This window comes from Methylomonas defluvii, assembly GCF_033949435.1.
GTDB lineage: Bacteria > Pseudomonadota > Gammaproteobacteria > Methylococcales > Methylomonadaceae > Methylomonas > Methylomonas defluvii.
On the sequence record NZ_JAXARY010000010.1, the window covers coordinates 56825 to 172167 of the forward strand.

The following is a 115343-nucleotide window of genomic DNA, read 5'->3' on the forward strand; positions in this document are numbered from 1 at the left end:
ATCATCAATGGCTGGATAAAACAGCCGATGCGGAGAAAGCCCTCAGGTTACTCAATGATGCTGCCTATACTGATATGACAACTACGCCAGTCAGCGACTGGGTGAATAATCCACGGCATGATGACGAACGATGTGTTCAGGTGTGCTAACTGTATTAAGTAAGCAAATTGCTACGCTCTGATTGGCGCCAATCAGGGTGATCAGCTAAAAGTCCTTGAAGGTGTAACCTGCGCATGATTTTCGAAAGAAGCACGAATCAACTGATTGATCCAAAAACGCCAGATAGTGCTGATCGGCCAACAAAGCATATTGCTTCGCTTGATTGACCAGTTTTTGGTGGTTACAGGCCAAACTCATTTTGCCGTATATCTGGAAATAACTTAGGTGAACAAACTTTTGAACGATTGCAGGTTTCTGACGGGAACACTCATTCTTGATCCGCTCTTCAGTTTCATCCAACAGCCGGTGAAACTCCTCGATAGCTTCATCAAACCGTCGCGCTTGCTGGAGAAGCATCGGTAAGCATAGCCACTGCTCCAGTGGATAATAACTGGGATGCTGTCGCATCAACTTAGCAGCCTCTTGTAAGCAGATAACGGCAGCAGGCAAATGCCTACCCCTGTGTTTGCGCGCCTCCCTTTGGAGTGCGGCAACCCTTTGATCAATCGGCCTTTCAGTGGTTTCTGCCGAACATTTTGAACCTGCTGGGCTATTGATCTTCGCCATCTCGCAACTCTTTCCCAAACACTCTGATGATTATGCCGCTGGCATCATCGGGATGAATTCAAGTGTCGCAAGCTGACAGCAATTCGCTGTCATTATTGTGCAACCCAAACATATTCCATATTGCTATGCCAAGGCAAAAATGAAACTTGATCAATTAATCTTCCTCCACGCCGGCAGACACCTAACGCCCTGCATCGTTCAAGAATAGCATGAGCCAGTCAACCGCCTCAACGACCTTGCTCGGTGGTTGTATCTCGTGACTCAGCGCTGACCAAACTTCAGTCAACTTGACCTTCCTGCTTGCCTGACGGTTACTTAGGTCGTGTTGTCACGGCTTTGTCACAGGGTTGTCCACAGGATTTGGGGATAAAACCGACTGCGGGTTTGAATTTAGTTGGCAATCACGTAAGAGCCGATAGGCAGTCACATTAAACATCGGCATCAAATGTAGCTGCCACTTTCAATCACAAGCGACAGCTGTATTCTGTATCAACCGTTAAATTTCACCCAGGAAATCCTTCTTACCAATCTCAACGCCGTTATGGCGCAAAATCGCATAGGTGGTCGTGACGTGAAAATACACATTCGGTAGCACAAAGTCCGTTAGATACGTCAGTCCTTTAAATTCCATACTTCTATCGTGTAACGGCAATAGAATCGTTTTGTCTTCGCTGCCGTTAATTTGCTCTGGTGACAACGATTGCAACAGCGCGATGGTTTTATCCAGTCGTGCTAACAACTCTGGGAATGTCGTTTCGTTGTCTTCGTATTTTGGCGGCTCTGTGCCCGCTAATCGTGAAGCAGCACCTTTAGCAACATCGGTGGCAATTTGCACTTGTCGGGATAGTGGATACATATCCGGATAAAGACGTGCAGAAACCAATACTGCAGGATCAATCTTCTTGGCTTCTGCATAGGCGATAGCCTTTTCTAAGATGGCGCGTAAATTGGTCAAGCTTTTGATCAGCGGCGGTATGGCTGCCGCATAAATTAAATTGGACATGGTCAATTCTCCTGAATCGGTATTATGTTAGAGACGGCAATGGATATGATGCCCCAAGCGAATGTTTGCAAGTCGGTGCCGCAGCAAAAAACACACGGTACGACTATGTCCACTTAAGGCGTGTGACACTATGTCGCATTCTTAATATTAGAAAAAACTGATATTGTGTTGACCATTGCAGAGATGTTCAATGCAATAACTTCCTCCCTCAAATCCAGCGACGTGCTGGATTTTTTTTGCCTGAAGGAGACTAGGCGTCTTTGATGGTTTTGTAACGTTCGCGTGATGCGTTCACCTTGTCACGCAAAAAAAGCCCAGGTTTAAAATGCAAAAAGCGTCGTCCAGGAACACTAACCATTTCACCGGTTTTCGGATTTCGGCCAATACGCGGATCGCGATGCGTCGTTGAAAAGCCGCCAAAGCCGCGAATCTCAATCCGTTCGCCATTGGCTAAGGCGGTGGTTAAGACATCCAGAATATTTTTTATCGCAAGCTCAACATCTTTGTGCGGTAGATGCGGCTGTTTATTGGCAATTGCGGCAATCAATTCAGATTTGGTCATGGTAGGTCGTTAGTGGCTAAAACAGTAACGGCATAAGTCGTTCAGTATAGGCATGGAATCAATTTAATGCTGCGTGGGCTATCGCAAAAGGCCTGGCCAATTGTTTCTATAATAGAAACAAATCATACAATATCAGCCTTATTGTTTATTCTCCGAATAGGTTTATAGTTAAACCGTACTTACAAAGCGACCAACATAGACAAAGGTGAAATAGATGAATACTCCAAAAAGCTTATACAAAGATGTCACAACCGGATTGTTTTTTGTCACCGGTGTACTGAGCTTTATGTCCGGTCAATTCATCCTCTCCACGCTGTTGTTTGGTGCCGCATCGCTAGCGAGTAACTTGAATGTGGCGGTGCCTGCTCGCATTTGATTTTTGTGTTGTAACCTCCTCGTTGTATTTCGCGGCTCCTCCTAGCCGCAACACTCAATAGCCTCTACCGTTGATGACTGTAGGGGCTTTTTTTGTGTCTGTTGCTTTCTCAGCATCAAATGAGCCATTGACGTCTAAACTAAACTTTCGAGTCCGTCGTCAGAAGAGCCTGCTAAGTTAAGGCACTGTTTAGCTGTAAATAAACTGACAGACGAATTTCGACCCTAAGCTGCGTGCGCCAGGATAAGCTGGCAAAGGATAGGAGGTGAAAGTCCTCCACGAGATAAGGTCTAGCCAACCGTCTCGGCCCCGAGTGATGCGCGGGTACTCGTGCGGGTATCCGGAAGTTCTTTGATGGCATGAACCATGACTGGCTGCTGCGATTTCTTCAACACCGAATCGGGGATAAACGTTTGCTGCGTCTCATCGCCAAATGGTTATGTGAGTAAATATGGGCTTGATGGGAATATATTATTAATAACATATAATACAAAACCCTAAAGGTGGTGTTTTCGACCGGCCACCGCCTTTGCCACCTTCACCGGCTTTTTCGCGCCGGCCGGCGAAACTGACGACATGGAAATAGTCCACACACAATCTGTCAACAACTCCCGCATAGCGCCGATTTTAAAACCGGCACCCTTGCTTGGCTCAGATCGCCCCGTTACGTACCTCAGTAAAAGGCCGCAACGCGGCTATAATGCGACTTACTTTTTCAGTTTTCTGTACTTCGCCCAGTTAGCGATACATTGGCGCTTTAGGAGAAACAATGCCAGTATTTACCACTCAGAGTGGCAAACTCAAGAAGTTGTCGTCTCAGCCCTTTAGCAAAGAGAAGGAACTACAAACTTTAGTTGAGCAGAATCTTGATGAACTACTCGGGATGCATTTTCTTGCCACTGAGTATACGACGACATTTGGTGGTCGAATTGACACACTTGCCGTCGACTACACGGGTGCTCCGGTAATAATTGAATACAAACGTAATAAAAACGATAACGTCATAAATCAAGGCCTTTCGTATCTAAGGTGGTTGCAAGCCCAAAAAGTCGAGTTTTTTGAAATGTTAGTTATCAAGAAATTGGGGGCGGAAGTAGCCCAGAAAATCGAGATTGATTGGAAAAATCCTAGAGTCGTATGTGTCGCTGAGGCGTACAGCAAATTCGATATCGACACAGTTGAAGTCATTCCAATGCGAATCGAGCTCTTCAAATACCGAAACTACGAAGGTGGCATATTCAGCCTAGAGCCACTGGGAGTAAGCGAGCAAAAGTCCAAGACGAGTTCAGACGTTCCGGTGGAAAAGACAACAATTGACACCACTATCGAAGAACTCACAAAAAAAGCTTCTCCAAGCACCAAAGAGCATTTCGAAGACCTTAGAGCAAGAATTTTCGAACTTGATGAAAATATCACGGAAAAGGCTACAACCCTATACGTCGCGTACCGCGTAACGAAGAATTTTGCGGAAATCCATATCGGAAAAAATCAATTGAAAGTTCATTTGAGACCCATTGAGTACAACGACCCAGATAGCAAAGTTGAAAAGGTTTCAGATTCTTACAACTGGACAATGGATCGCCGTATATACGTTAAGTCAGCAAATGATCTTGCATATGCTTTGAAGATCATTGAAGAGTCATACCAGGATGTGCTGTAAAAACTACCATGCATGAATTGCTGTTAGGTTGCTTTTTTAGGGGTGTGTCGGGGCTGATCCAATTTCACTGGCTTTGTTCGCGCCGACCTGCGAAACTGACGACCGCCCCGATCTTCACCTGACGCTTGCACTAGGCTGATTTTACGTTGATCGGTTCATAGCGACCCAAACCCGTCTATCGAGTTTCTCCAAAACGGTCATTCAGTGAAATACAGATTCTTCCAACTGTTGGGCTATAAAGCAGACGTTGGTGGCCTCAACCTATCGGCCATTACCTGCCTTCCGGAAAATATAAAAAATAGCGTTTTGAATGACTGCTTCAACATCATTTTCTGACATCTTTATCTTATGGTAAGAAATCAACACACAACTCGATTACGACCATTTTCCTTTGCCTGATACAGCGATTTATCGGCGCGGATAATAAAGTTTTCCACGTTCTCACCACACTGCAACCGAGCAACACCAATGGAGATGGTGACGATACCTAGCACTTCGTTGTTTGCTTTGCGCCGCAAATGACTTTTTTCCATGGCGGCTCGGATATTTTCACAAATTTCCCGTGCCTCTTCGAGCGTCGTATCCGGCATGATGATAGCCAGTTCCTCACCACCGTATCTGGCCACATGGTGGTAAGGAAAGGCAAACTGACACATTAACGAAGCGATAAACTTGATCACATTGTCAAGGATAATATGGCCGTAGCTGTCATTGATACCTTTGGATCGATCGATATCCATAAACAGGAGCTTCGCTGACTTCCTGATCCACTAAATGTTCCAATGTTTGATCGAACGCGCGCCTATTCAATAATCCGGTCAAGCCGTCGGTTTTAGCTATTCGTTGCAACTGACTCAATTCCGATCGCAACTGTTCTATCTCGTGGCCGGCTCCTAGGAGCTTGGTTTGCATAGTTTAGCTGGTGAGCGCCAAAGACTGGGTTTCCTGAATAATCTCCCGTAACAAGACTCGAATATCGACCGTTTCGGAAAGATTTTCCAGAAGGGTCGATTTTTTCTGAAAATTGTCGTTGGTTTCTTCGACCCTGTTATAAGTATCGCTAATAGCACAAGTCGCTTGGTCGATGACCTTCTGAAATTGATGATTGAGATTTTCGAACGATTCGAGCGAAGCATTACAAATATATTTGCCGTAAAACTCCAGACTAACGGCTTGAGTGAAGGGTTTGCCTTCTTGGAATAACAAGCTGAATGCTTTGGTCAACGTAGCGTTTTTGCCGGTTATGTATTCGTAACAAATGGCATAGTTAATCGGATAGGCCGCAATATTGTATTGGTTGATTAAAGGTAAAATCTGTTTCAGATACTCGGCATTCAATGGTAGTGAATAGTCATATGCGGGCAAAAAGAATGAGCCATACGCCATATTGATTTTTCCTATAAAAAATCACTGCAGCAATAAGCTCGCTAGGCAGTAACGCTTCTACCACCCTTGTTGGCTACTGCATTGATATAAATAGAGGATGTCGTGTCGCAATCACGCAGTGTAATCAATCCAGATGAAGGAACATCTATTACCTATAGGCCGGCGACATTTTACGGCGGATATAAATGCTCAAGTAAATCATCAGCAATCCGCGGAAAACTAAGTTGGTACTGAGTCCAAAAGAAAAGAACCAGCTTTCGCTCGTAGGCCATTGAAGCCAAACCATCAAACCCAAAACAAATGAAACCGCGCTGATGAACAGGTTAAAGCCTAGTTGCGAAATTTTTAATTTTATTGCGAAAACGGCCTGAAGTACGCTACGCGTTAACAAATAAAGCGCGATCATTAAACTCAACCGATCCGGTGTATCTGAAATACCAAATATTAATAACGTACCGAAGATGAGGTCCAAAGCGCCGGCATTCATACGTTGCATAAAATCGCATACTTCTAACGAAAAAACTGCGTCAATACATTCAAACGCGCCAAGTAACATAATCAATATGCCGATTACGGGTAACCAGGAAAAGTCTGCGACCGACAATATAGCAACCGTGGAATTGAATATGCTTGCCAATGAAAACACAAACCCGACGATGACGACGAAGACGCCTTGAATAAGCCACAACCACCAAGGGATGTTCAGGCGTCCGTCTTTAATGAAAAAGCTAAACAACTTCATATTTTGTAGTCATCGGTTAAAAGTTATGAGAAATCCCCAGCCAAAGGTTGTTGTTATGGAAACCAATGAACTCATTTCGCTTCTGGCGGTTACCATGTTCCAAACCAAGCGTAACCAGCGACTCCTTACTTAAGGCATAGCGCAGTTCTATGCCGCCCAAAAAGATTTCCTCTGGATTGTCAAAGTGTTCGTCCAGCCGATTCATTGTGGTGTAGCAATTTTTTTCGAAGTCGAAATCTACTGCCAATTTTATTTTCTCGCTCAACTTGGTCTCTATTTCGATCGATGCATAGTGAGTCTGATAAGAAGCGTCGTCGTTTAATGCGATTGAGCGCTGATTGCGGGCATTGCCAACTTCAAAGTGATACCCTAAAAACAGTTCGGTATCCGCCGTTAATTCGATTGCGAAATGCGCACCCAACGTCCACAAGTCGGTGCTGCGATGCTTGAATACGCCATCGTAGTCGCGCAAGCCGTAGCGACCCAACACATGCATTGCGAGCCAAGCCGTCAGTTCCTGCTCCACGTGGATTGACCAAATGTGAGAGGTCAAACTTTCGTTTCCTTCGATGGCGTCGCCGAATTCTTGTTCAACCATGTTGAAACCTAGCAAGCGATCTGGAACGAAACGATAAATCGCACTCACCGTCGTCGCCGATTCGAATTGACGACTGACGGCAGTTTGAAAATTTGCGTGGGTAAAGTCGGTGTTTTCGGCAAACACATAGCCACCCGCTTCGGCAAAAAAAGTTGTATCGCCGAAATTTTCCGGCAAATCCAGCAATACTGACGCCGTCGGTTCGTATACAAAATCCGATCGCCCCGAAGGTCTGTCCACCGCTGCCGGGGAGTCGCTATTTTTGCCGAAAGATTTTTTCGAGCTTCCCAGCAGGAAAAAATCGGCAAAAATTACGCGACCGCTTATGCCTTCGGCGCCCCGATTCGTCCGCGTCACCTCGCTCCGACCCAACAAGGGGTCGAAACTTAGGCTCTCGCATGACTTGACGCCGTGTCGCGATGCCTTGCAGGTTTTCTCCGCTTCGCTACGAAAACCCGCCCGGCGCTACGGCTATCGGGGACTAAAAATCTTCACTTCGCTGACGCTCCGTTTCCAAGATTTTCAGCGGCTGTGTGGGGTCATCAAGCAAGGAAAGTTGTCGCGTAACGGTAAAAAGTGCGACATCATCGGTATAAAACGCTCGGCTTGATAGTTCCACGTGATAATCCGCCGCCGCTTCCACGCTGTAAAGCGACAGCAAGAAACAGCCTGATAGAAAGATTTGCTTCTGTTCTTTCAGGCAAGAACCATTAATTATCGCTATATGTTTATGGTAAAGAGTCAAGATCACTTCTTAGGAAAAAGCGTTGGGTAACCTTCGACATATATCCAATCTTTATCTTTGACGGGTGTATGGCAACTGATACAGTCCTTTTTGTAATTTGCCGATACATTGATATTAGTGCCGTCATTCTTAACCAAAGCCCAGCCCCAACCGTCGCCCCAACTAGTGTTTTTAGGAAAACGCCCTTGCCTATCTTTAATCATCACAAACCACTGTTTGATGGTGTTGTTGGCATAGCTAACACCTGTACCAGTCGTGTAATTGCCTGCGGTCGATGCCCGTAACTCTTTGACAATGGCGGCACCGTCAGGAAATTTTCCGGTTTTACGGAATTCATCAACCGCTTTGCCATCGGCATAAACATCATGAAAACCGCTGGCGTCGCCTTCAGGTACATGCCACGAACCGAGGTGCACCATAGTTCTTCGAAAGTCGGTCGGTAACCTAATCCGGCCGGTCTCATCCACATAAGGGGAAAAATTCGCTGATGCGTTTGCCGTATTCCCTTCAGCGTGGGTTAACGACATGCCTATTAATGACAGCACAGCCGTTACGACCATTAAATATCGAGCTTTTATATTTCTTCGCATGGTTTTATTCCTTGGTTACCGGGTATATAGAGGGAATTGCAACGTTGTCCCGCATGAAACCATGCGGGGGCTATTCATCATCGGGTCGCAATACCAAGAGGGCGAGCCAACAGATCTCCTTTATTAGGGATGTTATAGGGTGAATATTTGTTTTCGGTAATCCTGCCTTCCGCGCCGATTTCGACGACATTCAGCGTGCCACCGTCACCGACGGGCGTTTTATCGAAAGTACGATGTTTTACCGTATAGAGGTATTTTTCGTCGGGACTGAGCGCAAGTTGGTAAGGCGCTCCATAACCCCTCAAATCCATGTGTTGAATTTCTTTTGGGTGCCTGGGATCGCTCAAATCGTAAACCGATACCGTATCCGAACCGTTGTTTGTCGTATACGCACGGGTACCAGCCTTATTGATAGCTACCCAACAAATGAGCTCACCGCTGTTAGAAGCTGAATCCACGAATTTGAGGGTACCGCTATTATCGTATTCAAAGACGCCCAGTTTTGCGCCAGTTACCATGGACACGTAAATTAAGGGTTCTTTGGGATGAGATTGCAGACCGAACATCAACGGATCCGGTTTGCCGTCTTTGTTGGTATCAAGACCGCCTTCAAAAATGCCTTTAGGGGCTTCCAACTCTTGCAGCAGCGATAATTTTCCGTCTTCGGATAGCTGTAATACACGAATCGTGGAAGGTTTTTGTTTATTCAGCAACTTACCCCACATTGCCTCGCGCGCTGGCAGGTAAAAGCTGCCGAAATCCCCGTCGTAAACAAACCGGTTGTTCACGATCAACGCTTGCGTGGGTGAACGCGATGCCGTTGCCAATTCCACTTTGCCCTCCGGAACCGGCATCAGAGCGCCATTCTCGGTAATTTTATGCACGCTATAGTTGGGTTTGCTGGCTGCCATGTCGCGACCGGGATCCTCGTTTTTGTTGACCACGACCAGGTAATCACCCGCGTAGCCAATACTGACTGGATTTTTGCCTCCCGAAGGAAACGGTGAACCCGGGACGGGTTTTAAAGATCCGTCGTCAGAAACATCGAAAACGGCAACGGTGTCCGAACCGCCATTCACCGCAAACAATCGTTTTTTATCGGGACTTAGCGTAATGGCCTGATCCAGATCGAAAGGGCCGAAATGTGGTAGCACAAACTTGGTTTTCCAGCCCATGCCACCGGTTAAAAAAGGCGAGCCCGGCAAAGGCGCCAGACTGCCATCCGCATTTTGCCGGTAGGCGGCTACTGCGTTGCCATTGACAACAGGGTCGTTGGTAAGTGTATATATCGTTGTGTTTTTTCCGGAGTTTTCATCGGCATATAAAATGGAAAATACCGATGAATAAATCAAGACCGACAATATCCATAGGTTCCTGTTAAGCAATATTTCTTTTTTCATTTTGAATTCCTGACTAAGTTATGGGTCGTTCAGAATGGTGCCAAGGACGCTATCCGACAAGGGCGCAACCAAAGTGTTGCTCGTTTGCCGAATCTACTATTGGCGTCATGTGCACAGTTAGGGCCAAATGCTCTTTGTTTACGGCAGCGTTCTGACTAGAAGGAAAAGTAGGTTGCGAAGAACATTCCGGTCATTCGAGGCAAAGCTAATAGTCTGCCGCCCCGTCAAAGCAATGTTGGCCAGCATATTCGGATCACCCTGACGCAGCCCGAGAAATGCAATTGGGTTCTCCCAATTACACTTTTCGAGTAGCGAACTTCAGTCCTGTTTTATTTGTATGGTGCTGGTTCTAATACATCCTGATAACCGCCGGTTGCGGCTTTGCCTTTACCCTTTCCAAATTTCAAAATTGGATAGTATTGAGTAAAAACGAAGTCGTCCGCTGCTGAAGCTGCGTGGCATGCATTGCACGCTGCTGTTGGCAGGGCTTCTGCCGTCTTTTTAATTGTTTTGTGATCTTCTGTGCTGAATGAAAAAAACGCCCAATTGCCCGGTTCATTCGGGAAGTATTTTTTGCTTTTTATGGTTGCCTCCAGACCGGCAAATTCGCCGCTGAAATAACCGTTGCCGCTAACGGCCGTTTTCGAACCGACTGACGTCATTTCTTTGATGGTGATAGTACCCTCGGGAAATGTTCCGGTTTTCTTGTAGTGAGCCCAACTGTCCGGGTCAACGTAGACGTGGTGAAACTCGGGAAACGTCGCTTTGCCGTTATTCATGTCATTGGGCGTCAAGGGTGTACCAACATATACCCATTCCCGGTATCCGGTCGGCCGTTCCAATTTTCCGTCCTTGATCGTGAAGTACTTTTCCGCCATGACTGGGTTCGAACCCAACGCCAAAGCGACAACACCCATAACTAAACTGCTTTTTACGAATCGGTTTTGCTGTTTCATCTTCTTTTATCCTGGTTGTGATGGTTTGAGCTGTGTCAGCCCAATTGTTTTTGCTTTTGAACACCCGAAATAAATTAATTAGTGACCGTATTGCTGTTGAAACAATGTCTCAAACTCGCCATAACCTTGCGCAGCAAGTTCCGCTCTTGGTACAAAGCGCAGGGCGGCAGAGTTGATGCAATAACGCAATCCCGTGGGCTTGGGACCATCGGAAAATACGTGGCCGAGATGAGAATTACCTTGCGCAGAACGTACTTCGACTCGGCTAACTCCAAACCAACTTCGATCCTCTTTCTGTGTGATATTTTTTGGCGCTAATGTCAGAAAAAAGCTTGGCCAACCGGTGCCCGAATCGTATTTATGTAATGAATCGAAAAGCGGCTCGCCGCTGACGATATCCACATAAATACCTTCGGCTTTGTTATCCCAAAATTCGTTTTCGAACGGTCGTTCGGTCGCTCCATATTGGGTAACCGCCCGTTGCAGTTTTGTCAGACAGTGGATTATGAATACTTGTTCGTTTGAGATATTCGCTGCCATCGCCCGCCTCCAAGGATCGCTTGCCGAAAAGGGAAAAGGTTAATTTTTCTGACTTCGGCAACACTCTAATGCGGAGAAATGGTTTTGAGAAATAGGGATTTGTTGAAGAACGATAAGCCGTGCTTATGGTTTGAAATGCGCCGAATTAAAAGCGGTTTGCGAAGGTTAAAATTTAAATGCGGATCTATGCCTTGGGCCATTGATGGCTATTAATCTCGTTCATGAAGTAGGTCAATGCCGGTTTCCGCGTTTGATCCATGGGTACGACAAACTCGACGACGCGTGTTAACTTGGGATCGGTGACCGGCTTGCAGTCCAGGCCGGGTTGTAATACCGAATAACGAGGAATCACCGCTACGCCCATGCCGATGCGAATCAGACTTTGAATCCAATCTTCGCGCTCGCACTGAAATACAACGTTGAGATTCAATCCTTGAACCGAAAACAATTCGCGAAATTCCTTACCAAATTCGCAATGTAATCGCTCGATATACCGCTCGGCCGCGATACTGCGCACGGAGACTTCGCTTTCCCGAGCAAAGGGATGGCCTTGCGGAAAGGTAATTGCCATTTCCTCGTTAAACAGCTCGACGTGCTCCAGTCTCGGATTAGCCGGTCCGTGGCGCGCGTAGAAAGCGCCGTCGATAGCGCCGCTGAGCAATAAACCCGGAATACTCTCGTGAACGACATCGTGCAGTATAAGCTTGACCCTGGGGTGATTCATCTGAAATGTACCCAATAAATCGCCGATCATGTTCGGCCCGATGGTGCACATCACGCCAATATTGAGCTCTGAGGTTTCTCCGTTGACCACTGCCTTGGCCGTCCTTCTGACCATGTGCTGAGTACGTTCGATTTGCTCGAAATAACTTCTTAAAGATTTTCCCAGTTCCGTCAGTTCGGTTTCGCGACCATTACGCGCAATCAAATCGCCGCCCAATTCTGCTTCCAAACGCTTGATCGCCTGGGTTAGCGCGGGTTGAGTGACATAGCATCGCTCCGCCGCTTTGGTAAAGTTTAAAGTGTTGGAAAGGGCCAGAAAATAACGAATTTGATTAAAGTCCATGATTCTTGAGGTTTGAAAATGAATAAACGATTTGAGACTTAGAAAGATTATCTGATTTTTGAGCCTTGTCATGAAAGAATGAGTTTTACGCCGCTAGCTGACCGAACCAATTTTTGAATGAATATTTGGTGTAAAAAATTACCTTTGTGACTGGTTATACAGCAAGAACGGTCGGATGGGTTTTTGGATGCTGAACGGCGGCAACGGGTCGTGATTCGACTGACAGCTCATCTGATTCCTTGCCGGAAAGCTGTCATTAAATTCTGATTCCCGAAAGCTGCCAGTCGCCACTGAGTGCAGCCGACCCAAACCGGCCATCGGATCTCAATAATTGACCGTCAGGTTCCCCTCGGATAGCTGCCAGTCAATTTAAGACAGCCAACTGGATCGATCTGCCGATCCATCAGCGGAAGCTGGGCCTTTCGAGTACTTCTCTAATAAGAATTCGCAGAGCCGGAAGCAGCTCAATTGTAAACCACGGATTTCTGCGTAACCACAGATTATTGCGTGGGCTGGGGTGCGGCAACGGCACTACGCCAGGCCAATGCTCGCGCCAATTTTGAACAGTTGCTGTTACTGATTTACTGGCATTCGGCAAATGATACCCTTGTGCATACTGACCAATGACCAGGGTCAGACTTAGGTTTGGCAGCAGCCCCAACAAATCCCCACGCCATTGGGTGGCGCATTCCGGTCTTGGTGGAAGATCACCCGATTTGCCCGTGCCGGGAAAGCAAAAACCCATCGGCAGAATGGCGACTTGTTGTGGGTCATAGAAAGTTTCACTGTTTAAGCCCAACCAATCCCTAAGCCGATCACCGCTGGCGTCTGAAAACGGCACTCCGGATTCATGGACTTTTCGCCCGGGTGCTTGGCCTGCCACCAAAATCTTTGCATCAGGATGCAATTGGAGGACAGGACGCGGACCTAGCGGTAAATGTTCTGAACAGAGTATGCAAGAGCGCACTTCATAAAGTAATGATTCAAACCCCGCCATAACTCGCTTCCTTAAGCAACGCAGTGACCATCCATTAGGTCATTGACCATTTGTTTTATATCAATTGGACAAGGCTTTTTCATCACTTGGGCAATTGCCCCCATGCCTTCCAGCAACACCAGCAGTTTAAAAGCCAAATCATTTGGATACATGACAGGAAGCCCCTTGGTTAACTCACGGAAAACATCCAGCTCCCACGTTTTAAATACAAGGCAGGCATTTTCTATCTTAGGATCTTTGCCGGAAAACTCGCCCATCGCATTGACCGCCAAACAACCGTGAAACTGCCTGTTCTCAAACCAGTTACCCGCATCTTCAAAAATGGCTATTATTTTTTCGCGGCTGCTTAAGTCATTTCTGGCTAACAAATCAGTTAAACCCTGATCGTAATTGGCACGGTAAAATTCCAGCACGGCGACGATCAAATCGTTTTTGGTCGGAAAATAAATGTACATCGTGCGTTTGGAGACATTAGCCTGGCGCATGATCAAATCTACGCCGGTGGCATAAAAGCCATTTTCGGTAAACAGCTTGAAGGCTGCCTGGATAATTTGTAAACGTTTAATGGATTTTTTAGGTACCGCTTCAATTTCGTTAGTCATAGTTCGCATTATTAGTGTGGGTGAACGTAGCTTAACAAATGCCCATAAAAAGTAAACAGATAAGTTTACAATTTAGTTGACAAGATAAACAGATCGGTTTACACTTTGCAGCAAGTAAACTTATCGGTTTACTTATCACGCTTAACTTTAATTAGGAATTTACCATGCAAAGAATCAAAGCAGTTACCCACGCCGAAGGCAAAGCCAAAGAATTGTTAGATGGCGTTAAAAAAGCGATGGGCTCGACGCCAAATATTTTCACCACGTTTGCCAATGCCCCGGCAGCATTGGAAGCTTATCTTAACTTCAACACCGCGTTAAGCAGCGGCGTACTGGACAAAAAACTGAGGGAACAATTGGCGGTCACCGTGGCTGGTTTTAACGGCTGTAATTATTGTGCTTCCGCCCATGTTTTCTTGGGGGGTAAAGCCGGTGTTGATAGAACCGAATTGGTTGCCAATAGCAAAGGCCATTCCAGCGATGGCAAAACCCAAGCGGCGATCAGCTTTGCCCGCGCTTTGCTGGAACAACGGGGCAAAGTCAGTGATGACGATTTAATAGCTGTCCGCGCGGAGGGCTTTACTGAGGAAGAAATTATCGAAATTCTGTCCCACGTCGCTTTGAATACGTTTACCAATTATTTCAACGAAACCGCTTTGACCGCTATCGATTTTCCTGTGGTCGATTTAAAAACCCTATAACGGAGAAGAACCCTGTTCAATGCAAAATTAGTGGCCATTATTTTTGGCTTAACGTTCGTTGTCGTCGGTTTGATGGGCTTTGTGGAAAATCCCATTGCTTCCGAATCCGGTTTTTTTCAAGCAAACTGGGCGCATAACCAAGTGCATTTAATCACCGGAGTGGTTTTTTTGTTGGGTGTCATAATTATCCAGGCCAAGAAAAACGCTTTGTGCTTTATTCAGGGTATTTTTATGGCTTGGTGGCCTTATTAGGCTTTGTTTGGCCAGGCGACATGTTGCTGGGTTTTATCCATATTAACGGGCCTGACCGCTGGCTACATTTAGGCTTGGCGATTGTCATCGTGGCGGCAGGAGTTCTTTCCACGCCTGTCCAAGCCCGGTTAAAAGCTGAATACAGCTAATTGAAAACAGGGCGATGTCTGACAAAAAATCAGATTCGCCCTTTTGCTAAACGCTTACGCCTTACTGTCAGCCGCACCCCTTTTGGCACCGCGACAACAGGGTCGAAAAAATGTTTAAAAATAGTTTAATTTCAAACTTTGAATAGACCAAAAGTGTATTTGCTCTTTGGCATCCAGATTTTTTGTAAGTCTGAAAATAGGTGCTTGGGATATTTTTTATAATCGAGGTTGCAACACATGTACTGGCTAACAAATGATTGGCAGCAATTTTTGCCCCATCCCTGGTTGGAAATCGCCTTAATAGCAGTTTCAGTGCTGTGCGGTTCACTGATCGGTACCGAACGCGAGCGTAAACTTAAACCAGCGGGACTTCGCACCATGATCTTGATTTGTCTAGGGTCTACGGTGTTCACACTGATATCGCCCGTGTTAGAAAGCAGCTCTGGTGAAAGTGGCCGTGTGGCTGCCCAAATCGTCACCGGCGTTGGCTTTTTAGGCGCAGGTGCCATCCTCCAGGGTAGCAGCGGTGTGCGTGGCTTGACATCCGCCGCCCTTATCTGGACGACTGCCGCCATCGGCATGGTTATTGGAGCCGGATTGGGTGGTGCAGGGTTAGCGTTAAGTTTGTTATTGCTTATAATTCAGACAGTCGTTACAAGAGTGGAAAGCCGTTATATTGGCCCCTGCGTTCATCGCCAAATTAAAATGATTTACGATCCTAGAGGCGGTAAAACCGCTGTCAAAATCGACCATATCCTTGATAATTATCAACTGCTCCATAGCATGGGCCAGGTCGAAACAAGTGAGGAGAAAAAAGTGAGCCTGACTTTAAGTTATTGCAACGCCCATAAGCACCATAAGGATTTTCTGGTAAAACTGGCTGAGCTGCCGGAGGTTGAGTCGATTGTTCAATTTGACTAAAAGCCTTAGGCTACAGATATATAGCGTGCAGTTATTGATTAATGGCTTTGGCTTAATGACTGCTTTCAACCGTATGCCGTCAGTTGTAAATCCGGCATCAGTGACTCCTGTTGGCCGGGTCGAGCCGACGGCGATGCAAGATTGCTCGCCAAAAAGCGGTCGTTCGCTGACGTGAGCGACGAAAAATTACGCGGACGTCGTTACCGGCCGGTAATGGCCGTTAGCCAGCATTCAACAAGACCCTAGAAGCTTTTTGCTAACCAACAAATACAGCATTCACAAGGCACTGGCTTTATGCCAGTGCCTTGTGTGCCGCTTAATAGTTCGCTTTCTCTACATGTAGTTGAAACTCGTTGTACTGGTTACCTTGCTGGCTCTTGGCTTTCCCCAGTAGCTGGATCAGTACCAAGTCGCCGGGCTGAGCGTTTTGTTGTTTCATGCCGTTCGCGATATAGGTATTCATAAACGCCGATACGACTTCGCCGTTTTCCCGTTCGACGATCACCGTTCGCTGCGGTCCAAAGCGGTCATGATGAAACTCGCTGAAGCCCAGGATGATACCAATTAGCGGGTTATTGACCTCGTGTTGCCAGGGCGTTGGTTGCTTGGTAAGCAATTCACCCGCTGCAATCGCTTTAAGATGGGCAAATTTATCTTTTTTAGGGTTGTTGTCGTTATCGAACATGGGTTGGAGCTCCAAAAAATGAATGGTGGCATCGAAATGACATCCCAGTCTCGATGCGGTTGTGGCATGTCCTCTCGCCATACTATTAGGGTTTGTTTCAAACCTTGGAAGCCCATACCTACGCAGTGGTATCTCGATTTCATACCGTGCAACGTTCTGGCTAGCGCAGTGGATGCGGACCGTTGATGATCAAAACCCGCTGGCTGACTTGCTGGCAAAAACAACAAACTAACTAAAGAAAAAAATTACCCTGTTTTGGCGCCCATCACGGGCCAAAACAGGGTGTTTTTTCAGAAAAAAGTTTTGTTTAGTTAGTTAGTTCCGAATAGCAAGGTCGCTTAGGGCCTTGGCCTAAAACAGTTTTTTTTCGACCCACGCGACAACGGCCCGTTACAACAAGCCGTGCTCGGCGAAGGAGTACACCGATTCACCGACGATGAAATGATCGAGCACCCGGATGTCGATCAAAGCCAAGGCGGCTTTCAGTTTCTCGGTAATCACTTTGTCCGCCTGGCTGGGTTCGCTGATGCCGGATGGGTGGTTGTGGGCCATGATCAGCGCCGCCGCGTTATGCAGTAGTGCCGATTTGACTACTTCGCGCGGATACACGCTGGCCCCGTCAATGGTGCCTCTGAATAATTCTTCACAGGCGATGAGTCGGTGTTGGTTGTCCAAAAACAGACACATAAACACCTCGTGTTCGAACGGCGCCAGTTTCAACTTGATACAGTCCTTGGCTTTATCCGCACTGGTCAGGGCCTCGCCTTTACTGAAGGTGCGGTTGTAAATCTGGATGGCCTCGAAGATCACATCGTCTTCATCAGCCACACGGTAACGATTATTCGTCCCTCGAAGGAATAACATGGGTTTTCTCCTGTCATCATGAAAACCGGAGACACGCCAGCCCCTGCCGGGGTGGGATTGTCCCGGCAGGGTAGTTAATCAATGGCACCCGGCATTCATGCCGGGTGCCATCAATGTGAATTGTTACTTTCTAGTGAATGGTCACGGACTATCCGCTGGCCTCATGTGGTTCAGCCTCAGCCCGCTCAAGCCCTTGGTAAATCAGCAAGCACTAAAATCCAGTATGTTAAGGGTGTTGATGACTATGGCAGGCTTGTCCGTTCATGACGCCGTTTGCCTGAATTTCCGCAACACTGACGACTTCGCCGCTATCACCCAGCGCCACTTGAAACACTCTGGAAAACAGCGCCGGACAACTGCCAAAGCTCGGCAGCAGCCGTTGCAAAGCGTCCGCCGCTTGGTCGGCCGTATTGGCGACCACGAAGTTCTGAAAATCCCATTCGTCCGCTTCCTTGGCCGCTTCCATATAGGTATCCCATTCGTCATGGTAGGACGATGCCTGACCCACCACCATTCCCGTGGCTTCCTTGCTGGGGACGATGAAGCAATTCTGGTCTTCGTCATACACTGCATCGTTATCGATGTCGACGGACTCGCCATTCATGGTTAATCGATACTGCTCGCAAAATACCGCCTGACCGCTGACCCATTGCCCTTCAAAATAGGCACTGTGCTTTTCGCCAATAGCATCCAGTGTAATAGCCGGGGTATTCAAATCGATCAAATACTGGAATAGCCAATGCCCGTGATCCAAGCCTGGACGAAACACCCAGTAATCCCTGTGCCAGGCAAACATCCAACGCAAAGCTCCAACATCCTCAAGATCATCTAGCTCGGCAATTTTGACAAGTCCGCTTTCCACATCGCTTCGACTAACCGCGTTAGCATTCATCGCCAAATTGACGTTGCAGCAGCCTTCTTTGATTGGATAATCCTGGATGGTGGCCAAGGCTTGTTTCGGCAATAGCGGCACATCATTCAGTAAATCTAGACAGTGGTAGATTTTCAGCGTGTCATAGCCTTCGACAAAGTCTTCAGCCGATAATTCGCCTTTCAGGGTTACCAGTCGATTGTGGGCTTCCTGCTGCAACACACGTTTGACCTCGGCGATCACCTGCGCTTCATCGATCAACTTGTCCCGGTCCGGCAGACGCGCCAAAAACCGGCTGGGGTCCAGGTGGATGACATGACCAAGGTCACGCTCCTGATGGCTGTGATAAACCGGCAAGCCTTGCAGATACAGATGAAAAGCGTCCGTATTCCGCAACCAGTCTCCGCCTTGAGACAAGCCATACAAGTTTAGCTTACCGAGTTCGGTCTCGATGAACGGTAATGTTGAGGAGACTGCTCGCGACCGCTCGAGGCTGACACCGTTGACGCGCACCTCGATTGGAAATCCCAACGCCAAACGACGCAGTTGGGATTCAATCCTGTCAGCTTCGGGTTTAAATTGGCTCAGTGTTAAACGGGTGATACCCTTCCAGTCAGCCGGTTCGATCACAATCGGTTGAAATGCCAATAGCTCGGCGCTATTCGCTGAAAATCGACCGCCTTTGCTGTCAACCCTGATGGTTTCGCAGGCGAACAGCGCTGACAAAAAGCCAACGCCAAACGCATGTTCACGTTCGATTAACTCGGCATCCCAACCAGACTCGGAGACGGTCAGCAGGGTGTGCAGTGAGTCAATGCCGCAGCCATCGTCACACACCGTCAGGGTTCGAGAGTCTTCGACATACTCGAAACTGACAAACGTGGCACCGGCACGCCGGGCATTTTGCATCAGCTCGCCCAATACCGTAGTGGACTGGGTAAAGCTGAAGCGCAGATTGTTGATTAGTTTTTCCGGGTTTACCGCTAATTGGGTGGTTTGCATGATGAGGTCCTCATAAATAATGAATCCCGAGGACACGAGCACAGCTTCACCCCGTCGGGGAGAAAATGGCTCATCTCCCCGAGGTGGGCAATACGGGATAGCCCGTGGTTGAATTAAAATGATTGCTTGATGGGCTGATCAATGCGTTAACGCCAAGCGCTTGGCGTCTGCCGTGTTTCCCGCGAATGGCAAGCAGTCCGTTTGATGGCCATCCAGCAAGGCATCCGGATCAATGCCGTGCTGGGCCAATACGGCATGCATCGCGCCGGTTAACAGGGTGTTCCCTTGCTCGCGTTCCGATTCACCGCCATGCTTGATCGCCCAAAACGGATTAAACCGATACTGCCGGCCATCCCGTTTACACTGCTTGTTCACTTCGGCATGAAAGGCCTTATCAAACTTTTCCGCTTGGTCGAACTGTTGCCAGAAGCCTTTACCCGCTTGCACGTCCGCCGGCGGCAACCAACGGCGTTGGCGGCCGACCAATCGGTTCATGCGGTCGATCAGGGTTTTGCTGTTCGGAAAGAAATGGATGGTGCCGATGCCGGGATAGTAGCGCACGTCAAAGTAACTGCCGCTGACCCGCTCGCCGTTGCGTAGCCGATGAAAGTGGTGATGAAACACCGCTTCCAAGCTAACTGCCGCCTCGACCTTTCCATCCAGTAACGCAAACACCTTATCGAAGTCCGCCAATAGCCGTTGCGATTCCCAGTTCAAACCATTCTGGTACGCACTTGAGCGATGACCGGGCAAAATGAAGCGGGTGGTCTTGATGCGCATCCCCAAGGTGCGGTGTTTGTCATTGCTTTTCCAGCCCATGAAGTAAACAGCATTGTCACTGTAATAGCGGGTGATGGCATCAAACACATCGCAGATCATCGCCAGTTGTATATCGCCTTGCTGATCAATGATGCCTTGCAAGAAGCCGTAGATATTCGGCACGGTAAACTCCAAAGACTTCACCGTTTCAAAATCCGCCTCCAGGCGTTTTTGCGCCGCCGACGACAAACGCGAGGTGACTTGAGTGGAGCGCAAGATACTGGACCAGGCCCGGTTCTTCAGATCGTGATAGCGTTTGAACAGTGCAAGCTTCACCGCATCTGATGAGGATTCATCGCCGCTGCCGCCATTGCTGCCTATACCACCGCCATTCAGTTCACCGAGGGTTTTACCCAGCATGGCCCGATAGCGGCAGGCACGGGCTTCGCTCACCACAGCTTGCCGCGACGCTTCCACGGCGGCATTGAACATCAGTACCGCATTGTCGATAAAGGCATTCGGCAACGCCAGTTCATGCGGCGCTTGAAAATCGCCCGCCAAATCCTCAGCACTCAAGCGATCCTGGCGCAAGTCCTCCAGAATACTGCCGAGGATGTCCTGTTCAAAGCTTGAGGTTTTCTGCAACCAGACCAGTGCCACTTCCACCGGCGTTTTGCGTTCGGCGTCTTCAGCGGTAAACATCTCGGACAAGAATTCGACTTCGCCGTGTTGTTCGATCAAGCTGACCAAGAACTGCCGTTCCTTCGAAAATGGATTTTTCAGGGTTTCCGCATTCAAAATGGCGACAATTTCCCCGTCGAACAAAATCTCCCAGGCTTTCAATACATGGTGGACACCATCGGCAAACGGTGGATTCATGATGATGTGTGAATAGACACTGCCGCTTTGAAACTGCAGAAAATCCATGCCCACTACGTTAAATCCCGCGTCTCTCAACGTACCGTGTTTGCGAATATCGATTTCAATGCAGTCTATGGCTAGCCGCTTTCCGTGCTGGCAGGGACCGGGACGAAGTAAATGCCCTTCGCCCGCTGAAGGCTCCAGTACCCGGACAAAGCGGGTGTTCTTGAACATGGCCCAGGCTTTATGGCTTAGTGCGGCTGGCGTGGGGTAATATTGATAAGGGTCTGTCATGGTATGCTCCCAAGCGTCCCAGACGACCGCTCACCCCAGACAGGCGTGAGTCAACCCGTCGGGGTAAATGAAAAAAGTGCGGCGTAACCGCGTGTTAGGGTTGGGCGCTGGCTTGAATGGACTCAGCGGTAGCCAGTTGCCGGGTTTTCGCGTCCAGTTTTGCAGTTAGTGGGGCCTGCGTGGCGTTTGGCATGGATGAGGTATCGGACGATGCCAGCGGTGTAAATGGGTTAGCGGAGGGATCAGTGGAATCGATTGGAAAAAACTCATCCACCACTGCCGAGCCGTCATCCTCATTGTCTTCAAAGGCGCCATTGGCAAAGCCCAGTCGTGCCGCTTGATCCAATGCGGTTTGATCGAAGCCAGCGGCTTGCCGTTGTTCGTCAATCCGATGGGCTTCAGCCAAGGCCTCTTCAATGCTTTGGTTATTACGCAGGGTTATATCGACATAAAAGATCGCCGAACCGTGGCTTTGCCGGGTGGATTTACCGCGCAGCTTGAGTTCCAACGGCATGCAGGACAAGCGATTGCCGGATATGGCTTTGAAGTATTGCAAACGGGCGGTTAAAGTGCGGATACTGTTAAAGCCGGTCGTGCGAAAGATAAAACTACCGAGAGGATCGTCATCGCCAATCAGTACGTTCAAACGGCCATAGGGTTTGCAAGCACCGCCTTGCGCCAGTTGGCAGCCTTCCGGAGCAGGACAAGGCACACTGGCGATCCCGTCAGGGGTGCGACGCCGACAACTTTCGCCATTCCCAACACAGACCGGTCTGCCGGTGTTTCTATCAAACAAGCTGTATTCAGCGCGAAAGTTTAAATCCGGCTCATTGAACAGCAAGCGGATCGGAATGTTGCGGATTTTGCCGGCTTGCTGCTTACGCAAGCTGTCATCCAGTGGATGCAGTATCCAGCCGTCCTTACTTTGTAACTGGCTGGTGATGGTGAATTGGTCGTCCTTTTCCGGTAAGCGTTTACCGTTCTTTTCGACGACTTTACCGATGGCAATCCGCCCGAGTACCGGCGGGGTAATGGCTAAACCTTTTAACATGGTGAACTCCTGTGGGTGAGTAGTGAGTGATTGACTCTAAAAATGCATGCAGAAAGCCTTGAGCGGGAATCCCCCGCTCAAGGCTGTTGTGGTGTGATGGTTTTGATTTTTGCTTTGTAGTAGGTTGGTTGGTTTGTGGGCTAATCCGCCGCCTGCACCAGGAAACGCCGACTGCCGGTTTTAGTGGTGGCATACTGCTGCAACAGCGTCGGTTGCTCTTTCAGCAGGCGTGGGGTATCCAGGACCGCACTGTCCCTGGCTTTCTTCCAGGTCACTGCGCCGGTTTCAAAGCGGGCTTTGCTGGCATCGCCGATGGCTTGCTGCAAGGTTTGTTTGAACAGGGCTTCCTGCTGTTCCAACTCCGCCAGGCTTTGCCGGACATTGACCAGATCGGCGAAGGTGGCTGATAGCTGTCGATCCTGACTGAAATCCAGGGTTTCGCCGCTGTCCTGCGGATACAAACAGCGCAAGGCTAAATCTGCGGATTCCGAACCGTCTGCCGGTGGCGGGGTATCGGTTTCCACGAACCGCCAAAAGCGTTGTTCCAATGGGATCAAACGCGCGATCAAGGCCTCGTCACGCTGGATGCGATGAATCTCCAGATACTGACCACCCAGCAAGACAGCAACATCCGCCGTGGTTTTACCGGTGACGGCTAATTGATGCTGTACTTGCAATTGCACATATTCCGGTACCCCGTCCCGCCAAAGCTTCGACCCGTTGATACCGGCGGTTTTGCATTCCAGAATCTGTACCTCGTCGCTACCGATGACTTCCCGGTCGATATTGGCCAGCATCCACAACAAACTGGGATGCGGATGTTGCAGTACCGCATTGATGCGTCTGACCTTATTACCGGTACGCCGCGTGTAGTGCGCGGCCACAATCGGTTCTAACAGATTTCCCCAGTAGGTGGGGCTGGTTTCATCGTGCGGATCGATCTTGGGTAGATTATCGTCACGCCCGGTTTTCTCCAGCCACAGCTCCAGCTGGGATTTGTAAGGGTTTAATCCGACGGCTGCCGCCGCATCGGAACTGCCAATGCCGCGTTTGCGCACGGCCAGCCAGTCTTCACGCGGCATATGTTTGGTTTTTACCAGACGTAAGGCGGGTTTGGCCCGCCCGGTGAGCGGGCTTTGTAAGGCGGTTTCGGTCATGTTGACCTCCTTCAATAGAATTTGATAAGTTAAAAGCCACATCGACAGCGCAATCCCCACGCCCCAAACAAAAACGCCCGGTCGGAAAACCGACCAGGCGTTTTGTAGTGTGCTGAGGTTTGAGTTTATGCCGCGAGCAACAATGCGGAATCCAATGCCCGTTGTTTGATAGCGGCTCCTTGGCCGAACCAAGCTGAATCCATCCGACTCTCGGTACTTCTAGCCCGCTTCTCATGGTCGACATACTCGGTGACGGCATTTAGCAAGCCCCAAGCCGTGCCTTTGGCGGAATCCAGTGCCGCACCGTGACCTTGACCGTCATACAGGTTCTGCACCTTTTTCAAGGCCCGCTCATTGACCAGCGTAGCGGGTTCACCGGCATTTGCCGCTGACGTATCGCACAGTACCCGCAGAAAGTAGTTCATCGCCTCATGGGATTTCACCTTGCGTTCCGATAACATGCGCATGCGGTACATGAAGGCATCCCACTGGGATACCGCCACCCCCAGTTGCTGTTTCACCGCTTGGGCATCAAACTTGGTGCTATGCGGCACCTTGATGGCTTGGGTGGCGCCGTTGACGGCAATGGTCAGCGTGTTATTGCAAACCACCCGAATCGTGGTCGGTGTCGCGGTGGTCGCTAACGTGCCGTCGCAGGAGGTCGCCAATAGCAAATAGCCTTTGACCAGATCGTTGCCCTTCAGCACCATCGATTGACCGGTTTTCGCCAAAGCCCAGAACTTCTTGCCACCTTTCAAGACACCGGCGGTTTCCAGTTCATAGCCGGCAATCTCGGTCAGATCGCGATAGAACTCCAACACCTCGCGCGGTTGTACGACTTGATAGCGTTGGGAAACCACTGACAAAGCCTGCTTGGTATCGGATCGGTACAATACCTTTTGGTCCGCAAAAGTATGGATGGTGCCCAGGTGACCGACTTGATCGGCCATGAAGCGCACTTCGGATTCTTGAATTTGCCAATCCATACCGGCTTGCTTGGCCCACACTTCAATGGGCTGTTTGGGGGCGAGTGAATTGCCCAGGCCATGCCAGGGTGTTTGGCCGACATAGGCCATTTGTTCGAGTAGATGTGCCATAAAATGACTCCTAAAGAATAGTTAAACCGGGAAACAGCCAACGAGGTTGCTGAAAGTTGATCTATTTGAATCGGTTACTGAAACGAAGCACACCGAAAAGCTAAATAGCCTGATCTCGGTTGGCATAGTGGCTAAAAGACAAGCCGCAGTCTTGGCAGACGTAGTTGTCTAAAACACGCTGATCAATGACTTCGCCCAACTTGGCGCCGGTGACGCCACCCGTCGCCGCACCGATCAGGGCACCGAAAATAGCCCCGGCAACACTGCCCAGGGTGCTAGCCACTGGCCCGGCCACCAGACCGACGGTTAAACCGACTTCCGCGCCGCTAGCGGCACCGGTCATGGCTCCCGCCACGCCGCTGGCGGCACCGCCGACCGTACCGATCACGCCACCGATTTTTTTGCCACGATCCAAGCTCACAACCTGCTGCGAACGACAAATGGGACATTGAATATTCATATGAAACGGACTCCTTGAAAAACGCGCAGCCGCCATCCTCACCGGACCGATGATCGATAGTGGCTTGGCAAAAACGAAAAACAATAGCCCTCTGATCGCCGAAACGATCAGAGGGCTGTTGGGTTTGTGGAAGTTGAGGTCTGCCGGTTAGTAGTGGGTCTCAGAGGTGATACCCGAAAGCAGTTCTCAAGGAGAATATATGTGACTGAGATTTTTTAATAACGGGAATAGTGCAAAATAGTTTTACTAAGTGCTTTGTTTTCTATTTGTCGAGCGCTTACTTTTTTTTGGAAAGTCATATGTCTCGCCATATTTAAGCCTGTTTTGTTTAAGCTTTACGACTTCATCAATAACATTTATTTTATCTAAAACAGATTTGCAACTTTCTTTAATAGTGTCAATTTCAAAGAATACTTCGTTTTTACAAATTCGATTTGCTACGACATTAGCTGCTTCCGTGATAATAAAGTCTTCTTTGTCTTTATTTTTCATTTCAGGAGGTATTTTGATATTTTTCATCTCATCAAAGCACATCAGACCTAGAATATCCCTTATTATGTAGTCATATCTATGAATTACTTTGGCATATCGGTCGGATTGCTCAAACAGTGCTATGTCAGTTGCTTGCTTGCGGGATAAAAGATCAACACCTGCAGGGGACTCGGATTTAATCTGTTCGGAACGCCAGTTCGAATTATCGAAACGAAGATACTCTTTGAAAAAATCTAATACCTCATGGATGTCTTGAATATCTTTATCAAACCGGATTCTCAACACCGTCGAATTTGATAATTCTTGGTCATCAACCTTAATCGAATGCGAATTGGTGCTATAAACGCAATATCGGTCTTCTTTTATAAAAAGCACACTTGGCGATAAAAAATTTGTCCCTGTTCTGACAATATGGGGGGGATAAGAGCCATCATCATTCTTTTTCGGCTCTTCAATCTTCATACTAATATCTGTTCGCACTTTCTTTTTTTTAACAGATTGGAAATTTATATGATTGATCCACCAATCAAATACGGCGTTTATATCATTAGGGTGGGTTAAATCGTAAAAGCGATAAGCGAGTTGCTTTTGGCTTGGTTTTACCTGTTTCTTTAATGGCAAGATCTGCGTAGATAAAAATTTTCTGACATATTCCGGGAAAAATAGCGCGCTCAAGTCTATTTTTTTAGGCAAGTCTTCAATGGTGATGGGAGGGTCTTGAAATTTATTAAGCGCCCACGAGATTAAACGATCTATGTCCAATGGAGTTGGAAGTTGATTTTGTGTATCACTAGGCAACTTAAATTCAATTCCAGATAGATTATGAGTCTTATCAAAATCAATAAATCTTTTTGTAACAACCTCGTTTAGGCTTTGAATTTCTTGTAAATCGTGACTCCGATTCATCTCTAAATATCGAATGTAGAATTCAAAAGTCAACATCCGTTCAAAGCAATCCTTAACCGCTTCTTCATTCTCCGACATTTGAGGCTGCCGTTGATTTTTTGTCATTGTCAATACCGTTTGCAAGATGGCGAATGAAATTTTCAAGCTGCTTCAAATGTGGCGGAATGGCCACTCTTTTACACAACCGTGATCCGACGATGTATGGTTTCCCTCCTCGATTTCTAAGACCTGAAGATGCCGCCTATTACTGTGGTATGGGACGAACATTGTTCGAACGGGAAATTAGACCTTCTCTTACAGAGATTTCAATGGGAAAGCAAGGCGTCGGGTTTGATTTACTTGAACTTAATCGCGTTTTGGATGAGTATATGGTCCGCAACGTGAAGGTTAAGGAGGAACCATCATGTCAAAAAACAAACTCCCAGGCTTGTACTGGGACAAAGAAACAGGGAAAGGCTCGATTGACAAGCGTATCGATGGGCTCGGAAGAGTTCGCCACCGCTTTACAGCGAGCACGTGGCAAGAAGCAGAAGTCGAATACCACCGGGCCATAGCGGTTGCAAAAACTGAAGCGGCAGCGCCAAAGTTAAGAACATTCCGCGAAGCGGCTACGAAGTATTTAAATGAAGAAACGAAGGCAAGTTTATCAAGGGATGCTGGGTGTCTTGCGAATCTTGATCCCTGGTTGGGCGGTTTACGACTGGACCAGATTCATCAAGGCAGCATACAGCCTTATATTGATCATCGCCGGGAACAGGGAGCGAAAAGTGCTACGGTCATCAGGGAGTTGTCGGTTGTACGAAGAATCCTGACACTGGCTTCACGGGTATGGCGCGATCTCGATAATCAACCTTGGTTGTCAGTTGCGCCGTTGTTGAGGATGCCGGACTGGAAGGATGCGGCCAATCCTTATCCACTCTCCATTGACGAACAAGAGCGCTTCTTTAAGGAGTTACCCGCCCACTTGGCCGAGATGGCGCTGTTTGCCGTACACACTGGAACCCGTGAACATATTGTGGCGGAATTGCGCTGGGAATGGGAGATCAAGGTGCCGGAATTGAACACTTCGATTTTTCTGGTTCCGGGTGAGTTCACCAAAAATCAGACGACATGTTTGCTGGTATTAAACAGTGTGGCAAAAAATGTGGTCGATAGTCGGCGCGGTAAATCGGATGCCCATGTGTTTGGATTCCGAGGAAAGCCGGTGAGCAGAATGCATAATACCGCCTGGAAAAAGGCTTGGAAGAGAGCTGGATTGCCAGTAGGTGATCACGTCTTATCAGGTCCGCACAATCTCAGGCATACCTTCGCAAGGCGTTTGCGTTTGGCTGGTGTACCGTTGGAGACCCGAAAGGCGCTTATGCATCATATTGACGGCGACATCACGGTGCATTATTCACCGGCGGAAGTTGGGGAGCTTCTTATTGCTGTCGAGAAGTTAACCAAAGTGGAAGGGGTAACTATGTTGCGTTTGGCATCATGATTTACCCACTGGGTAATTTGGAAGATAGCAGGCATAAAAAAACCAGCCGCCTTGGTAAGCTAACTGGTTGATTTATATATCGTTTGATGGTGGGTCGTGTGCGATTCGAACGCACGACCATCGCATTAAAAGTGCTCAATACGTACTGTAACTAATTGTTTTTATTATATAAATAAAGACGCTCGTTGCTCAGTTTTGCAGTACAAAGCAGCACTCATCATGACGGAATCACGCAAAAGTCACGCATGAACTTTTGAGCATTATTGGTGTGATTTTCCCATTATCGCTCTCCAAATCATAAGCATCCCCCAGAGGATATATTGATTTATTCGTGTTTATACTACTTATGTCGTATTATTCAGAATAAATTGATACATTCGAGATTCGCTATGGATAAAATCAAAAATCCTTTTTCACCCGGCGCAGGGTCGCCGCCACCGGAAATGGCGGGACGAGATGCCATTCTTGAAAACGCTCGAGTATTGCTGGGACGCGTGCGCGCAAAGCGCCCGGAAAAAAGCCTGTTACTGACTGGATTACGAGGGGTCGGTAAAACCGTTTTATTAAACGATATTGAGCGTATGGCTATCGACGCGGGTTATCGAACGCTATTGGTCGAAGCGCATGAAGGCAAACCGTTGGCAGTTCTACTCGCGCCGCATTTGCGCCGCCTGCTGTTCGATCTCGACAGGCTTGCAGGGGCCGGCAATAAAGCCAGACGCGGCATTGCCGTTCTAAAAAGTTTCATCGGTGCCATCAATATCAAGGTGGGCGAGTTCGATATCGGTCTGGATATTGAACCGGAATCGGGATCAGCCGACAGCGGCGACCTGGAGGTCGATCTTCCCAGTTTATTCATGGCCGTCGCCGAAGCGGCGGAAGAACGTCAGGCCGCCGTGGCGATACTCATCGATGAAATTCAATATTTCAGCACCACCGAATTGAGCGCCTTGATTATGGCGATGCATAAGATGCAACAGCGGCAACTGCCTTTGGTGTTGATTGGCGCGGGTTTACCGATTCTGCCAGGTCTGGCCGGAGAGTCCAAATCGTATGCGGAACGGCTATTCAGTTTTCCGGAGGTCGGGCCATTACCGGAGCAGGATGCCTTTACCGCCATACAGGAGCCGATTCGCGCAGCAGGCGAAGCGATCGAACAGGATGCTTTGCAGGAAATTTACCGCGTGACACAAGGTTATCCGTATTTTCTCCAGGAATGGGGCTATCAGGCCTGGAACCACGCATTAACTTCTCCAATTACTTTGCAGGATGTGAGGGAAAGCAGTGCCTTAGTTTCCAAACGTTTGGATGAAAACTTCTTTCGCGTGCGCTTTGACCGGCTAACGCCGCGCGAGAAGAATTATTTGCGCGCCATGGCAGAACTTGGTAAAGGCCCTTACCGCACTGGTGATGTGGCCGATAGGCTCAAAGTAAAGATCAACACATTGGGACCGGTTCGCGCCAGTCTGATCAAAAAAGGCATGGTGTTTAGTCCGTCTCATGGCGACATGGCCTTTACCGTGCCCTTGTTCGACGAATTCATGCGCCGCGCCATGCCCGATTTCAATGTCTGAAGCGGATGACCGCCGCCCCGCGTCGCCACCACACTGTCTACCCCTTTGATGAATCATGAAAGTCCTGATTTATAACGAGCTCGATCCCAAGGACATTCCGGGTTTTTCCAAACTGCAAGCTTATCTGGAAAACGACGATTTCAAATCGGCGGAGGTCAAAAAGCTCGGCGACAATCTCTACCGAGCTAGGCTCAACCAGCGCGACCGCTTGTTGTTTTCCATCTATCGTTATCAGGAACAACGCTATGCGCTGATTCTGGAATTCATCAAAAACCACGCTTACCAGGATTCGCGATTTCTGCGCCAGGTCAGCACCGTCGATGAAAGCAAAATTCCCGACATCCCCTTAGTATCCATCGACGAAGCCGCGCCGCTGGTTTATCTCAATCCCAGCCAGCCGCGTTTCAACCTGCTGGATAAAATCATCTCTTTCGACGATCGCCAACAGGCGATATACGACTTGCCACCGCCGCTGATCGTAATCGGTTCGGCCGGCAGCGGCAAAACCGCGCTGACGTTGGAAAAAATGAAACACGCGGTGGGCGACGTGTTGTATGTCACCCAGTCGGCTTATCTGGTCAACAACGCGCGTGACCTGTATTACGCCCACCAGTACGACAACCCCGAGCAACAGATCGATTTTCTGTCGTTTCAGGAGTTTCTGGAAAGTATCCAGGTGCCAACGGGCAATCCGGTCAACTTTGCGGCGTTTCAAAACTGGTTCAACCGGCATCGCCAAGGCCATGCACTGAAAGACGCGCACAAATTGTTCGAGGAGTTCCGCGGCGTCATTACCGGCCCCGCCACCGATAAAAGTTGGCTAAGCCGCGAGGATTATCGTGCCCTGGGCGTCAAGGAATCGATCTTCCTGGCCGAAGAACGCGACGCGGTTTACGACGTGTTCGAAAAATATCTGCAATTTCTTGCCGATAACACGCTTTACGACCCCAATATCGTCAGTCACCAGTATCTGCAATCGATTCGAGCTCGCTACGATTTTGTCGTGGTCGACGAAGTGCAGGATCTGACCAACATTCAGCTGTATCTGATTTTGAAATCGCTGCATCACAGCCGGGACTTTCTGCTATGCGGCGATTCCAATCAGATCGTCCATCCCAATTTCTTTTCCTGGGCCAAGGTCAAAAGCCTGTTTTACCGGCAGGACGATTTACAAACCGGCGATGAGCTAATCCGCATCCTCAACACCAACTACCGCAATTCGCCGCAGGTGACCGAGATCGCCAACCGGATTTTGAAGATCAAAAATTTGCGCTTCGGCTCCATCGATAAAGAAAGCCATTATCTGGTGGAAAGCAATGGCCACAATCAAGGCGAAGTGTTGTTCCTGCAAGATACCGCAGACATCCGCCGCGAATTGGACAACAAGACCAAGGCATCGACCCGCTTCGCGGTAATCGTCATGAATGCCGAACAAAAACCGGCAGCCCAGCAGTATTTCGGCACACCGTTGATCTTTACCATCCAGGAAGCCAAGGGCCTGGAGTACGAAAACATCATTCTCTACAACTTCCTCAGCCAGGAAGAGGCCCGTTATCGGGAAATCAGCAAGGGCGTTGAAGCGGCCGACTTGCACCATGACATCAAATACGCCCGCGGCAAGGACAAGACCGACAAATCGCTGGAAATCTACAAGTTTTACATCAACGCGCTGTATGTGGCGCTGACGCGGGCGATCAAGAATTTGTACTGGATCGAAAGCCAGCCCAAACAGGCATTACTAGATTTATTGGGATTGGGCGAAGCCCAGGCCAGTCTGCAACTGGCCAGCCAGAATTCCAGCCTCGATGCCTGGCGATTGGAGGCGCATAAACTGGAGTTGCAGGGCAAGCAGGAACAAGCCGAGCGTATTCGTAGCGAAATCCTCAAACAGAAAACACCAAACTGGCAGGTCATCGATACGACCACCTTGCCGGAACTCAAACAAAAAGCGCTGGTCGGCAACGACAAAAACGCCAAACTGGCGCTATTTGAATACGCGTTGGTGTATGAAGACCTCGACATCATCAACAGCCTGTTGAAAGCCGATTTCAAGGCCGCCAAACAACCCGACAAAGGCCTGCAACTGCTGCAGCAAAAACATTACAGCGCTTACAGCTTCAAAAAGCCCGATGCGGTATTAAAGCAAGTCGATCAATACGGTGCCGATTTTCGTAACCTCTTCAACCAAACGCCGTTGATGGTGGCCGCCTGGATGGGCAATGCCGAAGCTATCAAGGCCCTGGTCGAACTCGGCGCCGATACCGAAAAAGTCGATAGCAACGGCCTGACGGCCTTTCAAATCGCCCTCGCGCAAAGTGACCGAAGCGAAGCTTACGCCAAGAAGAAAGTGGCCGAATTTTATCTGCACCTCAAGCCCAACAGCATGAGTATTCAAGTGGATGGCAAACTGGTCAAGCTGGACAAACATACCATGGAGTTTTTCCTGTTGAATCTGATGATCGCCTTGTTCTACCGCGTGATGCCTTTCAAATTACATTACCGGATCGAGGGCTTCAGTACTCAGGATTTCATCGACGCAGTACAACATATTCCCACCACCATCCTGCCGGAACGCCGCAAACAACGAGCCTATCTGTCGAGCATTCTAGCCAAAAATGAAATCGACAAGGATGACAAGCACAACCGCAAACTGTTTTATCGCGTGATGCGCGGCGCTTACATTTTCAATCCCAAATTGGCGATTAGGGTGGAAGGCGAATGGGTCAACATTTACGATCTGCTCAGCATCGACAAACTGATGCCGCAGTACGAAACCAAGCAGGACTGGTGGCGGGCCGACTACAACGCTTATCGCGAGAAAAGTATGGCCGCCCAAAAACAAGCCTTGAAAGGATTGATTGCGGTAAAACTGGGCGCTAAATAATATTCAGCACTGACCGGACAACTATTCCATCGAAAAACCATGAGCTTGAAACGCATGTATCCAGCCTTAAATTACCCAAATTCCTTTAAAAATGCTTCGTAAGAACCATGCCGCCGACGCAATTAAAAACCCTAGCCCGAGCTGAAATCTGAGTTTTATCCCTCGTTTTAACCTCTCATCAATGGAGCGGGATAATGGATGGATAAACACTATACTAAACAACGATTTAACAGCGTCCCGCCTTGTGTCGTTTTGTCAGTAAACGTCAGCTCTACCCCCGTACGACACGGCTTTGTCACGTTTTGCTGAAGTCGTTAAGCTTATTTGCCCTTACCAATCAAGGTGCGATACGGATGCCCCCTCAGAACACCGACTATATGTCTATTATATTGTTCATTTTCCAACATAATGACTAGAATAATAGTCATTATGTTGCTGAGGTATTGCCATCAATGTTAATCTGTTACTTGTTGTAACATTTCCCATCCAAGTCCATGAACAGCATCAAGTCTCCCAGAGCTTATTCGCGCTATGCGCAAGAAGCCGTCATCTTGCTGAGCAAGCAGATCAAGCTAGGCCGCAAACAACGCCAGTGGAGCGAACAACATTTGGCGGAACGCGCTGGAATATCCAGAGCCACCTTACAGAAGATTGAAAAAGGCGAAATGAATTGCGCCATTGGCTTGGTATTTGAGGTTGCGGTTTTGGTGGGGGTCAATTTATTTGAACCCGGCTCAGCGGACGGACTTTCCAGAACCATTGAACATACCAATGACAAAATAGCCTTATTACCCAAACGCATCCAATCCAAACCCAAAACGATCCATGATGATTTCTAAGAAATCAACACGCGAAGCCTATGTCTGGATCTGGCTACCCGACGAGACCAAGCCCGTGGTCGGTGGACGTTTGGAAGCAGATAACGGCTATTTGCTATTTAACTATGGCAAAAGCTATCTGGAACGCATCAATGATGCCCAAGCACCGGCTATCGCAATTTATGAGCCGGAACTGCCGTTAAAATCTGGGCATTTACCACTACTGACTGGTCTGACTATGCCGGGCTGTATCCGTGACGCAGCGCCGGACGCTTGGGGGCGACGAGTCATTTTGAACAAGTTGCTTGGATTGAAAGGTATTGATACCGATCCGAACATATTAGATGAACTGGTTTATCTTTTAGCCTCCGGGTCTGATCGCATTGGTGCACTGGATTTTCAGGAGTCGGCTTCGGACTATTTTCCCAGGACATCCAACTTAATTGAAATGGATGAATTGATCGAATCGATTGAACGGGTTGAAAAAGGTATCCCGCTGACTGCCGAATTGGATATGGCACTGATGCACGGAAGCTCGATCGGCGGCGCCCGACCCAAAGCATTGATAGAAGCCGAAAACAGCAAATACGTCGCAAAATTTTCAGCAAGCACCGATCTCTACAGCATTGTCAAAGCCGAATATTTGGCCATGCGCCTGGCTGCGCTGTGTGGATTGTCGGTCGCACCAGTAAAATTACTTCAGGCCGCCAAAAAAGATGTTCTTCTCATAGAACGCTTTGATCGACTGAAAACGGATGCTGGATGGACGCGTAAAGCCATGGTTTCAGCACTCACACTTTTTCAGCTGGACGAAATGATGGCGCGTTACGCCAGTTACGAGACTTTCGCGGAAATCATTCGTCACCGATTCACTGCTCCCAAAGCTACGCTGAAGGAATTATTCTCCCGCTTGGTATTCAACATTCTCTGTGGCAACACCGATGACCATGCCCGAAATCATGCCGCTTTTTGGGACGGGCAACAGCTAAGTCTAACGCCGGCCTACGACATCTGTCCTCAGGCTCGCACGGGGCATAAAGCCTCGCAAGCCATGCTGATTTCAGGCAACAACAATCTAAGTCAAATAAAGATCTGTCTAAATGCCGCGCATCATTTTTTATTGTCCGTTGAACAAGCACGCGATATTTACGAACAACAGGTTGCGACCATCCAAGAGCATTGGCAGTCAATCTGTGAAGAGGCGGAACTCAATCCAACCGATCAACAAATGCTCAAGACCAGGCAGTTTCTCAATCCTTATGCGTTTGAAGGAATGGAATAATGGTCTCCCTATTTCGTTTATGGGCATTGGAAACCAAGACGATTCCAACTGTAGCGATGTTGGGATATAAGCCAATGACATACAGGATGGTTCGGTAAGCGTCTTAACACGCATTTTGCTCATGTATTTAAGAGCCGAGGCAACCCGCACCCACCTAATACAGTCGCTACAATAATTCCTGTATCAAATTTACTGGGCAGTCTTGTATACCAAGCATTCGGAAAAGGCCGTAAGCGCCTAGCAGACAGTTCGCGTTTAAGCCCGCAACTGCAAAGCTTGGCTTTGAGGAATACCTGGCGACTTCTTGCTAAGCGCTTATCACTCCCAGTACACTCCAGCCGGGTCTTAAGCAGATCAAACTGGCAATTGTCAACGAAATTTATATGTCAATTTGACTAAAAACGCCTCGAACGGTGGTTTTTCGGACATATAGAATTTTTGACAAAGCCTTAAACTCGCCTCAATCCAAATGTGATGAGGTGGATATGTTAATCATCCGCGCTATAAAACAAAATCAATCGACAGCTTTTTCCGGTAAACGATGCTCGTCGTGCTTGGTTGTGGCATTTCTTGGGCTAATTGGAAGCTTTGGCATGCCAAGCCCGTCACAAGCGGCGGAACATTCCGATCTCTACCCCAATTTCAAGCACTCATCTATTCCGAGCACACAGTTGAATAATACTGTTTGGTGGCAAATCGCCAGTCGACATCAGCTCGATCCTTACATTTTGTATGCGGTAGCCTTAATCGAGTCACGGAAAAACGACGAGCAACATCTGGTTACGCCTTGGCCATGGGCTATCAACAACGCGGGCAAATCGTTTATCCCGGTCAACCAAAAAGCGGCGGAAGCGCTCCTCAATAAACTGTTGGCGGAAGGCCGGCACAATGTTGACGTCGGCATGATGCAAGTCAATCTGAAATGGCATGGCCATCGTGTCGCCAAGCCAGAGCACTTGCTCAACCCCATGATCAATCTTGAAATCGGCGCAGAGTTACTGGCCAAAGCCATCCGTTCCGCCCCGGATAATATTCACTTGGGTGTTGGTCGTTATTACAGCTGGAAAGATGCAACGGCAGCGGTCGAATATGGGCAAAAAGTCGTTGCTTTAGCCGATCAAATCAGACTTTTGATTTAATGGAGGCGATTTCAATGAATGGCAACCTCTACAATCTCAATCTTGAATATTTGATTGTTGCCCAGACACTCATTCTATCCGGTAGTGAACAGAAGGCCATGTTCTGTTTGGGACTGACGCCAGAAGCAATCTCCCTGCTAAGAACCATGCCGCTGGCGCAATTAAAAACCCTGGCCCGAGCTGAATATCTGAGTTTTATCCCTCGTTTTAACCCCCACCAATGGAGCGAGTTTCTCCAGGAGAAAAAACCGCAACCCGACACAATTGACGAGCAGGCACGTGAGTTGTTGATGATCTTGTCTTGCAGAGAGGATTAATTGATGAACTCGCAATGTACTTTCGAGGCTCGTCTATATGATCAATACCGGGCATATCAGTTAATGAAACGAAAATTGCGGACCGCAATGGCAAGTAAGATCATAAAAAATTTACGCCCGACCGATCTGCGCAATATTTACCACGCGATTCACAAGAAGAGGCCGCAGTCCGGCATGATTCCTACGATTGAAGCGATTCCACAAGCACGCGAATCATTCTTGTATATGGCTTTATTTGCATCAATCTACCGAAGCGCAAGCCGAGTCAGCATAAAAAGTGCGCTAGACCTGGATGCCATCATTTTTGCATGGGATTATTTCTGTACGCTTTTTCCCAACCACATTCGAGAACGTCGACCCTTTGGCCGAATACGTCCTGCCAATTTTGACGAAGCATGGGTCATTATTCTAGCGATAAACAATGGCTTCGCAGAGATGGGTTACTGTACGACCTGCCATCGAAACTTCCTGATCATCCATGGGAGTAAATATTTGCCAGTTTGCCAAATTTGCGCAATGGATGATATTCGACGGCATGAATCGGCGCAAACAAAGACGAGGTGCTGACACCCAATGCCATTGCATTAATAACGTAGACTTTACGGCCAGATAAGGCCAGCGAATTTTGATGAGGTCTTGGTAATAGCTCATGCCATGAAAACCGGATTAGCTGACTTGCAGTACAGTTCGGGTTGTCGTAGGAATTTTTTTCATCATTTACTGCACCAATTACCCACCGATTTGCCAGATTTGTGTGATGAGAAATGCAAGCAGTAAAGGAACTTCAGCTGATTCATGAATCTGATTTGGCTACTCGCATATTTCAGTCCAGACCATCCATTCCCATTGAAAACGCCACCCGTTCCGGTTCAAACCCTGCCATAATTCTCTATGAGATTGCTCTGGAAGTGAATGCGCTTTTGGGGCGTGGCTAATTAACGCAATCGACCCATTTTGTCGGTCGCTTCTCCAAAGCGGGCCGTTCAGGAAAATCCGAATTTTGGAATCCGCGGGCCACATAGCTGCCGTTAGTGACCTCAACCAACCGGCCAAAAGCGGTCTTTCGACTTGCAAATAATCACGTTAATTAAATGACCTGTTCTAGCGAGTAAGTTGTCATTCATCAAACTGTGAACGTAGCGCAAAGACATGCGATTTAACTCCATTATTTTTCTGATAGATCTTGACGCTAATGCGTTAGTAGTTTGAGGATGCTATACAATCTACGTTAGAGTCGACAGAGGCGTTGGCTTAATTTTCATCAATATTATTTTTCCGGTACATCGACCGAAATCAGATTAGGTACAAAAATGACCAACTCCATCGTAATCGAGCTTAGATCCAGCGACCACAACAGCGACGTTCCCGTTGGAGAGCTTGTGCAGCAAGGTTGTTATGATGAATTAAAAGAAAAGATTTGTTCCGATCTAAAAAAAGTAAAGGCCATCCGTGAAAACAGTGAGTACCACTCCGATTTCTTCGACAAGTATCCTCCTGGCAGCGGACTTGTCTATTTCATTGACGGCACGCGTGGTGCAGGTAAAACCACATTCCTGCGAGCGGCTTTCAAAGGTTTGTCGGGAGTTGGCAAAGAAGGAAACAATCATGCAGTCAAAAATCTTGTTCCGCTTGCCTATATCGATCCGAGCAATTTGGAGAACAATGAAATCATCTTGCTCACGTTACTCAAGGAATTGACAAGAATCATCGAAAAACAAAAGTCCAGCTTACAAAGCGAAGAGTCTTACAAGGCTTTTCGCGAAAACTTCAAAAAGCTTGCAGGTGGCCTGAGTTTATTTGTTAAAGATCATCACCCATTGCAACATCTCGACCCAGAGTTGTTCTTGGATCATGGTTTGAATCGTGCCGGACATAGCAAGGATCTTCGCCGCCACTTGCACGAAGTGCTGGATTGCGCCTGCAAGCTCCTCGGTACGGATTCCCTATTGATTGGCTTCGACGATACCGATACCAATGCCGCTCATGCCCGCAAAGTGCTTGAATGCATTCGTAACTACCTAGATACTCCCCAGCTGGTGATTCTTGTCACTGGAGACCTGGAACTCTACTCGTTGCTAGTACGTGACCACTTCTTCGACAACCTGCGCCATAGCCAATACGACAAGGATGAGGAGCGCCATCAACAGCGCGTGCGTATGGTGGATCACCTCGAAGACCAGTACCTGCTAAAGCTTTTCCCTATTCATCGCCGATTACAATTGCGGCCGCTGGGGAGCTTACTTAAAGTTGCTTCCTGCGACTATGTCTTGGCTCACCACGACTGGTCTGACAAACGCACTCCACTTGAGGTCCTTGACGAGCTGATTCGCCGAGGACTGCGGATCAAGAACGAGGCGGATATTGCGTTGTATCGTGAATTTCTTCTACAACAACCGCTACGATCTGTGCTGCAGCTATTGTCGAGCTGCGCACGGCATTTGAGTGTAACAAACGAGGATGGCAAGGCAGCGCGGGCATGGAATAATCAACTTTCGGAAGCACTATGCGAAAGCCTGCGAGGCATGGCATTGGGGAGCCTGTACAAATTTCGAGTAAATGTCGATGCGCTCGCAGGTAAGGATTTGCCGGCGCTGATCGACGCAGTCTTCGAGCTCTCCTTGAGGGACGGGGATTCTGACACGGCGGCTTACCTGCGGCCGCAGACAAAAGAGGATGATTTAAAGAGTTGTTTCACAACGCTCGCCGCCGAAGTTGCTGGGCAATGTGTGGAAAGTCCTTCAGCAGCCATTCTCTATCTGCTTGGCGGACCAGGTAGCATTTCGCTGTTTGGCAAAGAGGTTCGCCGCAACGAAAAAAATATAGATCGCGACATTCTGTGTCAGCAATTTCGTCAGTATATGGGCGTTGGCCGCAGGGAAGACGCTCTCAATTGGGCTCGGCATGCATCCGCAGTAATAGCGGCAACACATCGGCAGGGCGGCATATTGATTGAAGTTGGGGTCATCGGCTTAAATAAGAGCAAACCAGGTAATGCAACGAAGGGAAAAAATCCTGAAATATTCGCGGGATTTGACGTATTTTCCACTCATTTTAAAAATAGAAAATTGCCTGTTTTTGCATTAAGTCTGGTTGATTTGTCTGGGTCTAGCAGTGGAACCACTTATGCTTCGATATACAATATCCTTGGCATAATCGAGCGCGTGCTTGTCGCCGACGATATCTCGCAAGTGTTGAAAAAGCCTTATCCCTCGCTCAGCGTTTCTCGCCCGGAATGGGGATCTGGCTGGAGCGGTTCAGTCGACGACGATGAAGATTATGATGCCGTGCCCAAAATAACCAGCAATGGTCGAGCCAATACCGACCAATCGGAGACGGTAAATGAGAATACAGAAACCGAAACTCCAACGTTGCCAGATGATGTGATTAGTGAAATTAGGAGCTGGAAAAACACATTCAATAAAGAGTTTGACAAATTAACACCTTCCGCTGTCATGCTCGGCAAAGTCTGGACACGCCTCTATTTTAGTTTGGAAAATGCGTCCAATAGCTTGCGACCTGTAAATACTTTTGGTGCTGCAAGCATCATGGAAATATTCGCACTTTGTGTCATTAACGCGTTTCTTATAGAAGAGGTTGAACATCACTTGGTAACTGAGTCGAGTAGCTCATTACCTCCAATCGATAGAACCAATCCGCAAACATCTGCCAAAGACTTCATAAATAAAAAAATTGCTTTTCTTGCTAAGAATAAAAACAATCTTCCATTTACTTACGCTATTGCAACATGCCCATTGATTGTTGGGTTGATTAAACCTACGAGTGTTGCAGAAAGTAGGTTTTCGGAGTTACTTGGCGATAAGAATGGCAAGGCCACGGTGGCTAGCAAAAAAAAATCCGAAAAGTTGCTTTGTTCCAGCGAAGATTGGCGCTTAATCGAAAATTCCTTTATTGCTGGCCGTTGCAAGAAGCCAAGCGGCGAAAAGTAATAGATGACAAATACCTCATCCACCCTCGCTTTACTTTGTACCTCGCTGCTCTCCAGTCATAAAGTATTTGAGCTATTACAAGCCCAGCCGTTGCATACACCGATCCGTGCCGAGGCAATGCGAGAGGCGGTGTACCACGCATATCAGCCGTGGGCAGCACGCGTGCCGGACCATGTGTTCGAACGCGCCTGGCAGAAACTGGCAACTCAGACAGCCAATCGTGATGGAACTTACTGGTCGCCTGGAGCTTTACAGGCGCTTGCGGATGAATTTCTGACCCCTCGGCATGGCCAGTTGCACGTAAAGCTGGAAAAATTCGGCGCTTGGCAGCAAAGTGTGTTGAGCCGTCTCAGTGGTGTACCGGTGCAGGCCGCAGCGCATGCTTGGCCGCAGAACTGTGTGTACTTGTCGAGACTAACGTCTCCCGACCGGCTGTGCGTATCAGATACCAACAATTGGTCTCGGCGAAATTCTCCGATTCTCTACCCGTATGACCCTCTGGTCGAAGACTATCTGGAGCGAGAGGGACTGCACGAAACCCATTTGCATCTAAACGGTAGCACACATGCCGAGCAATGCTGGTTACGAGCGCTTCATCAACCGGAACGGGAAACAACGGATTTCGCGACGAAGTGGCATGAGAACTCTCAGTCCGGCGCAAAGTTACGTGAATTGAGCAGGACCATCAACCCGGCGCTCTCGCCCGCTGAATTGCGCCGCCAGCTGTATGCAGCGCGTGCGCTACGCACATGGTTAGTAGCCGCAGCGACGAACAAGCTAGCAGACGATACCTCTTTGCCGGTCAATTTTACTGAATTGCAGGAAGCCTCCCTTGACGTTCACGATACGCTGGAACCGGATCTGTATCTGGGTGAAGCATGCTGTATAGAAGGGGAACGGCGTTGGCTTTACCAATTACTGCATCGCTTCGACTGCCAAACCAGCCTGATACTGGAGCGCATGCTGCATCTCTACCTATTGCTGCAAAATTTATACTACCGCCTGTTAGTGCAAAGTGAGGAGCAATACGGTTTAGAGCAGTTCCAGAAACTGACCTGGACCGAACTTCGCGTGCCTGTGGAGAAGGATTATCTGAATCGCTTCCGATTAATGCACGGCGAAACGTGGCGCAGTCGTACCGACTGCCTGGAAGGGCGCTTTGCACCCAAGGATTTGCCGAACAAGAACGTTACGTTGGTGCGCAGCATTCTTGGAGGATACCTGCGCTACCTCAATGAATCTGCCCATGATAAAAACTGTTCTGCACTTGAGGCCGATTCGCTGAGCGAATTATTGCAAGACCTGGATGACCAACTGCATAAAGGAACGTTAAAGAATCGTAGCCGCATGCGCTTGGCTCTGGTGGCACATTTCATTAAGCAACCAGAAAATCCAAGCGATTCACCCTATCACTTCTACACCCTACGCCAAAGCCTGGAAAGACAAGCTCACGCACTGATTGCCACACTGGAAAACTACCCCAATTTGCGGCGCTGGATACGAGGCATTGATGCGGCCGCTAATGAGCTACATGCTCCCCCTGAGGTGTTCGCCAGTTGTTATCGCTTATGTCGGAGAGCGGGGTTGACGCGACGCAGTTTTCATGCGGGAGAAGATTTTCCCCATATCTTGAGCGGAATACGCACCATGCTCGATGTGTTGGAGATATTGGAACTATGCGAGGGAGACCGCATCGGCCATGGGACAGCGATGGGTATCAATCCAGCATTGTGGATAGCTCGTATGCCGGGGGCGATAACGATGCCCAAAGGGGACTGGCTGCTAGATCTTCTTGCCACTTGGCGGCTTTTACGGAGAGCGGGAATCACGGACGATGCCTACCGTGTGGAGTGTGATCTGGCAGAGCTAGCAAGCGAACTGTTCGATCGCGACATCACCTGCACAGCACTGGAAAGGGCAATGCGTTTTCGCGGTCTGAATCTTTTTTATTTGCAACAAGCGCAATGCACGCCGAAGCAGGATTGGTTTCCTGGGATCTCACCGCTAAACGATCTACAACGTACCGAGGCGGAACAGGTAGCATGGACAATGCGCAGCCACCGGATCGACCTGGATTTACTATGGGAATGGTTGAGCGACGAAAACGTGCGAAATCGCAGCCGAGCACTCACCGACATTTCTGCCAATTACCTGACCGACCAAGCCTGCTTGCGGATACAGCAGGAACTGATGCATGAAGTGGCTAGACGTCGCGTGTTAATCGAAACTTTGCCGTCAAGCAACGTACGTATCAGCCAGTACCAAAATTTCGGCGAGCACCATTCTTTGCGTTGGATGGGCGTACCGGGTTTCAAGCAGGACGGGGATGCGGCCATCATGGTAACACTGGGTTCGGACGATCCAGGCATTTTTGCCGGTGACTTGCGTGGAGAGTTTTACCAGCTTTATGCTGTGCTTCGTGAGCATGGCTATAACGACCGGGATGCGCTTGGCTTTTTGGCTCCGCTCAACGAACGCGGTAGAGAATATAGGTTTCACGATTCATCAATCGAATGAATCAGAGTCGACATTTACCCATGTAGAGCGATTGTTGCTTAGTTGAGATCATTGGTTCTTCGCTAGAAGCGGTTTGACATGAATTAAATGAAATTGTTGATTTCAAGTAACCGATAATTGCTCTAGTAGAATGGTTAAGTTCAATTAGCAGCCACTATTCTCTGAAAATTCCAAGTATGGCTTGGCCAACCAGTTAGCGTATTCGATTGACTATTCAAAGCCAGAAAGCTGCCATCGGATTCCAATTCCCTGAAGCAGACGTTCGCCACTGAGCCAAACCGACCGTTGTGATTCACAAAGACAAGATCGATAAGATTAATCTTCTTGACACTACGTCCGCGAGAAACGGAGTATGAATAGCAAGACGAGCCTGAGGTTGAAAACACCTCTCGTATCTGAACTTGAGCGCTTCGTTTCTGACATATTCCAAATTAAGCCATTCGATTTCTGCGCTAACAGCTCAAAATAAATGAGCTACATGTCTAACTCAGACTAAGGAGAATAATCCTGAGCTTTTAAGCATAAAAAGCCAATAATTTCAATGTGATGACTTGGAAAAAGACCAATACCGGCGTACGATAATCGCATCTAGATATTTGGAAGCTACTCATGTCATCTGCTCTATCAAACCGATTTAAAGTCAGCACCACTATTCAGCAATCCGGATTCGGCCAAACAATGTTTAGCGGACATCACGCCACCGCACATTGCCATGACTGTAACCGCGCAATGGTGCCACGAGTCATCACTTATTATGGCCAGCCGCTGAAATCGATTTGCCCGTTTTGCGGCGCTACGTTCTCGAAATTCGAAAGCGGGTTTGGACGTTTATTCCGACGTTTTCAAACTCGAACGTTGTCCTTTTCGGCCTTTTACTGCCTATCCATTGCAGTTATTGGATTTGGCTTGATTGGATCATTAAGCTCGAAGAGTGTTCTTTCAAACAACTCAGGGCACATTGCCTTATACGGTACGGTCATCTTCGGATTGTTGACTTTGGCGGAAATTGCCTTTCAATGTATCGAGCAATTGGCAGCTAAACTTGACCATGAAAGCAATTATTACTGGGCCATCCTGGTAGTGTTGGCCATGATCCTGATTCATCAAATCCCTGAGTGGACTGGCTATGTAGTAATAGCGTTCGCAGTCATGCTAACCAGAGGTCTGTTATCTGGCCTATTACAACTGTTCAAAACCCGCGGTAACGGTTTCGTTAGTAATTAATCTTTCCACGGGCGCGGTTGTAATTCCCGATCTGATCAATTAGATCGTTTCTGTTCTGACCAGCCGCTTGTTTTAGCAGCTGGGCAATGTTACTGCCGTCAACTTGTCCTTCTTCATCCAGTAAGTTCTGCCTGGCGGCGCCCAAATCGCCAGCGTTCTCACCGAAAACCGCGACACCTGCAAAGGTATCAATCATCGCTACGCGATAATAGGCTTGTTGGCTTGGCGTCAGTTGGTCCGCAACAGCACCCACACGTTGGTCGGCCCAATGTGTGGTGGCTTCAGTAAATCCAGCCTGAGATTGAGATGCGCCGAACTTAATAGCTTCCCAATAGCCAGCCCCTTTTGAATACGCTTCATCGGCATGCGCAATGAATTCATTCACCGATCCCTTGGTACCCGCGCCGACGGCTTCAATATTTTTCGCTGAGTTGTAAAGACTACCCCCCAGGTAGTTGTACGACGCCTCAGCCGCCGAAGGCGTATCGTTGGCCGCAGCCGCAATGGCAGCCTTAAAATGCTCCGCTTTGATATTGGCCACTTCGGTAAACCCAGTCTTGGATGTTTGATCTAGCTCTTGAAGATTCTGATCATGATTCGCCTCTATGGCCTGTTGGCCAGAATGGATTTTGTTACCGGTACGGTCAATTTGTTGCTGCGCACGATGACCAATGCCAGTGACTTCAGTTCGCGGATCAGCTAAGTTGGCTTGCTCGACATCCGACTGAACACTTCCAATGTGAGGCGCCTGATCCCGCAACGATTCATTTCTGACCGGGCTATGGCTTTGATCTGCTTTCGGCGCATTGAAGGCATCACCCAGTAATTGGTAACCGGCCACTTCGGCTTGCCGGGATTGCTGGTTGTCGAGGGTGCGATAGCTTGGGGACGAAAACCCCGTTAACAGCGACATGCCTGCGGCGGCATAGGCTTGTTCGCTGTTACTGATCCAACCGGCAGCTTTCCATTGTGAGGCTAATCGTTGAGTGTCTCCGCGCAACCCATGCTGATCCAGGGTGTGATCAAGGCGTTCCATCAGCGTGCTGTCATTAGCGATCTTGTAACCGGTTTCCGCCGCACCAAAGCTAGCCTGGCTTCCAAATCGTTGCTGTGCCGAGGCGGTTTGCTGATAGGTTTCATTAGCGGAAACCACATCGGTTGCGCTGCGTTGCAAGGAGGAAAGTGATTGGCTTTGTAAACCCATGGAAGCCACATTACGGGTGCCGTCCTGAGCATCCATCGCCAAGTTTTTGGCCAGACCAACCTGATAACCCTGGGCATCGTTGACGGTTTGGCTAATATCGGCGGCAATGGCATCCGACTTATCCTGGCCAACCTTGAAATCGTTCTGTAAGCGTCCAGAGAGTGTGGCACTTAATTGATCGTTACCCAGTTTGGCGCCGGCATTGGCACTGCCAGCAACCAATGCAGAAAAACTGTCTGCCGAAATGCCAGTATCCGCATGTTTCTTGGCAAAGGCTTCACCAAACTGCCGGTTATAGGCGTCGGTATGACTGGAACTGCTGGCGATCTGTTGGCCCAGTGAGAGACTATCAAACGCATCATGGGTAATGCTGCTGGATTTTGAGGCAGTGGACGACACGCTGTTCATGAAACTGTTGGTCGCTTGTTCCGAGGCACTATAGGCTGAGGAAACAGCCGCACTCATATCCTTGCCGGCGGAGAATGTCGGTAACACTTTGTCACTGCCGGTTTGCGTCACCGCCGAAAGCGGACTGTATTGATGCTGCGGTTGTGCGTTCAGTATCGGTGCCGGACTAATGACATCCGGCGTGGCTATGCGTTCATTGGCATAGTCGCCGCCATCCATCCGCCCCAGAAAGTGCGTAGCGGTGACCGCACCACGGTAAATCAACATCAAGGTAATGGCCGGTGTCGATGCAGCCAACATGCCGCCAATCGACAACCATTGCTGCAACTCCATATCCAGCTGGTAAATACCCATCATCGATGGCAGATTATAATTGGCTGTGGTCAGTGCTGCCATTTTGCCGGCCGCCGACATCTGGAGAAATAAGTTGATCACCGCCAGAATCGGCATCCACAACTGGATCCACAGCAGCATCGAGAAATAGCCGATGTTCATGCGAATACCGACACTGCCAAACAGCACTACAAAGGCCATGATCGGTGCGATGGCGTAACTCAAGCCTTCGATAAACGCCATCATCGGCCGGACGATTTTCGAAAACAAGGTCTGTTCTGCTGCCCATTGGGTATTACGTTGCTGAATAGCTTGTTCGATCATTGAGGCCTTGGTCCAGTGCAGACCGTCTTCATGCCGCCCTACCACACCTTGCTCGAACATCGGCATGATCGCCGACATCAGCATGTACTGACTGGCATCCACCACACCCGGTCCCGCCAAGGCATCAAATGCTTCCTGGATTTTCGGCAGCGTATCCGCGGCAGCCGGCACACCCAAAATTTGTTGTAGCTGGCTTTCCAATGCCGTGCTAAAGGCGCCATTGGCAAGATTACCCAGATTGGTCCAGGCATCAGTACAGGTTTGCGTTTGTGGCTGACCACCGCTATAAATCTCGGTCATGTAAATGTCCGAGTCAAAGCGAATGGCATTGAGCGGATCGGCATCACGCAAAATCGCATCGACCGATTTCAGATGTAAATCCACGCCGGTCAAGGTACATTCCTTGACGTAATTGGCAAACGAGGCTTCCATATCGCTGCCAGCCACCGGCGCATTGGCTGCACCCAGATGAATCCGCGAGAGCAGGTTTTTACGCACCGCCGTCAGGGTTTGCAAGCTATCGGCAAAGCCATTGCCGGTCATGGTCGGTGTGCCAAAGGCTTGTTCGAACAACCTTGTGGTGCGATAACCCATGTTCGACATCACGCTGCCAACCACCGCCGGCCCCATCGGTACGTTATCGACCACTACCACACTGCCGGTATACGCATCTTCGATACTGACTCGCACGGACGGCGCATACAGCATCAGCCACAGCACATAAGCGATGAACAAATCCTGATAACGAATACCTCGACCATCAAATTGAATCAAGGCGCGCAGCATGACAATAATCACACCGATGATGCCACCAATAGCCGCAGCCGTGCGGTAATCGCCGGTACCGGCGATCATGGCGACTGCATTCAGTACCGCTTGTAGATAGGCTGAATCGCCCACGGAGAAAATTTCAAACATGGGCTACCTGCTTTTATCTAACTTGAAAATAAGGCACAGCGGCGTGTATCTGCATTACGGACTCGGCCATGCAGTGCCGCTGGCCGATACTTGGGTGACGCTGCCGTACTGACGCGGTTTGACGGTATTCATCAACTGTTGATAAAACGCCATCAGGGTTTGTGGATTGCCGTAACGACCGGCTATGGTGACGTATTCATCCTGAATCTGTTGCCGGGCCACGCTCAACGAGTCCATCAACAATTTAGCGTAGGCATGGTCGTTGATTTGCGCGGCGACTTGCACGGCGTTCAACACATCGTTGACGATTAATTGCGCCAGTTCCAGCGCAATCACCGGCGCTGCTTCTTCAGCCCACAGCTTGGCGATGCCCGCATCCTCGCGTGCCAGGTTATGGATCATGCCGCCAATGGCATCGGGCACGGTTTGCATAAAGGCCTGTTCAGCGGCGGTAATTTGGCCGCTGTTGGTTGCAAATTTGTAGATCAGGCCATTACCGTTATTGGCGGAACCGAGCAGCATTTCCATGACCCGCTGTTTGAGCCCGACCAGATTGACGTTACGGACGATGGGCTTCAAACATTGATCGGCACCGGTACCGTCCGAACAGACATACAAGTTGACGGTTTGATAGCTGTTACCTGCATCATTACCGTACATTAAATCCTTGATGCGTAAAATCGGTGGTGGCGCGCTGATGGCATTGTTTTCACCCTTACCGTCCGCGGCGGCTTGCGGCGCATCGACGATCACCGTCCCGGAAATACTCATCGCCGCCTGCAACAAATCATTGCCACCGAACCGAAACCAGGCACCGGCGTTTTGATTGACCAAAGCCCGCCACACCAAATTGCCCTGGATTTTCTGCGTCATATCATTGGGCGCATTTTGCTTCACCTGCTGCATCGGATCGCCTAAGGTGCTGGTATTGGTCCAACTGGAGAACACATCGCTGATACCCTGGGTAAACGAGGCATTGGAAAGGTTAACCTTGCTTTGTAAATCGAAGGCTTTGACGGTGTCGTTGACCAAGCCTTGCGATAACCGACAGGAGTTGCTGAACATCTGGTTCATTTCCTGGATCTTCTTCTGCAGGTCGGTCATCACCGAAGCGCACCAGGGACACATCGCGCCGACGGCCAGTTGGAACGCATAGCCCGCCGCATTACCGGCGACGTTACGCAACAACTGCACGAACTGATTGAAGTTGATAAAGCTGAAACTACCGCCGAACAAATCGATGCCACCGCAACCCGCGCTGAAGGACGGAGGGACGAACGACACCAGATTGGTGTTGGTAATGCCATTGCGGGCTACCAGGTTGCCGCCGGTAATCACGCCACGGCGTTGACCCAAGTGCGCAGTCGGCGCGGTCACATTAGTCATGGTGCCGAACATGCCATCCATCTCCTGCTGCAAATCGGCATAAGCCGACACACTGGTTTCGATCAGTAGCAGCAACACGACGAATCGCCGCAAGGGTAACGAAGTCATGGAGCACTCCCAAATTGCGCACCAGCTTGCAGTGCCTGTATCAGCGATAGCGGATTTTGAGTGGTTGATGGACTGATACTGCCCGCTGCCGGTAACAACATCGGCGTCGAGCGTAGGCCCTGGGTGGTTTGATACTGCGCGGATTCCAGCCATCCGGCTTCCTTGGCCGCCAACAAGATGCGGCTGGTCGCTTCTTCCAGCGACAATACGCCTTGCGACAACGGCACGATCTGTTTCGGCGGTTTCATCAAAAACAACGCTGGGGTTTGCTCAACCCCCAACAATGCGGCTTGACCCTGATCAATTTTGAACGGATTGAACAAGCCATTGGGCATCGGTAAACCATCCAGCGACACCGGATAAATTTTGAAGCCATAACTGCGTTCCAACATCGCCAATATCGGTGCCTGCACATGGCAATAGCGGCAATCGGAACGGAAGAAAAACAAAATGCCGGCTTTGGCGGCGATGGCTTTTAGGGCTTGATCAGCGGCAACACTGGCTTGGTGATTGGCTTCGTTGACCGCAAAAGTTGAAATCGGACGGCGGACGGATTCATCGAGTTGCGGATCGGACATCACCACGTAACGAGCGGCGTTAGTAAAGCGCTCGGCTTTATCCATCATCACCCGTTGCAGGTAATAAAACGCCGCCACATTTTCCTGACTGGGTTCGTCGATGGCTTTGTTGAGATATTTTTCCAAATTTTGTTTCAGCCAGGCTGACGATAGCGGCTCAGGCTGTTCAGGAGTTGTCACACCCACCGACGCCTCACTTTTGGCCGTAACCGGTTGAGGCTCCGGTTTCGGTAATTCGACTTTTGGTTCGGGCTTTGCGGGTTTAATCGGCTCCGGCAACACCTCGTACCAAAACCAGCCGCGTTGCTTGTCTTCGAAAAAAGCATCGTTGGGCCTATCGCCATCCGCGGCGACAGCAATACCTGCCTGAAGAAGCAAGACCATCAGAATAGGAGATGAGGCATAGTTTCGGTTCATAACCGTATTCTCCGCCACATCAGCCGTTATGCTGTCTGCAGTAAATCGCGAATATGCCATTAGCTACAGAATGGCAAAAATACTTTTGACGCCATGGTGACTGTCTTACAGATATTGCCGTATTCGCCATTTACTGCGATCGACGCCAACAAAATCCACCCTAGAATGCCTGCTTGGCGGGAGTGATGGACTGTGTAATCCCCTAGATAGGAAATGCCGTATCGATTGCCTATGTAATTAGGGAAGTGAGACACCACATAACGTGAAATTCGGAAGGTTTTTCCCAGATAGGGATGGCTGGTATCACCGGCCCTTAGGTATTCGCATCCCTGCTGGGAAGCTATTTCAAGTGAAACATCCCTAATGCTATAGGGATTGCTATAGCAAAAACCTATCTAGGCAAAACATTCGTCATCGCCATCCATCACCGCTTTTCCACTCCATTCCTCATTAGGGATTCACTATCAAAATCCCTACAGTTAAGTATTAGGTATCCGCATGAATGACAAAAACACCCTGAATCCATTGCCCGTGATGTCGGAAGACGACCTGGTGAGATGGATCGAAAGCCAATCCGAGCAATTGCATGCCCAAGCTAGGATGTTGGTCGACGACTATTGGCGACAACTGAAGAGCCGACACCAGAAATTCGGCACAACAGAGCCCGGTCGAATTGGCGTTCGCATCCGGCGCCGCGAAAGCAGTTTCTCGTTCAGCATCGAGTGGTACCGGATGGCAACACTTCGGCAAAATGGTCAAAATAAACCGATCGCCCAGTATCTGAAAAAAGGCCAGGGCTATCGGTATCCGTTACAACGGATACTGAAAGGCGAACCGGATTGGGAGGTCGCCTTGGTCGAAGAGCTGGAGAACGAGTTTGCCGCCATGCGGAAGCAAATCGATTGCCTGGGAAAGATTCGGGATGCTTTCGCCAATTATCGGAAAGCGAAACAATAGCCGTTCAGTTTAGTTTGGGCGTCGGGAGAGTCGAATTGGGTTTAAAAACGGGAGGTAGGTTTAGCTAACATGGCTATAATTCTTGTTTAGTATATTTATAGCTTCTGCGTAGTTTACGCCTCAATAAAATCGCCTATAGCATAATTATATTGACACAATGATTTAACAACTCTATAAATCCGCTATTGGAGATTTATATGAAACGTGTTGTTGCGACTGCTTTTCCGACCGATCCCTGCGTTAATAGCCCGACTACCCTGGGGGCAGCGATTCGCGCTGCCCGCACCCAAGCCGGTATGCGTCAGGAAGATGCTGCATTGAGTATCGGCGTGGCCTTGCAAACCCTGGTCGATATTGAAGCTGGTAAGCCAGGAGTGAGTATCGGCAAGATCCTGCAAGTGGCTCAAGGCTTGGGGGTTTCGTTGCTGGTGGTTCCCCAGTCACGACGGGATGCGGCGCGGCGGCGTTTGGCGGATTTGAGCGAGCCATCATCATGAAGCTGATTGTTAATGCCCATCAACAAACCGTGGGCCACCTCAGTCTGGATAGCGAAACCGGCTTGTTTGCTTTCGAGTATGCCACTGACTGGTTGGCGCAGGATGTGCGTTTTCCCTTGAGTCCGGCATTACCTCTGGAACGGGAGGGTATAACAGCCGAACAGCACAGTGCTGCGGTACGCCAGTTTTTCCAGAACCTGTTGCCCGAAGGTCAGGCATTGGACGATGCCGCCGCAGCCAATCGGCTGTCGAAGTCCAACCTGATGGGGTTATTGATAGCTTTGGGCCGGGAAACCGCTGGCGCGCTGGTGATCAGTTTATCTGATGCGCAGGCACAGTCACCCGCTGAGTCCAAGCAACGCCTACTCAGCCGCGAAGAGCTCTCAACCCGGATTCGCGCTCGCCCAGACGATGCCTTTAGCGTTTGGGATGGCAAAGTCAGGTTATCGATTGCCGGCCACCAGGACAAGATTGCCGTATTGGAACAAGGCAATGCCTGGTATCTGGTCGATGGCGAAGGCTTGGCATCCACCCATATCCTCAAACCGGATCCCTTACGTCGCCGTTTGCAACACATGACCAGCAACGAATTGGTCTGTATGCACTTGGCGCAGAGCGTTGGCATACCCGCGGCCGAGAGCCGTCTGACAGGAGTACCAGAACCGGTGCTACTGATTCGGCGCTTTGATCGCGTGGTGACCGATGAAGGCGTGCAGCGCCTGCATTGTATCGATGGCTGTCAAGCATTGGGCCTGGGCGTCAGTATGAAATACGAGCGCCCGTATGGAGACAACCGCGATGTCCAGCATATTCGCGATGGCGCTTCGCTGCCCAGGTTATTCGCTTTAGTCGATCGAGCCAGCGCGAAACCGGCGGCCGACCGTCTGGCGCTGCTGCGTTGGACGATCTTTCAGGTCTTGATCGGCAACACCGATGCCCACGGTAAGAATGTGTCGTTTTTCGTCGATGCCGGTGGTTTGCGTTTAACACCCGCTTACGATCTGGTGTGCTGCCTACTGTATGCCGATGCACGGATCGCCGATACCTTGGCGATGGCGATTGGTGATAATTTCGATCCTGTCGGCTTGACGGCCTACGACTGGGCCGTGATGGCCGACACATGTCGCTTGAATCCCAAGTTGGTCAGTCGGGAGCTAAAGCAACTCGCCGAGAGAATCCCCTTAGTTTGGCCAGACTTGCAGCGCCGACTGCGCGAAAACGGCGCCGATGCCGACATACTGGCCGCGATGGGCGATATTTTTTTGCATCAATGTGCACATACACTCGAGTTGGCCGCTGAAGTCCCTACGGTAGCGCGCGATTTGCTTTAAGCGCTGAGTACACACTGCCGCAGTTAGTCTTGCCAAAGTTATCCACAGACTGCCTTTCCCTATATTTTGATTAAAAAAAGATTAGAGATAGATTAGCAGCGCATTTCTGATACTCTGAAAAACCGCTACAAGCCATGCCAGGCAAGGTCTGTAGCGATTTCGAAAAATGGCCGTGCCGTCAGTCGAATGCCGTGTGTTTTGTCAGCTGAATGCCGTGCTTTTTGTTAGTCGAATGCCGTGTGCTGTCAGTCGAATGCCGTTATTCCGTCAGCTGAATGCCGTGCCATTGTCAGTCTAATGCCGTATCGCCGTCAGCCGAATGCCGTGTCGGGGTGGCATTCGCTGGGCCAAAATAGCGTCAGTCGAATGCCGTGCTTTTTTAGTTGGGTTTGCCCTCCAGATGCCGCTTCTGGCTGGGTGTAGGCTGTTTTTTGACTTTGACCGTGTCCTCCTCTATTTCGAAGCTTTCCAGTGTGCCAATGGCGACCAAGGCTTTCAGGGCTCGCCCCATCCGCAGTTTGAAATCGCGGATATTCTGCGTGCTGCTGCCGCTCAGTTTGTGCAGCGTCTGCAACTTCAAAGGGTAAGGCGCCGCATGCGATGACAGAAACCCGTGCAGCCATAAGGCTAATGGTTGTTTCCGCAGTTTTTGCCGTTGCTCGAATTCGATGTGTGTGTAACCGTCCTCGAACAAACGCAGCATGGATTCGGTCAACTCGACAACATAGCGTTGAGTCACCTCATCCCGGTAATAGCGCAGAAAACCCCTTTCGCCAAAGGTGTCACGCCCTTGGAATGTCATTTCGACAAATGCGCCACCGAGCCGAGCCATGGACTCCTTTAGCCATTCGTGTTGGCTTTTGCCGTTGCCACGACCCAAAGCCGTCAGCATGGTATAGGCGCTAAAAGTAACATTGAATCCTGGCAACTGTTGTCTGGACAGATGCACGATTTGCATCCAGACATCGAGATCGGATTGATTCAGCTGAACGCCCAGATAGCGGACTTCAATGCCCTCTACCGAAGCCAGCAAAGTACGTTTTTTATAGGCGATGCGCTCGTTACCTTGGATACCGGCAAATAAGGCACTACGCAAACAGGCATTCGGTGTACCTCGCGTCGAAGTCGGCCAACTGGGCAGGGATTTCAGCGGTTCGACGACTTTGAGCTTGGTTTTTTTGCGTTCCGCCAGGATTTGAAAGCGTTCTGTCAGGTTTCCCAGTGTGTTGTCTGATCCTGTTTTCTGCATGACAACCACCTCACTTCTTCAGGCTGACGGGAGTGCAGCCATGATTCAAAACGTTGTAGGGAATGGTCGTATGCTTGACTAGCGCCTGCTCCTCGGCGGTCATGTCGAGTTGGTGATGGCAATATTTTCGCCAGGCACGTTCGATGATCAAGGGATCGTCATCGTGGTTGTCTGATCTTGTACTCAGGCTAACGTCTCCTGTGTCAGCCAACTGAACGCTTACCGGTTGATCGATTTGTCTGACCACATGCTCGATCGATGCCGGCCGCAATACCGAGCCGCCTAAACCGCCGTTTTGTTGGGCACTATCCAATCGCCAAGGCTGCTCGGATGGAGTAGATGTCGTCATCGATTCAATCACGGCTTGACTCACTGATGTATCCAGCGTAACGAGTGAGTTGCAAGCCATGCTCGCACCGGTCAGCACAGACAATAGGCAATAATTTGGAAGGGATTTGAGTTTCATAGTAGCTCCTATGGCTTTTAGGGAGCTCGTTACACTAATCACTCTTTTTCCAGACACGCTTGCAGTAAATGGCGAATTACGCATTTACTGCAAGAAGGGGCTGAAAAGTTTCTGTCATGATGTTATGCCATGGAAAAAATCTACCCCTCCCTTATCCATCGAATCGGCAAGCGCTTGTTTGGCGATAAGCCTTCGCCGATTGGCGAGGTGTTGCCGGTGTTCAGCGAAGAAATTCCGCGCTACCCGCCATTCATGAAGGGATTGCCGACGGCATCGGTGGAACGGATTCTGGACACCCAGCTTGAATTGATCAAAGCGATCGAACAGGCTTTGGCATTACCGGATGATCTTTACCACACCATCGCAGCTCCGGTCATTGCTCGCTATGCAGCGTTCAGCCATTTGTTGCCGGCATCGGAGTCGCATCATCATCGTGGAGCCGGCGGCTTGTTCCGGCACGGATTGGAGGTGGCGCATTGGGCGACACAAGCGTCTCAAGGCTGCCTGTTCGCGACTCAGGCCTCACCCAGAGAACGAAAATCTCAAGAATTACGTTGGCGTTTAGCGGTGTGCTTTGCCGGCTTGCTGCATGATATTGGTAAACCGGTCTCCGACATGGCGGTGATCGACAGCTTGGGACAACACACCTGGAACCCTTGCGATGAGAATCTGACCGAGTGGGCCGAGCAACATCGTATCGACCGTTATTTTTTGCGTTGGCGAGACAATCGCCATAAGCGACACGAACAGTTTTCGGCGTTGGTGATAGAGCGTGTGCTGACCCGTGAATCGCGGAGCTATATCCTGGCACCCGGTCCCGACATTATGCAGGCGATGCTGGAAACCATTCACGGTTTGGATAGAGGCTCGAAATTGTACGCACTGGTGATGAGTGCCGACTGCAAAAGTGTGGAACGCGATCTGAAAGCCCATTACCACAGCATCGACTCGGCCATGGGCATGCCGGTGGAAAAATACCTGTTCGACGCCATGCGACGGTTAATCAAATCCGGGCAATGGTCGGTCAACGAAAAAGGCGCACGCATTTGGCGTTTCAAGGAAGGCTTACATATCGTCTGGCGTATCGGCGCACAGGACATCGTATCTACGCTGGCCAAAGACAAAGTGCCCGGTATTCCCCGCGACGAAGATACCTTGGCGGATATTTTGATCGAACGCGGTTTGGCCATCCCCAAATCCTTGCCCGACGGCCGACAGTACCGTTATTGGTGCATGCAGCCGGAGGGACTGGATGCGACACTGTACATGTTACGCCTGACTTCGATGGAGTCGATTTTTAGCAATGAACCGCCGGTTATAGTGTCGGGTATCGAGCTCGACGAACAGACCGAATCCAGAGTCGAAACGACTGCGAAGGCAGCGGTTAAATCACGGCAGGTATCTTTGCATGCCTCATCATCCGTGGTTAATGCCGATGCCCAGGGCGTTAAAGATCAAGCAACGGATGTGGACTCGGCTGAGCAAGCTAATGGCAAACAAAACGTCATTGGTGAAGTGTCGCCGGTTCAACCAGAGTCACCCCAAGGAATATCACAATCCGACACCAACATAGAACGGCTAAACACCAATCCGCAGCAAGGTGACAAGCCAGCATCTCCCCCATTAACGGTAAAGTCTGAAGCGAGAAAAACCAAGGATTCCAATCACTCCAGCAATCAAGTCGAATCGGACAAGCCCAAACCAACACATTCTCAACTATCGAATAGCGAAACGCCTGCAGAGTCGGCCAAGTGTTGGCTGAACAAAAATGGCTTAGCGGGTGAATGGTTGCTGCATATCATCACGGCCATCAATCAAGCCCAATGGCAATGGGGTGTGGATGTGCTGGAACTGCAAGACCAGTATCTCCTGTCTTTTCCCGGCACACCGGAAAAACTCAATGTCGAATCCAATTTGTTTATCAAGACACTGGAGGAAAAAGGCTGGCTGGTAATTGATGTGTTATCGCCGATGCGCAAAGTGCAAATATTTCATCAAGTGCGTGGGGTGCTATTGGCGGCAGAACCCAGTGCCGTTATCAGGCAGTTGCTGACAGTAGCAAGACAGGTACCAACTATCGATCAGTCCAATACTCAATCGACACCGACAACGGATAAAATCAAGGCGCCTCGCTTATCTACAGTAAACGATAACCATAATCCAAAGACTCCTAAAATACCCAAAGCAAGCAACAACCAGTCACCCCCGATTAAGACCAAGTTACCGGGAACGGTATCAAACAAGAATGCAGTTGAATATCCCGCATCGAAAAACACCGGCGAAGGTCTGCCAAACACGGCTAATCCAACTCAATCTGAAACGCGACAACGACAAGCGACTGAACAGTCCACTCCTGTAATCGTCAATAAAAAAGACATTGACGGGCCTTCGCAAAATCAAGCCATCGATATACTGATTAAACACGTCAGACATTTACGCACTGACGCCCCGGAAAAATCTGACGATAACGAATGGCACTTGGTTTCCAATGCCGAACTTGAACAGTTTCTGGAGCAAAATCCCAGTATCAAACGTACCCGGCTTATGCTCGATATTGCCAATCATCCAGATTGTCGATCAGTCGGGGTTGGCAAAGGCATTCAGGTGCGCGTTCGGCTATGAAATCCGATTACGACTATCAGTTTCCCTGGCGACCTATCTACGAAGTCACTGCCATTGCCGCTTGGACAGGAGGTGCTGGTTTGGCGTATCTGACCAGCCGCTGGTCGGGATTACCTCGCGAGCCATTCGACTGGTTGATGATTGCGTGTGGCGTCATGATTTGTTGGCGCTTACCCATCACGGTGAGCCTCTGGTATCGAAAACGAAGGCTACGCCAATTTCGTTTCCAATATCTGGATGCTGAAAAACTCAAAGCCTATGTCAAAAGCCATCCGGACGAATTATGGTTTGGTTGGGGATTTGACTGGGTGCAAAAACATGCTCAGCTAGCTTATGAAATTCTCAAGCGCGATGTCTCGACTTTGATTCCCACGGATCATCAACGCATGGGCTCGGCCTGGATCCATGGCCTGGAAATTTCGGAAAGCGCTGTTCGACAACCGATTCAACATACTGCGGGGCACACGTTACTGGTAGGCACTACGGGCGCTGGAAAAACCCGTGCCTTCGATGTCCTGGTCACACAAGCCGTATTGCGCGGCGAAGCGGTGATTATCATTGATCCCAAAGGCGATAAGGATTTGATGGTTTCTGCCAAACGTGCGTGTCAGTTAGCCGGACGGCCAGAACGCTTTGTGTATTTCCATCCGGCCTTTCCGGAAGACAGTGTGCGCTTGGATCCCTTACATAACTTCAATCGGCCTTCGGAAATTGCTAGTCGCATTACCGCTATTTCGCCCGGAGAAACGACCTCCGATCCCTTCAAGGCCTTTGGCCAAAAGTCGTTGGATAACGTGATTCAAGGGCTGATGGTGATTGAGGAACGACCCACCTTGGCAAAATTGCGTCGTTATCTGGAAGGTGGACCCTCCACGCTGGTGATTCAGGCATTGGAGCGGTATTACGATAATTGCTTGGGTAATTGGCGTCAGGAAGCGAGGCCTTATTTGAAAGCCGCCAAAGACACCGATTCCAAAGCAGCAGGTTTGGTACGCTTTTACCGGGAGTACGTGCAATACCAAGCACCTAACCTGGATTTGGAAGGCCTGTTGTCGTTGTTCGAACATGACCGCACCCACTTCAGCAAGATGGTTGCTTCATTGATACCGATCATGAATATGCTGACCTCAGGACCACTGGGGCCTTTGCTATCACCCAATCCGAATGACGCGGATGATCTGCGGCCGATTACCAATACCGGTTTGATTATCGAAAAAGCCCAGGTGGCTTATATTGGCCTGGACTCGCTATCCGACGGTCTGGTCGGTAGTGCCATCGGTTCCATTTTACTTGCCGATCTGGCCGCTGTGGCCGGTGATCGTTATAACTACGGCGTCTCGGACCGACCGGTGAATGTGTTTGTCGACGAAGCGGCCGAAGTCATCAATGATCCATTCATTCAGGTATTAAACAAAGGTCGCGGCGCAAAAATCCGCTTGTTCATTGCCACCCAGACCTTTGCCGACTTTGCGGCCCGCACCGGCTCGCAGGATAAAGCCCGTCAAGTGCTGGGCAACGTCAACAATCTGATTGCTCTGCGGATCATGGACAGCGAAACCCAGCAGTACATCACCGACAATCTACCCAAAACCCGCTTGAAATACATCATGCGCACTCAAGGCGTTGCCACCAGCGCGACTAATCCGTCCGTTTTTTCCGGCAATGTCGGTGAACGCTTGATGGAAGAAGAAGGCGATCTGTTTGCTCCGCAGTTACTCGGGCAACTGCCGGATTTGCATTTCATCGCCAAATTATCCGGCGGTCGCATCGTCAAAGGCCGATTGCCCGTGCTGCAATCAGCGCTTGATACCCAACCGACCTGATCATGCAACGCAATTTACTCTTCAGTCTGATGATCTGGTTGTTGGAAGTCATTTTAGTCGCCAGCTTTGTCTCGGATCGCTGGACAAGGGAAATCCAGGCAACTGAAGACCGGATGCTGATTGCTTATTTCGGAGAAAAAAAGGAAGCGGAGATTCGGCACACCACGCAGCACTGGTTTGACCAATTGTTTGTCCGCACCGGCATGAGGGAAAGTGTTTACCGTTACTTCATTCCGACTGAACGTGAACGACAAATGTCCAAAGGCTTTGAAGATGTAGGTCGCAATGATTTGTTTCCGTTTATCCAAAGCCGGTTGGATGTGCTGTGGGATACGGTGTATCAGATGATCAAGCGCTTCGTCATGGCTTGCGCCTGGTTACCCTTTTTGGCCGTGGCAATTCTGCCATTTGCCATTGATGGCTTAATTCGCCGCAAGGTCAGCCAGACCAATTTTGATTACCCCAGTCCGATGGCGCATCGTTACAGCATCTACATCATGTTGGGAGCACTATACCTATTGCTGATGGGGTTAACGTTGCCATTTCCTGTGCCGCCACAATCCCTGCCGATTGGCATATTTATCGTAGCCTGGGCAATGAACACCTTATTGGCCAACACTCAAAAGCGGGTTTGATCAATACAAAAGTTAGCCTGTCCGGATTCCTAACGAAAACCCGCAACGGGAAAATGGACTGAATCTATTTGCCAGTGGTATGATCAAATCTCGGCTGGATAGAAGCCTGCTGCCCACTATGGCAAACTTGGATGAGACTATCGTTATTCGATGTTAGTAGCAATCCTTTAACCAAAGGGGTGTTCACCAGTGGGCAGTGAAAATACTCCGTATTTAAAGGATTTCACTATGAGCATCACTGTCATCATCCCCTCGATCACCGTCCAAAAACTCAAACAAAGCGCCCGCAGAATCAAAAAGAAGCTGGGGCTGTCCCATCACGAGGCGCTTGATAAAGTAGCGGAAATGGCTGGGTTTAATCATTGGCACCACGTTATTCAGATGGCAGCAAAAACAGAACCGGTCGAAACAGCATTTCGGAAAGGTTTGGTTTATGGCTTTGATGCTTCCGAGGCTGACTTTGAAGCCGATTTTTTGGAAGAAATCGCCTCGCCCGTGGCTGAATATTTCGCTAAAGAGCCACTTTGGCAATTTTATAAAAACGTTGACGAGGCAGACGATCCGGAACTGGCCAATATGTCTGATGAAGAATTTAAGGAATTCCTCGAAGAGGAACTCCAAGGACTGGTATTTTTTAGGTTCACTGGCAATGAACTGCCCCAAATGGTCAATGGCGCTATGGAGTTGATCCGGGAGTTTTCATTCTGGAATCCAGCCTACGTTTGGCTAAATGGCACCTTGCACAGCACTTTTTACGCACCCATGACAGATCGGGATTGCAATGTGGCTGGAGTCAGATTTTAAGCGGTCGATTCACCGCGAATGACGTATACTCAACGGGATTAACAGCAATAGCTAGGACTCTGCTGTTGCCTCCGCAATCAGATCCCTTACTTTTTCCTTTTGCTCCAAAATAACATTTTTGCCAGCATCAATCGTTTTGGAGGCGTTGGCAATAATGGCTTTTCGGTTTTTGCACACATAGGCACCGCCAACCAAGCCTAACCCAAACACTAAAAATGGATGTTTTGCGATTCTAACCATGAGCTTTTCTCCCGATACAACCGTTAAGGTAGCAAGACTGCCAATCAGCACCTGATGACCTAACGATGACGAATGATTTGAGTTGAAATTGGCTTCTGTTTTACCTGGCATGAATTTACTTTTTTCGTTGATGGTTTTTCGTGTTGCCAAGTTGCTCTCGAACAACTAGCAAACCGGCATCGTATTGCATTTTGTAGATCGTTTTACAGCCTTCGCAACAGAATATTTTCTTTCCTTCCTGCGCATTCAGCTCAACTCTTACTACCCCGGACTTCCAGTTCACAAAGGTCGCAAACTTGCTTGTTCTGAACCATTAACAAGCATTCAGTCGCATCAGCTTAAAGGGGAGTGGGGAGTTCATGGCTGAATCCTATTAGTGAAGTTAACGCTATAGAGTTCATCGTATCAAAGCACCCGAGCTACTGCATACTGATCTGTAATACAAAAAGTGCTATCGATCGAGTCGAGAAATTCGATGACTAGTGCGACAACTTGCCTCGCGCGGCAATTAGCCACATTCTCAAGACTGAAACCAACTGATAACCTATCCTCCAGTTGCTGCTTGTATGCGTAGCACCTCTTCCTTTCTCATATCCGACCGCTGGTCGGATTTTTTTTGCCTATCGTTCAGCTTTGAAATCACAATGCAGTCATGAAGCTATACATCCTTAATGGTTTTGAGCACCGTGCGCGATGCATTGACCTTTTCTCGCAGATCCAACCCCGGCTTGAAATGCAGCATATAACGACTGGGCACCTGCACCGCATCACCCGTTTTGGGATTGCGACCGACTCTCGCCTGTCGCTGATTGACCGAGAAACCGCCGAAGCCCCTAATTTCGATTCGTTCGCCACTGGCCAGCGTACTGGTTAATAGTTCAATGACGCTGTTAACAGCGAGTTCAACATCTTTTTGGAGCAAATGAGGTTGTTTATTGGCCATCTTGGCCATAAGTTCCGATTTTGTCATTTTTATTATTCTTGCCATTTATCTTTGGCGCCTATCGTGTATAGAGAATGTGATGGCATCAAGGCTCTAAGTTTGCACGTAGATGGGCAAACACTGAATATCCGGAGTAATATTGTAACAATTGACTGCTATTTCATGCTGTTAAGGTGAGGATTAGACCTTTCGATTAGGCAGGATCTGAGGCTTGATCATCAATCATGAACACAATTGGAATTCTCACGGAACTGGCGACCGCCATATCACCCCGTTTGGCCGGATTAAAATGCCATTGTTTGACTGCCTCAACGGCTGATTCATCCAGTAAATCATAACCGCTGCTGTGTTCAATCGTCACGCCTTCACTAACACCAACTTCGTTAACCTGGACTCGTAACAGCACTTGTCCTTGCCACCCTTGTCGGAGTGCGATAGCCGGATAATTGGGTTTCTGGTTATCCGCATGATGGGTGTCAATGGTTGCCTCAGTGATCTGCTCGGCATTTTTCGTCACCGACTCGGTATTGCTGGCAATAGCCGAATCATGTACTGCTGGTGTTGCCGACACAGCTTCGAAACGCTGAGTTAACGGGGCAAATTCTGAGGGTTCCGGATCAAGCGGCGCGACGGCATTTATCTTGGCTTGACGCGGCACTTTTTGAAGTGGCTTCTTTACGGCAGATGGTGGTGGCAGTGGTGCCAAGCGAGGCTTGGTCACTGAAGCAGGAATAATCGCCGCTTCCATGATTAAGGGCTTGTCGCGTGGGATGGGTTTGGTCAGGCATTTTAGGCATAACCAGCCACAGGTATGTAACGACATCACCAAAATGCTAATCAACACCAGCACCCAGAAGGTACGTGCTTCAGCAAAAAAACGCACGAATGTCCCGAACAGACACGGTTTCGCTAACTCCACTCCCGCTATGCCTGGCGTTACCGTAATACGCCGACCTGGACCAGATTGAACATCAAAGAAATTCATTCAGGCCGAACTGGAGATATTTTTGCAGAGGGGCGACTGTAAAAACTGAAAATGCCTTTTTCATTCCATTAATCAATCCTTTGCATAATTATCCAGAACTCAATTTAAGCGCTGGTAGGCGATCTTCGACCGAGAAGATCAAACAACAACTGAGGTTGCCGAGACCAGCAACCATGAGCAGGGAGAAATTTTATCGATTACATTGAATTTGGAACATAGGACAAATTGTCGCGAGCGATTCCATCGTTCAACACAGTCTATTTCTTATCCAGTTTTTTCTTGGCGGCATCCGCTGCTGCACCGACCGCTTCAACCGATTGGCGATAGGCAGCTTGTTCGCGATTGGCGGACTCTGCGATCACATTATTGTCGGCATTGGCTTCTTTGATCAGGCATTCAAAATACACACGAGCCTGTTGCTGCCAATCGTTGATCGCAGCAACGCTTTTGTTAAAGGCATCGACATCTTGATCATCGATGGTCGGCGTTGCGGGTTTTGCCCCACATTGGCTGGGTTTCCATTCCCCGTTATTGAGGATACCTGCGTGGGTCATTCCTGCGTAGTGCAAAGCAATCAAGCCTGCCAGTAACACGATAGGTTTCATATTTCTCTCCTGATGACATTTAATAAACGTTGGCTATTTTCCAACCCTAAGCTGCCGAACTATGGCAACAGCCTTCCATATGAATCGGTACACGATCAAAACCAAACAGCATTACGGCAATGAGTAGCCGTAGCTTGCAGCTAATTGCGAATTCGAAATTTGCTGCAAGATGCTTCGCTGAATATCCCTTCACAATAATGATCACCTTTACCGGAGATCATTATGGAACCCGTTGCCATCCCCCAAGCCATCGACGATCCGATCCACATTCTGTTGTGGAGTGCCGATGAGATTGTACCGTTCATGGTCTGCATGCTGACCGGCATGTTGATTGATCACTTCATTCCTGCACTGGCCATTGGATTAATCGCGGTTAAATTCTACCGCCGTTTTCGTGACAACCGGCCCGACGGCTATACCTTGCATGCCTTGTATTGGTTAGGGTTGCTGCCCAGCCAGGCAATGACCATTCCCAATCCCTACATCCGTCGTTTTCTGCCATGAAGTTGTCGGATTTTCTACAGACCTGGGACGGCCACGAAACCGAGAACCGCTTTAGCCGCGTAATCATCATCGGCTTGCTTGTGGTGTGTGTGATTACCTCGCTAGCTGCCTGGCGCACCGAGCGCAGCATCATACTGGTGCCACCGACCTTGAACAAAGAGGTCGAAGTCACCCGCACCTCAGCCTCCAGTGAATTCAAGGAGTCCTGGGGCTTGTTCCTAGCGGAACTGTTGGGCAATACCACGCCTGCCAATGCCGATTTCCTGAAAACCGCCATCGAGCCGTTATTGGCCCCGGACATTTATCGTAGCGTCCTGGATGCGATGACCGATCAAATCAAGGCCATCAAGATGGATAGAGTGGCGATTAGCTTCACCCCACGTCATGTGGATTACGAAGCCGAGACCAACAAAGTGTTTGTGAGCGGCGAACTGAAAAGCCAAGGCCCTAGTTCCAAGCCGGACATTAAACCGCGCACTTACGAATTCATCATCGCCATCAAAAACTACCGGCCGCGTCTGGAGTTTATCGATGTCTATCCCGATGCCCCAAGAACAGTGGAACGCTTAAAAGCCCTGCCGCCCCAGCCAGGAGAACTCAAACCATGACTAAAACCTGCCACCATTGGGCATTGTTGTTGATCATCATCAGTAGCGCTGCGTCCGCTGAGGAATTACCGATCACCGTGTTACCGCCGGTAACGGCCACAATAAACTCGGTGCAGGACTCCCCTGCCCCAGTTAATGACAATGCAAACATGGGCATTGAGCTGCCACCAGTTGACGCCAGTGTCTTAAAAGCGGCCAATCAACAGGTCTCTTCGTCGGTTGCACCACAGACCGTTCAAGTCAAACCCGGCATCAACGAACTGATGCCGATTGCGGTGGGTCATCTCAATCGCTTGGTCACGCCGTTCGACAACCCGGTGGTCACCACCACCAGCCAGGCCACCACCAGCACCAAAGGCAAAATCGTTTATGTCGCCACCGCTGATGAGACGCCGGTGACCTTGTACATTACCCCAGGCGATAACCAGGACATTGCCTTGTCGCTGACGCTGATTCCCAAACGCATCCCGGCACGAGAGATTCATCTGAGCCTGGATAAAGACAGTTACAAGGTGCTGACCAAGCTTCAACTGCAATCCACCGCATCCGGTAGCAAGGCCAGCGATCAGGAACAGGCCTACATCACTCAGCTAAAAAAGTTGTTCCGCGATCTTGGATTGCAAAAGACCCCAGCGGGTTATTCCCTGCGCGACCCCAGTAAAACCGAACACATCCATTGCCTGCAAGATAAAGTGCAGATTCGGACCGGCCAAGCCCTGGAAGGTCCGGACATGCTGATTCTGGTGGGTCTGGCCCGTAATACCAGTAGCGATCCATTGGAATTCGATGAACGCGCGTGTGCGACCAGCAAAGACGACGTGTTGGCGGTCGCCGCCTGGCCCAAAGTTGTGTTGGGACAGAATGAGTCCACCGAATTGTATGTCGCGGTTAGACGGACACCTGAAAACGCCACCACGCTCAGACCCTCATTACTCACCGGAGGCCAACACTAATGGCCGGTGTCGATTCATGGTGGTCCACGTTAAGCCCCACGGCCAAACGTAATCTGGCGGTGGGTGGGATTGGCGGCGTCTTGCTGGCCAGCATCATTGGTTTGGCCACCGTCACCCCGGAAGTCACCAAACCGCTTAGTAAACAGGCCACCATTCAACACATATTGACCGACAGCGATCCGCGTTCGCTCGGTATTGATGGTATCTCGGCCCAGCTACGGGATTTACTGCAAAAAAACGAAGAGCAAAGCCGTCGGCTGGCTGCGATTGAAGAACAGCAAAAACGCGAGCAGCAATCGGGTGAGCAACGCTTCAAACAATGGACCGAAGCTGAACGGGAAGCCTATGACCAAAAGTTAAAAGCCGTGTCCGGTGAAGTCGAGTCGCTTAAAAGCAAACCGACAGCATCGACTGCTCAAATTTCAGGTGATGTCACGCCATCGCCGAATACTGCTTTGTCTTCGCCCAGTCATCCCAATGACCGCCGACTTCCCGCACGCTCGTCACTAGATAACAACGACCTGAACAGCGCCTTCGAACAAGCGGCCATACCAGTGCCTAGCCACGGCAGTGCCGGTGTCTCGGGCGGCCGACCCGCAAATGGCCAGCCAACGGCTGCATTGCAGATTCGTATCATTAAAGATGAGAAGTCACCAACTGCAAATGCTGAGGGTAAAACAACAAGTGACCAACCCGCCAAGCAAAGCGATGTCTTTATCCCAGCGGGGAGCATTTTGACGGGTGTCCTACTGAACGGCCTGGACGCACCGACCGGCAAGAAAGCCAAGAAAGAACCCATGCCGGTGCTGTTTCGCATCAAAAAGGAAGCCATCTTACCGAATCGCTTCCATGCCGATGTGCGCGAGTGCTTTCTGTTGGCCGCAGGCTTTGGCGACTTGAGTGCTGAACGGGCTTACTTTCGCGGCGAGACCTTTTCCTGTGTCCGCCAGGACGGCGGCGTGATTGAAGTGCCGATGAATGCCTATGCCACCGGCGAAGACGGCAAAAACGGTGTGCGTGGTCGCGTGGTGTCCAAACAAGGTGCGTTATTGGCGCAATCGATGATGGCGGGTTTCCTACGCGGCTTTTCCGATGCCTTTGGTCGCAATCAAATTCCGGTGTTGATGACCGGCGGTTTAGGCAGTCTAGCAGGCAGCACCCCATTCCAAAGTGCATTCTCCTCGCAGTCGATGGAAGGCGGTGCATTGAAAGGTGCCGGTTACGCCATGGAGCGGCTGTCGCATTTTTACATGGATATGGCCGAAGAGATTTACCCGGTCATCGAAGTCGATGCTACCCGCCAAGTCAATTTCATCGTGCAAAAAGGCACGGCTCTGAAACTGAAGTCACCGAGCTAATTCATTCAATCCCAACTCCAAGGTCGATATGACGCTACGCAAATTCCATTTACTGCTACTGGCACCACTGTTAGTGACTTCAGCCAGTTTTGCTGCCAATCCACAAAAGCCGGCTATTTCCGAGATTGCCGCAGGCCTTTTATCGATCAAAATCGACGGTATGCAGGATTTACCGATCTCAGGTCTGAAGATGGTCAAGACCGGCGAGCAAACCGTGTTTATTTCCAGTAACGGCCGCTTTGCCCTGACTGGCGGCAAATTAATGGATATTTGGACCCAGCAGGAAATCAAGGATCTGCAGGATATCGACAAAATCGCCAACCGCATTGATCTGTCGCGGATGAAACTCAATGTCGACGATTTAGGCCCGGTGACGATTGGTCACGGCAAAACTTCGGTGTTGGTGTTCATAGATCCGCGTTGTCCGTATTGCGGCAAGGTAATGAAAGACCTGCAAGCCTTGCAGGACCAATACACTTTCAAATTGGTGATGATTCCGATCCTCGGCCCCGAGTCGCAAAACATCGTCGTGCAACTGGCGTGTCAGTTGGGATCCAGCGATAGCAAACTCAAAGATGCCGTCCGCGACCGACTGTTGAAACAGGACTACGTCGGCTTACCGACCGAACCACCTGGCCAATGCAATAAAGAGCCGCTGCAAAAAGCCGTGGTCACCGCCAAGCTGTTTAGCTTGCAGGGCGTGCCGTTTCTGATTGCCCCGGACGGTCGTACCCACAGCGGCGCACCTGAAGTCTTGGCAGATTGGTTAGCCAATAAACCGCATGAGGTCGCCCAAACGACCGCGCCTGTCACCCCAAAACCTGAGAAAAAGCCATGAGCCGTGTTTACCGATTTACTTTGTGTAGCTTGAGCCTGATAGGGTTAGGACTATTATCCGGCTGTGCCACCACCGAATATGGCTGTAAAGGCATGCCCGACGAACCGCAATGTTTGTCAACCACACAGGCGTATCAGGAAACCAATCGCGGCTTAGCGGATGTCGCAGTTAATCCCGATCATCCTGTTGAAACAACACCTGCCAGTGATCTCAGGCCGGCAGTCCAGCAACCGGTGCCTAAAATTGACGACCCGACGCCGATTCGCACACCTTCGCAAGTGATGCGGATCTGGATTGCCCCTTGGGAAGATGCTGAAGGGGATTTGATGGTGTCGAACTACGTCTACACCGAACTGGAACCCCGGCGCTGGATGATTGGTAAGTCGGCACCGACGTTGAGTCCATCGCTGATTCCATTGCAAGTCGAGCAACGCGCGCCGGAAAAGCGCCCCTTAGCCGATGTGGATGAGGGCGAGCCGCGGACTATGCCGTCGACGCTGAACAACCCAGCCGCCAAAAACTAAACCTTACACCCTCACCGCCGGACTTTCAGGTCTGACGAGCCTTAGCGGGCGACCGCTTTATTGAGCCGGAAATTCCTTCCGAGACCAGACGGGCAACCGTCTTTACTTACACAAGAGGTCGTTTCAATGAAGTCGTCTACTCGAAGCCAGGTGTTCGTGGCCCTGGCATCGCTTTTTTTTCTATTGATGGCATCCGACGCCATGGCCGGTACCGGCGGTACCGAGTTCAACAACGTCTGGACCTTGCTGACCGGCTGGGTCGAAGGTTTGCTCGGTCGGATTATCGCCATCGTGTTCGTGATCGTCGGGCTGGTCGCCGGTGTGGTGCGTGGCAGCATCATGGGCTTTGTCCTGGGTGTGGCCAGTGGCGTGGGCTTGTTCGCAGCGCCGACCATCATCACCAATATCGTTACAGCAACCCTGTAAAGGCACTATGAGCAATTACACCGGACCCCACACCCATTCCGAGCTGGCGGCGGGTAACCGCCGTAACCCCGAACACGCGACCGATCGCACGGTTCGCGTTCAGGCCGCCGATGGCACACCACTCAATCCCTGTCATCCGGCGCGAGCGCGGGAACTGCTACGCCAAAAGCGGGCGATACGGGTCAGTCGTCATCCTTATACGATTCGCTTGTTGCAAGCGCATCAAGCTGCCGCCATGAATGTGCTGTACAGCGATGAGGTATCGAAATGAAAGTCTCCCGAACCCATACGGCGGATAGCTTGTTTTCAGCCTTAGCCTACGACAACGCACATCATTTATTTTTACTGGCCGATGCCAGTATCGGCTTTGGTTTCATCTGCCGACCACTAACTGGCGCCGATCAAAGCGTCGCGGCCCGCGTCAACGTGCTGCTGAACCAGGACTGGCCGACCGAGACCTTGCTGCAAGTGAGCTTATGGACCTCGCCAGACATCGAGGAATCGCTGGCGGTGATGCAAACTCGGCGGATTAAACAGCAAAAAAACACCTATAAAACCATGACCGGTGCCAGCATTGAGTTTTTGCGCCAAGGCACGACCAAACCGCCAGAAGCGATTTCTGGGGCGCGACTCAGACGAAGTCATGTGATCGTCACCGTAAAACTACCGATCGCCAATCCCAGACCGAACGAAACCGAAATCCGTCGGGCCACGGAATTGCAACTAGCCACCCAACAATCGTTGTCGACCATTGGTCTCTATCCATCAGTACTGGATGCCGATCAGTATGTGCGCGTGTTGAATACCCTCCTCAATTGGAAACCCGATGCCGGTTGGAAAGATCGAGTGGTACCGGAATGCGATCCAACCCAGTTGATTCGTGATCAGCTATTGGATTACGACAATGCGGTTGAGACCGATGAAAAAGGTGTCTGGCTCGGCAATAAGCGCGTGAAGACCTTATCCGCCAAACGCACACCCGATCATTTTTACTTTGGCAGTGCCAAAAGCTATCTGGGCGATATTTTGTCCGGCACGCGTGGCATTCGCCAAAATACCTTGCTCAGTCTGACCCTACATTACCCCGATGCCGAATCGACCCGCACCCGCCAGGAAGGCGTGCGGCAATTCATCACCAACCAGGTCAACACGCCGATTGCCCGCTTCTTGCCAGTATTGGTGCAGCGCAAACATAACTTTGATGTGCTGTTCGAAGCCTATGGCGACGGCGATCGGCCGATTCGTAGCTATTTTGGCGTATTGTTGTTTTGCGATGAACACGAAGAATCGGCAGCCGTCTCCAATGCGCGAGTGTATTTTCGGGAGCTGGGTTTTCAGCTGCTGGAAGATAAGTATTTTTGCCTGCCGTTTTTCCTCAACTGTTTGCCATTTGGTCCCGAGCGGTCGGCGATTGCCGATCTCAAGCGTTACCGTACCCTGGCCACTCGTCATGCCATTCCTTTGTTACCGCTATTCGGTGACTGGGCGGGCACTGGCACACCGACCTTGAACTTTATTTCGCGTAACGGCGAACACATGGCCGTATCGCTGTTTGATACCACTGGCAATTACAACCTGTGTATCGCCGCCGAATCCGGCAAAGGCAAATCCTTTCTGACCAACGAGATTATCGTGAGCTACCTGACCGAAGGCGCACAAATCTGGGCGATCGATGTCGGACGTTCCTATGAAAACCTCTGCGAGGTGCTGGAAGGCGATTTCGTGAAATTCACCCACGGCTCAGGGATTTGCATGAATCCCTTCGAGATCGTGCAGAACTTCGAGGAAGAAGCCGATATGTTAGCCGGCTTGGTCAGCCAAATGGCGGCACCGACCGAGAAACTCACCGATTTTCAAACAGCAGGTCTGAAACGGATATTGAAACAACTCTGGACTGAAAAAGCCCAGGCCATGTCTGTTGACGACATTGCCAAGCAGCTGTGCGCCGAAACCGATCAACGCTTAAAAGATGTCGGCGAGCAATTGTTTCCCTTTACTACAAGAGGCGAATACGGCCGTTACTTCAATGGGCAGAACAACGCCAAATTCGCCAGCGACTTTACCGTGCTGGAACTGGAAGAACTCAAGGGCCGTAAGCATCTGCAACAAGTGGTATTGCTGCAACTGATCTACCAAATCCAGCAGGAAATGTATCTCGGCGAACGTAACCGGCCCAAGATCGTCATCATCGACGAAGCCTGGGATCTGCTGACTGAAGGCGATGTCGCCAAGTTCATGGAACATGGCTATCGGCGGTTTCGTAAATACGGCGGTGCGGCAGTGACCATCACCCAGTCGGTCAACGACTTGTACCGCAATGCCGCCGGCCGGGCCATTGTCGAGAACTCGGCGAATATGTATCTATTAGGCCAGAAAGCCGAAGTCATCGAAGGCATGAAGCAGGATCGGCGCTTGCCACTATCGGATGGCGGCTACGAGTTGCTCAAAACCGTACATACCTTACCGGGCGCCTATTCAGAAATTTTCTTCATCACCGAGATGGGTTCCGGTATCGGCAGGCTGATCGTCGATCCCTACAAGCGCATTCTGTTTTCCACCAAACCGGAAGATGTACAGGCACTCAAGCAATTGCGCCGGCAAGGCTTGAGTCTGGGCGATGCCATTCAACAACTACTCGACAGTCGACAAACCAAACCTCGGGAGGTCAGGCATGGACGTTAAATCACAATGGCTGAGTGGGGTGTTGATCGCCGCCAGTTTAGGCACCGTGGGCGGTTGGTTTGCCGCGCATCAGCAACTGCAACAACCGATTGCTCGACTCAATCTCGTGACACCGGTGTTTATCCTAGACCGCGCCAAGCTGATTCAAGCGATACCGCCCAATGCCACGCAAGAGCAAATGGCCAAGATCGTTGACGACTGGCAAGGCCAGGCCAAAAAACTCAGCGATGCTGGCTATCTGGTGATCGATTCGACCGCCGTGGTCGCTGCGCCCAGTGATTTATACATTCAAGCGCAAGGACGGTGAGTTATGAGAGGCAATCATTCTTCATCAATCCCTACGCATTCCCAACCCACCCGATTAAGGCCTTACCAGACCAAAGCCGCTTTCGGGATGTTTTTGCTGAAGGCGCTGCCAACCCTGGTATTGATATTGGCCGTTGAACGCTACGTGGGCCAGCGATTTCTGATTGGCGGCGACGATCAAGTGGATCGATGCTTGCCGGACAAATGGATTTACCTGATCGACACCTACAACAAAGATATCTGGCGGGGCGATTTAATGGCGTTTCGCGCCGAACGCATGGCGCCGTATTTCAAGGACGGCCAGATGATTGTCAAGATTGCCGCCGGTGTCACTGGCGATCGGATTCAAGTCGACAGCCATCAAACTACGGTCAACGGTTCATTGATCATCGAAGGCTTGCCGTTAGCGGAAAAACTTAAAAAACCCGCCAGCAGTTTTAAGCGCAATGAAACGATTCCGCCGGCAGCCTACTGGATGACAGGTCAAACGCCGAAGAGTTTTGACTCGCGCTATTGGGGCTATGTCTATGACCACCAGGTGATTGGGCGGGCTTATGCGTTGTTTTGATCACCAATCCAATACGCTCTGTCTGTGGGTGCTACGACCAATGGCGTGCTTGGTAGGAACATTGTTCGCAAGCTCGGTCACGGCAGAAGAAGCCTGGCTGACACGGTCGCAGCAACTTCTCAACACGTTGCAGGGCCAAGCCAAACCCGCCTGGCTAGAAAACAATCCGCATCAACTGGAAGCCAGGCAGCAGGCACTGGAAGTGTTCAATGCTTCCAAATCTCTGACCGATTTGAAATTCGGTACGGAACAATCACCAATGGGTAAAAACGACCAACCACTCAAAGTGCTGTTTATCTCGTTTTCACTGGGTGAATCGGCACTTAAAGTCATCTTCGAAGAAGTTTCTGGGCGAGATGATGTGTTACTGGTGTTTCGCGGGCCTAAGCCTGGCCAAAAACTACCGGCGTTGATGGCTGACCTCAAGCGTCTGCTGAAAGACATTGATCCCGTCCCAAACATCGTCATTGATCCCACCCGTTTTCAACGCTGGTCGGTAACCTCAGTACCGGACATGGTCGTCGAACAAGACGGACAATCTCGTTTACATGTTCGAGGTGTCAGCAGTTTATCCTGGCTGGACCAGCAACTCAAAGCCGGCAAACAGGGTGATTTAGGCACCTTGGGCGATGTCAGCGAGATTGCTGAAATTGATTTACTGGAAGAGATCAAACGCCGGATGGCGGCCATCGACTGGAAACAAAAGCAGCAACAGACCATCGCTCGGTTCTGGGAACGGCAAAAATTTGAAGTGCTGCCAGCTGCCCATCAGGACCTCGATCGGCCTGTGGATCTGACCATCACCGCGCCGCGCGATTTGGCAGCGCCCAATGGTCAATTAATTATCCGAGCCGGACAAACCGTCAATCCGTTGGAAAAGATGCCGTTTGGCTTATGCCTGAAGGTGTTCGATGCCACGGTGCCGGCTCAAGTCGAACTGATTCGGCATCAGTCCTGCCAGGACAAAAAGGCCCACGTGATGTATTTGGCCACTTCTCTGCCGCGTCAAGATGGCTGGGAAAAGCTTAAACATTTGGAAAACACCATGCAGGCACCCGTGTATTTACTGACACCGGATGTGCGCAGCCGTTTTCAGTTACAGCATGTTCCGTCTTTCATCGAACAATCAGGCAACCATCTGATTGTTCATGAACGAAAACAGCCTGTCTCATCGGGAGAGCGGTCATGAAACGATTCGTTTTTCCTTGGGTTTTGGGAGGCTTGATAACACTGGCAACCCCGCTTTATGCCGACACCACGACCAATAGCGTCGATCCATTGTGCTCGGACGCCGAACTGTGGTCCGGCAAGCTGATCACCGATATTTGCTGGAGTTGTCTGTTTCCGATTCGGGCGGCGGGAGCTTCGCTGGGCGGTGGCAACGTACCGAGCATCGCTACAGACGAGAAGTTTTGTTTCTGTACTGATCCGATGGGTATTCCCGAGTTGGGCATGACCATGGGACTTTGGAATCCCGCACGGCTGATCGAGATCGTCCGTAATCCTTGGTGTTCGCCGGCGCTGGGAGGCCATAAGTTCAGTGCTTCAAATGTGCGATTGATCGCCACCACCGGCAAAGCCGACTTCGATGCCAGTGAGATGTCGTTTTTCAATTACCACTACTTCGCCTTTCCGCTGACCATTATGCTGGATCTGTTCTGGGATGGTCGCTGCAACAGTGACGGCTACCGGGATTTTGATCTGCTGTATGTATCCGAGCTCGATCCCACCTGGAATAGCGACTTATTGGCGTTTTTTACCAGTCCGGAGACGGCGTTGTTTGCCAATCCGGTGGCGATTTCAGCGTGTGTGGCTGATGCGGCAGCGGCAGCCACCGGCAATCCCTTGGATGCGTTGTTCTGGTGTGCCGGTGCCTGGGGGCATATGTATCCCTTATCCGGCATTTCGCCGACCAGTTACGGGACCGATCCCAGAATTACCAGTTTATTAGCCACGCGGGCGACGGCCTCGTTGCATCGGCGCGGGCTGGCCTGGAAAACCTCGGGCAACGACGCGTTATGCGGCGGCACTATCTATCCCTTCATCCCCAAATCGCAATACCGGCTATCCATGTTTTATCCGGTCGCCGAAACCGACTCCAATCACGCCATTGGTGAGACCACCTTCAAGTGGGGCGCGGGACGGACTTATCCGGGGCCAGGTGAAGATCATCTCTACCTGCTGTGGCGTTGGCAGGACTGTTGTCTATTCTAGGGCGAACTGTTCACGATGAATCAGTCTAACACATTGATTAACAATACAAATGTGAGATCAACCATGAACAGAGAATTCCTTAAAGCAAGTTGTATCAACCCGGTCATAAAAGTGTTCACACGATGGCCTTATCCATTGGAATACCAAGATTGTCCAAGGGATATCTGTTCACAGTCATTTATCGATCAGTAGGTGTGCCGTGAACACTATTGTCCGATCAGCCATTCATCTTGATCAGCATCCAGCCATGTCTTCGGAGGTATTGGCATCCAGTGCTTTACCAACGGGATTTTTATTTTTGGTTGACGATGATACGGGACGCGTCATAGAGCCGGTATTACTCTATCTGATGGATCGATTCCTCATTCGTCACGGCAATACCAGGCCGAATACGTTGCGAGCCACGGTCTACAACCTGAAGGATTGGTGGGCGTTTCTGGCGGAGTTTGCCAAAACTTGGAACGAAGTCAGTGAGGATGATCTTCGATTTTACCGGGACGCTATGCTGCAGACCGTGTCGCCCAAAACCCATCAACCCTATGACGTAGGCACTGTCCGCCGTCGACTGACCACGGTATTGCAGTTCTATGACTGGGCCCGGCGGGCGGGGCTTTTCGGCGCGATTTTCGATTCGAAATCCACCCGCCAAATCGTCAGATCGATGGATCACGATGCGTTGGCACATTTGCATGCAAATCCGGTACAGCGTACCACCTCTGATTTACTGCCGTTACCGCGTCGGGGCGCCGATGATGACGTTCGACCATTGACTGAAACGGAATATCGCACGGTTGCCCATTGTCTTGGGCCGCTACCGCCTGGCAGCACCCAATCTGGCGATGATTGCCGTCCAACCTTGGACCGGCTGATTGCCGAAATTGCCCTCCATACCGGCATGCGGCGGGATGAAATCTCTTCATTAAACCTTTGGCAAATTCTAGATCTACGACCTGATGCATCCCAACCTTTCGGTGTGGCGAAGCTGCGGCTCAGTAAAACCAAAGGTCTCAGGCCGCGTGTCGTGTTCATGCCTAATTGGCTGGTAACGGCATTGCACTGGTATATCGACCATGAGCGCAAGGACGCGCTGCATGCTGCCAAAAAGCAAAGCCAACTCAAAGAACCGAGCGCATTGTTTTTGAACGGTATCCATACCGGACGCCATGTCGGAAAACCGATTCAAAATGGCAGTATCGATGCGCATTTTCGGCAGGCTTTGTTTGCCGCCGGCTTGACGTATACCGTACATAAAACAGATCCGGAAACAGGGAAAGCGTATACCACGCAAGAGCCCCGTCATGTTTTCCACGACCTCAGACATACCTTTGCGACCTGGCTGTATTGGTTTGAAAAGTCGCTGGGCAATGCGGAACCCTGGAAAAAGATTCAGGCACGCTTGGGGCATACCGCGTTGGCGACGACCACCAATCTCTACTTGCGCGCCGTGACGGATTTTGAAGCGCAAGTCAGTGATACCACCATGAAGTTTTTCGAGGCGATGCGTCATGGCTAAGTCATTTTCTGATCGCGGCTCCACACGTCCCAGTCGCTACGCACAACTCGTGGGTACGACTGTAACAGATCTCGACGCCGTTCGTCGGGAACGCCTATCCTCGGTCAGTGAAGAAACCGATGGGGATGGCAAACGACGGTTATTCATTCGTTTCCCAACACCACACAGCCGAGAATCCATTCAAACCTTGGAGGTTTCAAACTGGCTGATGGCGCCCGAATTGGCGGTTGCCTTTGCCGAGATGGTCGTCGTATGGGGTGGGGATAAATCCGAACCAAGTCGGCAAACGTTTATCAACGATCTGAACCATGGGTTTTTCCAGTATCTGGCTCGCAACGATAGGCCAGCGCCCAGTCTGGCAACCCTTAACACCGCATTCATCAATGGTTTTATCGAATGGCTGGGGCGCATGGAAGACGGCGCCTATGTGCTTGCGGCGTACACCCGCTTGCATTATCTGGGTGCGGTTCGCAGCGTGGTTTCTCACCTGAAAAAATCTAAGCAGTACCGATCCCAGTTAAGTAAGGATTTACATATTCGCCGCAATCCCTGGCCAGGGGCGTCACGACAAATCGCCCATCCGACAAAAATCATCGCGCCGGCGGACTGGATCCATCTTCATAGTATGTGTATCGAAGCCTGTACGCAAATCATGCAAACCGTCGAACAGGGCTGGACGATGTTGGCCGAAGAATCCCCCGAACCCAATAGCCTGGCAAGCCATTTGCAACAATTGGACGCACTGTTTCCGACAGTGATCGGGTCTTTCGTCAAACTTCAGCAACTCGACGCGCCATTGGCTCGCCAAATCGGCACGCCGGAATCGCTGGCGACACTCAGAACCTACTTTCACCCCTCGCCAAGGGATCTGGTGCCGTTCCTGTTGTTATTGGCCATGGTGAGTTTTTTCAGTGGCGAAACGCTGTTTGCAACCCGCCGAAGCGACGTGTCCTATATCGAAATCCAGGGTGTCAAACGCTTGGTTTGGCGCCCCTATAAATCAAGAAGCCGACGCCGACAGCATCGCAGTTTTCCGATCTCGGATGCCCCAGACAGTCCGACGGTGTTGATTCCGTTTATCGAGCGCTGGACAGCACGGATTCGTCCAGTAGCAACACCGCGTTTGCAAGAGTGGTTGTTCATCTGGATTCCCGTGAACAAACCGTCAGAGCCTCATGGTTTCGAATCCAAGTCGGGAGGTAGTAAAGGAGCCTGGCAAAACCATTTGTCAGCCTTTTTGATCGAGAACGAACTCCCTCATCTGACACTCAGGCAAGTTCGCACAACCGGCCTGGATAATGTCCATACCTGGTTTGACGGCGATCTCCTTGCACTGCAAGCCGCCAGCGGCCATCAAAACCCTGAGGTCATCCTCTCGCATTACACGTCCGATGCGGCACGCAAACGCCATGATGAGCGACTCGGCGATGTCATGACCTTGCGTAGCCGTTGGCGAGAAACCGATGGCATTATCGATCCACGCACATTGCCGCCCAACCAGGACTTGGCGGCCGCGACACCGGGATGGCGCTGCTTTGATCCTTATGACAGCCCGGTGCCTGGTCAAGATAAAGGCAAATTGTGCAGTGCTTACGGCGCTTGTCCAGGCTGTGCGTTAGCTCATTTGAATCTTCAGGACGGCTACGCGCTGGCTCGTGCGCTACAGCTGAAAGTCAAAATCGAACAGGCCCAAACCCAATTACCGGCAGCACGCTGGTTGACGGCGTGGGCACCGAGATTGCAACGCCTGATCGAATACTGGCTCCCGCGTTTCCAGGATGAAACGGTGATCCGCGAAGCCGACCAATGGGATTTGGACGACTTGCCTGACCTGGAGTAATCGTCATGACCTCACTCAATTCATTCACCAAACCCCAGATTCATTTGCTATCGGCCGATGATCTGAGCTCGCAACGCGTTTCCCCCATCAGCCTCTGGGGTGACGCCCAATGGCGCCTGGATAATCCGACCCCAGGGCAACCCGATCATCGCGCCACCGTGAACTGGAATATCAAACTGCCTCACGGACAGAGCCTACTGGACCCGCAATGGGCCGGGTTACTCGACAGCTTACGACGCTTTGTCTGGAGTTTGCTGACCGATCCCCGTGAAGGTAAAAGCCTGAAAACCACGTCGATGGCAACCATTAGTCGGATGTTGGCTTACCTGGTTAACTGGATGGCCACACAGGATTTTCGAGCCATCCATGAATTGGACAACCATGCCAGTTGGGAATACGTCGAACACGTCGCCATAACGGGGAGCAATAAACAATATTCATCCTTGCATGAGGGTTGGGTCTGGCAACGGCTCCATATTTTGACGCTGTTGTATAAGCAAAGCGGCGCATTGCGGGACTCCGGCGTCAGCCCGATGCCGGAGCCACCGTTTGACGGCCGCAACCCCTTCGATGTTGCCAAACGCATCACGAATCGCCAGCGCGATTTCATTCCACCCTTACCGGATGCAGTGGCATTGCCGATCATGACCGCTGCAGAGCGATTGATCGGGGTACCTGCCGATGACGTGATCAAGCTGCAGGAAATTTATCTTGCAGCTTATGCACTAGGCGGACCTGGCAATCACAAAGGGCCAGGCCACAGTTTGCCGGTTAGAACCGATGCCGCTCGCCGGGCTGTCAGTTCATTCCAGTTTTCGATGCTTGCCGGTGAATCAGTACCTTGGCATAACGTCATCGACACTCAACCGCGAAGAGGCGCTGGGCAAGTTGATTTCGTTGCCGCCATCCGATCGTTGATTATGGATATTCGGATTGCCTGCATCATCGTGCTACAAAGCCATGTCGGTTTACGCATCAGTGAAGTGATGGGCCTAAAAGCCGGTATCGCCCCCGATAGCGGATTGCCGTCCTGCCTACAACAACGCCCGTCAAAAACCGGCTTGAATACCATTTTTTATCTCAATAGCCTGGCCGCCAAAATCCATGGCAGACCGGTGGAATGGATCGTCGGCGCTCGCCCGGCCGACAGTCAGTATCTTCCTCCCCAGGTCAGAGCATTAGTCGTACTCGAACGCTTGTTTCGACCTTGGCGTCAGTTAGGCAATTGCCAACATCTGATCGTGTCGTTTTGCGCTAACCGCGGGCTGCCGAAAAACCAACGATCGGTTGGGCGCCCTTACAGTGATAATGTCAATCTCGGCCAAAAGGATTTTCTGCGCCGCTACGTCGATTGGCAAGCATTACCGCCTAGCCCCGAACTAGACGCGTATCGGGATGGGCGCTCGCTACGCACGCACCAGTGGCGGAAAACCTTTGCGCTGTATGTCATCCAGGTGGATAGCCGCATGCTGCCGCACATTAGCCAGCATTTCAAACACCTGTCTCTGGCCATGACCGAGCAAGGCTACATCGGTCGCGATCCGGAAATCATTGAAGCCTTGTCTGATGCTCGGGCCCGCCTGACCGTTCGGTTGTTATACGAAGCCGCAACGGGTAATGCGACCTATGCCGGCAACATGGCGCCATGGCTCGAAGCCCATCGAAAATCGGTTAGAGCATCCATGCAGGACAAGACTCCGGAACAAATCCTTAGCGACCTGGAACACGAAGTCGTCGAGCACGATTTTAGAATTTGGTTCGCTGACCACGGGAAATGCCTGATCGAGCTAAAACCGGAATCGGCACGTTGCCATCAGATCGCCGGCACTACCCATTGGGAGGACTCGAATCCGAATTTCCAATACCGCGAACCATCGGTTTGCGTTGGCTGCGAATGTTTCCTGATCGACCGGGACAGCGCTGGGTTCTGGCGCAAGCGCTATCTCGATAATCAGCAAGCCGTGGTGAATGCCGAACGCATTGGCCGTGGTGACGAGTTTTATGTTGCCCGTCAGAGGGCGCGGCAAGCGGCGGCCATTCTGCACGTCCTGGGTGAAGACATCGAGGAGAACAGCCATGACGCGTAAATCCAAAACACCACCGCCCATCGACCCGATCGAGCAAGACTTTCTGGATGCGCTTGAACGTCTGGAAGGCGGTGCACCACTAGACCCGAAGCTCGCCAAACAAGCCAAGTCAGGCACGCTCAAAATCAACGTTTCGACGGTTGCCCAGGAAGCCGGTCACAGCCGAACCCTGATTGGACACGACGGTTGCAAATACCCTCGCATCAGGACACGCATCATGGCATTGAAAGCGCCTGTTACACCAACAACAAACGCCGAAACCGTCATCCGGCACCTGCGCGAAGAGAACGCCGAGCTGCGGAGAAAACTGGTTCAACGCGATACGGAAAACGCCGCGCTGATAGTCCGGCTCCGTCAATTGGAAATCGACACTCAACGGGCGCTGCGCAAAGCCGAACGCATAGCCAACCGATCCGAAAAACCCTCGGATCAGCTTGCCGGCGCGAGCATTCCAGCTGAACGCGGCGAAATTTTACCTTTTCCGGCACCCCAGGAGGAGTGAGTGCAATTATTTACCCCATATCAAGTATCAACCAGCTGCCGCCGGTACCGATCCATCGGTTATCATCGGACTAGTCAGGTTCCCATGTGGGGACTGGCCCGTGAACAGTTCAGAACCGGCATTCACTGCGGCAACCCATGCGTGGCAAGGGTTGCAGGCGTTTCGTGGACACATTCGTCCAATAGAAACTGCTGTGTGGGGCTGTGATGGGCGTTAGGGCGTTATTCGAACCGCAACGTTGCTTGACGCAGATACTATCAGCGATTTTATGCGTGTCACTGGCCTGGACCCCGTTTGGCGTTTCATGGGCCGATGCGATTCAGGCAGCTGGGCGCGATGGTCAACAACTCGGACAGCAAGTTCTGGGCGGTTTTGCGTTTCCGCTCGATACCGGCATCGGCACGCTGACCTTAAATCCAGGAACGGCTCAGGAGAGCGCCATTTCAATCGGCACGCTGTTTCCGGATACCAATAGCGCATCAACCACGACCAGCGATTTTGCCAATCTCTATGGCAACAATCCCGGCACGCTGGCGGCGGGTCTGGATGCACAGACAGCCTTAAACGGCGAAACCAGCTTCACCGGCGAAGCCTATCGCACGCTGGTCGATAATGCCCACCAGTCGCACCCGGACTTACAAGCCGATCCGATCTGGCAAAACGGCGATCAGGTGTTTGCCGATTTTACCCCATGGGCTCAGTCATTCTCGGACTGCACGACCACGACGACCCAAACCGAGACTCAGCAATCTGTGCGGGTGCCGGATTATCAACTCTGCCTCAGGCAACCGACGGTACCGCAAAGCTGCACAGCCACCCACCAAGTCAATGTACAGCCCTTGATCCGTTTTGTCAGTGGGGATGGCGGTTTTTCCAGTTGCGGGCCGGGGTGCATGGATTTGTATGTCGGCCGGGTCGGTGATGATTATTGGGAATCGGATTGTGGCTTGTTTACCTGGCAGGTCAAATACGAGGTCTTGCATCCGGAAGCCATCACCAGTGCCACGCTGGAGTACGTCAAATACGATGACCACACCCGTGTCTATTACGACAATCAGTTGATCTATACCGGTGCCAGCGGCTGGTTCGGGGATTGCGAGCTTTACACCAGTTGGAACGAATATCCCAACACCAATGTGCTGTATGCCTTCAATAGCAGTGGCATCAAGGTGTTCAAGGAAGAAACCCGCGTTTCTGGACGTGGAGAAGGCTATTCTCGGATTCGGCTGCGCTATGACCTGTCAAAACTGATCACCCAGGACGAATGGAGCTGGAGCGGTCCCAATTGCCAAAACTTGGCCAATGCGATTACCGATGGCATTTGCCAGGCTGGCAGTCAACTGAGTTGCACAAACGATCCGGCCAATGCTTCGGGTTGTTACGTCGATCCGACTTCGCAGGTGATGGTCTGCGGTACGGATTTAGCCCAAGCCCCGGTGGCGCGTTCAACGGGGATTCGCAACACTTGCATGAATATTCAAGCCTCAGGAAGCTGCGATTTGAATCAATACGGTCAATGTTGGACCGATACCGCCGGTACCCATTGCCTGGAGCCACCCGCGAACGGAATACCCAATAAGACCTGCGCGTCCTTGGAAAGCCAAGGCTGCTCATTCATTAAAAGCCAATGTACCAGTGTACTGCTCTCAGGCACTTGCTGGGACAGCGTCGATACCTACGACTGCGGGCAAACGGTGGGCATTCCCGGCATTCAAAGCAATACCCAACAGCAATGTGCCGGGCCGATACGCTGCATGGGCGAAGATTGCATCAGCGTGAATCGCACCCAGAGCCAGGATTTCAGCAAGGCGGTCGCCTTACTCAATAGCGCCCAGCAAATGGCGATGGATTTAGATTGTGATTACGCCAACGCCGATCTGCAGCAAAAGGATCCTACCACTTGCCAAGTATTTCAAGGCAAACCGGCCAGTTGCAAAATGGTCGGCGGCGCACTCAGTCTGGTGGATTGTTGCGAAACGCCTTCGGGTGCGATGGGGCTGGGCCGTTATATCGATTTACTGATTGCCACCAGTCAAATGGACAGTACCGTGATGGCAATGGACAGTACCTCGGCGATTCGAGGCGCCTGGGAAACCATGCGCACCCCGTTCACGTTGGCCGGCGATGCCTGGAACAGTTTTCAGGCGGATTTTGCCTCGACGGTGAATGACTTGGTCGGTACCGACATGCTCAGTACCAACGATATTGCCTCGCAAGGCTTGCTCGACTCGCTCAAAGGCGAATTGATGAAATCCGTGGCGGAATGGATTGGCCAGACCTTTGGCCAAGCGGCCGGCAATGCTTTGTTCAGCGCCGGTGGTCAGGCAGCCTTTGATGCGGCGGGCAATCTGACACCTGCCGCGCAATCCGGTGGTTTGCAATTAGGCGGTGGTGCCGCTTTTGCCGGGCAACTGCTTAGCACACTGATGGCCGCATACACCGCCGTGATGATCATCATCATGATTATCCAAATGGTCTATTCCTGCGAGGAACCGGAATACGAACTGGCCGCCAAGAAACAACTGAAAGTCTGCACGGATCTGGGTACCTATTGCGAGAGTAAGGTGGCTGGTGTGTGTTGGGTGCGCAAGGAAAGCTACTGCTGCTACAACTCGCCGCTAGCACGCATTCTCAACGAACAAATCAAACCGCAATTGGGGATGGATTTTGGCACGCCGGAAAGTCCGAGTTGTACCGGCATCAAAGTCGGTGATTTGGATCGGGTGGACTGGACACAAGTCAATCTCGACGAATGGTTGGCAATTCTGGCACAGACCGGGCATTTGCCGTCCGCCGCCAATGCCGCATCCATGCTCAATCTCGATCAACTCACCGGCACAGGCAGCCGACTCAATCCGCAGAAATACGGCGCAGCCTCCAGCGGCCGGCAAGATACCTTGACCCGCACCCAAGGCCGGATGACCGATCTGGATGTGCCTACGGTCAAACGACAGTCGGAACTGGAAGGCTGGGGTATGGGTCCGCAATGATGCGGCCTAAACCTTACTGAACCGCGTCTTTCAAGCCTTTGCCGGCTTTGAACGATGGCAATTTGGCGGCGGCAATGGTAATCGCTTCGCCAGTTTGCGGATTACGGCCTGAGCGCTCGGCACGCTCCTTCACTTCAAAGGTGCCAAAGCCCACCAACGCCACGGAATCGCCGGCTTTTAATGCCGTTTGAATGGATTGGGTAATGCCATCCAATGCACGACCGGCGTCGGCTTTAGTCAGGTTGGCGTGGCTAGCAATGGCGTCGATGAGGTCGGATTTGTTCATGTATGTTATTTCCTTTTTTACGAAGATGGTTAAATTGAAATTTTGTCAGCGACCGAGACTCAATGTTACACAGAGCGATTGTAGACAGAAAGCTAGATTGCTACTTCCCAGGATAGCGAATACTTATGAATTGAGCCGCTTAGCTGCTAACATTCCATCATTTATTGATACTACATAATAACCGTTAGGCATTTGATCAGGAAAGAACTGGATGGATAGGGATAACAGACGCGATATGATCATGACCGAGGCGGATACCAGTCGCGAATTTGTTACCCCCAAATTGGTTAATTCAGGCTGGTCAGTCTCGCCCCATTCAATCGGCGAACAACGCAGTTTTACCAACGGTCGGATCTTTGTTACCGGTGGCAAAGTACGTCGCGGTCAACAAAAGCGCGCCGATTATCTGCTGTATTACCGACGCGATTTTCCACTCGCCGTCGTTGAGGTCAAAAGCATTGCCTTTCCCGCCGAAACCGGCGTCCAGCAAGCCCGCGAATATGCCGAAATCCTTGGTCTGAAATTCGCATACGCGACTAATGGTCGGCATATTATCGAAATCGATTACACGACTGGCACCGAAAAACTAATCGCTAATTACCCAAGTCCTGCTGAGCTTTGGCAACGTTTAACTATTTCGACAACGTTATCCGAAGCGGCAGGCAACCACTTATTAGAACCCTTTAACCTGGTTTCCGGCAAAACCCCGCGTTACTATCAGGTCATCGCCATCAACCGGATCATTGAAGCTATCCTGTTAGGACAGAAACGCATCCTTGCTACGCTGGCAACCGGCACCGGCAAAACCTGCGTGGCATTTCAATTGTGTTGGAAGTTGTGGAATAGCCGCTGGAACCGCACAGGCGAATACCGCCGCCCCAAAATTCTGTTTCTGGCCGACCGCAACATTCTGGTCGACGATCCGATGGCCAAAATGTTTGCCCCGTTCGGCGATGCCCGTTTCAAAATCTCCGGCAACGATGTCAGCCAGGGCCGGGAAATGTATTTCGGCATCTATCAGGCATTGACCAATCCTTATAGTGATGTGTTTCGTCAGTACCGGCCAGACTTTTTCGATTTGATCATCATCGACGAGTGCCATCGCGGCTCCAGTCGCAACGACAGCAGTTGGCGGGCGGTGCTGGATTATTTCCAACCGGCGGTACAAGTCGGCATGACAGCCACACCGTTACGCGAAGACTCACGCGATACTTATCAGTACTTTGGTAATCCGGTTTACACCTACAGCCTACGTCAAGGCATAGAAGACGGCTTCCTGGCGCCTTACCGGGTACATCGCGTGATTACCACGGTTGATGCCGCCGGTTGGCGGCCTTCCAAAGATGAGCTCGATCGTTACGGCCGTCCGGTACCGGATGACGAATATCAAACCAAGGATTTCGAGCGCGTCATAGCCTTGCGGGCGCGCACCCGTGCCATGGCTAAACATCTGACGGATTTTTTGAAAGGCACCGACCGTTTCGCCAAAACTCTGGTGTTTTGCGTCGATCAGGAACACGCTTCGGAAATGCGCCAGGAACTGCTTAATTTGAATAGCGACTTGGTCAAGCAATATCCCGATTACGTCTGCCGGGTTACCGCCGATGAAGGCGCTATCGGCCTAACCCATCTTGCTCATTTTCAGGATGTCGACAAACCTACACCCGCCATCCTGACCACCTCGCAACTACTCACCACCGGCGTCGATGCCGAAATGGTGAAAAACGTGGTTTTAGCTCGCGTCGTCGGTTCGCGCTCGGAATTCAAGCAAATCGTCGGTCGCGGCACGCGCCTGAAGGTCGATTACGGCAAGGAATATTTCAACATCATCGATTTCACCGGCACCGCAACCCGGCATTTCGCCGATCCGGACTTTGACGGCGATCCGGCGCGTATTGAAGAAGTCACCATCGATGAAGAAGGCGAAATTGTCGATACCACGGTCGAGATCATCGACAACGAAATCCAGGAAACACCCGGCGAATACCAAGCGGACGATGACAACCCTACTGACGGCGAAGGCGAAATCATCACCGATCCGCAGCAGGAACCGCGTAAATTCTATGTCGATGGCGGCACGGTCGAAGTCATCGGCCATCTGGTCTATGATCTGGATACCGACGGCAAAAAACTGCAAGTCGTGCGCTACACCGAATATTCCGGGCGCGCGGTGCGTTCGATGTACCCCGGCAGTCAGGAATTTCAGCGCGACTGGGCCAACCCGGATACTCGTAGCGACTTGTTACGCGAACTCACCGAACGCGGCATCAGCTTCGAAGAACTCACCGCATCGTCCGACTTGCCGGATGCCGATCCCTTCGATTTGCTCTGCCATCTGGCCTGGAATGCGCCGTTGCTGACCCGTCGGCAACGCGCCGAGCAAGCCCGTAAATCGGCGCAAAATCTGTTCAGCCAGCACAGCGAAACGGCCCGCGAAATCCTGGCGCTGATGCTGGACAAATACATCGAACGTGGCATTAGCCAATTCAATGCCTTATCCGAATTGATGAAAGTCCAGCCGTTCGAACAATACGGCACCCCCTCGGAAATCGCCAACCGCCATTTTGGCGGCATTCAGGGCCTGAAAGCGGCTGTGTCGCAATTACAGTCCGCCCTCTACCAATAATCATTACAATTTTGCATGGCCAAACCTAAAAAAACCTTAACTACTCAGCTAACCACCGCACAACAACTATCCGCATTGATCAAATCGGCGCGCGACATCCTGCGTAAAGACAAAGGCTTGAACGGCGACGTCGACAGGCTACCTCTACTTACCTGGGTGATGTTTCTGAAATTCCTCGACGATCTGGAACTCCTCCACGAACAGGAAGCCGAGCTGGACGGCAAACGCTATCAAGGCATCGTCGAATCGCCTTATCGCTGGCGGGATTGGGCAGCACGGGAAGACGGTGTCACCGGCGAGGAATTATTGTCCTTCATCAACCAAGACGAAACCATCCGTCCCGACGGTCAACGCGGCAAAGGCTTGTTTGCCTATCTGCGCGGCTTGGCTGGCGAAGGCGAAAAAGGCAGTCAGCGCGAAGTCATCGCCAACGTCTTCAAAGGCGTGCAAAACCGCATGGTCAGCGGCTTTTTACTGCGGGACATCATCAACAAGATCAACGGCATTCATTTCAACAGCAGCGAAGAGATTCACACCCTGTCGCATTTGTACGAGTCCATGCTACGGGAAATGCGCGACGCGGCTGGCGATTCCGGCGAATTTTATACCCCGCGCCCGGTGGTCCGCTTCATGGTCCAGGTCTCCGATCCCAAACTCGGCGAAACCGTGCTCGATCCGGCTTGCGGCACAGGCGGTTTTCTGGTCGAAGCCTACGACCACTTGCTCCAGCAAGTCGTTACCCCTGACGACCGCCGCACCCTTCAGCGCGAAAGCCTGTTCGGACAGGAAGCAAAACCGTTGCCGTATATGCTGGTACAGATGAACTTACTATTGCACGGTCTGGAAGCCCCGCAGATCGGTTATGGCAATACTCTGGAACGCCGCGTCACTGAAATCGGCCACAGCGAACGCATCGATGTCATCCTGACCAATCCGCCGTTCGGCGGCGAGGAAGAAGCCGGCATCAAAGCCAATTTTCCGGCCAACATGCAAACCGCCGAAACCGCTTTGCTGTTCCTGCAATTCATCATGCGTAAATTGCGCTATGCCGGCTTCGGTGCGGAACGTGGCGGTCGCACCGGAATGGATCCCGTCCATTCCGGCACTTCCTCCCTCCGTGGAGGTCGCGCCGCTGTGGTCGTGCCCAACGGCACCTTGTTCGGCGATGGCGTGTGCGCCACCATCAAGGAAGAACTGCTGAAAGAATTCAACCTGCATACCATCGTCCGCCTGCCGCAAGGCGTATTCGCGCCCTATACCGATATTCCGGCCAATCTGCTGTTTTTCGAGCGCGGCGGCCCCACCGAGACCATTTGGTATTACGAACAGCCATTACCGGAAGGCCGCAAGAAATACAGCAAAACCGCACCCTTGCAATTCGAGGAGCTGGAGCCGGCCTTAAACTGGTGGCACAACCGCGAGGAAACCCCGCAAGCCTGGAAAGTCAACTTCGCCGGCAAACGTGCGGCAGCCTTGGCCGCCGCCGAACCCCAATGGCAACGCGCCGAAAGCGAACGCTCAGCAGCGTTAGCCTTGGGCAAACAGATTCGCGAACTGGAACAAGCCGTGTCCGCCGCCGGCAACGGTGACAAAGCCGCATTGCAAAGCCAGCTACGTGACCTGAAAGCCAAACAACAAGCCCACGAAGCCGCCGCCAAAGCCGCACAAAGCGAAGGTGATGCGCTGTACTGGCCGATTTATAATCTCGATCAAAAGAATCCCCATGCCAAAGCTGGCCTGGAACATGCCGATCCCAAAGACCTAATTGCCAGCATGCGCAGTCACGAAACCGAAGTGATGCGTTTATTGGGCGAGATCGAGACATTGGTACATGAGGTGGAACAATGAGCGAATCCAATCATTTGCCCAGCGCTTACGGCGACATTCATACCGACATTGTCGCGTTACTGGAAAACGCTCGCCGCGCCGCCGCGCGTAGCGTCAATGCCTTAATGACGGCCAGTTATTGGGAGATTGGCCGCCGCATCGTCGAATTCGAACAAGGCGGCGAAGACCGCGCTGCGTATGGTGATGCCATAACTGAACGTCTTGCTCTCGATTTGACCCATCGTTTTGGCCGGGGCTTTAGCGTTCGTAATCTCCAGCAAATGCGGGCGTTCTATCTTGCGTGGCCGCTAGATAACATTTGCCAGACAGTATCTGGCATTTCTTCCCGAAATACGCAGACACTGTCTGCGCCATCTTTCATGTCACCCATTATGCAGACATTGTCTGCAGAATCGTCCTCAACGCCAATTATCCAGACAGCGTCTGGACAATTACTCACGCTTGCAACCTTGGCCGAAGCTTTCCCGCTGCCCTGGTCGGCTTACGTGCGCTTGCTTTCGGTCAAGAAAACGGAAGCGCGCGGCTTTTATGAAACCGAAGCCCTGCGTTGCGGCTGGACGGTGCGGCAACTGGATCGGCAGATCAACAGCCAGTTTTACGAACGCACCGCTTTATCCAACAACAAAGTAGCGATGTTGGCGCAAGCGGAACACGCCGAGCCGGATGACGCCATCACGGCGGAACAAGCCATCAAGGATCCGTTCGTGCTGGAATTTCTTAACCTGAAAGACCAATATTCGGAATCCGAGCTCGAAGACGCGCTGATCCAGCATTTGGCCGATTTTCTGCTGGAATTGGGCGATGACTTTGCTTTTGTAGGTCGCCAGCGCCGCTTGCGGCTCGACGATACCTGGTTTCGCATCGACTTGCTGTTTTTCCATCGCCGCCTGAAATGTCTGGTGGTGATCGATCTCAAAGTCGGCAAGTTCAGCTATGCCGATGCCGGCCAGATGCACCTGTACCTGAATTATGCCCGCGAACACTGGATGAAACCCGGCGAAAACCCGCCGGTGGGACTGATTCTGTGCGCCGCCAAAGGCGCGGCGGAAGCGCATTACGCCTTGGATAACCTGCCGAACAAAGTACTGGCCGCCGAATATCAAACCGTGCTGCCGAATGAGAAGCTGTTGGCGGAGGAATTGGAGCGGTCGCGGGTTGAACTGGAGGCGCGGCGGTTGACGGGTTCGAAAATAGAGGGCGACATATGAGTCGGTGGCCATCGGTCGAACTTGGCGAGGTATTACATACTCAAATTGATGCTGTTGAAAGTGCTGAACTGGAAACGGTCAATCTTGCTGGTGTTTACGGTTTTGCCCGAGGCCTATTCAAACGAGAACCTATTTCTCCACTGGACACAACCTATAAACGCTTTCACCGCTTGAATGCTGGGGATTTTGTTATCAGCTCGCCCAAGGCCTGGGAAGGCGCTATTGCTCGAATCCCAGAAGAATTTGATGGATGGTTTTTATCGCCTGTATTTCCAACTTTTAGAGCGAATCCGGATCGGCTCAATACTCGTTACCTCGATTGGTATTGCAAAAGGGAAGCAGTTTGGACACAGCTACAAGGGAAAGCCAAAGGCATGGGCGCGCGACGTGAGTCGGTATCGCCGGCTCAGTTTTTGAGCCTGAATATTCCACTGCCTACAATTGACGAACAACAATGTATCGTTGCCCGCCTGGATCAATTGGCGGAAAAAGTTCGGCAAATCGATCAACATCTGGATGCCATCGACGCGGTTGCCGAGGCGCTATTAATCAGTCTGCATCATAAATTCGCGGCAGAGCGCATGGTTCGCCTAGGCGACATCATCGAATTATTCGAGGAATCCGAACTCATCAAACCTGATGGCCAATACCCTCAAGTCGGTGTGCGCGGCTTCGGCGGTGGACTTCGCCAAGCCGGCATTGGCGGGAACGGAAACGTCATACAGAGCCTTCAATCGCCTGTATGCCGATGCCATCGTGCTAAGCCAAGTCAAAGGCTGGGAAGGCGCGCTGGCAGTCTGCCCGCTCGGATTGGCCGGCATGTTTGTCTCGCCGGAGTATCGAACTTTTCGTTGCAAACCCGATCTGGCAAGCCCTGCCTATCTGGGAGAACTGATCAGAACGCCGTGGTTCTGGTCACTACTTCAAGCCGCAACCCGAGGCGTTGGCGCCCGCCGAGAACGCACCCGCCCAGAGCAGTTTTTGAACATCGAGCTGCCCATGCCGGAATTACATGAACAGCTAAAAATCGTTGAAATCCTGTCCCGTCAAAACGAACTGAAACAACGGCACACCAAAATCCGCGAAGCCAATCAGGCGCTAATCCCAGCCACGTTAGAGCGCATTTTTTCATCCAAGGGCTACCAACATGGCAGATAGCTTTCCACAATTTGCTATTTGAAGAGGATGTTCGATTGGCAATGGCGGTCGGGATTAACGATTTTACCGTCTCGACCGTGAATAACTTGTGACGCTTTCATTCAGCATTTGATCGTCATCAATCAGGATCAGAGTGAGAATTTCATTTTCGGCTGTCCGGATCGTTTGCTCGCGTATCTCATAGCGGGAAGCATCATATCTATCGAACCAGCTATCAGCATCGATTTTCCTTGGTGAAGCATCGTCGACTGCGTTACCAAATAAAACATCAAAAGCGAAACTGTCGCTATCCAGTTCATTCTTGGGGAACCATTTTTCAGGAACATTTGGCGATCGCACAAACCACTTTCGTCCCTGCATGCCGTGACAAACGAGCAAAGAAGGAGAAATTTCCCCTTCTACTGCCCGGATAGCGGTTGCGGTCAAACTGGTGTCGAACAGATCAGCCAATGAACGAATGGTCTGAAAATTAAATTTCTTATGATCTTTTGCTAAAGGCTGGAAGAGATATCGGGGCATTAGAATATCGGCGGCATATCGATCTGCATCCCGCTCAGCTGAAGATTGACCATTCCCAGCACGACCAATATCGTCCGACCGGCACACCAGTAGACGACCGCGATGATAGCGCCAATGTCCTAATTCATGAGCAAGCGAAAAACGTTGTCGGCGTGGAATGCTGCGACTATTGACGGTAATGATTGCCTGGTCACCATGACCGATAATTCGAGCTTCACAACCATCAAGTGGGCGGTATTTGACTCGGGCGTTCAGTGTCCAGGCAATTGCCTCAAGATCAATTTCACTAGGATCGCTAATTCCAAGCTCTCTGAGCGTGATTTCAGCCTCGCTTAATCTAATCACAATTTGCGTCCTAATCGCTGTCCGGCACAGTTAAACCAAGTTCCTCTAAATCTTCCAGCATTCCCCGTACGTCTTCGTCGGATAATCCTTCGCCTTTTCTGGCAGCAAGGGTTAATTTGCTACGTGTTTCTGGATGTTGTGCAAGTATGGAGTCCAGCTTTTGACGTGCTTTTCCTGGCTCTAAATTCGAAACACTAGTCGCGCGCAACCGCATAGCTTGAACGGCATTTTTTGCCGCAGCCAACTTGCTCTTACCGCTTGCCATGGATGCTCGTTCCAATATATTTCGTCCAGCTTGAGCTATAAGCTTGGAGTCCTCCCCATTTTCCTTGGCTTCTGCTAACAACTCCTCGTCGCTCATACTCAAAATCTCATCGACAAGTGAAGTAGCTAGTCGATCCAGATCGGAACGATTATTTGTTTTAACTTTGGTCATTTTTCCACCCCTCCGGGAACCCCTTTGCAATCCGTCTTCTTATTAGTTTTCTTTTAGATTCAAAGGCGGTTTTATCTAATGATGTAAGACCTTGTAATTCCTCGCCCTCCATACCTTCCATTATTCCTTCAACCATGATCTGGGCAATCGGATCATCATGAAAAAGGTCAAGAATACGCGTTCTAATCAACCCAGCTTCATGTTCTTGTTCAAGTTCTTCTTCAACATTGAGCCGATCATCTGGTGGATCAAGGATTTCTTCATCGTCATCTTCCGAGTTTAGTACCAAGCGCAATTTGGGATAACGCTTTTCTGATTTCAATGTATCGGAAGCAATACTTTTCATCGCCCCAGCTAAAAACTTAATTATGTCTACATGACGAGGACAATTCCGACTGCCGTCTAGGGCTCGGCAGCAAGCCTCATGAAGCAATTCCTCGGCTTCTAATGGATAAGTTTTAGCCAACGATTTTGAGATCGTTTGCAATCTATACCATTCAATATCTGACAAATTCCGCAATGCATTGTCTACCTCCGCTACCGAAAGGTGAGCAGGAGTTGGTTCGTTTAGCGCCATAGTCATCAATCTCCTTTGTTTAGCCTATGCGCCAAACAAGAGATTACTCGGACATTTTTATTTCGATGTCCGAATGAAGTTCGCTGAGGCGCATTAAGTAAATATGGGTGACACGTCATCCTTTCAACCAACCGGGCATATTAATTAGGAGTAGGCCATGACAAATTTTGATTACGAAGATATTCTCGAAGCAACCCAAAGCGGAAAATCTATCCGCGACCACGGTCCTTATCGGATTCTAATTGGGAATGAGCGTTTAGAATACCAACAAGCAATAATCGATGACCCTGTCCCGACAGGTCTGCAGATTTTGGAAGCAACGGGCTCATATCCTGCTGATGAGCACCTGGTTTTTCAAGCTCTCAACACCGGAATGCTGGAAGAGTTACGGCCAGATGAAACGACTGACTTGCGAACTAAAGGTGTGGAGAAGTTCCTCGTCTTTCGCAACGACCGTTCATTCCGGTTTGAACTAGACGGCCGTATCTTCGAGTGGGGTGGGACATTCATAACCGGCCTGACCCTGAAGAAACTCGTCGGCGTTGATCCTGCAACATATGGCGTGTGGCTTGAGGTACGCGGCAGCGACGACAGACCGATAGGTAACAACGAGTTGGTTGATTTATCTGCTCCCGGTGTTGAGCGGTTTTTTACTGGCATCGTTCAAACAACGGAGGGCACTTCATGTCTGTCCTCCCACTAAAATGCCGCCGCTACCTAACGGAACGCGGCATTACATACGTGGAAATCGAGGATGGCCCCCAAAAGGGAGTCATCCTCCATAACTTCCAACTCCCACCTGGTCAATTCGATGCAGTAGCAGCCAGCATTTTAATTCTTCTGCCGGCAGGCTACCCTGATAACCCGCCGGACATGTTCTATGCATTACCCTGGTTACGGCTGGTTACATCAAACGGTTATCCGAAGGCGGCCGACTGCCCGATCATGTTCAGTGGTCAATCCTGGCAACGCTGGTCCAGACATAATAATGCTTGGCGACCGGGCGTAGATGGCATTTGGACAATGATAAAGCGCATTGAAACAGCGCTTCAGGAGGCTGCCTGATGCGTCTCGATATAACTTTTCAGGAACGACATTTCGACGAATTACGGAAACTGGTTATACGCGATGATGGCAATGAAGCTACTGCTTATATACTGTGCGCTGAAAATCATATTGCGTGCGACCCATGGGATCACGGTTCTCGGCGTAGGTTAACGTCCTATGAAGTAATACCGATTCCACCAGAAGATGCTATCTCCGCCAGTAGCCAGCATATAACGTGGTCAACAAACTCTTTTGTTCGGCTCCTCAAACGGGCAAAAGAGGATGGTCTTGTTGCTGGCATTGTCCATAGTCATCCAGGCGGCCCAAATCAATTTTCCGATCAGGATAATTTAAACGAACGGGAACTGGTCAGGCTGGCCAGAAACCGGAATGGAGACGGAACGTCGATTATAAGTGTGCTTCTGACGGGTTCTGGTGAAGTCAGGGTGCGGTTGTGGGCTGATCTCAATACGACAACTAAAGCCGACAGCGTCCGGATTATTGGCCGCCGTTACAATTTCCATGAGAGTTCACCCCTCTCTTGCGATAACGACATATTTAACCGTCAGGCGCTTGCCTTTGGACCAGAGCTGAATGCAAGACTTCGCACCTTGAGGATTGGTATCGTGGGCTGCGGGGGTACAGGAAGTGCAACCGCTATGCTGCTCGCGCGTCTGGGTGTTGGACAACTCCTGCTATTCGATGATGACATAGTCGAACTGACAAATCTTAATAGACTTCATGGAGCACGGCGCAAAGATGTCGATGCAAAACGCCCCAAGGTTGAAGTCATCGCGCAAGAGATAAACGAGATGGATATTGGCGTTCATGCACTGCCAATGCGAGGATGGATCACTGATCTCACATTCCGCGATGCGCTGAAATCTTGCGATTTAATTTTTGGATGTACAGACGATCATGACGGCAGGTTACTACTCAACCGGTTAGCGTATTTCTACTTAATCCCTGTAATTGACATGGGACTTGCGATTGAGCCGGATTTAGAAAAGGGCATCATGCGTGACTTGAGTGGACGTGTTACTGTTTTGATACCCGGTGCCCCGTGTCTTTTGTGCCGAGGCATCATTGATCCCGTGATCGCAAGGGATGAAGATTTGAAAAGGCGACATCCAGAAGAATACGAACAACGTAAAAAAGAAGCCTATGTCCGTGGTGGTGGACAATTGGCCCCAGCTGTTGTGACCTTTACTACGGCAACGGCATGCATGGCAGTTGATGAAATGCTTCAGGGGCTGACTGGTTTCCGAGGATCTGAAGGATGGATATGGCAGCGAACACGCCGCTTCGATCTGATGCAAGACCGCAGGCCAGGTGCTGTTCAAGAACCTTATTGCCCAATCTGTTCCGAGACGGGTTATTGGGGTCGAGCGGATATATTGCCATTTCTTGACAGGGTAGGATGAGATTATGTGGCGAAAATTTATTCGACAATTAATGATCTCCATAGGCGTCATTCGTCGGCCAGATTTTGTTGCAACAATCATGGCTCATCATCCGACGCCAGATGATCTGTCAGCCGGGGTTCTTGTAATCGTTAAAGACGGTGATCGTACCAAATGGGCCTGCTTCAGGTGCCCAGGTGGCTGTGGTGAGAAACTGCAATTATCACTAAATCCTTCTCGCCGACCACGCTGGCTTACATCACTAGATTGGCTTCTCCGACCAACTGTGACGCCGTCGATCAACCAACTTAACGATTGCCGATGTCATTTTTGGATCAAGAATGGAATGGTTGAATGGTGTGCCGATAGCGGAAAGAAAAATACCATCTGAAGCGGACACCTTGTGCAGAATCTCGTTGGCTTGGCACAATTTCGCAACTCCCACATTCCTGGAATTGTTCCAAGTTTCAAGCTCCTGTTCGGATAATCCGGTTTGGTGGTCATCTTGCGCTATCCATCGACTTGTAGCGATGAATTCCTTTAATTGGTCATGGATTCGCCTTCGGCAAGGGTTTCCGGCTCTAGTTGCAGCCCCGACTCTTGCCATGCTAACCGTACCTCATCACCATGCCCCTGCGCATACGCGGCTTGGTGCGCATGCCGTTCCATCGTCACAATTTTATTCGCCAGCCTGCAACCGCTGCTGCCACTCCAGGCGCGTGGCAATGCAATGTTTGTTGGATATGACCTGGCACAGCCACAAGGTCTCCATCAAGATCATCAACTGATCCAGCAAACAAACCTACTCGACGAATTGCGCAATCTGCGGCGAGGTTTGTTTGGCTAATTCGTTATTGGCAGCCACAAAAACTCGCCGTATAACCGGCCTAATCGTTAAATTCGGGTTGATTCAATTCCGATGCGCCCATCCAGTAACACAATAATGGTGCAGGTAGACGCATGATCTGGCTGGCGGTATCGCCAGTTTGCGGCAGACCGGTCATTAAGCCGAAGTCATCGAGCGACTTGGTGACAACATAGCCACGGCCGATTTTCTTTTGCTCGCACAGCTCGATCAAACCTTTCAGCTCACGTGCGCCGGTGTGCTGGGCTCGATATTTCACTTCGAAGGGAATCAATTGCCCGCCGATTTCTGCGACCAAATCGACCTCGCGGTCTTTTTTCCCGTGCCAATAAGTAAAACGAACATTCTGAGAATAATAGCGCGCGAATAGATGCTTAAACACTGCTGTTTCGGTCGCCACACCCAAAGCGGCGGGATCGTCGATGATACTTTTACCCTTGAGTAAAACTGCGGGCGCGATGGCAGCATCGGCCAAGTAAATTTTGAAACGGCCTTTGAGCACATCTTTGCCATAACCGAATGGCGGCAGGCGATAAATTAGGTGACAGGCTTCCAGGAGTTCGATGAAATGCTGGGCGGTGGGACGTTTGACTTCCAGGTTGCTGGATAAATCAGTGATATTCAGCAAACCGCCATCATGCATGCACAGATACAGGAAGGTATGTTCTAGATCCAGGATGCGACGCACACCAAACAGTGCGGTCATATCGCGTTTGAGCGCCTTGTCTATGATGTCTTCACGCAGCAGGCGCTGAGCCTGGGTGATACTTTCCACTTGGGCCGTTTGCGGGAAACCGCCGCGAATCAGATACTCGTGAAAATGGCCGACATAGGGCACGGCGATTTCCTGCGCCCGGTAAAATTGTGGCGGCGTCCAGTCGAACAGCTCGGTCAGGCTTTTTAAAGGCGGCAACGCCGGCAGTTGCAGCTGTTTGATTTGCAGGTACTCGTAGAACGACAGCGTGGTCAGGCGGATGGTATGCCAACGACCGACGCCGGACTCCTGGTCGGCTTCCACCAAGGGCATGGCCGAGCCGGTAAAGACAATGCGGCGCTGCTTGTTGAAATCAATCTGATGTTTGACCCAAGTCCCCCAATCACGAATAAACTGAGCTTCATCGAGGAACAGATACTCAGATCCATCGACGCGCGGCTCGCGTTCGCGCCACGCTTCCAACACGGCTTCGATGCCAGCCAGTTTGAGCACCGGATGGTCGAAAGTGGCGTAAAGGATGTTGGCTGCTGGGACGCTCTGCTTTAATAAGGCATCGATCTGTTGCTGCAACAGAGTGGTTTTGCCGACCTGACGCGCACCGGACAACAAAATGGCGCGATGAACCGGAGGATGATTGATCCAGCGATTTAGCTCCCGCGAAGCGGCGCGCTGCCAATCCGGCAAATCGGCAATCGGTTCGCCACGCCACCAGGGATTGAATTGAGCCAAAACGGCAATTAGTTCTTCTTTTGAGACTCTCATGAGTCAATCTTAGCATTAAGTAGAATTTATTGTCATATATAGATAGCAATAACTATTGTTTTATGCTGTTAATGCCGGATTTTCATAGATTCGCGCATTCGTCTGCTTAAAGACATGTTGTCACCGACATTCAACAGTGTTGGCAGTAATCCCATGCACACGAGCTTGCCAGCGGCAAAGCTTTTATAGACTCCGGTGATATTGCAAATTAACGATATTATTCAGTCTCGATTCATCAGACCTAACACCAATCAACTGATCGAGAAGTTCAGGTTTTACAAACATCAAATCGGCAATCATCTTTCTGGACATGCCGCATTGCTCGGCCAAAACGTTCATACTGTCCAAAATAACTTCAGGCCTTTCCTGAACCATATCACGATCTTCACGCTCCTGAATCGCTTCTCCGTGCCGACGTAATGTAATAACACCAGACCGATATTGCTCTTCCGAAAAGGCTCCGAGCTGCCGACCACGATACAAAATCGCCGCTTTTGAGACCCCCCAGCGCATTTTGATGTCGGACAGTGCTTGCCAATTAAGCCGACTGCCGCGCAAAGCTCTTTGGCACTCCTTAATAAAATGTGCACGCGGCATTAAAAACGCACTTGCAAATCGGTTGGCTTGGGATTCTGTTGCTCTATCCCCCGTTTGGATGCCAACGTGAATGGTCAAGTGCCCAATTTCATGCGCGATTCCAAACCGGGTACGGCAAGCCGACTTCCCTTCAGCATTTAACGTGATAACCGGCCGCCGAGTAGCAAACGAAATGGCATCGATCTCGTCCGCCAACCCATTGGTTTTAACCAATACCGCACCAGCGTTTTCAGCAACGCGGCTCATGTTGGCAATTGGCCCTAAACCCAACCCCCAATGAGACCGGCTTATTTCAGCAACGCGTTCAATCTCTTCTGCCGTTGATACCTCTTCATGAAGAAAATCGTAATTCGGAAAATCTAGGTTCTGGTCAAGAACGGACACCAGTCGCTTAAACATCTCGCCCTGAGCCCTTGCAACCTGTTTAAGCGCAACTTTCGTGGTCAGCTGTTTACGAAAATGGCACTGCTCGTCGGAAATCGGCATCGGATCGACTTCCCTGAAAAATCGGGGCAGCACGTCCAGAGCTTCCGCCAAAGCTGTTTCCAGGCTTTCATGCGGAGGCTCTAAGCCTGATTCCAACCGACTGAGATATTGCTTTGACTTATTGACTCTATCGGCCAAATCCTGCAAAGACAGCCCGTGAAATAACCGAGCAAGCCGAAGGTTTTGCCCAAGAAAATCGGCGGTCATAGCCGATTGGCCTCGTCTTTGGAACCCGCGACTGATTTTTTCGGTTTGACGGCAGGTTTGCCTATTTCAACAGCTTCAGGAACAGCAACTGCATTAACACTTTGGAAAGTTCTAATCGCACCTGACTCCCATTGACACCTCACCACACCCGTCGCGTCGAATCCAAGAACAACAACTGAAGGCTCAGCATCATCATTAATTCCCTGATCAATGATGAAACAATACCGGCATGGCTCCTCGTCGCTCTCAACATCATCGAAAAAGGACGCTTGGTAGCGATTGACGGTTAAGACGGCTTTTTTCTTTGGGCTGTTCGGATCGTCACTGCTGAATCGACAAGGTACACTACCAATTGTGAAGACCAAATCATTGGCGTTATTACTCACCTGTAACCAAGGATATGTTTTTGCCAGTGCCACCCCCTTAATCCGGTTTTTTTGCCGTCCGAACGTGGTACAGCCGCGCGTATAATTATCATCAGTTTCAGAAGAAAGATCGTCGAGCGTTTTGTAATGTTCATCCAGTAACAACTCTGCGACGACGGATAAGCGCTCATGAGTTAAATCTGCGTGGAAGTGAATAGGTTGGGGAAGCATTAGCCCTCCAAATTGTGCAAAAATAAAAAATCGTCAACCTAATAATTGTGCATTTTTATATATTTGTCAACCGAATGCTTCTGATTTACTTCACTAACGAGGGCTATAGCCAATAGAAGCCAAGTTTCCCCTAATTTTTTCCGCAGCCGCCTGCATCCGGTAAGCCTCATCATCATCGACAGCATTGCTACGAAACTCAGCATACCCAACCCGTTTTAAAAACTGCGCCAGATCCCAAGCTTCCTGATCAGATAATGGCACCATCAAGGTTATTTCATCCCGGTTCGAGATCATCTTGACCCCGCCTTACCGGTGGTTTGTGATGAATCGACTTCCCCCATCACTGACTCGTCATCGATAACGGCTTCTGGCTCATCTTGAAGACCAGATTCTTGTCTTGCCAAGCGCACCTCCTCACCATGCCCTTGAACATAAGCTTCACGATGCGCCTGCCGTTCGATGGTGACAATTCGATTAGCCAAACGCTGTAACCGTTGCTGCCAATGGTACCGTGCATCCACACAATGCTTATTGTCGATGACCTGGCATAGCCACAAGGTATCCATGACCATCATCAACTGATCGAGAAGCCGAATTAGCTCTACAAACTGGGCGATTTGCGGCGAGGCAATTCGAGCGACAAATTCGCGGGGATGGGTGTAGGTAGGTATTTCAGCAATCCCGTTATCCGCTTTCAATTTCTCCAGACGGGCTTTTTCCTGCTGAAGTTGTTCGGCACATTCGGTAATCATCATACTGACAATAGCTTCAATTTCATCGACGGCTTGTTCCTGACCAACGATGCGCAAAATCACATCAATCGCATACAGCGATCGAATCAAGCGCTCATAACTATTGCGTATGACGCGAATGGCTTGCTCGCTGTTAATCTTGAAAGTTCGTTCAAACACCGGACGACTAATCGCAAGTCGAGTGTGTTTAATCGTTGCGGAAATTTCTGCCATTTGCGTTCCTGGTTCACGATGAGGGATAGCACCCGATAGTAAGCCAAGATTTTTTAATGCCTTTTGCAGCTAATGACGAATTCGACATTTGCTGCAAGATCCCGCCAAATTTTTTCTGCTTCAATGCCACCGACAGTTGTTGGCCGGCCAAGCCTGTTCAGATTGATAACTAAGGCCGATTCCGGTTATCAACTCCACCCAACCCTTCATGTTGTCTTTCAAGGCAACTGAATCCGGCATTAACCGGCGTTCCGTTGTTAAGCGGCGGCGATGGTATTCATCGTCGTGTCAGGTGCGTCAAGCCTGATGTGTTTTTGTGTTTACCCTGTCCGGGAATGTATTTTCCCAACCGGGATGATGCCTCCAGGACTATCCCCATCACCGCGCAGATGGGTTTGTTTTTTAACTGTCGGGCGCGGCCGATTGGAGGATTTGATCATGGCAAACCGTGGTGTGAATAAAGTCATTTTATTGGGCCGTCTTGGCGCCGATCCGGATATTCGGTATCTGCCCAATAACGGCGGCAAAGTGGTTGCAGTGCGTTTGGCGACCAGCGAAGTCTGGAAAGACGCTAAAAACGTTAAACAAGAACGCACCGAATGGCATCGGGTGGTTTTTTTCAAAAAACTGGCCGACACCGCTGGCGAGTATTTAAAGAAAGGTGGCCAGATTTACGTGGAAGGTACGCTTCGCACCCAGCAATGGGACAAAAATGGCGAAAAGCGCTACCGCACGGAAGTCGTGGCTCATGAGTTGCAAATGCTGGATCGCGCAAGCGATACGTCTGGCACCCATGGTACGCATCAGTCATCTTCAGCATCCTCTGTGCCTGATACGGCCGATATGGATGAAGATTTCGATGATATCCCGTTTTTCTGATCAACAGCATTGAGTGACTTCTGGCCAACCGGCTTGAACTACTCACAATTTGCCGAATAGCGGTGCTATGTCGGTGTTTTTTACCCCATGGGGACGTCATTCCCCGGCTGGGGCATTGCGTCCTCTTTTTTAAGGAGACACGCAATGAGCAATCAATCCCGTACCCATTACCCACCGAAAACCCGCAATCTGCTGATGCCGATCGAGGTTAATCAGGTCTATGGCCTGTCCGAGCAATCATGGAAAGTGCTTACCGAAGTGACTTTCCCCACAGCTAAAACCCCGGAAGCCATCCTAATGGCTCTGGATTACTGCAAAGCCCGCAAGCTGGATATTTTCAAAAAGCCCGTGCATGTAGTGCCGATGTGGAGTGCTGCTTTGGGCCGCAATGTCGAAACCGTCTGGCCGTCCATTATGGAAATCCAGACCACCGCCTCGCGCACCGGGGTTTGGGCGGGTATGGATCGCCCTGTGTGGGGACCGGATATTACCAAATCCTTTACCGGTCGCTACAAGGACGACAACGACCAATGGCAGGAATCCAGTGTCACCGTGACGTTTCCCGAATGGGTTGCGGTAACCGTGTACCGGATTGTCAGCGGCAAGCGTTGTGCCTTCACCGAAGAAGTGTATTGGCAAGAAGCGTATAGCACTGCTGGCGGTAAAAACTCGCAAGTGCCCACCGCCATGTGGATCAAACGGCCGAAAGGTCAGTTGGCGAAATGCGGTAAAGCGGCATCACTACGTGCTGCCTTTCCTGAGGAATGTGGGTTTGCCGCAGAGGAAATGGATGGCAAAAGCATCGACGACATCAATGATTGCAGTGTGATTAATGGCACAACCAGTCGCGTTGACGAAGCAGTGTTTCGCGATGATGCGATCATCGGCACTGTCGAACCACCGCGTGTGATTGATTTATCGATGATTTCACCCAAGGTGCAAAAAGCGGTTAGTGAACTGGTCCGACGCACTGCGTTGGCTGGGGCTTGGAAAGCCGCTTACGACTATGCCAACAACAAGTTTGTCGGCCTGGATTTGACCTTTGCCATTGCGGAATTGGACAAAGCCTCGGCAGCGGCCATGGCAACATCAACAGATGCCCAGCATCCCATTGACAGCACGGTCATGCCACCGATGTCCGATCCTGCTACTGAGGCGCTCACCCAAGCACGGGAAACGCTAGGCTCGCATCGCTAATTGGTTGTTGTTTTAACTTTTAACTGCCAGCAAATCGCTGGTCATTTTAAACCCTACGGGCGCCTTGCATCGCCCCTTGGGGTGAATGTCATGGCGCCATTTTTTTGAAGGAGATGTCATGACTGCTATTGATCAATCATCCAACCGCATACCGTGTCACACCGACTGGCATCGTTACGATTCACCAACGGTGTTACGCCGGCATGGACGCAGTTTCCTGGAACGCAGCTTAAATCCAGGTAATCCAGTCCATGAAATCCAGGTGCCCACCCCATCTGAATTGCAAAGTATGGTCGAAAGTTATGGTGGGCTTTATCTCGCCCATGCCGATCAGACTTTGCTGGTCTTTGCCGACTATCACTGGGCCAGGCGTTGTAATCATCAACTCGTTAAACGCGGGTTGTCGACACTGCGCCTGGGTTGTCATATTCGCTTGCAGGAGCAGCGGTGATGAACATCATCAATGTCTCGCAGCGATCGGACGATTGGCGTGCTTGGCGAGCCCAAGGGGTCAGTGCCAGTGAAGCGGCGATTATTATGGATCGTTCGCCACACAAAACACCGTGGCGCTTGTGGGCCGAAAAAGTTGGCCTCGTGCTCGAAGCAAACCTGGATAACAATCCGTTGATTCGCATCGGTATCGCGCAAGAATCCGAAGCCTTACAACGCTTCGAGGAACAGCACGATGTCATGCTGCTACCGCTTTGCGCGGAATCCGAGCAGTTTCCACTGATGAGGGCGTCGTTTGATGGCTTATCGGACGCTAACGAACCGGTAGAAATCAAATGTCCGCATGAATCGACCTTTCTGGATGTGGTGCTCAACCGCGAACAATCAGAGGCCTATCAACTTTACTGGTGCCAAGTGCAACAGCAAATACTGGTAGCCGAGGCGCAACGGGGATTTTTGTTTGTCTACCATCAAGGTCAGGACGTGACGTTTGAGATCCAACGGGATGATGCCTTTCTCAGTCAGTTGGTCGATACCGCCATGGAATTCTGGGCCAAGGTCAAAAACCGCAAGGAACCAGACAAGCAACCGGAGCGGGATTTGTATTTACCGCAAGGTATGTCTGAACAGCAATGGCAGCAACTGGCCGCGAATTATCGCAGCCATGCCACCAAAATCGACGACCTTAAAGCCCAACTTAAAACTCTGGAAGCCCATCAATCCGACATCGAGCAAAACCTAGTGTCGTTAATGGGTGAGTATCTGCTGGCTGAACATTCCGGATTAAGGGTCAGTCGGTTTCAGAGCCAAGGCGCAATTGATTACAAAGCGGTGCTGAATGCGTTATTGCCTGATGTTACCGAGGCTGTACTCGATCGCTACCGGAAATTGCCCAGCCCAAGGGTGCGCATTACCTGTCGTGATGACAGCGGTCGGCTCGCGGAAGTGCCTTTTGATGCGGAAGTCTTAAAAGACATCGCAGGCGTGGATTACTGGTTCTGAGCTACGGGTTCAGTCTCGGCATAAACGCTGTTAATTAGTTTGTCAAACACTCTGGTTCGCCAGATATTCATTCCTACCCGACGGGGATACTGTTCCCGTCCGGGGATCGGTGTGCCCCTGCTTCGGGTAATAACCTCAAGCAAAGGAGTTCACTATGTATCAATCTTATTCGATTGCCGATACCTTCGGCATTACAGCCCCTGCTTCCATGAAAGTGGAAGGTTTCAAACCAGGCCAAAATGCTTATGTACCGGCGCAAAAGCCGTACGTGTTTCGCAAGGATCACTTGCGCGACGTGCTGGCATTTTTAGGCGCGCACAATGGCGACGGCTTATACCTGACCGGCCCTACCGGTTCTGGAAAAACCTCGTTGTTGGAGCAAGTCGCGGCGCGTCTAAACTGGGGCGTGCATTCGGTCACCGGTCACGGTCGACTGGAACTCAACGACCTGCTCGGCCAGTACATGCTGGTCGACGGCGGCGCGATGAAGTGGATCGATGGTCCGTTGACCTTGGCGGTTCGCTTAGGCCATGTGCTGTTGATTAACGAAATCGATGCCATCGATCCGGCCGAGCTGATTGGCTTGAATGAAATTGTTGAAGGGAAACCCCTAACAATTCCGCAGACCGGCGCTGTGACTACCCCGCACCCTAAATTCCGTTTGGTCGCCACCGGCAATAGTGCTGGTAGTGGCGATCAGTCGGGCTTGTACCAAGGTGTATTACGTCAGAACCTGGCATTTTTAGACAGGTTTCGACTGATGGAAGTCGGCTACCCCGAACCCGAAGACGAAATGAAACTGCTGGCCGATGTGGTGCCGAGTATGCCGGAAACGGTACGCGAAAGCATGATCAAAGTCGCCAATCAGATTCGTAAAGTCTTTGTCGGCGGTGCCGATGGCGGCGGCATGTTATCGGTGACCTTATCCACGCGCGGTTTAGTGCGCTGGGCATCGTTGGTGGCCACCTTCAAAAGTGCGCCCAATGCCTTGGCCTATTCGCTGGATCGGGCTTTGACCTTTCGGGCTGAACCCGCCGAACGCGAAGCGATTCATCGTATCGCCAAGGATGTGTTTGGTGATGATTGGACGGTGTAGCCATGATCGCCTGGAATCTCTATCGTCATCGTAACCCTGACGGCAGTTCCAAGGACTGGGCAGTCAGGAGTAATTCGGATGGATCAATCACGACGCGCTGGGGCAAAACGGCAGATAGTTTGCCGGGTGTTAGTAACCGTTTCGGCGTTAAGCAGTTCGACATCGAACGACAAAAGCAGGCCAAAGGCTATGTATTGGTCGGCGCAGTGGATATTGATGTGAACGGAAATGTGGTGTTTCCGGGTAATACTTCGGCAGCGCCATCGCAATTGCCTGAACTTGATTCAAATCCTGAGTCCATACCAACACCGCCAGTCGAGTCCCTGTATTGGAGCATTGATTGCCATGCAAAACAGTCCATCCATGTGGAATTGGGTATCGAGGTCAGGCGACTGATCGGCGTTATTCAATCCGTATCGGATCAGCAATCTAAGCCTGAACAGGACTGGGATGGCTGGCAACAATTGATTGATGAGACGCTGAATGCTGAAGTCTTTGAGCTGAGTGGTCAGATCAAATCGGTACATGGCGTTTTGCCCTGGCTGTTTTTACTGGCGCTGAAAGCAAAAGGCTTTAAAGGCGTTGAAATTGATATTGCCACCGAAACCGCTCGAGATCTATCGGTCGATCTGAAAGTTGAACAGGATGTGCTGGAATTTTTCGGTACTGATCTGGACAGCATTCGCGAAACCGCCGAAGTTTTAGGTCTACTTAAACCCCGTTTAAATCTAGCTGAGGCCATGTCCGACATGAACGACTGCTGGTTTTAACCGGTTTGTAATTTTTTATTTAACCCGACAGGGGCACATCGGCCCCAGCGGGTATGGGTGTGCCTCTCATTTTAGGAGGTTCCCATGTCTCATGAAACGCAAATGATCTTAGACCGCGTGGTCTTGATAAAAGTGGATGCCAATATCTACGGCGCCCGCAAGAAACTGAAAAAAGAAGACTTGGTGCTGGCCGATGGTAGCAAATTGCCGCCAGAGGACTTAGCCAGCTTAGGGTCTAAACGGTTGCTCGATCCCGATAAGCTGACGGTATTCAACCGCCTGAAGAAGGAAGCCGAACGCATTTGTTTGCGCGTTGGCACCCGCTTTCTGGGTGGTTTTGCCGTGCCGGTTGAGTCTGCTGCCGGTATTACTGCAGAGCTCGAGCGCATCGCCCTGGATTTTGCGGCGGCTAAAACCGAGTTTATTGCCGGCTACGATGCAGCGGTGACTGACTGGGTGGTTCGCCATCCGGAGTTTGCCGGCATCATCGAGCAAGCGGTGGATTCGGTGGAGTTTGTCTCAACGCGGTTGTCGTTTGATTTTCTGGTGGTCAGCATCGGTTTACCCGATAGCTTGCCGCCAGCGGATGTCGCGCGTCTGGACAGCAAAATCGGTTCACTCAGTGAGCAGATGTTCTACGAAATTTCCGTAGAAGCCAATCAACTCGTCGAGCAATCGTTGCTAGGTAAGGAGCAAGTGACGCGTAATGCGTTACGGCCGATTCGCCGCATGCGGGATAAACTCGATGGTTTGGGATTTCTGGATCATCGAGTAGCGCCGGTGGTCAGCACTATTGATGACCTACTGGCGAGAATTCCCAACAAAGGTGCCATTGAAGGCCCCATTTTGCAGGAGATTTTGGCCACAGCCATGCTGTTGTCCGATCCGGATAAAACCCGGCGGCACGGTGAAGGATTGTTGGTTAATCAAACACCCGTTGTTGAAGAGACGGATGTTGATGAAACCTTCGAACACGCGGAGTTAGAGCCATCAATCGTACCAACAGCAACAACAGTCGCAACCGAACAAACACCCGTCATCGCTGAAAACGTTTCAGACAGTCCCGATTTTACCGATCTGTTTGACGGCATCTTCGACGATGAAATCGAAGCGGAATTGGCGGCCGATGACTGGGCGCTTGAGGTCTTGCTGGATAAAAGCCAGGCCAAACTGGAAACCGGTAACTTGGCTGATGAATCCAACCACTCGGAGCATTCAGCAGAACCTGAAACGGTGACTGCAGGAAGCAATGACGAGGAGGATGATTCTGATCAGGATTACTGGTTCTGATCTGAAGCCATTTAATTTTTCACCCACTGGGGCAAATTCATGTCCCGCTGGGGCCATGGTTTGCCCTGACTTTTGGAGCACACCATGACAAATAGAACTTTACACAATGCATTCCCCATCGTCGCGGCGGCCATTGGCAATCGCTTTGGCATTAAAGTCAGTGTCGGTGGCAATCAAGCCTATACCGATGGTCGATCGATTCAACTGCCGGCCTATGAGGGTGACGATCCGGATTATCAGGATTTCGCCTGGGGGTTGTTGGCACATGAATCGGCGCATATTCGCTATTCGGATTTTACGCTGCGTTATGGCAGTTCGGTATTACGCAGGCGCTTATGCAATGCGATTGAAGATGTCCGCATCGAGCACGAACTGGCCAAGGACTTTCCGGGAACGCGACTAACCATCCGCACCGTGATTGAAAAGATGATTGCCAAAGGCGACTTTGTGGCCAACAGCATTGATGATCATCCGGCTAATATTCTGTACGGCTTCGTGTTGAAATATTTGCGGGCCAAGGTGTTGGGTCAATCGGCGTTATTGCCATTGGTCGAGCAAACCGAAGCGGCATTGAAAACAACATTTCCGAAAGGTGCGGTAACGCGCCTGAAAGGCTTGTTGTCCGAAGTACCGGATGACTTGCAATCGGAGTCCGATTGCCTGAAGTTGACCGATCGCATCCTGACCATGATTGAGCAGGAATTCGAACAACAACGGCAGCGCAATCAGGCCCAGAAATCGGCAGATGAGGACACGTCGCCTGAACCGGATGAAACCGATCAGGATGCTGAACCAGCCAATTCTAATGATACGGACGGCCAGGATTTCTCGGATGACGTGGAAGCCGATGAACGATTGCCCAACGACATTGACGACCCTATGGGCGTCTTGCAAACCCTGTTGTCCGCCGGAGACGGTGACATCGAGCAGGATTTATTCGAGTCATTGAAATCGGCTTTGTCGTTGGCTGCCGAAAATGTATCGGAATTGCTGATGCCCAGTGGCCACGAGTCGCCCATGGACGAGCAGGCCGGTGCGTTTTTGTTGCGCAAGGTACAAGGCGAATCGGGAAAAATCCGCGCCGCGTTGCAAGGTTTGGTGCAATCGCAAACCTTAAACCGCTCGCAACCAGCGTGTCGTGGACGGCGGATGGATGGTAAGCGTCTACACCGTTTGCCACTCGGCGAAACCAAGCTGTTTCAACGCAAGCAGTCTAAAGAGGCACCGAATACGGCCATTCATCTGCTACTCGATAAATCGGAAAGCATGGGTTATCAGGTTGCCGATAGCCAGGGTCAACCGATGGGGTCGCGAATGCCGATTGCACTGGAAGCCACTTTGGCACTGGCGCTGGCCTTTGAAGGCATTCCGGGTGTTAACCCCGGCGTGACTGCATTTCCAGGGCGCTATGACGACTCTGTTTTTCGTCTACTTGAGCATGGCCAACGCGTGAATGCCCGAACCGGTGCCTTTTCGCTAGCCGCCACCGGCAGTACGCCAATGACCGAAGCGATCTGGTTTGGTGCGGCGTCACTGCTGCGTTGCCGCGAACCGCGCAAGGTGTTGATGGTGATGACCGATGGTCAACCCAACGATACTTTGAGCACGCTGGAACTTTTACAGCGCTGCCGCGATAGTGGTATCGAAACCGTCGGTGTCGGCTTGGGACTGGATGTCAGTCATCTGTTCCCGATTGCCATCACTATTAACGACCTTTCAGAGCTGAGAGCGCAACTGTTCGAACTCTCGAAAGCGGTGTTGTTGGCGGCTTAAATACTGAGGGCGATTCGCTTATTCGAATAAGGTCGATAGTCGAGCCAGTACGTCATCCATGATGGCGTCTGGCACGCTATCGACCCATCGAGCTTGGCGTGCCACCAAATCCAGTACGCGGGGTTGGTCGCAGCGAATCACACCCGTGGTTTTGATGCCGGTCAACGGCACCGCAAATCCCAAGCGACGGGCAAAATCACCGCCCGTGGTAATAGGTAATACCACCGGCAGTTTGGTGACCTGATTGAACTCATCCGGAGAGACGATGACCACCGGCCGGCTGCCTTTTTGTTCATGGCCTGAGGTCGGATCGAGCGAGACCAAATAGATATCACCACGCTTCATAGCAGTTCGTTACCCACCGCGGGCGTATCGACCCATTCGCGCTCTTCTTCGGACAGGGGGGCGGAATAATCGGAGTTGGCCAGTAATTCGGCGAGGGTATAACGCGGCTTTGGCGATGGTTCTATGACCAAACGGCCATGGTCGATGACCAAGCCTACCGTCGCGCCGGGCTGTAAGTGTAATTGTTCCAATAATGCCGGCGGCACCGCCAGCATGACCGAGCCGCCGACTTTGCGTAGATTGGTGGTATGCATAGCATTTCTCCGGGATGGTTGTTATATAAAAATATAACATCAATTGCCTCACCGCAGACCAGTTTTTCCAATGACTCGACGTTGTAAGTCTTGCATCGGAAAAACAGGCTCTTCATGCGTTCTTTGATGAACGCTGGATCCGACTTTGGTCGGCGTTCCGTCTTTAGGCGGCGAGCACGTTAAACCGTGATCGTGTCGGGTGCGTTAAGCCCGATGTGAAGCGCAGTGGTATTCGCTGCTGCAAATCTAAAACCCGCTTCGGGCGACCATCGCCCGGCCGGGTGCTGTTCATTCGAAGTGTTTTCTTAAATTTTCAAAGGAGAACTTCAATGAACTTTATTTTTGGCATCATTATTTTGGCGCTGTTCATCCTCGCCTTGCGGGTCATATGGGCAACTGCATTGCAACTATTAAACGCATTGAAACATGTGTCTCAAACGGTTCACAGCTATCGAAGCAAGCGCCTAGGGCGAAACCGGTTACCGGTGATCATTCCCAGCATCCGTCATGAGGTGGATTGGTTGGCGATATCGGATTCGGTGCGTCAGGAAATCCAGACGCGCAATCACGGTGTCAATCGTGAGGCTGTCCGACTAGAAGCGCAATTACAGACGAAGTTAAAAACGATCGAGATCTACGAGGCGGATATTCAAATCGCCAAACTGGAACGGGAGTTGTTGAAAATCAAGCCTGTGATCGAAATTCCCGAGCCTGAAGTCAAAAAAACTCGGCGCTCTAAAAAGCAGTCGGTTGCGGTTGCTGGTGTAGAGGCTCAGAAAGTTCCACATCAGGTATCCCAACTTCGGGCAGCACTGAAAGGCAATGGTTTATCGACGCCAGTCAGTGAGTCTGTCCGCCATTGAATACCGCAAGCGTCGCGCCGTTTTGTGTCATCACGGTGCGTACCGGCCTGGCCAAGTCAAGCGTGGGTTCGTCGAAGCGAAAGCGGTCTGGTAACAGCGATTGGAGATCCTCAAAGGTTTCCCGTCGCAATTGTCGGATATTGCTCAACAACTCCCAAGCTCGCTTCGGATCGTCGATGTTTTGCAAAATATCGGCTTCCGCGGCATCCAACTTGGTCAAAATTGTTTTGCAAAGATTTAACGCATTCAGTCTGGGATCGAGTGGTATTGCCATCGATTTTCGTACTGGTTGCGTGCTCTCAGTCTGCTTAGGACTGAGGAAATCAAAAATGCGCAAAATATCGTCAAACATGGCTTTTTCTCTGCTTTTTAATGAGTTTTAGCCACCATATACCGATTTTTGTGTAAATTCAACCCCGCTGGGCAAGCCAATTTTCGGCTTTGTTCGGCGATTTTTACCCGTAGGAACCTCATCCTTCCGGGTGGTCGTTCCTGCATTTTTTGGAGGACATGACCATGAAAACAATCAACCAACCCAGCGTTGGCGCAACAGCCGAAATCAGCCCGGTTCGCTATCTGAATCAATACCGCTGCCCATACTGCCAAACCGAATGGGAGGATGGTTGGGATTGCGGGTGTAACGATCGCTGCCCGAACTGCAACAAGGAAATCGAGCCTTATGAAAGCGCATTGATCGAGGGTGAATCGGCGGAAACCGAATGGCCAGTCGAAGAACCCGCCTTAGCCAAGGCCACGCCGGATGGCGCGAATCGATGCTACGTGGTGTCGTATGAAATCGACTACGTGCACCGAGTGTCAGTCGGCATCACTGCGGACAGTCCCGAAGCGGCACAACTGATTGCCGAACAGGCATTCAACGACGCCACGATTTGGGATGACACCGCTGCCATGCCGTTATTGTTCGATGACTATCATGAATCGGAGGGTGAAAGCCTGGTCTGGGAATGCATTGCCGTTGCACAGTTGCCGGAACCGGATTATCCTAAAAAAATCAGTCAAACCGTACCTTATACTGTGACCTCTTTGAATTGACGGGGTTTAGCCATGGTATTACCGCCAGCAATTCCTCACCCAACGGGTGAGGCCGAAATCAGTTTGAAAAAGCGAGAAATAGCTACTGTGGTTGCCGATACCTTCGACGGCAAAATCCACATTGAATGGGATCCGCAAGCCCAGGTGACGCCATTGGGTCAGTTACCCTTTTTCATTCAATATCTAAAAGTAGGTCATCTATTCGAACCTTGGGTCCAGGAATGTCCACTGCGCTATGCCAGCAACCATGCGCCTAAAAAGGTCAATGTGTTGGGCTCGTTTCTATTATCGATTCTCGCCGGCCATACGCGTTACGCCCATCTCACCAGTTTGATGGGGGATACGGTTAACGCTCGGCTATTGGGTATGACCAAGGTGATCAGTGATGACAGCGCCCGACGAGCCTTATATAAAATCGATGAGGCCGACGGCATTCGCTGGTTGCAGGATCATTTGTATCGCTGCTACAGCCCGTTACTGAGTCAGCCTTGGATTCTCGATACCGATGTCACCGTCAAGCCACTCTATGGTCAGCAAGAGGGGGCCGTCGTCGGGTATAACCCCAAGAAACCCGGGCGTCCTTCACATACCTACCATACCTATATGATGGCCAACCTGCGCTTGATCATGGAGGTTGAAGTGCAGGCCGGTGATCAAAGTGCATCCTCCTATTCGGCGCCCGGCTTATGGGCCTTGCTCGAACGTATTCCACAAGCACACTGGCCGGCGTTTATTCGGGGCGATTGCGACTGGGGTACAGATGCCATCATGACCGAAGCGGAACAACGCGGCCTGCATTATCTATTTAAACTACGTCAATCGGAATGGGTCAAGAAACTCATTTTGCAACGGCATTGCCAGCCGGGTTGGGAACGCACCGCTGATGGCTGGGAAGCACTGTCCACCCAATTGAAATTAAGCACCTGGAAAAAACCGCGTCGCGTGGTGCTGGTTCGACGCAAATTATCCAAAAACGTTGTGGTGGCTCCCGATGCACAACAAGCCTTACCGGTGCAGCTATCACTGATTGAATCGGCTGAAAAATTGGCGGCTTATGAATACAGCGTATTAGTCACCTCGTTATCCCACGAAACGGTCAGTATTGTTCAGCACTATCGGGATCGGGCCGATTGCGAAAATAACTTTGATGAAATCAAAAATCACTGGGGTTGGGGAGGCTTTGTTACGCAAAAAATCAAACCCTGCCGCCTAATCGCTCGCATGATTGCCCTGATTTATAATTGGTGGTCGCTGTTTGTGCGTCTGGCTGAGCCCGACAAACATTACGAAGCCATCGTTTCTCGTCCCTTGTTACTTCATGGTGTTGGCAAACAAACTACCCACGCAGCGCAAAAGACGCTCACCATTACCAGCACCCACGGCAGAGCGGCTTATGTTCGAGCAGCCTATCAAAGGGTTTGTCAGTTTTTTGATGAACTAAAAGCCATTGCGCCGCAGTTGACACCCATAGGCTGTTGGTACCGAATTTTGAGTGAAGCCATGAAAAAATATCTGAACGGGATGATCTTGAAGCCGCCTGAACAGGTCAGGTATGGATGAAAAATCCCCCGTCATTTCTAGATCACAGTGTTGTAACAATGCTGGAAAATTCTGGCAGGATTAAGCTCAACTGATTTTTTTAGGATTATTCGGTACGGCAATTGAAGAAAGAGCAAGCGGCCATGCGGGTTTGTCGGGGATTGGTTGAAGCCTATCAACAAGGCGAAGCCAACGGCGGCAGTATCGATTGGGAGGACTTGGATCAGTTAATCCCTCTAGCATTACAAGCTTTGGGAAAACCTGCACTGGAAATCCAATCCTAAAAATGCGCCCGTTGAGACGCGCAATTTGTAAAAGCCTGAGTTAGCCAAGTCATTCGCTTCGGCGCTCATTTATATCCACCCAAACGGGAATGTCCTATTCCCGCTGGGGAATCGTGATGTTTCCGTGTTTTTTGAGGACAACATCATGAATCAAATCTTTGAACACACCTTCGGCACGGGTCATTGCATCCAGTACCAGCGTTTGCCGTCCGGCACCTGTTATCACGCCGATACACCGGAACCGGTGGTCGAGTTGCTGGAACAGCTTCGCCATAGCCGGCGCAAAATCCGGCTGTATTACGGCGATCCAGCTACCGGTCAGTCGTGGCTTGATGAGCACGATGTCATCGGCTGGATTGGTCGCTCGACCGGCACCATCAAAGTACCGTTATTGATCGAACCAGGCGATATCGGTGGTCCGGCATTACTGGACCACTGCATCGTCCGTGTCGACAGTCCCCGCCAGGTGCTTTACCAACACGATGATTTTCGAGTTGGCGAGGTAGAACTGGTCAGAGGCGAGCTTAAACGCTTGCCTTGGGAAATCTGTATCGACGGCTGCGTGCATGCCCGGTTCAAAGTAAAAACCGAAGCCCGGCAGTATCAGGACTTCATTCAAGGTAAGCGGTTTTCCTTCATTTGATCCCACTTGGCTGGATGCTGTTCGTCCTATCAGGCTAACGATCCAGCCGACATTCATTTTTTGGAGATTGATATGCAATGCGATTTTGAACAAATCTTTGGTACAGCTAACACGGTTAAATTGATCAAGGCCCTTGATATCGTGGTTAATTTGGCAGAAGGCAATTGTCTGGAAACGAGTGACCCTTTAATTGCAAGCGATCCGGCATTATTGGAAGAAGCGCAATGCCAATTAAGGGCGTTAGACATCGTCAACGCATTTTTAAACAAGCTGGTAGCCAAACCAAAAGCTCAAGCCTAAAACAGCATTATTTAACCACTGGCCTAGCCAGTATCACCCGCCTCGGGGAGATGATCCGTTCTCCCCGTCGGGGTTGGACTGTGTCGTTTCCTCGGGGCTTTTTTATTCGAGGAACTCACATGAAAACCACACAATTATCGGTAAACCCCGAAAAATTGATCAACAACTTGCGCTTCAGCTTTACCCAGTCCACCACGGTATTGGGAGAGCTGATGCAAAATGCCCGCCGTGCCGGCGCCAGGTTCGTCAGCTTCGAGTATTCGGAAGACGCTCGAACCTTGACGGTGTGTGACGATGGCTGCGGCATTGCCTGTTTGAAAACGTTACTCACCGTAGCAGAGTCCGGCTGGGATGTTGAGGTCATCGAACGGGAACATCCGTTTGGACTGGGAGTGCGACGTGAAGTCGCATAAGTAACTGTTTTGGCTGCTTCGGCGGCAATGAAACCTGCCATTCCCTTGGCAGTAGCCTACCGCCACATGCGGTCTTGGTAACAGGACGGTGTGAAGCTGGCGGAACAATGTAACCCATCCTCAATATGAGGTAAACCGAGCCCGCGAGGGGGAAGTGTATCTGCGAGCACAACGCGGAAGGGGGCTAGGCTTGGTGGTACGGTTAACATATGTGAACTGTTGATAAACTCCGTGACGAACATAAGCCAAATGTGCTGACAGGCTTTAAACCAAAATGGTAAGTGGCTGGCTGATCTGCTTCCGAGTCGGATCACAGGGGCATTAAAGCCACCGGAGAAAAGACAGAACCTAACCCACTGTTGTTATTTATGCGGAACACGGTAAACCCGATCCTTTGCCAGCGATGGCAAGCCGACCGCAAGGAAGGCCGATGAAGGGCGGGCATAGGATGGCGGAAAAAGCGAATGCTGCCCTGTAATGGGGTAGATAGGGATTGAAACATCATCCCGACTGGTAACGGTGCAGACTTCCGCTTGGTCTCTCGTCACGAGAGAGTTTGTAGAACCTTACTATAAAGGAGGAAAAGCAAATGAACGTCGTTACATCAGCGTGTGCAGCCTCCGGCTTTGAAGTGGACTGGCACAGTATCAATTGGGGCCAATGCCATCAACAAGTCAGAAGGCTGCAAGCGCGTATCGTGAAGGCAATACAGGAAGGCCGCTGGGGCAAGGTGAAAGCTTTGCAATGGTTGCTGACCCACTCGTTCAGCGGCAAGGCCATTGCCGTCAAGCGGGTGACTGAAAACAAAGGTAAGAAAACTTCGGGTGTGGATGGAAAAACCTGGTCAACTCCGAAGGCCAAATCTCAGGCGATGTCATCTCTCAGAAGACGTGGTTACCAACCGCTTCCACTGAGACGGGTCTATATTCCAAAGAGTAACGGGAAAGAAAGGCCACTGGGTATCCCGACGATGAAAGACCGGGCAATGCAAGCGCTATATCGGCTTGCACTAGAACCCGTATCGGAAACCACAGCTGATCCGAACTCTTATGGCTTCAGGCCCGAAAGATCCACGGCAGATGCAAGAGAGCAATGCTTCACGGTATTGAGTCGTGCGTATGCTCCGCAATGGATTTTAGAGGGTGACATTAAAGGCTGTTTTGACAATATCAGTCACCAATGGATGCTTGAAAATATCCCCATGGATAAATCGATACTCCAAAAGTGGTTGAAGGCCGGATACGTCTACCAAAATAAGCTCTTCCCAACGGAAGCGGGTACCCCGCAAGGCGGTATTATTTCGCCGACGTTGTCCAACATGACTCTGGATGGGCTAGAAACCTTGTTAATGAACAGATTCGCCTTATCGAATAGAACCGGGCGGTTTAGTCATGGTATGGCAGCAAGGCATCAGGTCAACTTGGTTCGGTATGCAGATGATTTTATCATCACCAGTAGATCGAAAGAATTACTGGAAAGTGAAATCAGACCCATGGTTGAAAACTTCCTGCATGAGCGCGGCTTGCTGCTCTCGGCGGAGAAAACCAAGATCACGCATATCGACGAAGGCTTTGATTTTCTCGGATGGAATGTACGCAAGTACAAAGGGAAATTACTCATCAAGCCGGCTAAGAAGAGTGTGAAGGCTTTTCTGGATGAAATCCGAGCAACGGTAAAGGCTAACAATCAAGCAAAGCAGACAAACCTGATAAGACTCCTTAATCCAAAAATCAGAGGATGGGCGAATTATCACAAAGCTGCGGTCGCTAAGGTTATCTTTTCTAAGGTAGACAATGAGATTTGGAAATTGTTATGGCGGTGGGCATTGCGCAGACATCCGAAAAAGAGTGGTTTATGGATAAGGCGAAAATATTTCAGTTCAAACGGCAGTCGCGGCTGGGGATTTAATGCAACCTTCTTGGCATCAGACGGGAAACCGAGGCGAATGACATTGGTTAAGGCCACTGATACCGTTATTCGGCGACACGATAAAATCAAGATGGACGCCAATCCCTATGATCCGAATTGGGAACCCTATTTTGAAGGCCGACTTGGTCTAAAGATGAAAGGTAGCCAGAAAGGAAAAAGGCAACTGTTGATATTGTGGCTGGAACAGGCGGGAAAATGTTCGATTTGTAGCCTGC

General features: G+C 50.5%; 112 protein-coding genes and 1 pseudogene (2 of these 113 running past the window's edge). 68 read left to right on the top strand and 45 right to left on the bottom strand.

Annotated features, from left to right (window positions below; all coding sequences use genetic code 11):
• A protein-coding gene (locus QLH52_RS12085) for an SOS response-associated peptidase (protein ID WP_319961722.1) crosses the window boundary here: on the top strand, nt 1-149 show its end. It extends 508 nt beyond the left edge of the window; only the last 149 of its 657 coding nucleotides appear in the window; its start codon lies beyond the left edge, outside the window; it ends in the stop codon at nt 147-149.
• Nucleotides 150-204: 55 nt separating this feature from the next.
• Here QLH52_RS12085 and QLH52_RS12090 read toward each other — a convergent pair whose 3' ends face one another.
• From QLH52_RS12090 to QLH52_RS12100, 3 genes are all read right to left on the bottom strand, one after another.
• Nucleotides 205-726 (bottom strand): hypothetical protein, encoded by a 522-nt coding sequence (locus tag QLH52_RS12090; protein WP_319961723.1) that lies wholly within the window; start codon nt 724-726, stop codon nt 205-207.
• A gap of 496 nt (nt 727-1222) precedes the next feature.
• The gene (locus QLH52_RS12095; RefSeq protein WP_319961724.1) at nt 1223-1729 is read right to left on the bottom strand and encodes a DUF1993 domain-containing protein; all 507 of its coding nucleotides are present in this window, start codon (nt 1727-1729) and stop codon (nt 1223-1225) included.
• Between the two features lie 250 nt (nt 1730-1979).
• Nucleotides 1980-2291 (bottom strand): integration host factor subunit beta, encoded by a 312-nt coding sequence (locus QLH52_RS12100; protein ID WP_319961725.1) that lies wholly within the window; start codon nt 2289-2291, stop codon nt 1980-1982.
• A gap of 214 nt (nt 2292-2505) precedes the next feature.
• Between QLH52_RS12100 and QLH52_RS12105 the strand changes: the two genes are divergently transcribed.
• Together QLH52_RS12105 and QLH52_RS12115 are read left to right on the top strand one after the other, a co-directional pair.
• Nucleotides 2506-2667, top strand: coding sequence for a hypothetical protein (locus QLH52_RS12105; protein ID WP_319961726.1), 162 nt, complete (start codon nt 2506-2508; stop codon nt 2665-2667).
• Between the two features lie 769 nt (nt 2668-3436).
• Complete coding sequence (locus tag QLH52_RS12115) at nt 3437-4327, top strand: DUF5655 domain-containing protein (RefSeq protein ID WP_319961727.1); 891 nt, start codon at nt 3437-3439, stop codon at nt 4325-4327.
• Between the two features lie 359 nt (nt 4328-4686).
• On the opposite strand, the gene QLH52_RS12120 is transcribed toward QLH52_RS12115, so the two are convergent.
• The 12 genes from QLH52_RS12120 to QLH52_RS12175 all read right to left on the bottom strand — a co-directional run bounded on the left by QLH52_RS12120 (nt 4687) and on the right by QLH52_RS12175 (nt 13949).
• Nucleotides 4687-5067: a GGDEF domain-containing protein gene (locus QLH52_RS12120; RefSeq protein ID WP_319961728.1), complete on the bottom strand. Its 381-nt coding sequence runs from the start codon at nt 5065-5067 to the stop codon at nt 4687-4689.
• 175 nt (nt 5068-5242) lie between these two features.
• Nucleotides 5243-5713 (bottom strand): hypothetical protein, encoded by a 471-nt coding sequence (locus tag QLH52_RS12125; RefSeq protein ID WP_319961729.1) that lies wholly within the window; start codon nt 5711-5713, stop codon nt 5243-5245.
• A 148-nt stretch (nt 5714-5861) separates the two neighbouring features.
• Nucleotides 5862-6455 carry a hypothetical protein gene (locus QLH52_RS12130; protein WP_319961730.1) on the bottom strand — a complete coding sequence of 198 codons (594 nt, stop codon included), beginning with the start codon at nt 6453-6455 and terminating at the stop codon, nt 5862-5864.
• Nucleotides 6456-6471: 16 nt separating this feature from the next.
• Complete coding sequence (locus QLH52_RS12135) at nt 6472-7239, bottom strand: hypothetical protein (protein ID WP_319961731.1); 768 nt, start codon at nt 7237-7239, stop codon at nt 6472-6474.
• 295 nt (nt 7240-7534) lie between these two features.
• Nucleotides 7535-7798: a hypothetical protein gene (locus QLH52_RS12140; RefSeq protein ID WP_319961732.1), complete on the bottom strand. Its 264-nt coding sequence runs from the start codon at nt 7796-7798 to the stop codon at nt 7535-7537.
• 2 nt (nt 7799-7800) lie between these two features.
• The gene (locus tag QLH52_RS12145; protein WP_319961733.1) at nt 7801-8388 is read right to left on the bottom strand and encodes a cytochrome P460 family protein; all 588 of its coding nucleotides are present in this window, start codon (nt 8386-8388) and stop codon (nt 7801-7803) included.
• Between the two features lie 77 nt (nt 8389-8465).
• Nucleotides 8466-9788, bottom strand: coding sequence for a hypothetical protein (locus tag QLH52_RS12150; RefSeq protein WP_319961734.1), 1323 nt, complete (start codon nt 9786-9788; stop codon nt 8466-8468).
• A gap of 329 nt (nt 9789-10117) precedes the next feature.
• Nucleotides 10118-10744: a cytochrome P460 family protein gene (locus tag QLH52_RS12155; RefSeq protein WP_319961735.1), complete on the bottom strand. Its 627-nt coding sequence runs from the start codon at nt 10742-10744 to the stop codon at nt 10118-10120.
• Nucleotides 10745-10822: 78 nt separating this feature from the next.
• Nucleotides 10823-11284, bottom strand: coding sequence for a peptide-methionine (R)-S-oxide reductase MsrB (msrB, locus tag QLH52_RS12160; protein WP_319961736.1), 462 nt, complete (start codon nt 11282-11284; stop codon nt 10823-10825).
• Between the two features lie 184 nt (nt 11285-11468).
• Nucleotides 11469-12350: a LysR family transcriptional regulator gene (locus tag QLH52_RS12165; RefSeq protein ID WP_319961737.1), complete on the bottom strand. Its 882-nt coding sequence runs from the start codon at nt 12348-12350 to the stop codon at nt 11469-11471.
• Between the two features lie 403 nt (nt 12351-12753).
• A complete protein-coding gene (locus tag QLH52_RS12170; protein WP_081733853.1) occupies nt 12754-13347 on the bottom strand; it encodes a uracil-DNA glycosylase family protein in 594 nt (197 codons plus the stop codon).
• Between the two features lie 11 nt (nt 13348-13358).
• Nucleotides 13359-13949: a TetR/AcrR family transcriptional regulator gene (locus tag QLH52_RS12175; protein WP_026603658.1), complete on the bottom strand. Its 591-nt coding sequence runs from the start codon at nt 13947-13949 to the stop codon at nt 13359-13361.
• Between the two features lie 164 nt (nt 13950-14113).
• On the opposite strand from QLH52_RS12175, the gene QLH52_RS12180 reads away from it, so the two are divergent.
• The 4 genes from QLH52_RS12180 (at nt 14114) to QLH52_RS12190 (ending at nt 15972) form a co-directional block, all read left to right on the top strand.
• Nucleotides 14114-14650 carry a carboxymuconolactone decarboxylase family protein gene (locus tag QLH52_RS12180; protein ID WP_026603657.1) on the top strand — a complete coding sequence of 179 codons (537 nt, stop codon included), beginning with the start codon at nt 14114-14116 and terminating at the stop codon, nt 14648-14650.
• Nucleotides 14651-14680: 30 nt separating this feature from the next.
• A complete protein-coding gene (locus QLH52_RS12185; protein WP_026603656.1) occupies nt 14681-14902 on the top strand; it encodes a hypothetical protein in 222 nt (73 codons plus the stop codon).
• Nucleotides 14890-15051 carry a DUF4383 domain-containing protein gene (locus QLH52_RS24610; protein WP_425257436.1) on the top strand — a complete coding sequence of 54 codons (162 nt, stop codon included), beginning with the start codon at nt 14890-14892 and terminating at the stop codon, nt 15049-15051. The genes QLH52_RS12185 and QLH52_RS24610 overlap by 13 nt, the downstream gene beginning before the upstream one ends.
• A 237-nt stretch (nt 15052-15288) precedes the next feature.
• Entirely contained in the window at nt 15289-15972 is a 684-nt protein-coding gene (locus QLH52_RS12190; RefSeq protein ID WP_026603655.1) for an MgtC/SapB family protein, read from the top strand.
• A gap of 316 nt (nt 15973-16288) precedes the next feature.
• Here the strand turns inward: QLH52_RS12190 and QLH52_RS12195 are convergent, their stop codons facing one another.
• The 9 genes from QLH52_RS12195 to QLH52_RS12235 form a co-directional block, all read right to left on the bottom strand.
• Nucleotides 16289-16657: a hypothetical protein gene (locus QLH52_RS12195; RefSeq protein WP_319961738.1), complete on the bottom strand. Its 369-nt coding sequence runs from the start codon at nt 16655-16657 to the stop codon at nt 16289-16291.
• 390 nt (nt 16658-17047) lie between these two features.
• Nucleotides 17048-17521 (bottom strand): RadC family protein, encoded by a 474-nt coding sequence (gene radC, locus QLH52_RS12200; protein WP_319961739.1) that lies wholly within the window; start codon nt 17519-17521, stop codon nt 17048-17050.
• A 226-nt stretch (nt 17522-17747) separates the two neighbouring features.
• Nucleotides 17748-19394 carry an ATP-binding protein gene (locus QLH52_RS12205; RefSeq protein ID WP_319961740.1) on the bottom strand — a complete coding sequence of 549 codons (1647 nt, stop codon included), beginning with the start codon at nt 19392-19394 and terminating at the stop codon, nt 17748-17750.
• Nucleotides 19395-19532: 138 nt separating this feature from the next.
• The gene (locus QLH52_RS12210) at nt 19533-21308 is read right to left on the bottom strand and encodes a DUF4942 domain-containing protein (protein WP_319961741.1); all 1776 of its coding nucleotides are present in this window, start codon (nt 21306-21308) and stop codon (nt 19533-19535) included.
• 94 nt (nt 21309-21402) lie between these two features.
• Entirely contained in the window at nt 21403-22359 is a 957-nt protein-coding gene (locus QLH52_RS12215; protein WP_319961742.1) for a recombination directionality factor, read from the bottom strand.
• A 140-nt stretch (nt 22360-22499) separates the two neighbouring features.
• The gene (locus QLH52_RS12220; RefSeq protein ID WP_319961743.1) at nt 22500-23516 is read right to left on the bottom strand and encodes a YqaJ viral recombinase family nuclease; all 1017 of its coding nucleotides are present in this window, start codon (nt 23514-23516) and stop codon (nt 22500-22502) included.
• Between the two features lie 125 nt (nt 23517-23641).
• A complete protein-coding gene (locus QLH52_RS12225) occupies nt 23642-24613 on the bottom strand; it encodes a DUF932 domain-containing protein (RefSeq protein WP_319961744.1) in 972 nt (323 codons plus the stop codon).
• 100 nt (nt 24614-24713) lie between these two features.
• A complete protein-coding gene (locus QLH52_RS12230; RefSeq protein ID WP_319961745.1) occupies nt 24714-25034 on the bottom strand; it encodes a hypothetical protein in 321 nt (106 codons plus the stop codon).
• Nucleotides 25035-25319: 285 nt separating this feature from the next.
• Complete coding sequence (locus QLH52_RS12235; RefSeq protein WP_319961746.1) at nt 25320-26576, bottom strand: hypothetical protein; 1257 nt, start codon at nt 26574-26576, stop codon at nt 25320-25322.
• A 298-nt stretch (nt 26577-26874) separates the two neighbouring features.
• Here QLH52_RS12235 and QLH52_RS12240 point away from each other — a divergent pair, with 298 nt between their 5' ends.
• The 11 genes from QLH52_RS12240 to QLH52_RS12290 all read left to right on the top strand — a co-directional run bounded on the left by QLH52_RS12240 (nt 26875) and on the right by QLH52_RS12290 (nt 43656).
• Complete coding sequence (locus QLH52_RS12240; protein WP_319961747.1) at nt 26875-27954, top strand: tyrosine-type recombinase/integrase; 1080 nt, start codon at nt 26875-26877, stop codon at nt 27952-27954.
• A 389-nt stretch (nt 27955-28343) separates the two neighbouring features.
• Nucleotides 28344-29528 carry an AAA family ATPase gene (locus QLH52_RS12245; protein WP_319961748.1) on the top strand — a complete coding sequence of 395 codons (1185 nt, stop codon included), beginning with the start codon at nt 28344-28346 and terminating at the stop codon, nt 29526-29528.
• A gap of 55 nt (nt 29529-29583) precedes the next feature.
• On the top strand, nt 29584-32412 hold the full coding sequence (locus tag QLH52_RS12250) for a UvrD-helicase domain-containing protein (protein WP_319961749.1): 2829 nt from the start codon (nt 29584-29586) through the stop codon (nt 32410-32412).
• 494 nt (nt 32413-32906) lie between these two features.
• Entirely contained in the window at nt 32907-33251 is a 345-nt protein-coding gene (locus QLH52_RS12255; RefSeq protein WP_319961750.1) for a helix-turn-helix transcriptional regulator, read from the top strand.
• Nucleotides 33238-34512 (top strand): type II toxin-antitoxin system HipA family toxin, encoded by a 1275-nt coding sequence (locus QLH52_RS12260; protein ID WP_319961751.1) that lies wholly within the window; start codon nt 33238-33240, stop codon nt 34510-34512. Before QLH52_RS12255 ends, QLH52_RS12260 begins: the two co-directional genes overlap by 14 nt.
• A gap of 593 nt (nt 34513-35105) precedes the next feature.
• The gene (locus QLH52_RS12265) at nt 35106-35651 is read left to right on the top strand and encodes a transglycosylase SLT domain-containing protein (protein WP_319961752.1); all 546 of its coding nucleotides are present in this window, start codon (nt 35106-35108) and stop codon (nt 35649-35651) included.
• Nucleotides 35651-35968 (top strand): flagellar transcriptional regulator FlhD, encoded by a 318-nt coding sequence (locus tag QLH52_RS12270; RefSeq protein WP_319961753.1) that lies wholly within the window; start codon nt 35651-35653, stop codon nt 35966-35968. Before QLH52_RS12265 ends, QLH52_RS12270 begins: the two co-directional genes overlap by 1 nt.
• Before the next feature lie 3 nt (nt 35969-35971).
• Nucleotides 35972-36535, top strand: coding sequence for a FlhC family transcriptional regulator (locus QLH52_RS12275; protein ID WP_319961754.1), 564 nt, complete (start codon nt 35972-35974; stop codon nt 36533-36535).
• Between the two features lie 743 nt (nt 36536-37278).
• Complete coding sequence (locus tag QLH52_RS12280; RefSeq protein ID WP_319961755.1) at nt 37279-39915, top strand: hypothetical protein; 2637 nt, start codon at nt 37279-37281, stop codon at nt 39913-39915.
• Nucleotides 39916-39918: 3 nt separating this feature from the next.
• Nucleotides 39919-42432 carry a hypothetical protein gene (locus tag QLH52_RS12285; RefSeq protein ID WP_319961756.1) on the top strand — a complete coding sequence of 838 codons (2514 nt, stop codon included), beginning with the start codon at nt 39919-39921 and terminating at the stop codon, nt 42430-42432.
• A 609-nt stretch (nt 42433-43041) separates the two neighbouring features.
• Nucleotides 43042-43656, top strand: coding sequence for a hypothetical protein (locus tag QLH52_RS12290; protein ID WP_319961757.1), 615 nt, complete (start codon nt 43042-43044; stop codon nt 43654-43656).
• Here the strand turns inward: QLH52_RS12290 and QLH52_RS12295 are convergent.
• From QLH52_RS12295 to traF, 3 genes are read right to left on the bottom strand one after another with little or no spacing between them, the layout of a single operon-like run.
• On the bottom strand, nt 43646-46843 hold the full coding sequence (locus QLH52_RS12295) for a conjugal transfer protein TraG N-terminal domain-containing protein (protein ID WP_319961758.1): 3198 nt from the start codon (nt 46841-46843) through the stop codon (nt 43646-43648). The genes QLH52_RS12290 and QLH52_RS12295 overlap by 11 nt on opposite strands.
• Nucleotides 46844-46897: 54 nt before the next feature.
• Nucleotides 46898-48337 (bottom strand): conjugal transfer protein TraH, encoded by a 1440-nt coding sequence (locus QLH52_RS12300; protein ID WP_319961759.1) that lies wholly within the window; start codon nt 48335-48337, stop codon nt 46898-46900.
• Nucleotides 48334-49332, bottom strand: a complete 999-nt coding sequence (gene traF, locus QLH52_RS12305; RefSeq protein WP_319961760.1) for a conjugal transfer protein TraF — start codon at nt 49330-49332, stop codon at nt 48334-48336. Before traF ends, QLH52_RS12300 begins: the two co-directional genes overlap by 4 nt.
• 498 nt (nt 49333-49830) lie before the next feature.
• Between traF and mobI the strand changes: the two genes are divergently transcribed.
• The 3 genes from mobI to QLH52_RS12320 all read left to right on the top strand — a co-directional run bounded on the left by mobI (nt 49831) and on the right by QLH52_RS12320 (nt 52117).
• Nucleotides 49831-50289, top strand: a complete 459-nt coding sequence (gene mobI, locus QLH52_RS12310; protein WP_319961761.1) for a conjugative transfer protein MobI(A/C) — start codon at nt 49831-49833, stop codon at nt 50287-50289.
• Nucleotides 50290-50486: 197 nt separating this feature from the next.
• A complete protein-coding gene (locus QLH52_RS12315; protein WP_319961762.1) occupies nt 50487-50786 on the top strand; it encodes a helix-turn-helix transcriptional regulator in 300 nt (99 codons plus the stop codon).
• Nucleotides 50783-52117, top strand: a complete 1335-nt coding sequence (locus tag QLH52_RS12320) for a HipA domain-containing protein (protein ID WP_319961763.1) — start codon at nt 50783-50785, stop codon at nt 52115-52117. The genes QLH52_RS12315 and QLH52_RS12320 overlap by 4 nt, the downstream gene beginning before the upstream one ends.
• Nucleotides 52118-52496: 379 nt before the next feature.
• On the opposite strand, the gene trfA is transcribed toward QLH52_RS12320, so the two are convergent.
• Together trfA and QLH52_RS12330 are read right to left on the bottom strand one after the other, a co-directional pair.
• Nucleotides 52497-53366, bottom strand: a complete 870-nt coding sequence (trfA, locus tag QLH52_RS12325) for a plasmid replication initiator TrfA (protein ID WP_319961764.1) — start codon at nt 53364-53366, stop codon at nt 52497-52499.
• Nucleotides 53367-53376: 10 nt separating this feature from the next.
• Nucleotides 53377-53832: a hypothetical protein gene (locus tag QLH52_RS12330; protein WP_319961765.1), complete on the bottom strand. Its 456-nt coding sequence runs from the start codon at nt 53830-53832 to the stop codon at nt 53377-53379.
• A gap of 129 nt (nt 53833-53961) precedes the next feature.
• Between QLH52_RS12330 and mobH the strand changes: the two genes are divergently transcribed.
• From mobH to QLH52_RS12350, 4 genes are all read left to right on the top strand, one after another.
• On the top strand, nt 53962-56454 hold the full coding sequence (mobH, locus tag QLH52_RS12335) for a MobH family relaxase (protein ID WP_319961766.1): 2493 nt from the start codon (nt 53962-53964) through the stop codon (nt 56452-56454).
• Nucleotides 56451-58277: a conjugative transfer system coupling protein TraD gene (traD, locus tag QLH52_RS12340; protein WP_319961767.1), complete on the top strand. Its 1827-nt coding sequence runs from the start codon at nt 56451-56453 to the stop codon at nt 58275-58277. The genes mobH and traD overlap by 4 nt, the downstream gene beginning before the upstream one ends.
• Nucleotides 58278-58279: 2 nt before the next feature.
• Nucleotides 58280-58912 carry an IncC plasmid conjugative DNA transfer DtrJ family protein gene (locus tag QLH52_RS12345; RefSeq protein ID WP_319961768.1) on the top strand — a complete coding sequence of 211 codons (633 nt, stop codon included), beginning with the start codon at nt 58280-58282 and terminating at the stop codon, nt 58910-58912.
• Nucleotides 58913-59140: 228 nt separating this feature from the next.
• Nucleotides 59141-59716 (top strand): P-loop NTPase family protein, encoded by a 576-nt coding sequence (locus QLH52_RS12350; protein WP_319961769.1) that lies wholly within the window; start codon nt 59141-59143, stop codon nt 59714-59716.
• 51 nt (nt 59717-59767) lie between these two features.
• Here the strand turns inward: QLH52_RS12350 and QLH52_RS12355 are convergent, their stop codons facing one another.
• From QLH52_RS12355 to QLH52_RS12370, 4 genes are all read right to left on the bottom strand, one after another.
• Nucleotides 59768-60106 (bottom strand): hypothetical protein, encoded by a 339-nt coding sequence (locus tag QLH52_RS12355; RefSeq protein ID WP_319961770.1) that lies wholly within the window; start codon nt 60104-60106, stop codon nt 59768-59770.
• A gap of 508 nt (nt 60107-60614) precedes the next feature.
• Nucleotides 60615-60926, bottom strand: a complete 312-nt coding sequence (locus QLH52_RS12360; RefSeq protein ID WP_319961771.1) for an integration host factor subunit beta — start codon at nt 60924-60926, stop codon at nt 60615-60617.
• A 166-nt stretch (nt 60927-61092) separates the two neighbouring features.
• Nucleotides 61093-61884: an energy transducer TonB gene (locus QLH52_RS12365; protein ID WP_319961772.1), complete on the bottom strand. Its 792-nt coding sequence runs from the start codon at nt 61882-61884 to the stop codon at nt 61093-61095.
• Nucleotides 61885-62141: 257 nt separating this feature from the next.
• Nucleotides 62142-62489: a hypothetical protein gene (locus QLH52_RS12370; RefSeq protein WP_319961773.1), complete on the bottom strand. Its 348-nt coding sequence runs from the start codon at nt 62487-62489 to the stop codon at nt 62142-62144.
• Nucleotides 62490-62711: 222 nt separating this feature from the next.
• Between QLH52_RS12370 and traL the strand changes: the two genes are divergently transcribed.
• From traL to traN, 18 genes are all read left to right on the top strand, one after another.
• Entirely contained in the window at nt 62712-62993 is a 282-nt protein-coding gene (gene traL, locus QLH52_RS12375) for a type IV conjugative transfer system protein TraL (RefSeq protein ID WP_319961774.1), read from the top strand.
• Complete coding sequence (locus tag QLH52_RS12380; RefSeq protein ID WP_278211047.1) at nt 62990-63601, top strand: TraE/TraK family type IV conjugative transfer system protein; 612 nt, start codon at nt 62990-62992, stop codon at nt 63599-63601. Before traL ends, QLH52_RS12380 begins: the two co-directional genes overlap by 4 nt.
• Entirely contained in the window at nt 63598-64554 is a 957-nt protein-coding gene (locus tag QLH52_RS12385; protein WP_319961775.1) for a TraK domain-containing protein, read from the top strand. Before QLH52_RS12380 ends, QLH52_RS12385 begins: the two co-directional genes overlap by 4 nt.
• The gene (locus tag QLH52_RS12390) at nt 64554-65912 is read left to right on the top strand and encodes a TraB/VirB10 family protein (RefSeq protein WP_319961776.1); all 1359 of its coding nucleotides are present in this window, start codon (nt 64554-64556) and stop codon (nt 65910-65912) included. The genes QLH52_RS12385 and QLH52_RS12390 overlap by 1 nt, the downstream gene beginning before the upstream one ends.
• A gap of 28 nt (nt 65913-65940) precedes the next feature.
• Entirely contained in the window at nt 65941-66750 is an 810-nt protein-coding gene (locus QLH52_RS12395) for a DsbC family protein (RefSeq protein ID WP_319961777.1), read from the top strand.
• Nucleotides 66747-67274 carry a TraV family lipoprotein gene (locus tag QLH52_RS12400; RefSeq protein WP_319961778.1) on the top strand — a complete coding sequence of 176 codons (528 nt, stop codon included), beginning with the start codon at nt 66747-66749 and terminating at the stop codon, nt 67272-67274. The genes QLH52_RS12395 and QLH52_RS12400 overlap by 4 nt, the downstream gene beginning before the upstream one ends.
• A 126-nt stretch (nt 67275-67400) precedes the next feature.
• Nucleotides 67401-67700 carry a TraA family conjugative transfer protein gene (gene traA / locus QLH52_RS12405; RefSeq protein WP_278211042.1) on the top strand — a complete coding sequence of 100 codons (300 nt, stop codon included), beginning with the start codon at nt 67401-67403 and terminating at the stop codon, nt 67698-67700.
• 7 nt (nt 67701-67707) lie between these two features.
• Nucleotides 67708-67971 carry an RRXRR domain-containing protein gene (locus tag QLH52_RS12410; protein ID WP_319961779.1) on the top strand — a complete coding sequence of 88 codons (264 nt, stop codon included), beginning with the start codon at nt 67708-67710 and terminating at the stop codon, nt 67969-67971.
• Nucleotides 67968-70382, top strand: coding sequence for a type IV secretion system protein TraC (traC, locus tag QLH52_RS12415; protein ID WP_319961780.1), 2415 nt, complete (start codon nt 67968-67970; stop codon nt 70380-70382). The genes QLH52_RS12410 and traC overlap by 4 nt, the downstream gene beginning before the upstream one ends.
• The gene (locus tag QLH52_RS12420) at nt 70372-70689 is read left to right on the top strand and encodes a hypothetical protein (RefSeq protein ID WP_319961781.1); all 318 of its coding nucleotides are present in this window, start codon (nt 70372-70374) and stop codon (nt 70687-70689) included. The genes traC and QLH52_RS12420 overlap by 11 nt, the downstream gene beginning before the upstream one ends.
• 3 nt (nt 70690-70692) lie before the next feature.
• Entirely contained in the window at nt 70693-71256 is a 564-nt protein-coding gene (gene lepB, locus QLH52_RS12425; RefSeq protein WP_319961782.1) for a signal peptidase I, read from the top strand.
• A 40-nt stretch (nt 71257-71296) separates the two neighbouring features.
• Nucleotides 71297-72445 (top strand): TrbC family F-type conjugative pilus assembly protein, encoded by a 1149-nt coding sequence (locus QLH52_RS12430; protein WP_319961783.1) that lies wholly within the window; start codon nt 71297-71299, stop codon nt 72443-72445.
• Entirely contained in the window at nt 72442-73470 is a 1029-nt protein-coding gene (locus tag QLH52_RS12435) for a TraU family protein (RefSeq protein WP_319961784.1), read from the top strand. The genes QLH52_RS12430 and QLH52_RS12435 overlap by 4 nt, the downstream gene beginning before the upstream one ends.
• Before the next feature lie 199 nt (nt 73471-73669).
• On the top strand, nt 73670-74983 hold the full coding sequence (locus tag QLH52_RS12440; RefSeq protein WP_319961785.1) for a tyrosine-type recombinase/integrase: 1314 nt from the start codon (nt 73670-73672) through the stop codon (nt 74981-74983).
• Nucleotides 74976-76823, top strand: a complete 1848-nt coding sequence (locus QLH52_RS12445) for a hypothetical protein (RefSeq protein ID WP_319961786.1) — start codon at nt 74976-74978, stop codon at nt 76821-76823. Before QLH52_RS12440 ends, QLH52_RS12445 begins: the two co-directional genes overlap by 8 nt.
• A 5-nt stretch (nt 76824-76828) precedes the next feature.
• Nucleotides 76829-78910 carry a hypothetical protein gene (locus tag QLH52_RS12450; protein WP_319961787.1) on the top strand — a complete coding sequence of 694 codons (2082 nt, stop codon included), beginning with the start codon at nt 76829-76831 and terminating at the stop codon, nt 78908-78910.
• Complete coding sequence (locus QLH52_RS12455; protein WP_319961788.1) at nt 78900-79412, top strand: hypothetical protein; 513 nt, start codon at nt 78900-78902, stop codon at nt 79410-79412. Before QLH52_RS12450 ends, QLH52_RS12455 begins: the two co-directional genes overlap by 11 nt.
• 242 nt (nt 79413-79654) lie before the next feature.
• Nucleotides 79655-82402: a conjugal transfer mating pair stabilization protein TraN gene (traN, locus tag QLH52_RS12460; protein WP_319961789.1), complete on the top strand. Its 2748-nt coding sequence runs from the start codon at nt 79655-79657 to the stop codon at nt 82400-82402.
• Nucleotides 82403-82415: 13 nt separating this feature from the next.
• Here traN and QLH52_RS12465 read toward each other — a convergent pair whose 3' ends face one another.
• Entirely contained in the window at nt 82416-82688 is a 273-nt protein-coding gene (locus tag QLH52_RS12465) for an HU family DNA-binding protein (protein ID WP_319961790.1), read from the bottom strand.
• 211 nt (nt 82689-82899) lie between these two features.
• On the opposite strand from QLH52_RS12465, the gene hsdR reads away from it, so the two are divergent.
• The 5 genes and pseudogenes from hsdR to QLH52_RS12485 all read left to right on the top strand — a co-directional run bounded on the left by hsdR (nt 82900) and on the right by QLH52_RS12485 (nt 89528).
• The gene (gene hsdR / locus QLH52_RS12470) at nt 82900-85314 is read left to right on the top strand and encodes an EcoAI/FtnUII family type I restriction enzme subunit R (RefSeq protein ID WP_319961791.1); all 2415 of its coding nucleotides are present in this window, start codon (nt 82900-82902) and stop codon (nt 85312-85314) included.
• A 15-nt stretch (nt 85315-85329) separates the two neighbouring features.
• On the top strand, nt 85330-87162 hold the full coding sequence (locus QLH52_RS12475; RefSeq protein WP_319961792.1) for a class I SAM-dependent DNA methyltransferase: 1833 nt from the start codon (nt 85330-85332) through the stop codon (nt 87160-87162).
• Nucleotides 87159-88370, top strand: coding sequence for a PDDEXK nuclease domain-containing protein (locus tag QLH52_RS12480; protein WP_319961793.1), 1212 nt, complete (start codon nt 87159-87161; stop codon nt 88368-88370). Before QLH52_RS12475 ends, QLH52_RS12480 begins: the two co-directional genes overlap by 4 nt.
• Nucleotides 88367-88855: pseudogene (locus QLH52_RS24615) on the top strand (restriction endonuclease subunit S); the annotation flags it as partial. The gene QLH52_RS12480 and the pseudogene QLH52_RS24615, both read left to right, overlap by 4 nt.
• A 154-nt stretch (nt 88856-89009) precedes the next feature.
• On the top strand, nt 89010-89528 hold the full coding sequence (locus QLH52_RS12485) for a restriction endonuclease subunit S domain-containing protein (protein ID WP_319961794.1): 519 nt from the start codon (nt 89010-89012) through the stop codon (nt 89526-89528).
• A gap of 63 nt (nt 89529-89591) precedes the next feature.
• Here the strand turns inward: QLH52_RS12485 and QLH52_RS12490 are convergent, their stop codons facing one another.
• Genes QLH52_RS12490 through QLH52_RS12500 form a run of 3 tightly spaced genes read right to left on the bottom strand, consistent with a single transcriptional unit; the run spans nt 89592 to nt 91405 of the window.
• Complete coding sequence (locus QLH52_RS12490) at nt 89592-90392, bottom strand: ImmA/IrrE family metallo-endopeptidase (protein WP_319961795.1); 801 nt, start codon at nt 90390-90392, stop codon at nt 89592-89594.
• A gap of 10 nt (nt 90393-90402) precedes the next feature.
• Nucleotides 90403-90828: a hypothetical protein gene (locus QLH52_RS12495; protein WP_319961796.1), complete on the bottom strand. Its 426-nt coding sequence runs from the start codon at nt 90826-90828 to the stop codon at nt 90403-90405.
• Nucleotides 90815-91405 carry a hypothetical protein gene (locus QLH52_RS12500; RefSeq protein WP_319961797.1) on the bottom strand — a complete coding sequence of 197 codons (591 nt, stop codon included), beginning with the start codon at nt 91403-91405 and terminating at the stop codon, nt 90815-90817. Before QLH52_RS12500 ends, QLH52_RS12495 begins: the two co-directional genes overlap by 14 nt.
• Before the next feature lie 157 nt (nt 91406-91562).
• Here QLH52_RS12500 and QLH52_RS12505 point away from each other — a divergent pair, with 157 nt between their 5' ends.
• From QLH52_RS12505 to QLH52_RS24620, 4 genes are all read left to right on the top strand, one after another.
• Entirely contained in the window at nt 91563-92108 is a 546-nt protein-coding gene (locus tag QLH52_RS12505) for a multiubiquitin domain-containing protein (RefSeq protein WP_319961798.1), read from the top strand.
• A complete protein-coding gene (locus QLH52_RS12510) occupies nt 92090-92470 on the top strand; it encodes an E2/UBC family protein (RefSeq protein ID WP_319961799.1) in 381 nt (126 codons plus the stop codon). Before QLH52_RS12505 ends, QLH52_RS12510 begins: the two co-directional genes overlap by 19 nt.
• The gene (locus tag QLH52_RS12515) at nt 92470-93876 is read left to right on the top strand and encodes a ThiF family adenylyltransferase (RefSeq protein ID WP_319961800.1); all 1407 of its coding nucleotides are present in this window, start codon (nt 92470-92472) and stop codon (nt 93874-93876) included. Before QLH52_RS12510 ends, QLH52_RS12515 begins: the two co-directional genes overlap by 1 nt.
• Before the next feature lie 79 nt (nt 93877-93955).
• Nucleotides 93956-94246: a ubiquitination-like system serine protease family protein gene (locus tag QLH52_RS24620; RefSeq protein ID WP_425257438.1), complete on the top strand. Its 291-nt coding sequence runs from the start codon at nt 93956-93958 to the stop codon at nt 94244-94246.
• A gap of 496 nt (nt 94247-94742) precedes the next feature.
• On the opposite strand, the gene QLH52_RS12520 is transcribed toward QLH52_RS24620, so the two are convergent.
• The 5 genes from QLH52_RS12520 to QLH52_RS12540 form a co-directional block, all read right to left on the bottom strand.
• Nucleotides 94743-96197: an ATP-binding protein gene (locus QLH52_RS12520; protein ID WP_319961801.1), complete on the bottom strand. Its 1455-nt coding sequence runs from the start codon at nt 96195-96197 to the stop codon at nt 94743-94745.
• Between the two features lie 183 nt (nt 96198-96380).
• The gene (locus QLH52_RS12525) at nt 96381-97487 is read right to left on the bottom strand and encodes a helix-turn-helix domain-containing protein (protein WP_319961802.1); all 1107 of its coding nucleotides are present in this window, start codon (nt 97485-97487) and stop codon (nt 96381-96383) included.
• Nucleotides 97484-98083 (bottom strand): hypothetical protein, encoded by a 600-nt coding sequence (locus QLH52_RS12530; RefSeq protein WP_319961803.1) that lies wholly within the window; start codon nt 98081-98083, stop codon nt 97484-97486. Before QLH52_RS12530 ends, QLH52_RS12525 begins: the two co-directional genes overlap by 4 nt.
• Nucleotides 98084-98176: 93 nt before the next feature.
• Nucleotides 98177-98377 (bottom strand): DUF7706 family protein, encoded by a 201-nt coding sequence (locus QLH52_RS12535; protein WP_319961804.1) that lies wholly within the window; start codon nt 98375-98377, stop codon nt 98177-98179.
• The gene (locus tag QLH52_RS12540; RefSeq protein WP_319961805.1) at nt 98374-99048 is read right to left on the bottom strand and encodes a hypothetical protein; all 675 of its coding nucleotides are present in this window, start codon (nt 99046-99048) and stop codon (nt 98374-98376) included. The genes QLH52_RS12535 and QLH52_RS12540 overlap by 4 nt, the downstream gene beginning before the upstream one ends.
• Nucleotides 99049-99486: 438 nt before the next feature.
• On the opposite strand from QLH52_RS12540, the gene ssb reads away from it, so the two are divergent.
• From ssb to QLH52_RS12580, 8 genes are all read left to right on the top strand, one after another.
• The gene (ssb, locus tag QLH52_RS12545; RefSeq protein ID WP_319961806.1) at nt 99487-99927 is read left to right on the top strand and encodes a single-stranded DNA-binding protein; all 441 of its coding nucleotides are present in this window, start codon (nt 99487-99489) and stop codon (nt 99925-99927) included.
• 144 nt (nt 99928-100071) lie between these two features.
• Nucleotides 100072-101124 carry a phage recombination protein Bet gene (gene bet / locus QLH52_RS12550; protein ID WP_319961807.1) on the top strand — a complete coding sequence of 351 codons (1053 nt, stop codon included), beginning with the start codon at nt 100072-100074 and terminating at the stop codon, nt 101122-101124.
• Between the two features lie 118 nt (nt 101125-101242).
• Entirely contained in the window at nt 101243-101575 is a 333-nt protein-coding gene (locus QLH52_RS12555) for a hypothetical protein (protein ID WP_319961808.1), read from the top strand.
• Nucleotides 101575-102576, top strand: a complete 1002-nt coding sequence (locus QLH52_RS12560; protein WP_319961809.1) for a YqaJ viral recombinase family nuclease — start codon at nt 101575-101577, stop codon at nt 102574-102576. The genes QLH52_RS12555 and QLH52_RS12560 overlap by 1 nt, the downstream gene beginning before the upstream one ends.
• A gap of 154 nt (nt 102577-102730) precedes the next feature.
• On the top strand, nt 102731-103672 hold the full coding sequence (locus QLH52_RS12565) for a MoxR family ATPase (protein WP_319961810.1): 942 nt from the start codon (nt 102731-102733) through the stop codon (nt 103670-103672).
• Nucleotides 103673-103674: 2 nt separating this feature from the next.
• Nucleotides 103675-104442, top strand: a complete 768-nt coding sequence (locus tag QLH52_RS12570) for a hypothetical protein (protein ID WP_319961812.1) — start codon at nt 103675-103677, stop codon at nt 104440-104442.
• A gap of 84 nt (nt 104443-104526) precedes the next feature.
• Nucleotides 104527-105732 (top strand): DUF3150 domain-containing protein, encoded by a 1206-nt coding sequence (locus QLH52_RS12575; protein ID WP_319961813.1) that lies wholly within the window; start codon nt 104527-104529, stop codon nt 105730-105732.
• An 84-nt stretch (nt 105733-105816) separates the two neighbouring features.
• The gene (locus QLH52_RS12580; RefSeq protein ID WP_319961814.1) at nt 105817-107505 is read left to right on the top strand and encodes a VWA domain-containing protein; all 1689 of its coding nucleotides are present in this window, start codon (nt 105817-105819) and stop codon (nt 107503-107505) included.
• 18 nt (nt 107506-107523) lie between these two features.
• Here QLH52_RS12580 and QLH52_RS12585 read toward each other — a convergent pair whose 3' ends face one another.
• Both QLH52_RS12585 and QLH52_RS12590 read right to left on the bottom strand, forming a co-directional pair.
• Nucleotides 107524-107850 (bottom strand): type II toxin-antitoxin system PemK/MazF family toxin, encoded by a 327-nt coding sequence (locus QLH52_RS12585; RefSeq protein ID WP_319961815.1) that lies wholly within the window; start codon nt 107848-107850, stop codon nt 107524-107526.
• Nucleotides 107847-108104: an AbrB/MazE/SpoVT family DNA-binding domain-containing protein gene (locus QLH52_RS12590; protein WP_319961816.1), complete on the bottom strand. Its 258-nt coding sequence runs from the start codon at nt 108102-108104 to the stop codon at nt 107847-107849. The genes QLH52_RS12585 and QLH52_RS12590 overlap by 4 nt, the downstream gene beginning before the upstream one ends.
• A 329-nt stretch (nt 108105-108433) precedes the next feature.
• Between QLH52_RS12590 and QLH52_RS12595 the strand changes: the two genes are divergently transcribed.
• Nucleotides 108434-108967: a hypothetical protein gene (locus QLH52_RS12595; protein WP_319961817.1), complete on the top strand. Its 534-nt coding sequence runs from the start codon at nt 108434-108436 to the stop codon at nt 108965-108967.
• On the opposite strand, the gene QLH52_RS12600 is transcribed toward QLH52_RS12595, so the two are convergent.
• On the bottom strand, nt 108945-109241 hold the full coding sequence (locus QLH52_RS12600; protein ID WP_319961818.1) for a hypothetical protein: 297 nt from the start codon (nt 109239-109241) through the stop codon (nt 108945-108947). The genes QLH52_RS12595 and QLH52_RS12600 overlap by 23 nt on opposite strands.
• A 242-nt stretch (nt 109242-109483) precedes the next feature.
• Here QLH52_RS12600 and QLH52_RS12605 point away from each other — a divergent pair, with 242 nt between their 5' ends.
• The 7 genes from QLH52_RS12605 to ltrA all read left to right on the top strand — a co-directional run.
• Nucleotides 109484-110020: a hypothetical protein gene (locus QLH52_RS12605; protein WP_319961819.1), complete on the top strand. Its 537-nt coding sequence runs from the start codon at nt 109484-109486 to the stop codon at nt 110018-110020.
• 12 nt (nt 110021-110032) lie between these two features.
• A complete protein-coding gene (locus QLH52_RS12610) occupies nt 110033-111580 on the top strand; it encodes a transposase (protein WP_319961820.1) in 1548 nt (515 codons plus the stop codon).
• Nucleotides 111581-111681: 101 nt separating this feature from the next.
• A complete protein-coding gene (locus tag QLH52_RS12615; protein ID WP_319961821.1) occupies nt 111682-111843 on the top strand; it encodes a hypothetical protein in 162 nt (53 codons plus the stop codon).
• A 145-nt stretch (nt 111844-111988) separates the two neighbouring features.
• Nucleotides 111989-112486 (top strand): hypothetical protein, encoded by a 498-nt coding sequence (locus tag QLH52_RS12620; RefSeq protein WP_319961822.1) that lies wholly within the window; start codon nt 111989-111991, stop codon nt 112484-112486.
• 72 nt (nt 112487-112558) lie between these two features.
• Nucleotides 112559-112786, top strand: coding sequence for a hypothetical protein (locus QLH52_RS12625; RefSeq protein ID WP_319961823.1), 228 nt, complete (start codon nt 112559-112561; stop codon nt 112784-112786).
• Between the two features lie 119 nt (nt 112787-112905).
• Nucleotides 112906-113199, top strand: a complete 294-nt coding sequence (locus tag QLH52_RS12630) for an ATP-binding protein (protein WP_319961824.1) — start codon at nt 112906-112908, stop codon at nt 113197-113199.
• Between the two features lie 589 nt (nt 113200-113788).
• Nucleotides 113789-115343: the 5' portion of a group II intron reverse transcriptase/maturase gene (ltrA, locus tag QLH52_RS12635; RefSeq protein WP_319961825.1), read on the top strand. The gene runs 134 nt beyond the window's last position; 1555 of the gene's 1689 nt are visible here — the first part of the coding sequence; its start codon is at nt 113789-113791; the stop codon falls past the right edge of the window.

Excerpts from the sequence above, each read along its gene's own strand:
- QLH52_RS12485 (WP_319961794.1), top strand. The coding sequence starts at position 89,010 with ATGGCCAATACCCTCAAGTCGGTGTGCGCGGCTTCGGCGGTGGACTTC.
- QLH52_RS12270 (WP_319961753.1), top strand. The coding sequence starts at position 35,651 with ATGGAGGCGATTTCAATGAATGGCAACCTCTACAATCTCAATCTTGAA.
- traC (WP_319961780.1), top strand. The coding sequence starts at position 67,968 with ATGAAAGTCTCCCGAACCCATACGGCGGATAGCTTGTTTTCAGCCTTA.
- QLH52_RS12475 (WP_319961792.1), top strand. The coding sequence starts at position 85,330 with ATGGCCAAACCTAAAAAAACCTTAACTACTCAGCTAACCACCGCACAA.
- QLH52_RS12090 (WP_319961723.1), bottom strand. The coding sequence starts at position 726 with ATGGCGAAGATCAATAGCCCAGCAGGTTCAAAATGTTCGGCAGAAACC.
- QLH52_RS12515 (WP_319961800.1), top strand. The coding sequence starts at position 92,470 with ATGCGTCTCGATATAACTTTTCAGGAACGACATTTCGACGAATTACGG.
- msrB (WP_319961736.1), bottom strand. The coding sequence starts at position 11,284 with ATGGCAGCGAATATCTCAAACGAACAAGTATTCATAATCCACTGTCTG.
- trfA (WP_319961764.1), bottom strand. The coding sequence starts at position 53,366 with ATGCAGAAAACAGGATCAGACAACACACTGGGAAACCTGACAGAACGC.
- QLH52_RS12360 (WP_319961771.1), bottom strand. The coding sequence starts at position 60,926 with ATGACAAAATCGGAACTTATGGCCAAGATGGCCAATAAACAACCTCAT.
- QLH52_RS12565 (WP_319961810.1), top strand. The coding sequence starts at position 102,731 with ATGTATCAATCTTATTCGATTGCCGATACCTTCGGCATTACAGCCCCT.
- QLH52_RS12510 (WP_319961799.1), top strand. The coding sequence starts at position 92,090 with ATGTCTGTCCTCCCACTAAAATGCCGCCGCTACCTAACGGAACGCGGC.
- QLH52_RS12300 (WP_319961759.1), bottom strand. The coding sequence starts at position 48,337 with ATGACTTCGTTACCCTTGCGGCGATTCGTCGTGTTGCTGCTACTGATC.
- QLH52_RS12100 (WP_319961725.1), bottom strand. The coding sequence starts at position 2,291 with ATGACCAAATCTGAATTGATTGCCGCAATTGCCAATAAACAGCCGCAT.
- QLH52_RS12350 (WP_319961769.1), top strand. The coding sequence starts at position 59,141 with ATGAGCATCACTGTCATCATCCCCTCGATCACCGTCCAAAAACTCAAA.
- QLH52_RS12395 (WP_319961777.1), top strand. The coding sequence starts at position 65,941 with ATGACGCTACGCAAATTCCATTTACTGCTACTGGCACCACTGTTAGTG.
- QLH52_RS12345 (WP_319961768.1), top strand. The coding sequence starts at position 58,280 with ATGCAACGCAATTTACTCTTCAGTCTGATGATCTGGTTGTTGGAAGTC.
- traA (WP_278211042.1), top strand. The coding sequence starts at position 67,401 with ATGAAGTCGTCTACTCGAAGCCAGGTGTTCGTGGCCCTGGCATCGCTT.
- QLH52_RS12630 (WP_319961824.1), top strand. The coding sequence starts at position 112,906 with ATGAAAACCACACAATTATCGGTAAACCCCGAAAAATTGATCAACAAC.
- QLH52_RS12535 (WP_319961804.1), bottom strand. The coding sequence starts at position 98,377 with ATGATCTCGAACCGGGATGAAATAACCTTGATGGTGCCATTATCTGAT.
- QLH52_RS12620 (WP_319961822.1), top strand. The coding sequence starts at position 111,989 with ATGAATCAAATCTTTGAACACACCTTCGGCACGGGTCATTGCATCCAG.
- QLH52_RS12505 (WP_319961798.1), top strand. The coding sequence starts at position 91,563 with ATGACAAATTTTGATTACGAAGATATTCTCGAAGCAACCCAAAGCGGA.
- QLH52_RS12165 (WP_319961737.1), bottom strand. The coding sequence starts at position 12,350 with ATGGACTTTAATCAAATTCGTTATTTTCTGGCCCTTTCCAACACTTTA.
- QLH52_RS12285 (WP_319961756.1), top strand. The coding sequence starts at position 39,919 with ATGACAAATACCTCATCCACCCTCGCTTTACTTTGTACCTCGCTGCTC.
- QLH52_RS12095 (WP_319961724.1), bottom strand. The coding sequence starts at position 1,729 with ATGTCCAATTTAATTTATGCGGCAGCCATACCGCCGCTGATCAAAAGC.
- hsdR (WP_319961791.1), top strand. The coding sequence starts at position 82,900 with ATGGATAGGGATAACAGACGCGATATGATCATGACCGAGGCGGATACC.
- QLH52_RS12435 (WP_319961784.1), top strand. The coding sequence starts at position 72,442 with ATGAAACGATTCGTTTTTCCTTGGGTTTTGGGAGGCTTGATAACACTG.
- QLH52_RS12295 (WP_319961758.1), bottom strand. The coding sequence starts at position 46,843 with ATGTTTGAAATTTTCTCCGTGGGCGATTCAGCCTATCTACAAGCGGTA.
- QLH52_RS12530 (WP_319961803.1), bottom strand. The coding sequence starts at position 98,083 with ATGCTTCCCCAACCTATTCACTTCCACGCAGATTTAACTCATGAGCGC.
- QLH52_RS12170 (WP_081733853.1), bottom strand. The coding sequence starts at position 13,347 with ATGGCGGGGTTTGAATCATTACTTTATGAAGTGCGCTCTTGCATACTC.
- QLH52_RS12590 (WP_319961816.1), bottom strand. The coding sequence starts at position 108,104 with ATGCATACCACCAATCTACGCAAAGTCGGCGGCTCGGTCATGCTGGCG.
- QLH52_RS12450 (WP_319961787.1), top strand. The coding sequence starts at position 76,829 with ATGACCTCACTCAATTCATTCACCAAACCCCAGATTCATTTGCTATCG.
- QLH52_RS12455 (WP_319961788.1), top strand. The coding sequence starts at position 78,900 with ATGACGCGTAAATCCAAAACACCACCGCCCATCGACCCGATCGAGCAA.
- radC (WP_319961739.1), bottom strand. The coding sequence starts at position 17,521 with ATGTTATTCCTTCGAGGGACGAATAATCGTTACCGTGTGGCTGATGAA.
- QLH52_RS12600 (WP_319961818.1), bottom strand. The coding sequence starts at position 109,241 with ATGGCAATACCACTCGATCCCAGACTGAATGCGTTAAATCTTTGCAAA.
- QLH52_RS12610 (WP_319961820.1), top strand. The coding sequence starts at position 110,033 with ATGGTATTACCGCCAGCAATTCCTCACCCAACGGGTGAGGCCGAAATC.
- QLH52_RS12365 (WP_319961772.1), bottom strand. The coding sequence starts at position 61,884 with ATGAATTTCTTTGATGTTCAATCTGGTCCAGGTCGGCGTATTACGGTA.
- QLH52_RS12420 (WP_319961781.1), top strand. The coding sequence starts at position 70,372 with ATGGACGTTAAATCACAATGGCTGAGTGGGGTGTTGATCGCCGCCAGT.
- QLH52_RS12445 (WP_319961786.1), top strand. The coding sequence starts at position 74,976 with ATGGCTAAGTCATTTTCTGATCGCGGCTCCACACGTCCCAGTCGCTAC.
- QLH52_RS12560 (WP_319961809.1), top strand. The coding sequence starts at position 101,575 with ATGAACATCATCAATGTCTCGCAGCGATCGGACGATTGGCGTGCTTGG.
- QLH52_RS12115 (WP_319961727.1), top strand. The coding sequence starts at position 3,437 with ATGCCAGTATTTACCACTCAGAGTGGCAAACTCAAGAAGTTGTCGTCT.
- traF (WP_319961760.1), bottom strand. The coding sequence starts at position 49,332 with ATGAACCGAAACTATGCCTCATCTCCTATTCTGATGGTCTTGCTTCTT.
- QLH52_RS12585 (WP_319961815.1), bottom strand. The coding sequence starts at position 107,850 with ATGAAGCGTGGTGATATCTATTTGGTCTCGCTCGATCCGACCTCAGGC.
- traD (WP_319961767.1), top strand. The coding sequence starts at position 56,451 with ATGAAATCCGATTACGACTATCAGTTTCCCTGGCGACCTATCTACGAA.
- QLH52_RS12130 (WP_319961730.1), bottom strand. The coding sequence starts at position 6,455 with ATGAAGTTGTTTAGCTTTTTCATTAAAGACGGACGCCTGAACATCCCT.
- QLH52_RS12320 (WP_319961763.1), top strand. The coding sequence starts at position 50,783 with ATGAAGCTGATTGTTAATGCCCATCAACAAACCGTGGGCCACCTCAGT.
- QLH52_RS12495 (WP_319961796.1), bottom strand. The coding sequence starts at position 90,828 with ATGACCAAAGTTAAAACAAATAATCGTTCCGATCTGGATCGACTAGCT.
- mobH (WP_319961766.1), top strand. The coding sequence starts at position 53,962 with ATGGAAAAAATCTACCCCTCCCTTATCCATCGAATCGGCAAGCGCTTG.
- bet (WP_319961807.1), top strand. The coding sequence starts at position 100,072 with ATGAGCAATCAATCCCGTACCCATTACCCACCGAAAACCCGCAATCTG.
- QLH52_RS12195 (WP_319961738.1), bottom strand. The coding sequence starts at position 16,657 with ATGTTCGATAACGACAACAACCCTAAAAAAGATAAATTTGCCCATCTT.
- QLH52_RS12605 (WP_319961819.1), top strand. The coding sequence starts at position 109,484 with ATGAAAACAATCAACCAACCCAGCGTTGGCGCAACAGCCGAAATCAGC.
- QLH52_RS12215 (WP_319961742.1), bottom strand. The coding sequence starts at position 22,359 with ATGTTAAAAGGTTTAGCCATTACCCCGCCGGTACTCGGGCGGATTGCC.
- QLH52_RS12255 (WP_319961750.1), top strand. The coding sequence starts at position 32,907 with ATGAACAGCATCAAGTCTCCCAGAGCTTATTCGCGCTATGCGCAAGAA.
- QLH52_RS12390 (WP_319961776.1), top strand. The coding sequence starts at position 64,554 with ATGGCCGGTGTCGATTCATGGTGGTCCACGTTAAGCCCCACGGCCAAA.
- QLH52_RS12330 (WP_319961765.1), bottom strand. The coding sequence starts at position 53,832 with ATGAAACTCAAATCCCTTCCAAATTATTGCCTATTGTCTGTGCTGACC.
- QLH52_RS12555 (WP_319961808.1), top strand. The coding sequence starts at position 101,243 with ATGACTGCTATTGATCAATCATCCAACCGCATACCGTGTCACACCGAC.
- QLH52_RS12205 (WP_319961740.1), bottom strand. The coding sequence starts at position 19,394 with ATGCAAACCACCCAATTAGCGGTAAACCCGGAAAAACTAATCAACAAT.
- QLH52_RS12380 (WP_278211047.1), top strand. The coding sequence starts at position 62,990 with ATGAAGTTGTCGGATTTTCTACAGACCTGGGACGGCCACGAAACCGAG.
- QLH52_RS12400 (WP_319961778.1), top strand. The coding sequence starts at position 66,747 with ATGAGCCGTGTTTACCGATTTACTTTGTGTAGCTTGAGCCTGATAGGG.
- QLH52_RS12180 (WP_026603657.1), top strand. The coding sequence starts at position 14,114 with ATGCAAAGAATCAAAGCAGTTACCCACGCCGAAGGCAAAGCCAAAGAA.
- QLH52_RS12410 (WP_319961779.1), top strand. The coding sequence starts at position 67,708 with ATGAGCAATTACACCGGACCCCACACCCATTCCGAGCTGGCGGCGGGT.
- QLH52_RS12260 (WP_319961751.1), top strand. The coding sequence starts at position 33,238 with ATGATGATTTCTAAGAAATCAACACGCGAAGCCTATGTCTGGATCTGG.
- QLH52_RS12370 (WP_319961773.1), bottom strand. The coding sequence starts at position 62,489 with ATGAAACCTATCGTGTTACTGGCAGGCTTGATTGCTTTGCACTACGCA.
- QLH52_RS12235 (WP_319961746.1), bottom strand. The coding sequence starts at position 26,576 with ATGACAAAAAATCAACGGCAGCCTCAAATGTCGGAGAATGAAGAAGCG.
- QLH52_RS12225 (WP_319961744.1), bottom strand. The coding sequence starts at position 24,613 with ATGGCACATCTACTCGAACAAATGGCCTATGTCGGCCAAACACCCTGG.
- QLH52_RS12265 (WP_319961752.1), top strand. The coding sequence starts at position 35,106 with ATGCCAAGCCCGTCACAAGCGGCGGAACATTCCGATCTCTACCCCAAT.
- QLH52_RS12240 (WP_319961747.1), top strand. The coding sequence starts at position 26,875 with ATGTCAAAAAACAAACTCCCAGGCTTGTACTGGGACAAAGAAACAGGG.
- QLH52_RS12245 (WP_319961748.1), top strand. The coding sequence starts at position 28,344 with ATGGATAAAATCAAAAATCCTTTTTCACCCGGCGCAGGGTCGCCGCCA.
- traL (WP_319961774.1), top strand. The coding sequence starts at position 62,712 with ATGGAACCCGTTGCCATCCCCCAAGCCATCGACGATCCGATCCACATT.
- QLH52_RS12595 (WP_319961817.1), top strand. The coding sequence starts at position 108,434 with ATGAACTTTATTTTTGGCATCATTATTTTGGCGCTGTTCATCCTCGCC.
- QLH52_RS12315 (WP_319961762.1), top strand. The coding sequence starts at position 50,487 with ATGAAACGTGTTGTTGCGACTGCTTTTCCGACCGATCCCTGCGTTAAT.
- QLH52_RS12150 (WP_319961734.1), bottom strand. The coding sequence starts at position 9,788 with ATGAAAAAAGAAATATTGCTTAACAGGAACCTATGGATATTGTCGGTC.
- QLH52_RS12120 (WP_319961728.1), bottom strand. The coding sequence starts at position 5,067 with ATGGATATCGATCGATCCAAAGGTATCAATGACAGCTACGGCCATATT.
- QLH52_RS12155 (WP_319961735.1), bottom strand. The coding sequence starts at position 10,744 with ATGAAACAGCAAAACCGATTCGTAAAAAGCAGTTTAGTTATGGGTGTT.
- QLH52_RS12465 (WP_319961790.1), bottom strand. The coding sequence starts at position 82,688 with ATGAACAAATCCGACCTCATCGACGCCATTGCTAGCCACGCCAACCTG.
- QLH52_RS12500 (WP_319961797.1), bottom strand. The coding sequence starts at position 91,405 with ATGGCGCTAAACGAACCAACTCCTGCTCACCTTTCGGTAGCGGAGGTA.
- QLH52_RS12190 (WP_026603655.1), top strand. The coding sequence starts at position 15,289 with ATGTACTGGCTAACAAATGATTGGCAGCAATTTTTGCCCCATCCCTGG.
- QLH52_RS12175 (WP_026603658.1), bottom strand. The coding sequence starts at position 13,949 with ATGACTAACGAAATTGAAGCGGTACCTAAAAAATCCATTAAACGTTTA.
- QLH52_RS12385 (WP_319961775.1), top strand. The coding sequence starts at position 63,598 with ATGACTAAAACCTGCCACCATTGGGCATTGTTGTTGATCATCATCAGT.
- QLH52_RS12575 (WP_319961813.1), top strand. The coding sequence starts at position 104,527 with ATGTCTCATGAAACGCAAATGATCTTAGACCGCGTGGTCTTGATAAAA.
- QLH52_RS24620 (WP_425257438.1), top strand. The coding sequence starts at position 93,956 with ATGGCTCATCATCCGACGCCAGATGATCTGTCAGCCGGGGTTCTTGTA.
- QLH52_RS12520 (WP_319961801.1), bottom strand. The coding sequence starts at position 96,197 with ATGAGAGTCTCAAAAGAAGAACTAATTGCCGTTTTGGCTCAATTCAAT.
- QLH52_RS12125 (WP_319961729.1), bottom strand. The coding sequence starts at position 5,713 with ATGGCGTATGGCTCATTCTTTTTGCCCGCATATGACTATTCACTACCA.
- QLH52_RS12430 (WP_319961783.1), top strand. The coding sequence starts at position 71,297 with ATGGCGTGCTTGGTAGGAACATTGTTCGCAAGCTCGGTCACGGCAGAA.
- QLH52_RS12525 (WP_319961802.1), bottom strand. The coding sequence starts at position 97,487 with ATGACCGCCGATTTTCTTGGGCAAAACCTTCGGCTTGCTCGGTTATTT.
- lepB (WP_319961782.1), top strand. The coding sequence starts at position 70,693 with ATGAGAGGCAATCATTCTTCATCAATCCCTACGCATTCCCAACCCACC.
- QLH52_RS12250 (WP_319961749.1), top strand. The coding sequence starts at position 29,584 with ATGAAAGTCCTGATTTATAACGAGCTCGATCCCAAGGACATTCCGGGT.
- QLH52_RS12275 (WP_319961754.1), top strand. The coding sequence starts at position 35,972 with ATGAACTCGCAATGTACTTTCGAGGCTCGTCTATATGATCAATACCGG.
- QLH52_RS12210 (WP_319961741.1), bottom strand. The coding sequence starts at position 21,308 with ATGACAGACCCTTATCAATATTACCCCACGCCAGCCGCACTAAGCCAT.
- QLH52_RS12290 (WP_319961757.1), top strand. The coding sequence starts at position 43,042 with ATGTCATCTGCTCTATCAAACCGATTTAAAGTCAGCACCACTATTCAG.
- QLH52_RS12105 (WP_319961726.1), top strand. The coding sequence starts at position 2,506 with ATGAATACTCCAAAAAGCTTATACAAAGATGTCACAACCGGATTGTTT.
- mobI (WP_319961761.1), top strand. The coding sequence starts at position 49,831 with ATGAATGACAAAAACACCCTGAATCCATTGCCCGTGATGTCGGAAGAC.
- QLH52_RS12220 (WP_319961743.1), bottom strand. The coding sequence starts at position 23,516 with ATGACCGAAACCGCCTTACAAAGCCCGCTCACCGGGCGGGCCAAACCC.
- QLH52_RS12540 (WP_319961805.1), bottom strand. The coding sequence starts at position 99,048 with ATGGCAGAAATTTCCGCAACGATTAAACACACTCGACTTGCGATTAGT.
- QLH52_RS12145 (WP_319961733.1), bottom strand. The coding sequence starts at position 8,388 with ATGCGAAGAAATATAAAAGCTCGATATTTAATGGTCGTAACGGCTGTG.
- QLH52_RS12625 (WP_319961823.1), top strand. The coding sequence starts at position 112,559 with ATGCAATGCGATTTTGAACAAATCTTTGGTACAGCTAACACGGTTAAA.
- QLH52_RS12570 (WP_319961812.1), top strand. The coding sequence starts at position 103,675 with ATGATCGCCTGGAATCTCTATCGTCATCGTAACCCTGACGGCAGTTCC.
- QLH52_RS12280 (WP_319961755.1), top strand. The coding sequence starts at position 37,279 with ATGACCAACTCCATCGTAATCGAGCTTAGATCCAGCGACCACAACAGC.
- QLH52_RS12580 (WP_319961814.1), top strand. The coding sequence starts at position 105,817 with ATGACAAATAGAACTTTACACAATGCATTCCCCATCGTCGCGGCGGCC.
- QLH52_RS12480 (WP_319961793.1), top strand. The coding sequence starts at position 87,159 with ATGAGCGAATCCAATCATTTGCCCAGCGCTTACGGCGACATTCATACC.
- ssb (WP_319961806.1), top strand. The coding sequence starts at position 99,487 with ATGGCAAACCGTGGTGTGAATAAAGTCATTTTATTGGGCCGTCTTGGC.